This window comes from Bacillus sp. Marseille-P3661 (assembly GCF_900240995.1).
In the GTDB taxonomy this organism is placed as follows: domain Bacteria; phylum Bacillota; class Bacilli; order Bacillales; family Bacillaceae_J; genus OESV01.
This window is the reverse complement of record NZ_LT965955.1, coordinates 115,344-230,686: the sequence shown is the minus strand read 5'-3', so window position 1 is coordinate 230,686 and position 115,343 is coordinate 115,344. Positions and strand designations below refer to the sequence as shown.

100 protein-coding genes, 1 pseudogene and 1 riboswitch (2 of these 102 cut by a window edge) are annotated in these 115,343 nt (G+C 36.3%); of the genes and pseudogenes, 21 read left to right on the top strand and 80 right to left on the bottom strand.

The features are described from left to right. The 4 genes from C1724_RS18075 to C1724_RS18060 all read right to left on the bottom strand — a co-directional run. A protein-coding gene (locus tag C1724_RS18075; protein WP_102348154.1) for a LysE family translocator crosses the window boundary here: on the bottom strand, window positions 1–342 show its 5' portion. 282 nt of this gene lie to the left of the window's left edge; only the first 342 of its 624 coding nucleotides appear in the window; the start codon lies at window positions 340–342; the stop codon falls past the left edge of the window. A gap of 75 nt (window positions 343–417) precedes the next feature. Then, on the bottom strand, window positions 418–1,704 hold the full coding sequence (locus tag C1724_RS18070; RefSeq protein ID WP_142386573.1) for a hypothetical protein: 1,287 nt from the start codon (window positions 1,702–1,704) through the stop codon (window positions 418–420). A 22-nt stretch (window positions 1,705–1,726) separates the two neighbouring features. Beyond that, entirely contained in the window at window positions 1,727–3,103 is a 1,377-nt protein-coding gene (locus C1724_RS18065; protein ID WP_102348152.1) for a DUF58 domain-containing protein, read from the bottom strand. Continuing rightward, entirely contained in the window at window positions 3,096–4,046 is a 951-nt protein-coding gene (locus C1724_RS18060; protein WP_374703473.1) for an AAA family ATPase, read from the bottom strand. The genes C1724_RS18065 and C1724_RS18060 overlap by 8 nt, the downstream gene beginning before the upstream one ends. A 254-nt stretch (window positions 4,047–4,300) precedes the next feature. Here C1724_RS18060 and C1724_RS18055 point away from each other — a divergent pair, with 254 nt between their 5' ends. Then, window positions 4,301–5,317 (top strand): linear amide C-N hydrolase, encoded by a 1,017-nt coding sequence (locus tag C1724_RS18055; protein ID WP_102348150.1) that lies wholly within the window; start codon window positions 4,301–4,303, stop codon window positions 5,315–5,317. 269 nt (window positions 5,318–5,586) lie between these two features. Here the strand turns inward: C1724_RS18055 and C1724_RS25725 are convergent, their stop codons facing one another. Continuing rightward, a complete protein-coding gene (locus tag C1724_RS25725) occupies window positions 5,587–5,733 on the bottom strand; it encodes a hypothetical protein (protein WP_180994325.1) in 147 nt (48 codons plus the stop codon). A gap of 112 nt (window positions 5,734–5,845) precedes the next feature. On the opposite strand from C1724_RS25725, the gene C1724_RS18045 reads away from it, so the two are divergent. Beyond that, entirely contained in the window at window positions 5,846–6,208 is a 363-nt protein-coding gene (locus C1724_RS18045) for a hypothetical protein (protein WP_102348148.1), read from the top strand. A gap of 45 nt (window positions 6,209–6,253) precedes the next feature. On the opposite strand, the gene C1724_RS18040 is transcribed toward C1724_RS18045, so the two are convergent. The 18 genes from C1724_RS18040 to urtA form a co-directional block, all read right to left on the bottom strand. Beyond that, window positions 6,254–7,513 (bottom strand): DUF5667 domain-containing protein, encoded by a 1,260-nt coding sequence (locus C1724_RS18040; protein WP_102348147.1) that lies wholly within the window; start codon window positions 7,511–7,513, stop codon window positions 6,254–6,256. Window positions 7,514–7,728: 215 nt separating this feature from the next. Then, window positions 7,729–8,877: an acyl-CoA dehydrogenase family protein gene (locus C1724_RS18035; protein ID WP_102348366.1), complete on the bottom strand. Its 1,149-nt coding sequence runs from the start codon at window positions 8,875–8,877 to the stop codon at window positions 7,729–7,731. A gap of 150 nt (window positions 8,878–9,027) precedes the next feature. Continuing rightward, on the bottom strand, window positions 9,028–9,864 hold the full coding sequence (locus C1724_RS18030) for a MetQ/NlpA family ABC transporter substrate-binding protein (protein ID WP_102348146.1): 837 nt from the start codon (window positions 9,862–9,864) through the stop codon (window positions 9,028–9,030). 495 nt (window positions 9,865–10,359) lie between these two features. Then, a complete protein-coding gene (locus tag C1724_RS18025) occupies window positions 10,360–12,165 on the bottom strand; it encodes an ABC transporter ATP-binding protein (protein WP_102348365.1) in 1,806 nt (601 codons plus the stop codon). 13 nt (window positions 12,166–12,178) lie between these two features. Further along, a complete protein-coding gene (locus C1724_RS18020; RefSeq protein WP_102348145.1) occupies window positions 12,179–13,921 on the bottom strand; it encodes an ABC transporter ATP-binding protein in 1,743 nt (580 codons plus the stop codon). A 104-nt stretch (window positions 13,922–14,025) separates the two neighbouring features. Beyond that, the gene (locus tag C1724_RS18015) at window positions 14,026–15,270 is read right to left on the bottom strand and encodes a benzoate/H(+) symporter BenE family transporter (protein ID WP_102348144.1); all 1,245 of its coding nucleotides are present in this window, start codon (window positions 15,268–15,270) and stop codon (window positions 14,026–14,028) included. A 174-nt stretch (window positions 15,271–15,444) separates the two neighbouring features. Continuing rightward, on the bottom strand, window positions 15,445–16,260 hold the full coding sequence (locus C1724_RS18010; protein WP_102348143.1) for an urease accessory protein UreD: 816 nt from the start codon (window positions 16,258–16,260) through the stop codon (window positions 15,445–15,447). Further along, entirely contained in the window at window positions 16,238–16,879 is a 642-nt protein-coding gene (ureG, locus tag C1724_RS18005; protein WP_102348142.1) for an urease accessory protein UreG, read from the bottom strand. The genes C1724_RS18010 and ureG overlap by 23 nt, the downstream gene beginning before the upstream one ends. Before the next feature lie 21 nt (window positions 16,880–16,900). Further along, the gene (locus tag C1724_RS18000) at window positions 16,901–17,635 is read right to left on the bottom strand and encodes an urease accessory protein UreF (protein WP_258000451.1); all 735 of its coding nucleotides are present in this window, start codon (window positions 17,633–17,635) and stop codon (window positions 16,901–16,903) included. Then, window positions 17,577–18,020: an urease accessory protein UreE gene (locus tag C1724_RS17995; protein ID WP_102348140.1), complete on the bottom strand. Its 444-nt coding sequence runs from the start codon at window positions 18,018–18,020 to the stop codon at window positions 17,577–17,579. The genes C1724_RS18000 and C1724_RS17995 overlap by 59 nt, the downstream gene beginning before the upstream one ends. A gap of 716 nt (window positions 18,021–18,736) precedes the next feature. After that, entirely contained in the window at window positions 18,737–20,452 is a 1,716-nt protein-coding gene (gene ureC / locus C1724_RS17990; RefSeq protein ID WP_102348139.1) for an urease subunit alpha, read from the bottom strand. Further along, window positions 20,452–20,817 carry an urease subunit beta gene (locus C1724_RS17985; RefSeq protein WP_102348138.1) on the bottom strand — a complete coding sequence of 122 codons (366 nt, stop codon included), beginning with the start codon at window positions 20,815–20,817 and terminating at the stop codon, window positions 20,452–20,454. Before C1724_RS17985 ends, ureC begins: the two co-directional genes overlap by 1 nt. A gap of 66 nt (window positions 20,818–20,883) precedes the next feature. Beyond that, on the bottom strand, window positions 20,884–21,186 hold the full coding sequence (ureA, locus tag C1724_RS17980; RefSeq protein WP_102348137.1) for an urease subunit gamma: 303 nt from the start codon (window positions 21,184–21,186) through the stop codon (window positions 20,884–20,886). 12 nt (window positions 21,187–21,198) lie between these two features. Further along, window positions 21,199–21,897: an urea ABC transporter ATP-binding subunit UrtE gene (gene urtE, locus C1724_RS17975; RefSeq protein WP_102348136.1), complete on the bottom strand. Its 699-nt coding sequence runs from the start codon at window positions 21,895–21,897 to the stop codon at window positions 21,199–21,201. Continuing rightward, window positions 21,897–22,661: an urea ABC transporter ATP-binding protein UrtD gene (urtD, locus tag C1724_RS17970; RefSeq protein WP_102348135.1), complete on the bottom strand. Its 765-nt coding sequence runs from the start codon at window positions 22,659–22,661 to the stop codon at window positions 21,897–21,899. The genes urtE and urtD overlap by 1 nt, the downstream gene beginning before the upstream one ends. Beyond that, window positions 22,609–23,703, bottom strand: a complete 1,095-nt coding sequence (urtC, locus tag C1724_RS17965; RefSeq protein WP_180994324.1) for an urea ABC transporter permease subunit UrtC — start codon at window positions 23,701–23,703, stop codon at window positions 22,609–22,611. Before urtC ends, urtD begins: the two co-directional genes overlap by 53 nt. A gap of 23 nt (window positions 23,704–23,726) precedes the next feature. Further along, window positions 23,727–24,632 (bottom strand): urea ABC transporter permease subunit UrtB, encoded by a 906-nt coding sequence (gene urtB / locus C1724_RS17960; RefSeq protein ID WP_102348134.1) that lies wholly within the window; start codon window positions 24,630–24,632, stop codon window positions 23,727–23,729. 193 nt (window positions 24,633–24,825) lie between these two features. Next, entirely contained in the window at window positions 24,826–26,100 is a 1,275-nt protein-coding gene (urtA, locus tag C1724_RS17955; RefSeq protein ID WP_102348133.1) for an urea ABC transporter substrate-binding protein, read from the bottom strand. A gap of 213 nt (window positions 26,101–26,313) precedes the next feature. Here urtA and C1724_RS17950 point away from each other — a divergent pair, with 213 nt between their 5' ends. From C1724_RS17950 to C1724_RS17930, 5 genes are all read left to right on the top strand, one after another. Next, window positions 26,314–26,448 carry a DUF4023 domain-containing protein gene (locus C1724_RS17950; protein ID WP_102348132.1) on the top strand — a complete coding sequence of 45 codons (135 nt, stop codon included), beginning with the start codon at window positions 26,314–26,316 and terminating at the stop codon, window positions 26,446–26,448. Window positions 26,449–26,624: 176 nt separating this feature from the next. After that, the gene (locus tag C1724_RS17945) at window positions 26,625–28,118 is read left to right on the top strand and encodes a peptide MFS transporter (protein WP_102348131.1); all 1,494 of its coding nucleotides are present in this window, start codon (window positions 26,625–26,627) and stop codon (window positions 28,116–28,118) included. Between the two features lie 274 nt (window positions 28,119–28,392). Further along, on the top strand, window positions 28,393–29,490 hold the full coding sequence (locus C1724_RS17940) for a Fe(3+) ABC transporter substrate-binding protein (RefSeq protein WP_102348130.1): 1,098 nt from the start codon (window positions 28,393–28,395) through the stop codon (window positions 29,488–29,490). 2 nt (window positions 29,491–29,492) lie between these two features. Beyond that, entirely contained in the window at window positions 29,493–31,139 is a 1,647-nt protein-coding gene (locus C1724_RS17935; RefSeq protein ID WP_102348129.1) for an ABC transporter permease, read from the top strand. Further along, on the top strand, window positions 31,139–31,774 hold the full coding sequence (locus C1724_RS17930; RefSeq protein WP_102348128.1) for an ABC transporter ATP-binding protein: 636 nt from the start codon (window positions 31,139–31,141) through the stop codon (window positions 31,772–31,774). Before C1724_RS17935 ends, C1724_RS17930 begins: the two co-directional genes overlap by 1 nt. A 205-nt stretch (window positions 31,775–31,979) precedes the next feature. On the opposite strand, the gene C1724_RS17925 is transcribed toward C1724_RS17930, so the two are convergent. Continuing rightward, complete coding sequence (locus C1724_RS17925) at window positions 31,980–34,496, bottom strand: bifunctional diguanylate cyclase/phosphodiesterase (RefSeq protein WP_102348127.1); 2,517 nt, start codon at window positions 34,494–34,496, stop codon at window positions 31,980–31,982. Between the two features lie 405 nt (window positions 34,497–34,901). Between C1724_RS17925 and C1724_RS17920 the strand changes: the two genes are divergently transcribed. Further along, window positions 34,902–36,596 (top strand): methyl-accepting chemotaxis protein, encoded by a 1,695-nt coding sequence (locus C1724_RS17920; RefSeq protein WP_102348126.1) that lies wholly within the window; start codon window positions 34,902–34,904, stop codon window positions 36,594–36,596. Window positions 36,597–36,691: 95 nt separating this feature from the next. Here the strand turns inward: C1724_RS17920 and C1724_RS17915 are convergent, their stop codons facing one another. After that, window positions 36,692–38,254 carry a BCCT family transporter gene (locus C1724_RS17915; protein ID WP_102348125.1) on the bottom strand — a complete coding sequence of 521 codons (1,563 nt, stop codon included), beginning with the start codon at window positions 38,252–38,254 and terminating at the stop codon, window positions 36,692–36,694. 182 nt (window positions 38,255–38,436) lie between these two features. Beyond that, window positions 38,437–39,258 carry an ATP-grasp domain-containing protein gene (locus C1724_RS17910; protein WP_102348124.1) on the bottom strand — a complete coding sequence of 274 codons (822 nt, stop codon included), beginning with the start codon at window positions 39,256–39,258 and terminating at the stop codon, window positions 38,437–38,439. A 205-nt stretch (window positions 39,259–39,463) separates the two neighbouring features. Here C1724_RS17910 and C1724_RS17905 point away from each other — a divergent pair, with 205 nt between their 5' ends. Beyond that, on the top strand, window positions 39,464–41,140 hold the full coding sequence (locus C1724_RS17905) for a glycerol-3-phosphate dehydrogenase/oxidase (protein WP_102348123.1): 1,677 nt from the start codon (window positions 39,464–39,466) through the stop codon (window positions 41,138–41,140). A 108-nt stretch (window positions 41,141–41,248) separates the two neighbouring features. Here the strand turns inward: C1724_RS17905 and C1724_RS17900 are convergent, their stop codons facing one another. After that, entirely contained in the window at window positions 41,249–42,538 is a 1,290-nt protein-coding gene (locus tag C1724_RS17900) for an NCS2 family permease (RefSeq protein WP_102348122.1), read from the bottom strand. Between the two features lie 206 nt (window positions 42,539–42,744). Beyond that, window positions 42,745–42,844: riboswitch (purine riboswitch) on the bottom strand. Between the two features lie 346 nt (window positions 42,845–43,190). On the opposite strand from C1724_RS17900, the gene C1724_RS17895 reads away from it, so the two are divergent. Beyond that, the gene (locus C1724_RS17895; RefSeq protein ID WP_102348121.1) at window positions 43,191–44,648 is read left to right on the top strand and encodes an aldehyde dehydrogenase family protein; all 1,458 of its coding nucleotides are present in this window, start codon (window positions 43,191–43,193) and stop codon (window positions 44,646–44,648) included. A gap of 292 nt (window positions 44,649–44,940) precedes the next feature. On the opposite strand, the gene C1724_RS17890 is transcribed toward C1724_RS17895, so the two are convergent. Further along, window positions 44,941–46,209 (bottom strand): cytosine deaminase, encoded by a 1,269-nt coding sequence (locus tag C1724_RS17890; RefSeq protein WP_102348120.1) that lies wholly within the window; start codon window positions 46,207–46,209, stop codon window positions 44,941–44,943. After that, window positions 46,210–47,478, bottom strand: a complete 1,269-nt coding sequence (gene codB / locus C1724_RS17885) for a cytosine permease (protein WP_102348119.1) — start codon at window positions 47,476–47,478, stop codon at window positions 46,210–46,212. Between the two features lie 474 nt (window positions 47,479–47,952). Between codB and C1724_RS17880 the strand changes: the two genes are divergently transcribed. Then, complete coding sequence (locus tag C1724_RS17880) at window positions 47,953–48,285, top strand: hypothetical protein (RefSeq protein WP_102348118.1); 333 nt, start codon at window positions 47,953–47,955, stop codon at window positions 48,283–48,285. A gap of 234 nt (window positions 48,286–48,519) precedes the next feature. Here the strand turns inward: C1724_RS17880 and C1724_RS17875 are convergent, their stop codons facing one another. The 8 genes from C1724_RS17875 to C1724_RS17840 form a co-directional block, all read right to left on the bottom strand. Then, window positions 48,520–48,834, bottom strand: a complete 315-nt coding sequence (locus tag C1724_RS17875) for a ferredoxin family protein (protein ID WP_102348117.1) — start codon at window positions 48,832–48,834, stop codon at window positions 48,520–48,522. Then, on the bottom strand, window positions 48,816–50,111 hold the full coding sequence (locus tag C1724_RS17870) for an FAD-dependent oxidoreductase (RefSeq protein ID WP_102348116.1): 1,296 nt from the start codon (window positions 50,109–50,111) through the stop codon (window positions 48,816–48,818). Before C1724_RS17870 ends, C1724_RS17875 begins: the two co-directional genes overlap by 19 nt. Beyond that, a complete protein-coding gene (locus tag C1724_RS17865; protein ID WP_102348115.1) occupies window positions 50,095–51,132 on the bottom strand; it encodes an electron transfer flavoprotein subunit alpha/FixB family protein in 1,038 nt (345 codons plus the stop codon). The genes C1724_RS17870 and C1724_RS17865 overlap by 17 nt, the downstream gene beginning before the upstream one ends. Next, window positions 51,132–51,959: an electron transfer flavoprotein subunit beta/FixA family protein gene (locus C1724_RS17860; RefSeq protein ID WP_102348114.1), complete on the bottom strand. Its 828-nt coding sequence runs from the start codon at window positions 51,957–51,959 to the stop codon at window positions 51,132–51,134. Before C1724_RS17860 ends, C1724_RS17865 begins: the two co-directional genes overlap by 1 nt. A 595-nt stretch (window positions 51,960–52,554) precedes the next feature. Then, on the bottom strand, window positions 52,555–53,496 hold the full coding sequence (locus tag C1724_RS17855) for a GGDEF domain-containing protein (protein ID WP_102348113.1): 942 nt from the start codon (window positions 53,494–53,496) through the stop codon (window positions 52,555–52,557). Between the two features lie 62 nt (window positions 53,497–53,558). Beyond that, complete coding sequence (locus tag C1724_RS17850) at window positions 53,559–54,410, bottom strand: EAL domain-containing protein (RefSeq protein ID WP_258000450.1); 852 nt, start codon at window positions 54,408–54,410, stop codon at window positions 53,559–53,561. 1,109 nt (window positions 54,411–55,519) lie between these two features. Next, window positions 55,520–56,740: a sensor domain-containing diguanylate cyclase gene (locus C1724_RS17845; protein WP_180994323.1), complete on the bottom strand. Its 1,221-nt coding sequence runs from the start codon at window positions 56,738–56,740 to the stop codon at window positions 55,520–55,522. 190 nt (window positions 56,741–56,930) lie between these two features. Then, window positions 56,931–58,256 (bottom strand): S8 family peptidase, encoded by a 1,326-nt coding sequence (locus C1724_RS17840; RefSeq protein WP_102348111.1) that lies wholly within the window; start codon window positions 58,254–58,256, stop codon window positions 56,931–56,933. 319 nt (window positions 58,257–58,575) lie between these two features. Between C1724_RS17840 and C1724_RS17835 the strand changes: the two genes are divergently transcribed. From C1724_RS17835 to C1724_RS17820, 4 genes are all read left to right on the top strand, one after another. After that, complete coding sequence (locus C1724_RS17835) at window positions 58,576–59,637, top strand: glycosyltransferase (RefSeq protein ID WP_102348110.1); 1,062 nt, start codon at window positions 58,576–58,578, stop codon at window positions 59,635–59,637. Window positions 59,638–59,639: 2 nt separating this feature from the next. Then, on the top strand, window positions 59,640–60,968 hold the full coding sequence (locus tag C1724_RS17830; protein WP_258000449.1) for a hypothetical protein: 1,329 nt from the start codon (window positions 59,640–59,642) through the stop codon (window positions 60,966–60,968). Between the two features lie 163 nt (window positions 60,969–61,131). Then, window positions 61,132–61,329, top strand: a complete 198-nt coding sequence (locus C1724_RS17825) for a hypothetical protein (RefSeq protein WP_102348109.1) — start codon at window positions 61,132–61,134, stop codon at window positions 61,327–61,329. A gap of 99 nt (window positions 61,330–61,428) precedes the next feature. Further along, entirely contained in the window at window positions 61,429–62,367 is a 939-nt protein-coding gene (locus C1724_RS17820; RefSeq protein ID WP_102348108.1) for a Na/Pi symporter, read from the top strand. An 87-nt stretch (window positions 62,368–62,454) separates the two neighbouring features. On the opposite strand, the gene C1724_RS17815 is transcribed toward C1724_RS17820, so the two are convergent. The 8 genes and pseudogenes from C1724_RS17815 to ftsZ all read right to left on the bottom strand — a co-directional run. After that, a complete protein-coding gene (locus C1724_RS17815) occupies window positions 62,455–64,002 on the bottom strand; it encodes a polyamine aminopropyltransferase (protein ID WP_102348107.1) in 1,548 nt (515 codons plus the stop codon). A 26-nt stretch (window positions 64,003–64,028) separates the two neighbouring features. Next, on the bottom strand, window positions 64,029–64,424 hold the full coding sequence (locus C1724_RS17810) for a DUF350 domain-containing protein (RefSeq protein ID WP_102348106.1): 396 nt from the start codon (window positions 64,422–64,424) through the stop codon (window positions 64,029–64,031). Between the two features lie 17 nt (window positions 64,425–64,441). After that, window positions 64,442–65,038 (bottom strand): DUF4247 domain-containing protein, encoded by a 597-nt coding sequence (locus C1724_RS17805; RefSeq protein WP_102348105.1) that lies wholly within the window; start codon window positions 65,036–65,038, stop codon window positions 64,442–64,444. 117 nt (window positions 65,039–65,155) lie between these two features. Continuing rightward, window positions 65,156–65,827 carry a PspA/IM30 family protein gene (locus C1724_RS17800; protein WP_102348104.1) on the bottom strand — a complete coding sequence of 224 codons (672 nt, stop codon included), beginning with the start codon at window positions 65,825–65,827 and terminating at the stop codon, window positions 65,156–65,158. An 18-nt stretch (window positions 65,828–65,845) separates the two neighbouring features. Next, on the bottom strand, window positions 65,846–66,352 hold the full coding sequence (locus C1724_RS17795; RefSeq protein ID WP_102348103.1) for a DUF4178 domain-containing protein: 507 nt from the start codon (window positions 66,350–66,352) through the stop codon (window positions 65,846–65,848). Window positions 66,353–66,608: 256 nt separating this feature from the next. After that, complete coding sequence (locus C1724_RS17790) at window positions 66,609–67,238, bottom strand: hypothetical protein (protein WP_102348102.1); 630 nt, start codon at window positions 67,236–67,238, stop codon at window positions 66,609–66,611. A gap of 11 nt (window positions 67,239–67,249) precedes the next feature. Further along, entirely contained in the window at window positions 67,250–68,422 is a 1,173-nt protein-coding gene (locus C1724_RS17785) for a ParM/StbA family protein (protein WP_102348362.1), read from the bottom strand. 481 nt (window positions 68,423–68,903) lie between these two features. Next, a pseudogene (ftsZ, locus tag C1724_RS17780) lies at window positions 68,904–69,848 on the bottom strand (cell division protein FtsZ); the annotation flags it as partial. Window positions 69,849–70,581: 733 nt separating this feature from the next. On the opposite strand from ftsZ, the gene C1724_RS17775 reads away from it, so the two are divergent. The 4 genes from C1724_RS17775 (at window position 70,582) to C1724_RS17760 (ending at window position 75,803) form a co-directional block, all read left to right on the top strand. Further along, entirely contained in the window at window positions 70,582–71,820 is a 1,239-nt protein-coding gene (locus C1724_RS17775; protein WP_102348100.1) for a saccharopine dehydrogenase family protein, read from the top strand. A gap of 1 nt (window position 71,821) precedes the next feature. Then, window positions 71,822–72,949: a carboxynorspermidine decarboxylase gene (gene nspC / locus C1724_RS17770; RefSeq protein WP_102348099.1), complete on the top strand. Its 1,128-nt coding sequence runs from the start codon at window positions 71,822–71,824 to the stop codon at window positions 72,947–72,949. A gap of 271 nt (window positions 72,950–73,220) precedes the next feature. Continuing rightward, window positions 73,221–74,720, top strand: a complete 1,500-nt coding sequence (locus tag C1724_RS17765; RefSeq protein WP_102348098.1) for a BCCT family transporter — start codon at window positions 73,221–73,223, stop codon at window positions 74,718–74,720. 270 nt (window positions 74,721–74,990) lie between these two features. Then, entirely contained in the window at window positions 74,991–75,803 is an 813-nt protein-coding gene (locus tag C1724_RS17760; protein ID WP_102348097.1) for a 5'-methylthioadenosine/adenosylhomocysteine nucleosidase, read from the top strand. Window positions 75,804–76,477: 674 nt separating this feature from the next. Here the strand turns inward: C1724_RS17760 and C1724_RS17755 are convergent. From C1724_RS17755 to C1724_RS17645, 23 genes are all read right to left on the bottom strand, one after another. Continuing rightward, a complete protein-coding gene (locus tag C1724_RS17755; protein WP_102348096.1) occupies window positions 76,478–77,140 on the bottom strand; it encodes a response regulator transcription factor in 663 nt (220 codons plus the stop codon). 297 nt (window positions 77,141–77,437) lie between these two features. Beyond that, window positions 77,438–77,713 (bottom strand): hypothetical protein, encoded by a 276-nt coding sequence (locus C1724_RS17750; protein WP_102348095.1) that lies wholly within the window; start codon window positions 77,711–77,713, stop codon window positions 77,438–77,440. Between the two features lie 1,106 nt (window positions 77,714–78,819). Beyond that, complete coding sequence (rlmH, locus tag C1724_RS17745) at window positions 78,820–79,299, bottom strand: 23S rRNA (pseudouridine(1915)-N(3))-methyltransferase RlmH (protein ID WP_102348094.1); 480 nt, start codon at window positions 79,297–79,299, stop codon at window positions 78,820–78,822. Window positions 79,300–79,364: 65 nt separating this feature from the next. After that, entirely contained in the window at window positions 79,365–79,538 is a 174-nt protein-coding gene (locus C1724_RS17740) for a CxxH/CxxC protein (RefSeq protein ID WP_102348093.1), read from the bottom strand. 264 nt (window positions 79,539–79,802) lie between these two features. Then, window positions 79,803–81,032 carry a S1C family serine protease gene (locus C1724_RS17735; RefSeq protein WP_102348092.1) on the bottom strand — a complete coding sequence of 410 codons (1,230 nt, stop codon included), beginning with the start codon at window positions 81,030–81,032 and terminating at the stop codon, window positions 79,803–79,805. Between the two features lie 173 nt (window positions 81,033–81,205). Then, window positions 81,206–82,000, bottom strand: a complete 795-nt coding sequence (locus C1724_RS17730) for an MBL fold metallo-hydrolase (RefSeq protein WP_102348091.1) — start codon at window positions 81,998–82,000, stop codon at window positions 81,206–81,208. Next, window positions 81,984–82,799: a two-component system regulatory protein YycI gene (locus C1724_RS17725; RefSeq protein WP_102348090.1), complete on the bottom strand. Its 816-nt coding sequence runs from the start codon at window positions 82,797–82,799 to the stop codon at window positions 81,984–81,986. The genes C1724_RS17730 and C1724_RS17725 overlap by 17 nt, the downstream gene beginning before the upstream one ends. After that, on the bottom strand, window positions 82,786–84,114 hold the full coding sequence (locus C1724_RS17720) for a YycH family regulatory protein (protein ID WP_102348089.1): 1,329 nt from the start codon (window positions 84,112–84,114) through the stop codon (window positions 82,786–82,788). The genes C1724_RS17725 and C1724_RS17720 overlap by 14 nt, the downstream gene beginning before the upstream one ends. Beyond that, window positions 84,111–85,934 (bottom strand): cell wall metabolism sensor histidine kinase WalK, encoded by a 1,824-nt coding sequence (walK, locus tag C1724_RS17715; protein WP_102348088.1) that lies wholly within the window; start codon window positions 85,932–85,934, stop codon window positions 84,111–84,113. The genes C1724_RS17720 and walK overlap by 4 nt, the downstream gene beginning before the upstream one ends. Before the next feature lie 5 nt (window positions 85,935–85,939). Next, window positions 85,940–86,644 carry a response regulator YycF gene (gene yycF / locus C1724_RS17710; RefSeq protein ID WP_102348087.1) on the bottom strand — a complete coding sequence of 235 codons (705 nt, stop codon included), beginning with the start codon at window positions 86,642–86,644 and terminating at the stop codon, window positions 85,940–85,942. Window positions 86,645–86,818: 174 nt separating this feature from the next. Continuing rightward, entirely contained in the window at window positions 86,819–88,276 is a 1,458-nt protein-coding gene (locus tag C1724_RS17705; RefSeq protein WP_258000447.1) for a M23 family metallopeptidase, read from the bottom strand. Between the two features lie 282 nt (window positions 88,277–88,558). Beyond that, a complete protein-coding gene (locus tag C1724_RS17700) occupies window positions 88,559–89,851 on the bottom strand; it encodes an adenylosuccinate synthase (RefSeq protein ID WP_102348086.1) in 1,293 nt (430 codons plus the stop codon). A 353-nt stretch (window positions 89,852–90,204) separates the two neighbouring features. Further along, entirely contained in the window at window positions 90,205–91,563 is a 1,359-nt protein-coding gene (gene dnaB / locus C1724_RS17695) for a replicative DNA helicase (protein WP_102348085.1), read from the bottom strand. 190 nt (window positions 91,564–91,753) lie between these two features. Beyond that, window positions 91,754–92,200, bottom strand: coding sequence for a 50S ribosomal protein L9 (rplI, locus tag C1724_RS17690; RefSeq protein WP_102348084.1), 447 nt, complete (start codon window positions 92,198–92,200; stop codon window positions 91,754–91,756). Then, a complete protein-coding gene (locus C1724_RS17685) occupies window positions 92,200–94,167 on the bottom strand; it encodes a DHH family phosphoesterase (RefSeq protein WP_102348083.1) in 1,968 nt (655 codons plus the stop codon). The genes rplI and C1724_RS17685 overlap by 1 nt, the downstream gene beginning before the upstream one ends. 16 nt (window positions 94,168–94,183) lie before the next feature. Beyond that, window positions 94,184–95,116, bottom strand: a complete 933-nt coding sequence (locus C1724_RS17680) for a YybS family protein (RefSeq protein ID WP_102348082.1) — start codon at window positions 95,114–95,116, stop codon at window positions 94,184–94,186. 343 nt (window positions 95,117–95,459) lie between these two features. After that, on the bottom strand, window positions 95,460–95,702 hold the full coding sequence (gene rpsR, locus C1724_RS17675) for a 30S ribosomal protein S18 (protein ID WP_102348081.1): 243 nt from the start codon (window positions 95,700–95,702) through the stop codon (window positions 95,460–95,462). Window positions 95,703–95,736: 34 nt separating this feature from the next. Further along, entirely contained in the window at window positions 95,737–96,285 is a 549-nt protein-coding gene (gene ssb / locus C1724_RS17670) for a single-stranded DNA-binding protein (RefSeq protein WP_102348080.1), read from the bottom strand. Between the two features lie 46 nt (window positions 96,286–96,331). Further along, window positions 96,332–96,619, bottom strand: coding sequence for a 30S ribosomal protein S6 (gene rpsF / locus C1724_RS17665; RefSeq protein WP_102348079.1), 288 nt, complete (start codon window positions 96,617–96,619; stop codon window positions 96,332–96,334). Between the two features lie 238 nt (window positions 96,620–96,857). Next, window positions 96,858–97,958: a redox-regulated ATPase YchF gene (ychF, locus tag C1724_RS17660; RefSeq protein WP_102348078.1), complete on the bottom strand. Its 1,101-nt coding sequence runs from the start codon at window positions 97,956–97,958 to the stop codon at window positions 96,858–96,860. Between the two features lie 316 nt (window positions 97,959–98,274). Beyond that, window positions 98,275–98,475 carry a DUF951 domain-containing protein gene (locus C1724_RS17655; RefSeq protein WP_102348077.1) on the bottom strand — a complete coding sequence of 67 codons (201 nt, stop codon included), beginning with the start codon at window positions 98,473–98,475 and terminating at the stop codon, window positions 98,275–98,277. Window positions 98,476–98,649: 174 nt separating this feature from the next. Continuing rightward, window positions 98,650–99,534, bottom strand: coding sequence for a mechanosensitive ion channel family protein (locus C1724_RS17650; RefSeq protein ID WP_102348076.1), 885 nt, complete (start codon window positions 99,532–99,534; stop codon window positions 98,650–98,652). 70 nt (window positions 99,535–99,604) lie between these two features. Then, the gene (locus C1724_RS17645) at window positions 99,605–100,624 is read right to left on the bottom strand and encodes a YkvI family membrane protein (RefSeq protein ID WP_102348075.1); all 1,020 of its coding nucleotides are present in this window, start codon (window positions 100,622–100,624) and stop codon (window positions 99,605–99,607) included. Between the two features lie 96 nt (window positions 100,625–100,720). Here C1724_RS17645 and yyaC point away from each other — a divergent pair, with 96 nt between their 5' ends. After that, a complete protein-coding gene (gene yyaC / locus C1724_RS17640) occupies window positions 100,721–101,338 on the top strand; it encodes a spore protease YyaC (RefSeq protein ID WP_102348074.1) in 618 nt (205 codons plus the stop codon). Between the two features lie 171 nt (window positions 101,339–101,509). Here the strand turns inward: yyaC and C1724_RS17635 are convergent, their stop codons facing one another. From C1724_RS17635 to rpmH, 12 genes are all read right to left on the bottom strand, one after another. After that, the gene (locus tag C1724_RS17635) at window positions 101,510–102,232 is read right to left on the bottom strand and encodes a DUF554 domain-containing protein (RefSeq protein WP_102348073.1); all 723 of its coding nucleotides are present in this window, start codon (window positions 102,230–102,232) and stop codon (window positions 101,510–101,512) included. A gap of 13 nt (window positions 102,233–102,245) precedes the next feature. Continuing rightward, window positions 102,246–103,403: an aminotransferase class V-fold PLP-dependent enzyme gene (locus C1724_RS17630; protein WP_102348072.1), complete on the bottom strand. Its 1,158-nt coding sequence runs from the start codon at window positions 103,401–103,403 to the stop codon at window positions 102,246–102,248. Between the two features lie 195 nt (window positions 103,404–103,598). Continuing rightward, window positions 103,599–104,453: a ParB/RepB/Spo0J family partition protein gene (locus C1724_RS17625; RefSeq protein ID WP_102348071.1), complete on the bottom strand. Its 855-nt coding sequence runs from the start codon at window positions 104,451–104,453 to the stop codon at window positions 103,599–103,601. Continuing rightward, window positions 104,446–105,207 carry a ParA family protein gene (locus C1724_RS17620; RefSeq protein WP_102348070.1) on the bottom strand — a complete coding sequence of 254 codons (762 nt, stop codon included), beginning with the start codon at window positions 105,205–105,207 and terminating at the stop codon, window positions 104,446–104,448. Before C1724_RS17620 ends, C1724_RS17625 begins: the two co-directional genes overlap by 8 nt. Window positions 105,208–105,628: 421 nt before the next feature. Continuing rightward, window positions 105,629–106,480: a nucleoid occlusion protein gene (gene noc / locus C1724_RS17615; RefSeq protein ID WP_102348069.1), complete on the bottom strand. Its 852-nt coding sequence runs from the start codon at window positions 106,478–106,480 to the stop codon at window positions 105,629–105,631. A gap of 124 nt (window positions 106,481–106,604) precedes the next feature. Beyond that, window positions 106,605–107,321, bottom strand: a complete 717-nt coding sequence (gene rsmG / locus C1724_RS17610; RefSeq protein WP_102348068.1) for a 16S rRNA (guanine(527)-N(7))-methyltransferase RsmG — start codon at window positions 107,319–107,321, stop codon at window positions 106,605–106,607. 139 nt (window positions 107,322–107,460) lie between these two features. Then, window positions 107,461–109,344 (bottom strand): tRNA uridine-5-carboxymethylaminomethyl(34) synthesis enzyme MnmG, encoded by a 1,884-nt coding sequence (gene mnmG, locus C1724_RS17605; RefSeq protein WP_102348067.1) that lies wholly within the window; start codon window positions 109,342–109,344, stop codon window positions 107,461–107,463. Window positions 109,345–109,443: 99 nt separating this feature from the next. After that, entirely contained in the window at window positions 109,444–110,814 is a 1,371-nt protein-coding gene (mnmE, locus tag C1724_RS17600; RefSeq protein WP_180994339.1) for a tRNA uridine-5-carboxymethylaminomethyl(34) synthesis GTPase MnmE, read from the bottom strand. A 427-nt stretch (window positions 110,815–111,241) separates the two neighbouring features. After that, the gene (gene jag / locus C1724_RS17595) at window positions 111,242–111,865 is read right to left on the bottom strand and encodes an RNA-binding cell elongation regulator Jag/EloR (protein WP_102348065.1); all 624 of its coding nucleotides are present in this window, start codon (window positions 111,863–111,865) and stop codon (window positions 111,242–111,244) included. After that, window positions 111,862–112,629 (bottom strand): YidC family membrane integrase SpoIIIJ, encoded by a 768-nt coding sequence (gene spoIIIJ, locus C1724_RS17590; protein ID WP_102348064.1) that lies wholly within the window; start codon window positions 112,627–112,629, stop codon window positions 111,862–111,864. Before spoIIIJ ends, jag begins: the two co-directional genes overlap by 4 nt. A 288-nt stretch (window positions 112,630–112,917) precedes the next feature. Further along, window positions 112,918–113,268, bottom strand: a complete 351-nt coding sequence (rnpA, locus tag C1724_RS17585; protein ID WP_102348063.1) for a ribonuclease P protein component — start codon at window positions 113,266–113,268, stop codon at window positions 112,918–112,920. A 167-nt stretch (window positions 113,269–113,435) separates the two neighbouring features. Beyond that, window positions 113,436–113,570, bottom strand: a complete 135-nt coding sequence (rpmH, locus tag C1724_RS17580) for a 50S ribosomal protein L34 (protein WP_102348062.1) — start codon at window positions 113,568–113,570, stop codon at window positions 113,436–113,438. A 714-nt stretch (window positions 113,571–114,284) separates the two neighbouring features. On the opposite strand from rpmH, the gene dnaA reads away from it, so the two are divergent. Then, a protein-coding gene (dnaA, locus tag C1724_RS17575) for a chromosomal replication initiator protein DnaA (protein ID WP_102348061.1) crosses the window boundary here: on the top strand, window positions 114,285–115,343 show its 5' portion. Its footprint extends 285 nt past the window's final position; 1,059 of the gene's 1,344 nt are visible here — the first part of the coding sequence; its start codon is at window positions 114,285–114,287; the stop codon falls past the right edge of the window.

Genomic DNA, 115,343 nt, shown 5'->3' with positions numbered 1-115,343 from the left:
TTTTTTGTATAAAGATTTGTACTCTAAAGAATCCTCGTTGTTAAGGTTTAAACTCGATTCTTTTTCTTTAAATGACTTAAATGCTAAGAATAACAAGTATGCTGCTCCTGCATATTTCACTACTGTAAAAGCAAAAGCTGACTGATAAATCACTGCTGAAATTCCGATGGTCGCAGCAGAAATATGTACTAATAATCCTGTGCAAAGCCCCAGAGTAGTAAAAATTCCTGCATTTTTCCCATTTGCTATACTCTGTGTCAAGGTGAACAAGTTATCTGGCCCAGGCATAAGGGTAAGAACTATTGCAGCACCTAAAAAAGATATTATAGACAGAAAGTCCACATCTATCACCCCAATTTTTTAAGGATAGTTCTATTACTAAAATTAAGGCTTAGAATCTTATTTCTCTAAGCCCTTTTAATGCGTTGTTTCACTCTGTTTTCCATAATAAGCGGCCGTATAATCATTTATTAATTTATTAATGGATTCTTTAGTATATTTTAATGTCCCACTTTCATGCTCACTAAATAAAGGTAAAGCGGTAAGCTTTGCTGCATATTCATGCGGCGTTTCAGTAGACAATCTAGGATAGCCTTGCTTTCGACCCCATTTTGATAGTTTATAAAACTCCCAATAAGCATCATTTTCATAATAAAAGGAGAAGTTCCTTGCCACTGCTCTAAACCCTTTATTAAATAGTCTTTTTAACCAACCGAATAAACTAAACGATTTTGATCTTTTTATGAATTTCCGACGCTGATTAACTCTCTGTGGTAAAGATCTTTTTTTCAATCCTTTTAGTAAAAACCATAAGCCAAGTAATATACCTGCACCCGCTACAACAGTTAAAATTTCAAAAAGAGGGAGACTAACCTGAGGTATTTCCTCTTTTCCTTCTACCATCGATGGAGCCATTCCAGGTTCCATCTCAAGCGGGCCCCCGCTATCTGGCGTTGGAAAAAGTGACATAATCCACAGCAGCACCGATTGAATAATACTCCCAACCTTTAAAAGGATATTCCAGGCGGCCAATAATGTTGAGGTAACTACTGAATGTACACCTGGTAATAGCAATAAAAAGCCCGAGGCTATAATAATTAGAAATACACTAGCTACCGCATATGGAAGCCAACCGACATTCCCTACTTTCCTAATTTCAACATCTTCTTCACCATCATTGGAAGTTTCATCAGGATATAAAGTTAACACCATGCCTGCTAAACTTAAAATAATCGCCACAAAGAAATAAATATGAAGATTTACAGTTAGCACTGGATTTGCTTGAAAAAACAATACAAGAAATATATAAATAAAAATATTTCCTTCAAAACGAATTAGCATATTGATTCGTTTCGGTTCCTTATTTAAAAAATAAAGACTTCTTAAAAACAGATGAAATGCGACTGCACAAACAGTTAGTTCATAGGCTAGGCCGCCGTGAGGTGCGACTTGATTCCAAAGAAAATATATATACATAAAAAACACAATCAATATGGAACTATACTGAACATAAAAATTACGGATGAACGTCCTTGTAATAAGGTACAAGAAAACGGCCAAAATTGTTGGAACAATAAATAGTATCATTAAAGGGGAAGTTTCAACTTCCCATTCCAGCTTACTCCAGACGATAAGCGCAAAGTAAAGCCAAATCATTTCACAATAAAGTGTAATGCTATATTTTAAAATATATTTTCCGCTCATTCCTTTGATCCCTTTCATTCTACTAGACTGTCATGACGGATTGCAGATGTCTCCCTTTAGATCCTAGTTGTACAGCTAACGAACTCTCGTTCAAATATAAAACTAAAATAGGCTTATTGTTATGCTGTTTCACATAATTTAGATGGTCCTGTCTTACGCTGCTGCAAAAAATAAATAGAGGAGCCTCTGCCGAGAGCATGGATAACAGCTTATTTTTAGTGGCGCTAACTGCGGTTACACTTGCCATTTTCTCTAAAAAAGCAGTAATACTTGCACTATGGCCTGAATAAGCAATGCCTTGATTTTTATGATTTACACCATTGATACCATATTGCAGCTTTACCCCTTGGTTATCATAAGCTACTGCCATTGATGCTATAACAGATAAAAACCATTCAAACTCCTGTTTTTTCTCAGGGACATTAAATCCTTGCACATCGATGTAAAATATTAAATTTTTAGGCAGCATACGTTCATATTCTGAAATTTGCAGCTTTCCTGTTCTTGCTGTTGCTTGCCAATTAATTCTTTTCCATTCATCGCCATGTTGGTACTCACGTACACCACGGATTAATAATGGGTCCTCATGAATACCACCTTTTCTTCCATCTGCACCCCACTGAGAAACAAGAGCAAGGCTAGGGACTTTCACAGGCACTAGCTTTGGATATACATAAAGCTCTGCTCCATATCCTAAAATCTCTTTTTCTACTTCTGTAAAACGAAAGCCATCTCCTGAACGCAGCACTATTGTCTGCCCTAATGCATATACTCCACGTTGTTCAGCTAAAATATCAATATCCCACTCTACTTTTTGATACCATAAAAGCCATAATATTCTCATAACATACCGGTCACGAGCTTGCTCCCATTTCAAACCATTTGTCTTATTCAACTCAACTTCAAGCCAAACTAACGGCAACCATTTATTATTTGAAACTGCTGCTAGCAATCGTGTTGATTCACCTGCAAAGATATGACTTTTTTCTAAATGGATTGTAGAGTCTACTTTTTGCAGCGACTTCTTCTTCCACCATATTAAAAGAACATATAAAATAATTAAAAACACTGAAAGAATGATATATGGCGAAACTTGAAACCAAATTGATAAAATTAGGAAAACAAGCATCCCCCAGACAGCATAGCGTTCAAACAATAAACTTGTTTTTTGAGGTACTCGGGATTCGTCTTCTTCATCCAGGTGCCCTGCCTCTTGAGGCTGGTCACGCTTTTCTGTTTCATTTACCTGTTTAGTCTCACCTGTCATATTCACTTGGTTGTACTTTTTTGTTAATCTTGCTTTACCGCTTAGTTTCGATTGTGTTTCTTTGTTCATCTCTTCTGGGACTACTGTTTTGTCAGCCTTCCTCGAATGTTCCTCTTTCTCAGTTTCAATCATGGTAACGGCCTACTTTTTCTTTGGGAATTTCAGTTTTATTAACAATTTCCGTTAAAATATCAACGCCTGTTTTTCCAGTTAAGCGAACTTCTGATTTTAATACAAGACGGTGACCCCAAACATATGGAAGTAAATCTTTTACATCATCTGGTAATACATAACTTCTTCCATTTAACAATGCCCATACTTTAATCGTTTTATATAGTGCTTTAGTGCCCCGCGGGCTAACGCCCACAGACACAAGTGAATGATTCCTAGTTTCGTTTGCTAATGCCACGATATATTGAACAATTTCAGACCGAACCGTAACTTGTTCACTTTCCGTTTGCAATACCTTGATATCAGCAGGAGAAAGAATTTCTTCAAGCTGCTCAAATGGCAGTGCATCTCCAACTTTTTCAATCATTTCCACTTCCTCTTCAAGAGATAAATAGCCAAATTGAATGTTCATTAAAAAACGATCTAATTGCGCTTCTGGCAGTGGAAAAGTACCTTCCATTTCAATTGGATTTTGTGTTGCAATAATAAAAAATGGCTCTTGCAGTTGGAGCGTTCGACCCTCTATAGAAATTTGCCTTTCTTCCATACTTTCTAGAAAACTAGATTGTGTACGTGGCAGTGCACGGTTAATTTCATCAACTAGCACAATTTGATTAAAAATTGGGCCCCGTTTAAACTCAAATTCCGACTTTTGAGGATGAAACACAGTTGTTCCAATCACATCAGAAGGCAATAAGTCTGGTGTGCATTGAATTCTGGTAAAGGTACAATCGATAACACGCGAAAAGGCTTTTGCCATAACTGTTTTTCCCAGTCCAGGAAGATCTTCAAGCAATACATGACCTTTCGCTATTAATGCAGTAAACAAAAGCTTTGTTTCCTTACTTCGGCCGATAATTACCTTTGAAAGTTCATCGTTAACTAGTTTTATTGGTTGATTCACCTGCATTGCCTCCTATTTGTTTACATTACAGAATTTTCACTTTTCTAAAAATTAAAAGTCGTTACAAGAATTTTACCATACAATGAATCACACATATAAATTTTAATACTAGCACTCTATTAGATTATTTAATCTAACTTTACATAAGGATTTATGCTTGCCTAGAATACTGCTGATGTTCCAGCTGCAAATTCGATAACACCTCATCTAAAAGTATGAATATAGTATCAAAAAGGTCTGAAAGGAGAATTTAAATGTGCAGTGAAGTGATCATCCCCGGTGATCAAAATGTACGTATTTCAGCGCGAACTATGGACTGGGAAAGTAATCTACATTCTGCTTTTCAGGTCATTCCACGTGGTAAGAAGTTTATTAGTTTTGTTAGTGCCAAAAATAACCTATTACCTGTAGAAGGGATGAGTTGGACTGGCAAGTATGGATTTATTGGAATAAATGTATATGGCTTGCCTTTATATTTTGATGGATTGAACGAGAAAGGACTTTCTGCAGCGATTTTATGGTTAGAAGAAAGCGAATTTCAAAATCCTTCACCGAATAAAAATGTAAACATATCTTTTGTTTACCTTTTACAGTATATTTTAAGTATGTGCAGCACAGTGGATGAAGTTAAGGCCGTTATTAACCAGTTCACAATTACTGGACTTCATATTGGTGAACTTGGCATTACCCATGGCATTCACCTGGCAATCCATGATAAAGACGGAAAAAGCCTTGTAATTGAAGGTGAAAAAGGTGTTATTAAAGTTTATGACAACGATAACGGCGTGTTAACAAACTCACCTTTTTTTCCATGGCATTTAACAAACCTACGCAATTATGCAAATTTAACAGCAACCAATGTCCCACAATCAAACAGTTGGGTTCCGCTTGGCAATGGCAGCGGCATGCTTGGGATGCCTGGAGATTCAACGCCACCCTCACGTTTTGTTCGTTTATCATTATTAAGAAAATACTCTAAGATTTATAATACTGCCGAAGCTGGGATTCAACAAGCTATTCACCTAATCAATCGGGTTACATTGGTTAATGGCGAAATTGATAATTCTCTTAACCATTCAACCAAAAATGATTACACACAATGGGAAGTATTCAGGGATCATATTAACTTAAAATACTATTTTCGTACAAACGAAAATCAATCTATCCGCATACTAGATTTAAATAAGATCGATTTTAATAAGCACTACCATCCGTCTATACTGCTAACAGCTGGAAAATTTGGTGAGGATGTTAGCGATCGTTTAGTATAATTTAATAATTACTTTGAGCTCGAATTCAAGACGACATTCGGGCTCACTTTTGTTTTATACTCATTTTATAAATTCAACTGAGCTACCTTAAAATTTTTTTTATTGAAATCGCTCAATAAAAAGGATTTCTGCCAAATTCATCAAAGTATTAAGAAGAGAATTTAAATTTTAATGGGAGCGATACAGATGCAAAAAAAGTCAGCTTTTTTAGGCATAGCAGGTGGTTTTATCACCATTTTGCTTTGGCTACTCTTTGCCTTTATTAACCCTTATAACACTCCATCCATCGAGCCAATATTTAATACTTTTTTCATGCTAGTGCTGCCTGCATGCCTAGCGGTATACGCGTCAACCAAACTTAGTAATAGAATGATGATTATTGCTTTTTTATGGTCTCTACCCTTGAATTTATACATGATTGCAACTCCAGGAATATTTGCTTATTTCGGTATCTCTAGTGCATTATATCTTATAAGCATCCTACTATCTCTTTTTAATAAACAATCAAGCTAATATTAGGAGGGCATTATGAAACTTACTTGGCTCATCTTGTCTCTAATACCCGCACCATTTTTATTTCACTTGTACGAATATGGACAATACTTAAAACGCGAAGACACTACATTCTTATTATTAGGCTCTCTGTTATTTGTTGCGACTGCCGGAATCATATCTGCTCAAATTAAAACTAGATACGTTATTGCAGTAAATTTTGTTACGTTTTTATTATCACTCATATTAGCTATGTTGTTTATTCCGAATGATAGTAGTTGGTTTAAGCCCTTTGGCAGAGATGCAGCTGTTGCAATGACTGCAATTGTATTTTTAATTGGACAGTTGCTTTTAAAAACAATGGCTAAAGCCATTTTTTTTAGAAAACAATCCTTATAAAAGGAATGAGGTGTACCGACTTTTTCGATACACCTCATAGCTTAATTATTTTTCCTCTTGCTGTTTATCTTTTCCTTTAGCTTGTTCACGTTTTTGTTCTGCTGCCTTTTTTGCTTGCTCACGCTGTTGCTCCGCTATTCTTTTAGCTTCTTCACGTTGTTGTTCAGCTACTCTTTTAGCTTCTTCGCGTTGTTGCTCCGCTATTCTTTTAGCTTCTTCGCGTTGTTGTTTTTCTACTTCTCTATTTTCTTCTCGTTCCTGTTTCACTGTTTCATTAGTAGCTTCAGTAGTTTCCTTTTCTACTTCATTGTTAACTTCTTCAACATCTTTTTCTTCTTCATCTTCAATTTTTTCAATTTTGTTAATTAGTTCTACTTCAAGTTTAGCAGTTTCTTTAGCTGCTTCTACTTCCGAAATCTGACCGATCTCAACTTTATATTCAATCTCAGTCATTTTTTCTGCGAATTTTAATTCAGCCTCTTCCATCTTCTTAATCTTCTTCTCAAGTTTTGCAAACGATTTTTGGATATTCTTCATAATTGCTGCTTGTGCCTTTGGATTATCGATCTTTGCTAATACCATTAATAAAGCATCAATGTTATTAGCTAGTTTGTGTTCTATTTCTCCTATTGTTTCATCTGTTTGTTCTTCTTCAGTTGACTCAACTTCTGTATCTGTTTCTGTTCCATCTACTTCTTCAACTGTTTCAGATGCTACTTCTGTTGGTTCTACTTCCTCAGTGGTCGCCGTTTCTGTTGCCTCTACTTCTGATGCTGTTTCTTCTACTACCTCTTCTGTTTCTACTTCATTACTTGGTAATAATTCACTAGCAAGCTCTTGAATTGAAATTGCATCCTTAAGCAGTTGTTCCGCTTTTTCTACCTTTCCTTGTGCTATGAGCGCATTTGCTTCAGCAATTCGTTCAGCTGCATAATTAGCTAATAACTGTGCTTCTTTATATTCATCAAATGTTACTGCAAGGCGGATTTTTTCAGCCACCATTTTTACAAAGTAAAAGAAATCTCCAGGTATTAATGATGGAGAATCTAATTCTTCTAATTCAAATTCAATTTGTTCTTCCCCCGTTACATTACTTTCAATAGATTGCTGAGAAGTTGTATCGTTCCCCTCATTTTCTTGTATGCTCTCATTTTCAGTTTGCACTGAACTAGTTTCTACAGTCTCTACTACAGCTGTTTCGCTGTCAGTTTCATTGGCGAAAACAGCTCCTGTACCCATTGTAAGAACTAAAGTTGAACTTAATAAACCGTTTACTACTACTTTTGTTAATTTTTTGTATGCCATAATGATTAATTCCTCCTCTGTTGTGTTCAATAGAATTTTCGTCGCAGAAAAATAGATTATGTCGGTTGTTTAGAAAAATATTTTTAAAACCGAAAGAGGAACTTAAATTTCTCTTACAAAAATAAGGGCTTTGTAAATAAAAAAAAGCACATGACCATTAAGGTTGTGCTTTTAATTTAAATAAAATTAGTTTGGTCTTAATACAACAAATTTCTTTACTCGATTGCCCGGTTTGCTAGCATTGAAATGACAGCATCATCCATCGGAGGGTTGTGCAGACCTGCTCTTACATCACGATAATATCGTTGTAAAGGGCTAGAGGTATACAAACTTTGTGCCCCGGTAATTCGCATCGCTTTATCAACCACAGAAATTGCAGTATTTGTAGCAATATGTTTAACGGCCCCGAGTTCTGCATGAAATCCATGGCGATTTTCAACGTCATGATCCCATTTTTCAGCAATAGAATATAAAAAGTAACGAGCATTCATTAATTCAAGCTCCATACTTCCAATAAGCTGGCGGATATTAGGCAATTCGCTTATTGATCCCCTAATGCTGTTTGGTTTGTAGCTTGTTGCATACTGAATGGCATAGTCCCTAGCGGCAATAGCCACTCCAAGATAACAAGCAGGAATATGCAACATCCAACCGCTTGCTTTACGTTTAGAATTCTCATCTAACTTTTGAACAAGTGCCTCTTCAGATAAAATAACATTATCTAAAATTAAATCATGACTGCCTGTACCGCGCATTGCCATCGTATCCCAAGTTTCCTCAATTTGTAATCCCTTTGTATCTCGCGGAACTAAAAATTGAGCAACATAATTTTCATCTACCGTTGCCACTACAATAAAATAATCAAGAGCCGGGGACATTGTCGTAAATGTCTTTGTTCCATTTAAAACCCAATGGTCCCCTTGTTTAGTAGCAGTTGTTAACGGCTTTCCACCCCGTGTTGGACTTCCCGTTGCCTTTTCTGAAACAGCACTATTGATTAACGTACCTTTTTCTACTATCTCCATGCAAAGTTGCTGAAATGTTGCTTCCTTCCATGGCTGTTTATCGGCCAAGTCCATAACGATGCCGAGATGCCAGCCTATTGAAAGTGCCGTTGAGGCATCTCCTTGGGCCAAACGTTCTTGAAATAGCACAAGATCATACAATGAAATGCCTTCTCCACCATATTTGTGGGGCACTGTTAGTTTCGTATAACCGTTTTTTTTAAGCAGTTCGATATTTTCGAACGGAAACGTAGCATTTTTATCTATCTCATCAGCATGCTTTGAAAACTGATCTGCAAGTTCACTTATTTTAGCGAAAATCTGTTGCTGCTGCTCAGTTTTCACAAATGTCTGTTGTATTGATGACACCATACTTCTCTCCCTTTATTTTATAGTTACATTTTTCCACAATACTATTAATTAATTATATAGTATATACCTCTAATCCTTAAACAATATGAAAAGGCATTAAGTGAGTACCTAATGCCCTTTTTATTTAAATTTCGATGCCTAATTATTTTCCCAAACTTCAGGTAAAATAAATCCATCATATTTTTCTAGCGATAAAATATATTCTTCAAATTCCTGAGACTCATAGGCAGCTTTTACATCCTTTGCCCATTGAGTATTTGCATCTTCTTCTCGAACAGAAACTATGATGCGATGCTCCATCGGTGTATTTTCAATTTTTAATGCATCAGTAATTTTTTTACCAGCATTAGCAATATAATTACCATTAATAATACCGTAATCAACATCTTGAAGTGAAACTAAAATTTGGGCTGGGTCCAAAATTTGAAAATCAATCTTATATTTATCCGGTTCAACATTTTCGATATTAAAGTCGATTGTGCCGGCGTTTTCTTTAACTTTAACCCAACCAAGCTCCTCTAAAACTCGAATAGCTCGTTCTTGATTAACAGGATCATTAGGAAGGGCAATTGTTGTGCCATCTTGAACCTCCTCTAACGATTGATGATTTACAGAATATAAACCTTGTGGTGCACCAGGAACAAACGCAATTCCTGTCATGTTCATACCTTGCTCTTCATTAATTCCTTCCATGTAGGCTGTACTTTGAAAAACGCTTGCATCGATCGAGCCCTCATGCATAGCAGGGTTAACCTGCATATTTTGCGAAAATGTTTTCACGTTGATTTTATACCCTTGTTCCTCTAATATAGGACGAATTACATCTTGAAATTGTTCTTCATATGTACCCACACCAAAGCCAAACGTTATCTCTTTCTTCTCTTCAGGAGCTGGCGTTGCAGCTTGTTCCTCACCGCTACATGCTACCAACATCACTAGCATTCCTACTAATACTACATAAATTAACTTTTTCATATTTAATCTCCTTTGCTATCACTCTATTACAAAATACATTTCAACTAACTAAATCCTCCAAATTTACCTGTTATTACTTTTAAAATTTAGCCCTCTTCTCCATCGATCTGAAGAGCTAAAATTTTTAGTAGCTCTCTACTTATCAGACAAGCATTATACTTTTTGGAATTAGGACATTACCCTAAAATCTAAGCTTGTTGTTGAGATATCACCATGCAAACTCCAGCTCCACAGCAATAAAACCAAGTAATTTAATTGGAATACTATATGATAATTAAGATAATAGCATGTCAAAAATTACCCGTCAAACCATTTTTTTAATTTTTTAAAATTTCATAATGGTTATTTTTAAAAGCAAATCAGTTATAATCCTCCCAATAAATAAATCCACGCAGCTTCCCCCAACGAAGCAAAAGAAGATAAAAACACAGCACCATGGTAGCTGTGTTTTTATCCTTTTTAAAAGTGAGCTAATTTATATTAAAATAACAACCTTTAAAGCTCAAACTGCTTTCGATATAACTCATAATAATATTTCCGCATTTGTAAAAGTTCTTCATGATTACCTTCTTCAATTAATTCACCGTTAGATATAACAATGATATGGTCTGCACTTTCGATTGTTTTCAAGCGGTGGGCAATTACAAAGGTTGTTTTACCCCTTTTCAAGTTAGCGAGACCCTTCTGAATTTCCCGTTCTGTTCTAGTATCAAGATTGGAGGTTGCCTCATCTAGAATTAATATATCAGCATCAGCTAAAATGGCTCGTGCAATTGCAATTAATTGTTTTTGACCTTGACTAATATTTGCACCACCTGAAGTGAGCAACGTTTCATATTGTCTTGGCAAGTGTTTGATAAAACCATGTGCACACGCTGTTTTCGATGCAGCAACTACTTCTTCATCGGTCGCATCCAATCGTCCGTAGCGGATGTTTTCCTTTATAGTTCCTGAAAATAAGTACGTATCTTGAAGAACCACACCCACTCTTTTTCGCAATTCACTTATTTTATATTGAGTAATATTTTGACCATCAATTTTTATCTCGCCAGAATCTATATCATAAAAGCGCATTAGTAAGCTTACGATCGTTGTTTTTCCGGAGCCTGTTGGACCGACAACCGCAAGTGTCTGCCCTGCTTTGACTTTAAAATTAATATCACGAAGTACAGGCTGCTCTTGATTATAACTAAAAGAAACTTTTGAAAACTCAACCTCTCCAGCGAAACTAGTAATGTTAGCTGTATTTTCTGCATCTTTCAAGTCAGGCACTTCATCCATTGTTTCAAACACACGCTCAGCACCTGCTATTGCTGATTGAATCATATTTAGCAGCGTAGCCATCTGATTAATCGGCCTTGTAAATTGATTCGAATACACAACAAACGCAGCAATCATACCGACCGTTGCATAATCATTCAAAGCCATGACCGCACCGACCGCTATCACCAATCCCAATCCTAAATGACTAATAAAATTATTAAATGGCCCTAGAACTCCTGAATAAAGCTCAGCACGAAGCGCTGATTGCCGCAATCTCTCATTCACATCATTAAATTGACTAATTGCATGCTGTTCTTTACCAAATAATGTGATGATTTCTCCACCACTTATACTTTCCTCAATATATCCATTAAGTTCACCCAAGTCTCTTTGACGACCTGAGAAGTTTTTCCTGCTGATGTGTACTATTTTTCTAGTAACCCAAAGCATTAATGGGATCACAATAAAGGAAACTAAAGCAAGCTTCCAATTTAAAGCCAGCATTGCGATTGAAGTTCCTACCACCGTTAAAATGGAGGTGAAAAATTGGATGACACTTCGACTTAAAGCTTGATTAAGCGTCTCCGTATCATTTGTAATTCTACTCATTAAATCACCGTCAGATTGTGTATCAAAAAACTTTAACGAAAGTGTTTGCAGCTTTACAAACACTTCTTCCCGCAGTGAACGGATTGTTCGCAGTGAAACAAGAACCATTAAATAAGATTGATACCAGGTTAACAAAGCGGCTATCGCATAAATCCCAAATAAAATCGCCACCATCTTTAGTGTTCCGTTTACATCCTTTGGGATAATATAATCATCGATTATTTGCCCAATCAGATAGGGTCCTAGTAACCCAAGTAATGAAGACAAGAGAACCAACACAATCGATGCGACTAGCATTGTCTTTTGACGCTCCATGTAATTCCATATCCGCAGCAATGTCCTTTTAGCATCCTTTGTTTTAGCCGCAGGCGTTTCAAATCTCCCTTTCTTACCGCCACCCACGAACCCTACTTTATGCAATGTTGTCATATTTTTCGCTTGGTTACTCAACTACTGCCCACTCCTCTCCACCTTGTGTTTCATAAATTTCCTGATAAAGAGAACAGTTTTCTAATAAATCTCGGTGTATCCCTATGCCAACAAGTTTTCCATCATCTACTACTAAGATTTGGTCACAGCCAACGATTGAAGAGATTTTAGATGCGATTATAAAAGTTGTTGTATTGCGATATTCCTTATTAAGCGCATTTATTATTAAACGTTCTGTACTAGCATCTACAGCTGAGGTTGAGTCATCTAATATCAATACCGATGGCTTTCTAACAAATGCTCTTGAAATCGAAAGCCGCTGTTTTTGACCGCCGGAAAGATTCGTAGATTGCTGCGCAAGCTTATGCGAAAACCGGTTCTCTAGCTTTTCAATAAACTCAAGTGCACCTGCATTCCTTGAGGCCGTTTCCAGCTCAACGGCAGTTGCATTGTCTTTACCATAGCGCAGATTTTCTTCAATACTACCTGAAAATAGAATTGATTTTTGAGGAGTAAAGCCGATTGCTGATCTCAGCGTTTGTAAATCATAATCTTTCACATTAATGCCATCAATTAAAATTTCACCTTCATCTACATCGTATACCCTCGGTATTAACTTAATTAACGTTGATTTCCCGCTACCTGTCGGTCCAATAATTCCAATCTTCTCACCTTTATTAATTTTAAATGAAACTGAATTCAAAACATTTTCACCGTTTTTACTATAGCTAAAACTAACATTCTTGAACTCTATCGATTGCCTAATTCCATTAAAAGCAACAGCATTTCCTTGCTGTTCAATGTTAATTTTAATATTAAAAATGGACTGAATCCGCTCTGCTGACGGAATTGCACGCATTAACTGCATCATGACCATACTCGTTGTCATTAAGCTCATTAGAATAATGTTTAAATAGTTTATAAAAGAAATGATAACACCCACTTGAATGACATCATTCGCTACCTTAAACGAGCCTAAAGCTAATGTAAACACAGTTGCACTGTTAATAATTAGAATCATGATCGGCATTAAAACCGTGATGACTTGCTCTGCGTTGATCGCTTTTTTAGTAAGCTGATCATTAACAGTCTTGAATGTATTAATTTCATAGTCTTTCCGTACAAATGCTTTTATAACACGGATTCCCGCTAAGTTTTCCTGTACCTTTTTATTTAAGGCATCGATCGCTTCCTGTACATGTCCGAACAGTTTACCCGCTTTGCGTGACAGGATGATAATGCAGAAAACTAATATAGGAATTATCACAAATAAGATCGGAAACAGCTCGCGCGCATTGATATAAACAATAATAATACTGCCAATAAATAAAAGTGGCCCTCTTACTAGCACTCTCAATGTCATCATAAAGGCGTTTTGAACAATCGTTAAATCATTCGTCACAATGGTAATTAACTTTCCAACTCCAAAAGCATCACGATTTTCACTTGAAAAGTGACTGATTTTTGTAAACAAGTCTTTACGGACATCGGTAGAGAAATGAATTGCCGCTATTGAACTAACAATTGTACATCCCGCTCCACCAATTAAACCAATAAACGCAGCACATATCATTAATAAACTCCTGCTAATCACATAATCCGTATCACCGTTTGCAATTCCAACGTCAATAATCCGTTGTAAAACAAACGGTTGAATTAAATCCATCAAAACCTCTATTGCCATTAAAATAGGTGCTAAGGCAACAAACATTTTGTATGGCTTTGCATATTTAAACAACTCTTGAATCGACTTCATTCACACTCCTGCCTTTCACTCTTAAAGCAAAAATAGGTGCACTATTACTGCACCTCTACTTTTATGAAACAAATATAGAAATCTCACGTCCAACTTCTTGTTGATCAAATAACTTTCCTTTTAACGTTTGCGCTTCTTTTGTTACTTGACAACAACTTATTATTATCAACAAAGCGCGCGATAATTGTACCGGCTAACAATGCCCAGACAGGGGCCCCAATACTTAAGATTGTTATACCTGAAATTGAAATAATATAGGTAAATGCTGCACTCATTTTCAACGTTGGCTTTGAAAAGCTTGTATGTAAGCTATTTCCGAACACTCCGATTAATGAGAAACCAACTAAAATAGCGACAAATGATGACGGTAGCGATTGAATAAACGGAACTAACTTCCACGAAAAAACTCCAAATAATATAATTAAAATTCCCGAAACAACCGCACCCATATACCTTTTATCCTTTGGTCCAGCTCCACGATCTGAACATACAGCAGACATCATTCCGGCAATATTTGAAGATTGTCCACCAAAAAAGCTAGCACAAATTGAAAACAAACCGCTAAAAGTAACTATTCGATTCACAGGGGGACGATATTCATTTTGTTCGATTGCACCAATCCCCACCGCTGCATCATTGCTTAAAATTAACAGCGCTAACGGTACCGATACAGAAAGGAACGTAAGTGAATTAAAATCAGGCACTTGAATAGAAGGGGGAATAAAGTCTACAAATATTCCGATTCTGCCTAAATCCTGAGTTAAATATAAAAGTATAAAAGCCGTAAATACAGCAGCTACCATTGGCGGAATGCGTCTGCTATATTTTCCACAAATAAAATATACTAAAAGTGCAATTCCACCAACCACATATAAATCCCTAATCGAAACGATAAAGTTCACCATATACTTGGTAATCATCCCAGCAAGCATAGCCGCAATTATTTCTCTCGGAACATAACTCATCAATTTTGAAAAAATACCAAAATAACCAACTAGTAAAAGGAGTATACCTGAAAACATATAAGCACCGATTAACTCATGAAAACTAAATTGCGTCGTAACGGTGGCTAAGAACGCTACTCCAGTTATTGAATGTCCTCCTACAATCGGCATCCGATAGTATAAAGGCAAGACGATACTAAAAATACCTCCAAATACATTAACTGCAAATAGCCAAAGTATCGTTTGCTCTGTTGTAAAGTTTCCATTTGCAGCAGCCGCCAACATTAGCGCAGGCGGACCTGTTATACATAAGAGTGCAGATACAAATCCTGCGCCAATATTATTCGCATTTAAATCTTTAAGTGGATTTCCACCAGAACCTAAAAGCTTTCCAACTATGTTCATAGCCAATTCTCCTCTAAACATGCGTTATTCTTCATATTATACACCTATTATTCCGTACAAAGGAGAGAACGATATTATGAAAATTATCTTGCTATAAATTCGCATTACTTTTGGCAAAAAAATAAACCTATATGTGTTGGTAACAGAAAACACACATAGGTTTAAATCATTTTATTATTTTAACAGTTTAAAAACCTTCTCCATTTCTCGTTTTAGTAATGGTAAGCTATTCGATAACCATCTTACTAAAATACCATTCCCATTTAACTTCGTTATGCCTGCTTTGTGATCGATTGTTCGCGTTAATTCTTGAATTAACTTCCCTTCATCAATGTTTTCGACGTGAGGTGATATAAACCAAGCAGAACCAATATAGTTATATCCTTCAAGAGCTCCAATGCACTTTAACTGTTGTTTACTAGGATTCAATGATAGTGAATCATAAACAATACAATCGTCTTCTACCCAGACTTCTAGATGTGTATTACATTCTTGAAACAAAAAACATTCACCTCGTTTATCACGTCCCGGGTAAAGGATTTCTCCCCAGAGTAAGGTTGAGGATTTTCTCATTTCTACTGAACTACTACCAATGAACTTTGAATCTTTAAAAGGAATAATTTCTTCGCGGTCCCACACAAGTTCCGCCCGATCTTCTAGCACAATTGATACTGATTGACGGCTTGGCAGTTCATTAAAGGAAGGATAAACCTTCGTCGCACTTTGTGGCTTTAAGCAAACAGAGCCACCTTCTTTTACATGAATCTTATACTCATTTAGATCGCCAGCAACAAGCCCCCCAGATGACTCCATTAAAAATACCGTTGCCTGATGGTCATGATTAGGGTACAGTGCTCGACTGGCTTTAAGCGGTGGTGCTTGATAACAATCAATTAACTTTGTGCGCTGTTGCCTATGCTCAAAAACTAACTCTAGTTTTCCATAAGCCCCGATAGTTTCTTCAAGTCTATTCCTTGCTAACTGTAACATTTTCTCCTTGTTCACTTCCCTCAAGAAGCATATAATAACGAATCCACTCAATTACTTGTTCAATACCATCGCCTTTTTTCACATTCGTAAAAACAAATGGTCGATCCTTGCGAGCATTTTTAGCATCTTCCCTCATTTTATCAAGGTCAACCTCAACATATGGTGCAAGATCAATTTTATTTACTAATAATAAATCGGATCGTGTTACTCCTGGTCCACCTTTACGCGGAATATCGCCACCTTCTGCTACATCAATAACATAAATAAAGCCATCTACTAGCTCTGGGCTGAACGTTGCTGAAAGGTTATCGCCACCGCTTTCTAATAAAATAATATCTAAATCAAGAAAACGACGATTTAATTCCGCAATGGCCTCAAAATTCATCGACGCATCTTCTCTAATTGCTGTATGCGGGCACCCTCCTGTTTCAACACCGATAATTCTTTCTGGAGCCAACACACCATTTTTCGTTAAAAACTGCGCATCTTCTTTCGTATATATATCATTCGTAATAACAGCCATATTATATTTGTCGGACATTTCTCTAGTTAATCTCTCAACAAGCGCTGTTTTTCCTGAACCAACAGGTCCACCTATTCCGATTCGTACTGGTTTCATGAAAAAGTTACTCCTTTCATTTTATGAAATAAATAATCTTGAATGTAAAAATTGGTGCTGCATGGAAGCTAACTCAATACCAATCGCGTGATTGGAGAGTTGCTGCAACGATAGCTGTTCAGCCCTCTTCGCAGCTGTTGTTATAATTGGGATAAGCTTATGAATGACTTCAATACCTGCCCGCTGACCAAGTGGAATTGCCCTCACAGCATTATGGATGAGTGCTACGGTAGAAGAATACATAAACGATAAAAGTGTAGTTTCTATTGTGAAACCCATTTGAACCGCATACATCCCATAAATCACTGAATAATGACCTTTAACCTCTTTTTCATCTATCTTTTCTTTCCATAACTGTAATGACTCAAATGATGTGACAGGCAAAATTGACTGGAGAAATTGCTTTCCCATCTTCTTACTAGCTTCTCTTGATTCATAAGCACTTTTCGAGGCGTCGCAAATCTTTTCTAGCTTAACAAGTTCAGCCCATTCAACATTTTTCGCATTTTCATATGCTTTTTTTACAAAAACCGCATCGTTATATAATAGATTTTCGCAAACATAAACTGTACAAAAAGACAGCAAATCTTCTTTAGTACGAATTTCATCAGATTGAATATACGTTTCCATCCCAAACGAATGGGTGTACGAGCCAATCGGAAACGCAGAATCATTAATATGCATTAAATATAGAAGATTAGTGTTTATGTCCTCTGTATTTAAACGGTTGTTTAAATCTGCGTTCTGTTTGCTCATACTTAACACCAACCTCTTCGAATAGACGTACTAATGTTTCATCATAGCGAACCACAATCTCTTCGACTGAAATTAAACAAGGGGTATGACGATTGCCCAATTCAAATGCCACCTTCCCCATTTCAACCATTGAATTTGGGTAAATGACATATACTTTTTCTTTTTTTGTTCGAACAACAATTTGGACATTTTCATCTTGATAAAGGATATCACCTACTTTTAGTGGCCCTTCTTTATCAAGTGAAACCGCAATATCAGTCCCTTTATCTGTACGTTTTCTTAAAATCCGTTTATTTAGCTCATCCCAATCCAACTCAATAAATTCTCGATTATAATGAGGCACATCCCTCTCCTCAATACTTCCTAGTACTACTTTTGTTAACATCATAGATCTCCCTTAATATTTATAGTTAATAGAATAATAGTTTTTTTGATTATTTAATTTGCTGCATGTGTTTTTTTAACCGCTGTAGACACTCTTAGTCTCCGTCGGTATGATTAGCAGTTTCTATTCGTTTCCATTGCAACGTTTTTCTTGCTCTCACGGGTACGATTAACTCCTATTCGTTTCCGCTGCAGCTTTTTTTCTGTTCTCACGGGCTCGATTAACTCCTATTCGTTTCCGCTGCAGCTTTTTTTCTGCTCTCACGGGCTCGATTAACTCCTATTCGTTTCCGCTGCAACGTTTTTCTTGTTCACCCGGGCTCGATTATCCCTTATTCGTTACCAGTGCAGCTTTTTTTCTGCTCTCACGGGCTCGATTAACTCCTATTCGTTTCCGCTGCAGCTTTTTTTCTGCTCTCACGGGCTCGATTAACTCCTATTCGTTTCCGCTGCAACGTTTTTCTTGTTCACCTGGGCACGATTATCCCTTATTCGTTTCCGCTGCAACGTTTTTCTTGTTCACCCGGGTACAATTAACTCCTATTCGTTTCCGCTGCAACGTTTTTCTTGTTCACCTGGGCACGATTATCCCTTATTCGTTTCCGCTGCAACGTTTTTCTTGTTCACCCGGGTACAATTAACTCCTATTCGTTTCCGCTGCAGCTTTTTTTCTGCTCTCACGGGCTCGATTAATCTCTATTCGTTGCATTATCAACATTAAAATAAGAAATACCGCTGCGCTAACGCTACTTCTTTAAGCGGTTCACATGTAATTCTTTTTCCATCAACCTTCACTTCATATGTCTCCGGATTTATGTCGATTTCTGGTGTTTCACTATTATATGGCAAATCCTTTTTTCCAAGATTACGACAATTTTTAACAACGCCAATTTTCTTTTTTAGCCCGAGCTGTTCAGGAATTTTCTTATCATAAGCAGCCTGTGAGATAAATGTGAAAGACGTGCTGTATTTTGCATTGCCAAATGAACCGAACATCGGGCGGTTAAAAACCGGCTGCGGTGTTGGAATGGAGGCATTTGGATCGCCCATTTGCGCATAACTAATCATTCCGCCCTTTAACACTAGCTCTGGTTTTACTCCAAAGAACTGAGGATCCCATACAACAATATCCGCAAATTTCCCAGGTTCAAGCGAACCGATTTCATGACTAATTCCATGAGTAAGCGCAGGATTGATTGTATATTTTGCAATGTATCGCTTAACACGCGTATTATCAGCATCCGATTCCAGATCCTCTTCAAGTAGCCCGCGTTGCTTTTTCATTTTATCCGCAGTTTGCCACGTGCGCATGATCACCTCGCCCACTCGACCCATTGCTTGTGAGTCGGAAGAAATCATACTAATTACACCTAAGTCATGTAAAATATCCTCTGCTGCTATTGTTTCAGGCCGAATTCTCGAATCAGCAAATGCCACATCCTCTTGAACATTATGGTCAAGATGATGACAAACCATCAGCATATCTAAATGCTCATCGATTGTGTTGACTGTAAATGGACGCGTTGGATTGGTTGATGATGGAAGGACATTAGGATAAGAGGCAATTTTCATGATATCAGGTGCATGTCCGCCGCCAGCCCCTTCTGTATGGTATGTATGAATGACTCGATCACCAATCGCTTTAACCGTATCCTCTAAAAAGCCGGCTTCATTTAATGTATCTGTATGAATTGCAACTTGCACATCCATTTCATCTGCAACACTCAAGCACTGACTAATCGTTGCCGGTGTTGTTCCCCAATCCTCGTGTAGCTTTAAGCCAATTGCTCCAGCTTCTACTTGTTCACGGAGCGGCTCTGGTGATGAGGCATTTCCTTTACCTAAAAAACCAAGATTAACTGGAAATTCCTCAGCAGTCTCTAGCATTCTAGCAATATTCCATTCACCAGGTGTACATGTCGTCGCGTTCGTACCCGTTGCCGGTCCAGTACCACCGCCAATCATCGTAGTGACACCTGAAGAAATAGCAGTATCTATCTGCTGCGGACTAATAAAATGAATATGTGCATCAATGCCTCCAGCAGTGACAATTCTACCTTCACAAGCAATTACTTCGGTAGATGCGCCAACAATCATGTTAGGATGAACACCCTCCATAATATCGGGATTTCCGCCTTTCCCTATGGCTACAATGCGCCCATCCTTTATCCCGATATCAGCTTTCACAATTCCCGTATAATCGACAATTAATGCATTTGTTAAAATAAGATCTAATACACCTTCATTACGAGTTCGGGTACTATTTTGCCCCATTCCATCACGCAGAACCTTCCCTCCACCAAATACACATTCATCGCCGTAAACCGTATAATCCTTTTCAATTTCGATCCATAGATCTGTATCAGCTAAACGAACTTGATCTCCTGTAGTAGGGCCATACAAGCTAGCATATTGTGAACGAGTTAGTTTCATTATTCTCCAACTCCTTTAAATCCTTCTTGCTTAATACGTGTTTCAATACTTTCTTTTTCAAGAATACTGCCACTTGTAAGATTATTAAGACCATATACCCGTTTATTTCCTGCAATTTCTACTAAATCTACTTCTTTTTCTTCTCCTGGTTCAAACCGTTCCGCTGTACCTGCCGCAATATTTAAGCGCATCCCAATTGCTGCTTGCCGTGAAAAAGATAAGTCTCTATTTACTTCAGCAAAATGAAAATGGGAACCTACTTGAACAGGACGATCACCAGTATTTGAAACCATAAGTCTCGTAGTCTTCCGTCCATAATTACACTCTATTTCACCAGACTTTAAGCGATATTCTCCTGGAATCAATGCCATGCCCTCCCTTTATTAAAATAAATTTGCCCAATCTTTTCGTAGCTCCAGATAGCATCTTGATTAAACAATCGGCTGATGTACGGTTACAAGTTTTGTTCCATCCGGAAAGGTTGCTTCGATTTGAACACTTTCAATCATTTCAGGAATTCCTTCCATAACGTCATCTGCTGTTAACACCTTTTTGCCTTCCTGCATAAGCTGTGCAACTGTTTTTCCTTCACGTGCACCTTCAAGAAGATAACAGCTGATAATTGCGATTGATTCTGGATAATTAAGTTTTATCCCTTTATCTTTTCGCTTTTGCGCCAGCTCTCCCGCCATAAAAATAAACAATTTTTCCATCTCAACTGGAGAAAGTTTCACGTGGAACACTCCTTATATACTTAAATATTTATAAACTTCCTCATCTACAATTTCATCTACAGCCCCTTGATAAACAACAGAACCGTGATCAATAACATAAATATAATCTGCTACAATTTTTGCAAAATCTAAATTTTGTTCGACAAGAATCATCGACGTCTGTGACTTCTTTTTAATATCACGAATAACATCTTGGATCTCAGCGACAATATTCGGCTGAATTCCTTCCGTTGGTTCATCTAGCAATAGAAACGATGGATTAGATACAAGCGCCCTTGCAATTGCAAGTTGCTGTTGTTGTCCACCACTTAAATCGCCGCCATTTCGCTTCTTGAACTCTTTTAATATCGGAAAATATTCATAAATGCCCTCAGATATAGTATTCTTTTTGGCACTGCCGCTCGCCTCAAGTCCAATTAGAAGATTTTCATAAACCGTCAACTTCGGGAAAATTTCTCGACCTTGTGGGACAAAGCCAATGCCTTGTTTGGAACGATACGACGGGCTTTTTTTCGTTATTTCTTCATTTTTGTATATAATTCTTCCTTTTTTCGGTGATAGAATCCCCATCACCGCTTTAACTAATGTTGTTTTACCAACACCATTACGACCCATTAAGCATACAACCTGGTTATCTTTTACATTAATCTCGATATCACGGACAACCATACTTTCGCCATAACCAACTTCAAGATTTTCTAATGTAAGCATCATTGCCCCCCCTTTTTGCCCAGATACACTTCATGTACACGAGGATCACTTTGAACTTCTGCCATTGTACCCTGGCATAGTAATTTACCATCATGCATAACCGTTACAACATCTGCATATTTCCTAACAAAATCCATATCATGCTCAACAATTAAAACGGTTCGATCCTTAGCTATTTCACGAATCATTTGTCCGGTTTTTTCACGCTCAGTTTTAGACATACCTGCAATCGGTTCATCTAAAAGCACGAGCGCAGGATCTTGAACCAATACCATCGCTATTTCCAGCCATTGTTTTTGGCCATGCGCTAATGACCCAGCTTTTTGATCTTTGGCATCCATTAATCCAATTAAATTTAGCATTTTTTCTAGTTCCTGCTGTTGGCGGCCATTCACAACTGCCTTAATTGTTGCTAGTAAACTTTTATCCTGTTTCATCGCAATCATGAGATTTTCGTAGACTGTTAATTCGTGAAAAATGGACGGTGCTTGAAATTTACGCGAAATTCCTTTATGAACAATTTTATATTCTTTCATTTTTGTTAAATTTTGTTTACCTTTAAAAAGTACCTTTCCGTCTGTTACCTGGGTTTTACCACAGATTACGTCGAGCAACGTCGTTTTCCCCGCTCCATTGGGACCTATTAAAAAATGAACTTTATTATTCATTACTTTAAAATCGAGATTACTAATGGCTTTAAAGCCACTAAAATCAACCGTAATATTTTTCGACTCGAGAATGGTCTGACTCTGGTTGCTTAGCATAAAGCATTGTCCACCTTTCTTTTAAGCTTTTAAATAATCCCATTAGGCCATTTGGTAAGAACACAACAACAACTACAAACATAAGACCTAAGAAATATAACCAAATGTCAGGATATGATTCACTAAATGCTGTTTTCCCTCCATTTACGATAACCGCACCAAGAATCGGACCAATTAATGTCCCACGCCCGCCTAACGCAACCCATAAAACCATTTCAATAGATGGAATAATTCCCATCATCGTTGGTGAGATAATTCCAACCTGTAGAACGAATAGCATCCCAGCTAAACCCGCAATGCCAGCTGAAAGTGCATAAATGAACGTTTTAAAAATTGATGGATCATAGCCTAAAAATCGCAGGCGGTTTTCACCATCTCGAATTCCGATTAACACTTGACCTAATCGGCCACTAACTAATTTTTTACTAGCGATAAAAACAAGCGCTAGAACAATTGCCGTAATAATATAAATTGCCGTTTGCGTTGATTGTGATGCTAATGAAAACCCAAAAATGTTAGTAAAACCCGTCAATCCATTTGTGCCTCCTGTTAAACTTTGCTGTCCAACAAATAAAGTAACAACTACTACAACTAATGCCTGCGAGAGAATCGTGAAATACACACCATTAATTCGATTTCTAAATGTTAAGTAGCCAAGAAAGGCAGCAATTATAAATGGAATCAAAATACCTAACGCGATCGCTAGAACTGGATTTTGAAACGGCACCCATAGCCACGGGAGCTCTTGCATACCGCTCCACTGCATAAAGTCAGGAAGTTTTCCGCCGGATGCGTCTAATTTTAAATACATGGCCATAGCATAAGCACCAAAACCAAAGAAAATCCCATGCCCTAGGCTTAATACACCTGTATAACCCCATAACAAATCAAGACCGACCACTAAAATTGCAAAAGCCAGAAATTTGCCAAGCAAATTTAAGCGAAAATCGGATAGAAATAACGGTGCCAACAGTAAGACAATAAATATACCAAGCAGCAAATATTTTTGATTAAAAATCAAAGAATTCATTTTCTTTTCCATATTCAACGCTCCTAATATTTGATTTAGTCATCGAGCGCCCGCGTACGAGAGCTTACTAGCCCTGATGGCCGCCATTGTAAAAAGGCAATAATTAACATAAATACGAGCACCTTTCCGATCGTAGATGAGGTAAAAAACTCAAATACTGTATTAAATATCCCAATGCCAAATGCACCCGTAACAGCACCTACTAGCGCTCCGACCCCTCCAACAACAACGACCATAAACGCATCAATAATATAATACGTACCAATTGTTGGCCCAATTGGGCCAAGTAAGGTTAGCGCACAACCTGCAATGCCCGCAAAACCGGAGCCGATAGCAAATGTTATTAAATCCACTTTTCTCGTTTGAACACCTATGCATTCAGCCATCTGTCGATTTTGCATAACCGCTCTGACCCTGCGGCCATTCCCTGTTCGATAAAAATATATATAAATAGAAAGCAGACATAAAAATGCTAAAATTAAAATAAAAATACGCGAATACGGCAAAATCAAATTGCCTAATTCTAACCCTCCATTTAAGTAGCTTGGCGCTTGAACACCAACGTTTGGGGCGCCAAAGATTGACCTCGCTAACTGCTGCAGGATTAACCCGACACCATATGTAGCTAACAAACTATCAAGCGGCCGATTATATAAGAATCGTATTAACGACACCTCCAACAACGCGCCAATTGTTGCGGCGACTATAAACGCAATCGGGATCGATAGAATAAAGTACATATCAAAATATTGCTCTGGAGCATAATCAAGAAAAATATTTTGAATAACATAGGTAACATATGCACCAATCATAATCAGTTCGCCATGTGCCATATTGATAACTTTCATCAAACCAAACGTAATTGCCAGCCCTAAAGCTATTAGCAAGAGAATTGAACCTAAACTAATGCCATTAAATAGTGTTAATAAAGTACCACTCATCCTATTACTCCCCTCACCTCTCTCAGACAAACAACCTAAAAGAGGAACTAATCAAAGCGATTTTTCCTAGCAATTTGAAAACCGAAGATAGTAATGCGAAGACTTGTTAAATATGAAGATATTAGCGAAGAAGACATCTCCCACAGTAAATTTCATATTGAAAAGAGGGGAAAACCCCTCTATTCAATTTTCCTTACTCAGCGCTTAAGCCGCTAGCCCACTCAAATCCTTTTAAGTATGGATCCGGTTTAACAGGCTCACCTGAGTTCCATAGTTCTTTAATTTGGCCGTCTTCTTGTACTTCTCCAATTCTTACTGTTTTGTATACGTGTTGGTTATCACCATCTACTTTTACAAGACCTCCTGGAGCATTAAATTCTAATCCTTTGGCCGCTTCCTTCACTGCCTCAACTTCAGTTGTGCCAGCCTTTTCAACTGCAGCAGCCCATAAATATACCCCGAAATATCCAGCTTCAATTGGATCAGCTGTTACACGATCCTCCCCATATTCAGCTTTATACGCCTCAACAAACTTGGCATTTTCAGGTGTATCTGTTGTCTGGTAGTAATTCCAGCTCGTTAAATGACCGGCAATTACACCAGCACCAATACCTCTAACTTCTTCTTCTGCGACACTTACAGATAGGACAGTCATATCTTCTGCAGTGATGCCTGCATCTTTTAATTGCTTAAAGAAAGCAACGTTACTATCTCCATTCAATGTGTTAAAAATTACTTCAGGTTGTTCACTCTTGATTTTTGCAATGACAGTATTGTAATCAGTATGACCTAGCGGGGTATATTCTTCACCGACTAGTTCGCCGCCTTGTGCAGCTAATTGAGCTTTAATGGCTGCGTTAGCTGTTCTTGGGAACACATAGTCAGAACCTAAAAGGTAGAATTTTGTACCACGGTTTTCTAAAAGCCATTCTACAGCTGGTACAATTTGTTGGTTGGGTGCTGCACCTGTGTAAAAAATATTAGGTGAGCTTTCCATACCTTCATATTGAACCGGGTACCATAACAATCCGTTATTTTCCTCTACAACCGGTAACATTGCTTTTCGGCTAGCAGATGTCCAGCCTCCAAAAATAGTGGCCACTTGATCCTGCTGTAATAACTTCTTTGCTTTTTCAGCAAATGTGGGCCAGTCTGAGGCACCATCTTCAATAATCGGTTTAACTTGTTTTCCTAGTACACCACCATTTGCATTTATTTCTTTAATAGCTAATAATTCAGCATCATGCACAGATGTTTCACTAATTGCCATAGTTCCACTTAATGAATGTAAAATCCCAACTTCAATTACATCACCACTCTCTGAAGTTGTTTCTGTAGAACTCCCGCTATCAGATGCTGTTGTTCCCTCTTGCGGTGCAGACGCTTCATTGGCTCCACCTGAACATGCAGTCATAACCATTACAAAAGCAGCAATGATTAAAACAAAGAATAACTGTTTAAATCTCATTTTAATTTCCCCCTCGTTAATATGTAACTTACATGTTACTTAACCTACCACCTTATGGTATATCACCGTTAAACTCCGATCAATTTTTGTGTGAGTATATCTAACATAGTTTTGAATTTTCAAAATGTAAACGGACTATTTTTCCGTCGATTCACATGTTTTTAAACCAATTGGTTAAATTAATCATTAGAACGAATAAAGGAGGGGAAAAATATGAAAAGCACACAGGAATTTCTAGCAGACTTACATGATAGACAGGCAAAGGATGAAAGAAATAGAAAAAAAGGCAAAGGCCATCCGATGGATCGTTTACCTAATAAGCAGCACAGCCAAGCGAAGGGGAATTAGCAGTCCCCCACCCAGCAGTCTGACCCCAAATTTACTAGGGGTCAGACTATCCAGATCAAACAAGGACTTCTATTATTATTTTGAAATATTTTCCCTCTTTTCAATCTTACTAATTATCTTTTAAAAAGATTAACTAAAAAAAGATATTATAATATAACGATAAAGGAGGTCGAATTATGTCGAAATATACGAAAGAGGAAATTGTCAATAGCGTCCCTCAAAAAGGATTTTTCGGACATCCTAAAGGGCTATTCACGCTATTCTTCACGGAATTCTGGGAGCGATTCTCATACTACGGAATGAGAGCAATCCTACTTTATTACATGTATTATGAAATCTCCAAAGGCGGCTTAGGTCTTGACGAAACTGTAGCCCTTGCAATTATGTCTATTTATGGTTCATTAGTTTATATGTCTGGTATTATTGGTGGTTGGTTGGCCGATCGATTGTTAGGGACATCACGAGCGGTCTTTTATGGTGGTATATTAATCATGTTAGGTCATATCGCGTTAGCTATACCTGGAACGCTATCAATGTTCTTTGTTTCCATGGTACTGATCGTGCTTGGTACAGGGTTACTGAAACCTAACGTATCAAGTGTCGTCGGTGATATTTACGCTGAAAAAGATGACCGCCGCGATGCTGGTTTCAGTATATTCTATATGGGCATTAACATGGGTGGTTTCCTTGCACCTTTAATTGTTGGGGAAGTTGGAATGAAGTATAGTTTCCACTTAGGTTTTGCCATAGCAGCAGTTGGTATGTTTTTAGGCTTAGTTATATTTATTGTTACAAAGAAAAAAAATCTTGGACTTGCTGGTACGACAGTTGCAAATCCATTATCTTCAACTGAACGAAAAAAGGTGTTTACATCATTTTTAATTGCAGCAGCTGTAATTGGAATACTGCTTGCAATCACAATTCCAATGGGATATTTAACAATTACAACCTTTATTAGCTTAGTTGGTATTTTAGGTATTTTAATCCCTACTGTTTATTTCATTGTTATGTATCGCAGCCCGAAAACTACAGAAGTAGAACGTTCACGTATTCTTGCTTATATTCCGCTATTTATTGCGTCTGTAATGTTTTGGGCTATTCAAGAACAAGGTGCAACTATTCTTGCTAACTATGCAGACAAGCGGACACAGCTTGAGTTTGCAGGCATTACAATTTCGCCTGCATGGTTCCAATCTCTAAACCCACTATTTATTATCATTTTAGCTCCAGTATTTGCTTGGTTATGGGTAAAGCTAGGTAAACGCCAGCCTTCAATACCTCAAAAGTTCTCTTTAGGTTTATTATTTGCTGGATTATCATTTCTTGTAATTCTTTTACCCGCTTACTTTGGTGGAGCGGACTCATTAGTAAATCCATTATGGTTAGTTCTTAGTTATTTCATAGTTGTGCTTGGTGAATTGTGTTTATCACCAGTTGGACTGTCGGCCACAACAAAGCTTGCACCTGCTGCATTTTCAGCACAAACAATGAGCTTATGGTTTTTATCAAACGCCGCAGCTCAAGCTATTAATGCACAGATTGTTAAGTTTTATTCCCCAGAAACAGAAATGCAATACTTTGGTGTAATCGGTGGCGCTGCAATCGCACTTGGTATACTATTATTCTTAGTAGCCCCGATCATTCAAAAGTATATGAAAGGCGTTCGTTAATCGTAGACACACCGCTTCTAAATTAAAAAGTATCTTCGCTAAGCCTGCCATCGATACAAAATGTATCATTGATGGCAGGCTTTTTTTACTTGTTCGGTTGGTTTAATAATATAAAGGACGAATTAATTTCTAGATATATTAAGGATTTAATGGATGAAGCGGTATTTTTTTAAAAAAAGATTGACTATTTTGTGTTTTTACTTATAAAATAATGTTAGATAAATAAATGATAATAATTCTCATTATCATTATTACTATGAGGAGAGTGGAAACTATGGTACATAAGAAATTATTTAGCTTTATTTTATTCTTATTATTAGCATTTACCTTAGTTGGTTGCGGTACAGAAAATGAAAGTCCAACACCAGAAAATAAAACAGCAACAGAAAAAACAGAAAATGCTGATGAGAAAGCAACTGATCAAGTTGTCAATATCTACACAGCTAGACATTACGAAGCAGATGATAAGGTATTTGAAAACTTTACAAACGAAACAGGAATTAAAGTAAATGTTGTAAAAGGTAAAGCAGAAGAGCTTATTGAACGTTTAAAGCGTGAAGGTGAAAGTACGGAAGCAGACTTATTTATTACGGTTGATGGCGGCGTTCTTGCAAACGCAAAGCAAAATAACGTTCTTCAACCCGTATCTTCAGATGTAATTGAACAAAACGTTCCAGCACAGTTTCGTGACATTGACAACAACTGGATCGGTATGGCAACTAGAGCTCGTGTCATTGTATATGCAAAGGACCGTGTAAACCCTGAGGAAATTTCTTCATACGAAGATCTAACTGATGAAAAGTGGAAAGACAAATTGTTGATTCGCTCTTCAACAAGCTTATATAACCAATCATTACTTGCATCTTTCATTGAATTAAATGGTGAAGAAAAAGCAGCAGAATGGGCAAAAGGTGTAGTTAGTAATTTTGCACGAGATCCAGAAGGCGGAGATCGTGATCAGGCAAAAGCAATTGCGGCTGGAACTGGTGATGTTGCCGTGATGAATACGTATTATGTTGGGTTACTTGCTAACTCAGAAGATCCAGAAGAAGTTAAAGTTGCAGATGGACTAGGGATTATCTTCCCCAACCAAGAAACAACTGGAACGCACGTTAATATTAGTGGTATCGGTTTAACGAAACATAGTAAAAATAAAGAAAATGCGATTAAACTAATTGAGTATGTAACAAGTGTTGAAGCACAAGAGTTTCTTTCTGCGAATAACTTTGAATTCCCGGTTAATCCAGACGCTAAAAAACCTGAATTACTTGAGTCATGGGGAGAATTTAAAATGCAAGAACTTAATTTCGATACATTAGGTGCACATAACAAAAAAGCATTAGAACTATTTAATGAAGCTGGTTGGAAGTAAGAATGAATATTCAATCAATAATGCGCTATATAAAAAAAGAGTATAACGCATGGTGGTTGATTAGTATTTTGGCGGCAGTAATTATACTGCTGCCTATCTTGTTTGTATTTTTCTCCCTATTCCAAGAGCCAAATGAAAACTGGTTGCACATAAAAAAATATTTATTATCAGAATATATATCGAATACTGTTTTATTAGTTGTAATTACAGGTTTACTAACAGCATTTTTAGGCGTAACACTCGCTTGGTTAGTTTCAGCATATGAATTTCGTTTTAAACGATTTTTCAATTGGGCTCTTATTTTACCGTTAGCGATTCCTCCTTATATAGCAGCTTACACATATAATACGATGTTGAGCTATACTGGAGTCGTCCAAAAAACGCTGCGCAATGAATTTAATTACCAAATTGATGCTCAATTGATTTCTCTTTCATCATTAGAAGGAGCTATTTTTGTTTTCACCTTGTTTCTTTATCCTTATGTTTATATTATTACGAAAGCATTCCTAGAAAGCCAAAGCTCTGCATTTTTTGAAAATGCGCGACTACTTGGCAGGAAACCATTAGCAATTTTTTATAAAATTATTCTCCCCCTTTCAAGACCAGCGATTGTTGGTGGTGTTGTTTTAGTTATTTATGAAGTTCTTAGTGACTATGGTGTAACAAGCTATTTTGGAATTTATACTGTTTCAACAGCAGTATTCCACACCTGGTTTGGCCTGTACGATGTAGATTCGGCCATGAGACTCGCTGCTTGGTTAATGGTGGTTATAGTTGGTATGTTTTTCTTAGAAAGAATACTAAGACAACGAAAAAGCTATCAATTAAACAATAGGTCTAGGCCTATTATCCCGATGAAACTAAAAGGGTTTTCAGCTTTTGCAGCCCCCACCTACTGTTCTATCGTACTTTTACTAGGATTTCTTATTCCAACGATTCAACTTATTGCATGGGCTAAATTAACGTTTCTAAAAGTATGGAATGATTCGTTTATACAATTAATGTTTCAAACGCTTTATGTTGCAGTGTTATCTACCTTAATTATAATCGTAATTTCAGGTATAGTAGCAAATGTTTGCAGATCAAGATCGACATTTTCGTTTATCTTAGCGAAGTTGGTAACAACCGGTTATTCAATACCTGGTGCGATTATTGCAATTGGTGTACTTGCGATGTTTATCTATTTTGATCAATGGTTAGCCCCTTTATATGCTTTAATGGGTTTAGGAGAATCGCCATTAATCCTCAGCTTATCACTTGTAATGCTTATTGTCGGGTATGCAATCCGGTTTATGGCAACGGGCTATAATGCCGTTGAAGTAGGGTTTGAAAAGATCGGTAATAAATATAACGAAGCCTCCAAAATGCTTGGACATAGCCTTACAAAATCATTTTTCAAGGTAGATCTACCACTAATTAAAGGGGCTTTTATCAGTGGATTTATTTTAACATTTGTGGAGATATGCAAAGAGCTTCCACTCGTTTTATTATTGCGGCCATTTAACTTTGAAACATTATCTACAAAGGCGTATCAATATGCAAACGATGAACAAATTTACGAAGCTGCAATTCCCTCACTGATGATTATCATGATTAGTATGCTATCAGTAATTGTATTTCAGTTTATCGGAAAGAAGGTGAAGAAGTAATGAATGTTGTTGAAGTTCGTAATCTTTCATTTGCTTATTCTCGTGCGAAGGCGCCTATCATCAAAGATTTTGACTTTTCAATGAAACAAGGTGAAATTGTAGGAATCCTAGGTCCAAGTGGAAGTGGGAAAAGTACACTATTACGGTTAATTGCTGGCTTGGAGTTACCTAGCAAAGGGACAATTATCCTTTCGGAGAAAACCGTTGTCGATGAAAAAACCTTTATTCAGCCAGAGAATAGAGGCGTTGGCATGGTCTTTCAAGATTATGCCCTCTTTCCTCATATGACTGTAAAAGACAATATCCTGTTTGCTCTGCACCGGTTTAAACGTGGCGAACGACTGGCACAGTTAAAGGAAGTACTCGATCTCGTTCATATGTCTGGTTATGAAAATAGATATCCTCATGAACTGAGCGGTGGGCAACAACAAAGAATAGCACTTGCACGTGCACTTGCACCAAAACCAATTGTTCTGTTAATGGACGAGCCTTTTAGCAATTTAGATGCAAATTTAAAGGCCGCAATTCGTAGCGAATTGCAAGATATCTTGAAAAAGGCTAACATCTCCTGTTTAATGGTGACACATGATCAACTAGATGTCGAAGCCATTTGTGAGCGAAGTATTACGATGTAGAAGCAGTATTAATAAACCACGTATTTTGTCTCTTGCAAATTATGTGGTTTTCTTTATTTTCATGTGAAAGTAAAAGCCCATGGCATTACCTTTTTCTAGTTACATGAGTGCACGACTAGTTGAAGTCATTATTGGTCTACTACAAATTACTAAACAATAAAAATGGCCCCTAGACTTTAAAAATCAACTAGGAGCCAAATCTATTCTAAACTGTTTCGGTAACACTTTCTCTTATTTGAGATTGAAGATCTGCAAATTGTTCTGTAAGCTTTTCCGGTGCAAGCGGTGGACTATACAAATACCCCTGAACTTGATGGCAATGTTGGCTTTGCAAAATTTCTTTTTGTTGTATAGATTCTACTCCTTCAGCAATTACCTCAAGGTTAAGATGACGGGCCATTGAAATGATCGTCGAAACAATCGTTGTATCTTCATTGTTATTGAGAAGATCACGAACAAAGGACTGATCAATCTTTAGTCTGTCTACAGGAAGATGCTTTAAATACGATAATGAGGAATAGCCCGTTCCAAAATCATCAATCGAAATCTGGATGCCTAGTGTCTTTAGAGATTGCAATGTTTTCATTGTATGTTCTACATCCATCATCATGCTTTCAGTAATTTCAATTTCAAGAAACTCAGGCGATAGGTTTGTTTCCTTTAATATTTGCCGGACTGTCCCTACTAGATTTTGTTGGTAAAATTGGCGTATCGATAGATTAACAGCCACCATTAGCGTTGGAAAACCTTGTTCATGCCATTGCTTTAATTGTTTGCATGCAGTTCGTAACACCCACTCACCGATTGGAATAATCGCTCCCGTATCTTCCGCTATCGGTATAAACTTTGCCGGAGATACCCAACCGTATTTCGGGTGATGCCAGCGCAATAACGCCTCTAACCCTAGAATCTCACCTGTTTGAATGTCAACCTGCGGCTGATATACGACATGAAGTTCATTTTTAGCGAGAGCTTGGTATAAATCATTTTCGAAAACTAAGCGATCATATGCTTTTCCATCCATAGAAGGTTCATATATTTGAAAAGTTTTATTTAATTGTTGAGCTTCCATAAGTGCCATATTAGCATGCTGAAGGAGATCCTCAACCTCCACACCATGTTCTGGATAAATAGCGATACCAATTGTCATCGTAACATTTAATAATAAATGTTGGGCTTGCAAAGGCTCACTCAAAGATTTTTGAACTTGGCCCACAGTTGTTTCCACCTGCTTGAAATCTTCTAAAATAAGTGCAAATTCATCACCGGTTAATCTATACAAAATAATATTTTGAGGCAGCTGTTCCTTTAAACGCTCTGCAACAGCTTGAAGAATTGAATCTCCAAAACTATATCCAAGTGCTTGATTAATATTTTTAAATCGATCGACATCTAGCACAAAAATGGCTGCCTTTTGTTTCGGATTTTGTACAATCATTGCGGTTAATTTATTTTTAAGCAAGCGGATATTCGGCAATTTCGTTAATTCATCATGAAATGCCATATATTGAATTCTATCCTGATCTTGTTTCATTCTAGAAATATCTCTAAAAACGATAATTGAACCCGTTAACTCAGATTCATCCTGTTCATTAAAAGGACTAACAACATATGAAACCGGAAACTTCACACCATTTCTTCGAATAAAATAATCATCACTACTCCGATATACCTTTCTTGTAGGGCATTCCACATAAGGTAGTTTTCTATCATCTCTCCAATGAATATAGTCTTGGACATTTTTCCCTAACAATTCTTCTTGTGACCACTGTAAAATACGCTCTGCTTCAAGATTCATATACGTTAACTTTCCAGACGCATCGATAACAATGAGCCCTTCCCCCATATGCGATGTAATTGTTTCAAGAAATCTTTCATGCTGCCGTAACTGTTGTTCAGATTCCTTTTGTAATAAAAAGGGTTGTTCTACAGAATAATAGTAAACCGCACGTTGCATAAAGTAGAAACCTGCTAATTGAAACAAATGCCCAAGAAAATTTTTAAAGTCAAATACGCTTTCATACGTAGTAAAAAAGTAATCTGCTAGTATCAAGTAAATCGATGCAATAACTAACATTAAATTTACAATTTCCTTAGATTTAAGCTTAAACAGTACAGCATAAATGATCATAAACTCAAATAGCATTCCGCCATACTGCAGTACGTTTTTTAAGAATGTTGTACCAACGCCTTCCTGCACAAGTTCTGGTAGCAAAGGTGTTGGCAAGTATATTGCAATAATCCAACTAAAAGAGTAGACAAAAGCGAGGGGGTAAATGATCCATCTTTGTTGTTCTTTAATTATTCGATCTTTTGAGGATACAATTGCCAACATAGCAATTACCTGAGTCAACCGTCCAATTAAGAAAAGCCAAGTAGCCTTATAGGATGAGCTTTCTGAAATAAAGAACGGCATGCCTTTATACGTAAGGGCATGTGCAATCTCTAGTAAACCAACCGAGAAAAATAATGCGCCAATCCACAATCTTGAGCTCGATAATATAAAAGGAAATGTTCTCCATGACTGAATTGCGATTACAAACGCTATAGAAATAATAAAAAATTCAATAACTAAATGAATGCCCAGATAATTTTCCTCGCCAAAAATTCCATATAGCTGCTGGCGGAAAAATGTGGCTATAACCAATAAAACTATTGATATATTAATAATAAAGGCATTTTCCCTATATAGATAACGGATATTAGATGTTAACCCATTCAAAATAAACACCCTCTTTGCCAATGTCAATTCAAGTTTCTTTTATGGGTATATACTACCATTCTACACTAGACATTTGGCAAAGGATATTAGATATTAAATAATATATTTTTTTATAAAAAATAATAAATTAGAATCTTAAACATTTACTCAAAAAATTAAATTAATTAAAATATTTTTGATTTTATTTTGATTTTTACTATGTTTATGTGACAAACTTCATATCGTATTTTAGTATTTTATTAGAAAATGTTGTTAACCAATGTTAATATGGAGATCTTATTAATTTTGCACCAATCACCAAAAGCTGCGGAAGACCCACAAAAGCAATAGGTCATATGTCACAAATTATGAATTCATTTAAATAGATAAATTTTATATTAAACTTTTAAAAACAAGGAGCGACCAATGAGAAGGACATTAACATGGAAATTAGGAGCCATTATTATAGGTGTTATATTTTTATCAATGGTTATTACTTCAATTACTACATATAAAACAGCTTATGATAGCCTTTACGAAGCAGCGGGCGTTGAGGCATACGGTTGTGCAAGCATTACAACAGGTTTATTAGAGCCAGGTGATACAGTAGATTTATTAAATGGTAATAGGAACAAGGAGATTAGTCAAAAATTAAATTGGACTACACAACATAAGGATATTTTTGAAACCCATTATATCCTCAGTCTTGATGGTGAAATTCTCGCTTTAGATGATCATTTAAAGGATCGCGGTTTTAAAGTTGGCGATACATTTTATATTGACCAAGCAGCTATTCAAATGTTAGTAGACATGAAACACTCCACCTATTCTAAGATTTATGAATATGGTGGCATAAAACGAATTTCGGGATATGCACCTATTTTTAAGGACCATGACCCGACAAAAGAAATTATTGCAATCAATGTAATTGACTTTAATGCTGATATACTAACGAATCGCACTTGGACGGTTGTGAAGGATGGTATATTATTGGGCTCTATTCCATTAATTTTAGCTGCTATCTTTACACTTTATCTTATTAGAAGAAAAACAAAGCCCATTTCAGAGCTAATTGAACGTACAAAAATGATTGCTGATGGAGATATATCAACAACAGCAATCAAAGTTATGAGCAATGATGAAGTTGGCGATTTAGCTACTAATCTTAATGAAATGTCTAACAATTTGAAAGAAGTTATTTCCACTATAAAAGGCGCTTCAGAGAGCTTAGTTCTAAATGTTAATGAAACATCACTTTCAATGAGTGAGATAAACATAGCTCTAGATCAGGTTTCAAACAGCATGGAAGAAGTAGCCACTAGAACCTCCAAAGGAACTGAAATGACTACAGATGCTTCTATTGCTTTAGCAAACCTTGCAAAGCTCATTCATTCATCAAAAGAAAAAGCAGATAGTAGTGTTAAAAGCGCTGAGCATGCTATGGCAACAGCTCGACAAGGGATCGAAATGGTAAATCAAGTTGTCGTACGTATGAGTGGAATAAAATCGTCCACGCAGTCTACACAACAAATCATTAGTACACTAAGTAACTATACAAATGAGATTCATCACATTACAGAAACAATCACAAAGATAGCCGAACAAACAAATTTATTAGCACTTAATGCTTCGATTGAAGCTGCTCGTGCAGGAGAGAATGGAAAAGGTTTTGCTGTAGTAGCTGACGAAATAAGGAAATTAGCGGAACAATCAAATAAAGAGGTAGCCGAGGTAGATAAGCTCATAAAAAAAATCACTACAAGTATTACAGAAACAGTTACACGAATTGAAGATAGTTATCAAAATGTAGAAGATGGTGAGCAAACAGTAAACGAAACCGGAGAAGCACTCGAGAATATTAGGGTTGCTGTAAAGAATATAGCCGAGGAAATAAATACTCTTTCATCGTTAACACATGAAGAAACCCAAACATCTGAGCAAATTGTAAAACTTATAAATGCCTTAGAAATCGCCAATGAAGAAATGTCAATCAGGGCACAAGAAGTATCTGCTGCAACAGAAGAAACCACGGCATCGGTAGAAGAAGTGGCAGCACGCTCCGATAGTATGACGGAAATGGCGAAACAACTAAATACGATTGTTAATAAATTTAAGCTTTAATACATTGTTAGCTAAAGGACTTACTATGCATCATACTTCGAAAATAAAAAAGCCAGTCTCTATCCCATTTCGCATGGACTAGAGACTGGTTTCATTTATTTTTTCCCTTTATTATCACTTTTGTTAGCTGCTTTTTCAAGACGGCGGAAACGTCTTAAATCAGCCTTACGTATCGGTAAAGGCTCGTGTTTAAGTAGTTTAGCAATGGCAACTGTCAGCATTAACAATAAAATCGTAAATGGCAGCGCCGCAATAAGTGAAGCCGTTTGCAGCGCTTCAAGCCCACCTGCATAAAGCAACACTGCTGCAATCGCAGACATAAGTACACCCCAAACCATTTTTGCAAGCAATGGGGGATGCAATGATCCCAATGATGTCATACTGGCTAATATATATGTAGCTGAGTCAGCTGATGTAACTAAAAATGTGAAGATGAGTAAGATAGACAGAATGGATAATAAAGTTGTAAACGGTAGTTGTTCAAACGTTTGGAACAATGCAGATGTAATATCAGCATTAACCGCTTCCGCAATGCCCGCATTATTATTTAAATCATTCCATAAAGCAGTCCCACCAAACGCCGCTATCCATAAGCAGGCAATTAACGGAGGTACAACCATCACACCCACAATGAACTCACGAATTGTCCGCCCTCTTGATACCCGAGCAACAAAAGCACCTACATACGGTGACCAAGCAATTGCCCATGCCCAATAGAAGATTGTCCAGTCACGAACCCACGTGCCACCTACATATGGTTGCATCCGTAAACTATATTGAATAAAATTCGTAAAGTAATCACCTATGGCTAAAGTAAAGCTTTCTAATATAAACACGGTTGGACCTGTAAACAACACAAAAACTAACAGCACGATTGCTAGTCCTAAATTTAAATTGCTTAGAAATTTAATCCCTTTATCAAGACCGGTTGTACTTGAAAGCATGTAAGCAACAAAGATAATAAAAATGACAAGCAACTGAATGCCGAATGAATTTTCTGTCCCTAAAACTGCATTGATTCCACCATTCATCTGAAGCACACCAAGTCCTACAGATGTAGCAATCCCCATTACCGTCGCGATAACAGACAAAATGTCAATTGTATTTTTGACTGCAGGCTTACTACCTGTAACCGGTTCAAGCGCTGTGGAAACTAGTCCATTCTTTTCTTTTCGAAATTGTAAAAAGCCAATAACTAGACCAACTATTGCAAATACGGACCATTGACTGACCCCCCAATGAAAAAAGGCATAGCCCATAGCCACACGCGCAGCCTCTTCTGTTAAATCTTCAATCCCTCTAAACGGTGAGGTAAAAAAGTGACTCATAGGTTCGGCAACACCCCAGAAAACAAGTCCTGCACCAAATCCAGCCGAGAATAGCATACCAATCCATGTAAAAAAGGAAAACTCTGGCCGTTCATTTTCTCCACCTAAACGAATGCCACCGTACTTACTTATTGCAAGCGCTACTAAAAAAATGATTAACACAAAAACAGCAAGCAAGTAAAACCAGCCAAAGTTAACTGTCGTAAAGTTAAACAACTGCCCTGCTATTTCACCAAAACCAACCGGCACAACAGCCCCTAAAACAACCAATACTAAAATAATGATTGCTGATATCACAAATACAGGATTTTTCCAGATATCTTTATTCATCCAAGCCCCCCAATAACAAATTACCTTTGCACTAAGGCCTTTCTACAATTGATAATATGTCCAATATTGACTATAAAATGCAAAAGCACCCGGTTCGTTTCCCTACAGAACAACAAAATTTAGGAAACAGCCAAATTAAAAAAGCTACCGGTTGCTCTATGAAGAGCCCAGTAGCATGTATTTTATGAAATGATTTTGGTGGATGAAAACGGTGATGGTGAAGTCGGAAATGGTGGAACAAATTCATTTAATAAATAATTATATATTGCGTTTTCCACGGATAAGCCCATAGAGTTAATTCCCTGGTTTCCGAATAGAACATTAAATTCAAGAATATAGAACTTACCTCCACTTACCATTACATCAAAACCAGCATGATTTATATTCAAGTCTTTAGCAATCTTAAGCACAAGCTCACATGCATCTTGTGGGATGAAATCGAAACACAAGTCTCCGCCTTGGGCAACATTATGAAGGAATTCACCCTCTAAACCAACTCGCCAATACGAAGCAAATATTTGGTCACCCACAACACAGATCCGTAGATCTTTACCATCATTCTCTAAGTATTCTTGAACATAAAGGACATCATTATGTTCAGCATATTCACGAAATTCCTTTTCTCCTTTAATTAAAAAAACACCTTTACCCATTGAGTTTCTAACCTCTTTAGCAACAAAAGGAAAAGGAAACGTTTCTAATACATATTCTACATTATTTGGGCTGTTAGCCAAAATTTCAGTATAAGGCACATTTTCCGGAGCAACTGTCCATAACGCACGCGTCATCTCAACTTTGCTGAACCCTACTTGCAGCGTTTCAATACTTGGGAAAATCCTCTTCTTCAACCCATATACAAGCGCTTGCACTTGCCACGTCTCTGGAAATAGAACAATATCAGCTTGGCGAATGATCTCTAATTCTTTGTACATATTTGCAGGCTTTATATAATGTACACCTGGGATACCCATTGTACGAAATGCATTAAAAGAAACCATTTTCATAAATACGTTACCACACTCCAAATCATTAATAATCTATTAAACAATTAAATATTATCATTTTCTTTAAATTTATCAATTACTTTTTTTAGGAAAATACTTTTGTATTCTCAACCGAATATTTGTCAATCTTTCAGCATAGTGAGTAGGAAATACAAATATTTATAATTACCTTTTTAGCCCTTTTTCGGATTAAGGAGGAACTAGGATGGAAACGAAAAAATTTTCAGGCTCAAACAGGACTTTTATTTTAAAAGACATGACAACACTTGAATTTGATTTACTGATTATCGGTGGTGGCATTACCGGCAGTGGTATCGCCTTGGATGCCGTAACAAGGGGAATGAAAACAGCTTTAGTAGAAATGCAGGACTTTGCTGCAGGAACCTCGAGCCGCTCTACAAAACTAGTTCATGGCGGGCTCCGGTATTTAAAACAATTTGAAGTAAAATTGGTAGCTGAAGTCGGTAAAGAACGCGCAATTGTTTACGAAAATGGGCCGCATGTTACAACTCCAGAGTGGATGCTCTTGCCGATTCACATAGGTGGAACTTTTGGTACATTCACCACCTCGATTGGGCTTCAACTCTATGATTTTTTGGCGGGAGTTAAAAAAGAAGAACGAAGGAAAATGTTATCAAGGAATGAAACGATTCAAAAAGAACCACTCCTTAAACAGGATGGTTTATTAGGTGGCGGTTATTATGTTGAGTACCGTACTGACGATGCACGGCTTACTATTGAAGTACTAAAGGAAGCGGTCGCACAAGGAGCTAAAGCTGTTAATTATGCTAAAGTGGTTGATCTGATTTATAAAAAAGGTAAGGTCATAGGAGTAAAAGTTGAAGATCAACTTAACGGACTGACTTATGACATTTATGCAAAAAGAGTTGTAAACGCCACAGGACCATGGGCAGATACACTTCGAAAGCAAGATCGGTCTTTAAAAGGAAAAAAATTACGACTTACAAAAGGCGTGCACATAGTCATTGATCAATCAAGATTTCCATTGCAACAAGCTGTTTATTTCGATACACCTGATGGACGGATGATATTCGCCATTCCAAGGGATGGAAAAACATATATTGGCACAACGGATACCTTTTACGATTATGATCCCATTCTTCCAAAAGTGACGATAAATGACCAGCAGTATATTATAAATGCCATTAACTATATGTTCCCTTCAACTCAGATTGATGCTCGAGATATCGAGTCTAGCTGGGCCGGTGTACGGCCACTTATTTATGAAGATGGAAAAGATCCTTCCGAAATTTCACGAAAGGATGAGGTTTGGATATCTGATTCAGGCCTTATTACTATTGCGGGCGGAAAGCTCACTGGCTACCGGAAAATGGCCGAAACTGTAGTTAACTTAATAGCAAAACAATTTCAGTATAATGAAACTTGTCAGTTCCGATCTTGCCAAACAAAACATTTACCTATATCAGGCGGACATTTTGGCGGATCTAAACAATTTCTTCCATTTTTAGCTAACAAATCCAAAGAAGCAGAGTTTCTAGGGTTTTCCTCTATTGGGTATGAAAAACTAGCACGGCGCTATGGGTCCAATATTACAGAACTTTTTAATATTGCCAGTACCTATACTCCTAACAATCAATATGGTTTACCGTTAGAAATATTCGTTGAATTGGTTTATGCCATCCAGCATGAAATGACCGTAAAACCAGTAGATTTTTTTATCCGTCGGACCAGTTCTTTACTTTTTGATATTCGTTGGGTACACCATTGGAAACAACCTATTATTGATTGTATGGCTAACACGCTTGGTTGGAGCGACCAGCAAAAAATAGCTTACACCGCAGAGCTAGAGTTTCATCTAGACAATGCCGTTAATCCTAACGAAACCATGTTAGATAGTTAATGAAGACATATAAAAATAGGATTTTACAATACGTTTCTATAATATAAAGTACTTTTCCAATAAAAAAGCCTGCCCGCAGTATGTATAGCACTACGGACAGACAGTTAATTAATGTCCCGGAAAATAAACCATTTGGATAATAAAAATAAATCCTAAAATGTAAATAATGGGATGGACTGTTTTTCCTTTACCACTTAATAGCTTAATAATCGGATACGTAATAAACCCCATCGCAATTCCTGTTGCAATGCTTGCTGTTAAAGGCATCGTTAAAATTACTGCAAATGCAGGGAATGCATCATCAAAGTCCTTCCAGTTAATTTTCGCAAGCCCTTCCATCATATAACAGCCGACAATAATTAAGGCAGGTGCTGTAATCGCCGAAAGCGATGAAATAGCCGATACTAAAGGTGAGAAAAATAAAGCAATTAAAAATAAAACCGATACAACAAGGGACGTTAAACCTGAACGTCCACCAGCTGCTACACCAGATGAAGATTCAATATAGGCACTAGAAGGGCTTGTACCTAATGTCGCGCCAACTGTGGTTGCTAATGCATCAGCGGCAAGCGCTGCTTTTGCCCTTGGCAGCTTTCCATTTTTCATAAGTCCTGCTTGCTCGGTAACTCCAATCATCGTTCCTGTCGTATCAAAAAGGGTAACAAGTAAAAACGCAAAGACTACTGTGTATAAACCATTTGAAAAAACTCCAGCAATGTCCAAATCGAAAAATACGATCGGTGGCGGAAACGATACTATCCCTTCAATATGTAACATATCCATAAAATAGCCAATAATAGCTGTAACAAGCATCCCAATAAACAAAGCACCTTTAACATTTCGAGAAATCATAATAAAGGTAATAAATAAACCGATTATAGATAACAAAGTAACTGGCTCGTGGAAATTCCCGATTGATACAAGTGTTGCAGGATTAGAGACAACGAGCCCAGACATCCTTAGTCCAATAAACGCAATAAATAGCCCTATTCCCGAAGTAATTCCATACTTTAATGAATCTGGGATTGTTTCAATAAGCAATTCTCTAAACTTTGTAAATGTTAATAGTAGAAACAAAAGTCCGGCTAGAAAAACAGTACCAAATACAACTTGATAGCTAACACCATTCGTAGCAACAACACTTGTAAAGTATGCATTTAGCCCCATTCCAGGAGCAATGGCAATTGGATAGTTGGCTGCTAATGCCATCGTCAACGAACCAATCGCTGCTGCAAGTATTGTCGCAATAAATACTTGTTCAAATGGAACACCAGCACCTGATAAAATAGCAGGATTAACAACAATGATGTACGCCATCGTTAAAAATGTTGTAAATCCGGCCAGAATCTCCGTTTTTACATTTGTCCCTAATTCACGTAACTTAAATAATTGATCCACGTATATCCTCCTCAACAATAGAAAAAGATGAGATATTGTTTTGTCGATAATGTCTTTCTTCTATTACTATAATCCTTCCATATAGAAGTTAAACTTAAAACAATAGACAAACTTCACCTCAGAACCTAATGGCGAAGTCTTAACTATTTTCATTATCTATCCAAAACAAATCTCTACTAATAAAAAAATCCCTAACTAAAAATGGGTAGACTTGTGCCCCCATTCGTAGTTAGGAATTTACGGCTCCTAGTAGAAACTCTCAGACCATATCACCGAGAATATACGAATCAACTGTAACATGTATAAACTTAAAAACTCCGTTATTAATACTAAGCGCATATTATTTTTTTGTCAATAAGTATTGTTCGTATTCTGTGTTATCTGCTACGCCGTTAAATGAATAGTTATCAATAAATACTTTAAAAACACGAATAAAGGCTCCATCTCCAAATAGCTCTTATACTCCCTTTCCAGCCCCCTCTTCTTGGAGCTCTAGTTTAGTAAATAAAAATAGTTTCAGATATTTTTATAAAATTTTGCAATTACTAAGCAACACGTTTCATAATTTGGAATATTCAGTATATAATAAAATGGTACTAGCTTAGGTTCCTACAAAACAACCATATTTATGTATATTGAAAGGGGATTTTATATGCAATCTGTATCTGTCTTAAACAAAAGCTATATTAACGGAGAATGGGTAGAGGGAAAAAGCGAAAACACGCTTGAGATTACAAATCCTTATGATGGTTCAGTGATTGCTTCTGTTCGCTTAGCAACAAAGCAGCAAGTAGAAGATGCATTTACACTTGCAAGCGAAGCCCAAAAAGAGTGGGCAAAATCTACGGTTGAAGAAAGAAGAGCAGTACTTCATAAGGCAGCCGAGTATTTAAACAATAATCGCGAAGAAATTGTTAAGACAATCGGCCTTGAGACTGGCGGATCTGTATTAAAATCAAACGTAGAATTGCATCTTGCTTTAGAATTTTTAGAGGAATCTATTAAATATGCAGATGAAGTTGGCAAGATAAGAGAAGTCCCGGCTGTCGGCGATAAATTAAATCATATCCATCGTCTACCGTTAGGTGTTGTCTCTTCTATTTCACCTTTCAATTTTCCTTTGAATCTATCAATGAGGACAATTGCACCAGCGATTGCCTTAGGAAATAGCGTTGTACATAAGCCTGATGTTCAAGTTGGCTTATCTGGCGGCTCTATTATTGCTAAAGCATTTGAATATGCTGGTCTACCAAAAGGCGTATTAAACGTTATCCTAACTGATATAAACGAAATTGGCGATGCAATGTTAACAAATCGACATGCTAAACTAATTAGCTTTACTGGTTCATCTGCAGTTGGCCGCCATATTGGTGCAATTGCTGGTCAAAATTTAAAGCGCGTTGCCCTTGAACTTGGAGGCAACAGCCCGTTTGTTGTTTTATCAGATGCAGATGTGGATCAAGCTGTTAATGCAGCGATCTTTGGAAAGTTCATTCACCAAGGTCAAATCTGCATGATTATTAACCGCATTATTGTTCACAAAGATAAATACGATCAATTTGTTGAAAAGTTTGTAGAACGCGCGAAAGCGATTCCATACGGTGACCAAACCGATCCAAGTACGATTATCGGTCCATTAATTAATGAAAAGCAAATGAATAGAGCACTGCAATTTATCGAAGATGCTAAGGCTGAAGGAGCAACAGTTGCTTTAGAAGGTCAACGCATTGGCAATGTCCTTACGCCTTACGTGTTCACTGGTGTTGATAATTCCAGCAAGTTAGCCCAATCAGAGCTATTTGCTCCTATTGCAACAATCATTAAGGCAGAATCCGATGAAGAAGCCATCGCTATCGCCAATGATACAGAAGCTGGATTAAGCTCTGCAATATTCACAAGTGATTTAAAGAAAGGCGAAGAACTAGCACTGCAAGTGGATGCCGGGATGACGCATATTAACGATCAAACGGTTAATGATGCTCCGAATATCCCGTTTGGTGGAAATAAATCAAGTGGTTTAGGCAGATTTGGTAACCCTTGGGTAGTTGAAGAATTCACTGTAACAAAGTGGGTATCTATCCAAACAAAAGACCGCCAATATCCTTTTTAATAGAACTAAAATCCCTTAGACTTCCCGTCTAAGGGATTTTTACAGTTCAAATTTAGCAGAAAACTAATAGTTGGTATTCAAACTAAGATATATCATCCACTATGAGTCAGAAATCTGCCACTTTACGATTATATCGACCCTCTATTGAAATATTTCATCCATTTCAGCCAAATATCAGCAACTAATAACGATTCTCACCGAGCCATCCTCATTTTATATAAAAATATAACCAAACAAAAAGCCTAATCCCCCATACTTTTTTCCAGGAGATTAAGCTACTATTCATAAATCTTTATTTTTCAAAATCAACCTTCTCGCTAACCTCACCAAGCATAACATTTGTTTCACTTGGTTTCGTTTCAGCAATGACCCTGCCATTTCTGATTGAATAGCGAACTGTTGCTTGTTTACGAACTGCCTCATATTCATTACCAGCATCTAATACAATGAAATTAGCTGCTTTCCCTACTTCAATTCCGTACTGATCTTCAATGTGTAGTGTCTTCGCACTATTCTTCGTAATTAAATCAATTGAATCGACGATTTGCTCATAGCCCATTAACTGAGCCACATGAATTCCCATATGTAGCACCTGCAGCATGTTTCCAGTTCCAAGCGGGTACCATGGGTCAAAAATATCGTCATGTCCAAAACTAACGTTTAAACCTGCCTCAAGTAATTCCTTAACTCTTGTCATTCCTCTGCGCTTAGGATAAGAGTCAAAGCGACCTTGGAGATGGATATTCACAAGCGGATTGGCGACAAAGTTAATGTTAGACATTTTTAATAATCTAAATAATTTAGATGTATAAGCATCATTATATGAACCCATTGCTGTTGTATGACTTGCAGTTACGCGGCTGCCAAATCCACGTTCATAAGATTCAGTCGCAACAACTTCTACAAAACGAGATTGCTCGTCGTCAATTTCATCGCAATGAATATCAACTATACGGTCATACTTTTCAGCTAAATCAAAAGCTGTTTTAAGCGATTGCACCCCATATTCCCTTGTAAACTCAAAATGAGGAATACCACCTACAACATCTGCACCCATTTTTAATGCTTCCTCTACCAGCTCTGCTCCGTTCGGATATGATAAAATTCCTTCCTGTGGGAACGCGACCAACTGTAAATCTACATATGCTGACATTTCTTCTTTTACTTCAAGTAAGGCTTTTAATGCTGTTAACTCAGGATCAGTTACATCTACATGTGTACGAACATGCTGTATTCCCTGGGCAATTTGCCATTTTAGCGCCTTTTTCGCTCTTGTTTTCACATCATAATGGGTTAAACTTTCTTTTCGCTGTGACCAACGCTGAATACCTTCAAATAATGTACCGCTTATATTCCACTCTGGCTCACCGGCTGTTAATGTTGAGTCTAGATGAATATGCGGTTCGATAAAGGGCGGAAGGACTAATGAGCCCTCCACATCCAATACCTTTTGATCGATTTCCACGTTGTTACCTTGAGTAATTTCAGTTATGATTCCAGCATTTATCGCTATATTCCATAACCCATCTTTACCTCTAAGCTTTGCATTTTTAATAATCAATTATGAACTCACCTTTTCCATTTCAGTAATAACGATTGATTTACCTTCTGTTTGTGCTACAAGCTTCGAAATAACTACAAATGTGATTGCTGAGCCTAAAAGTGCATTAACCGGTGGGATACCTGGAACAAAATTCGCTGTTACCACTCCCGCACCCCAAGCTACTAATGCAATCCAGTTTACAGCTTTAAATTTCATTTGCTCAAACTTTTTATATTTTCCACGATTTACGATAAAATAATCTGCTAAAATGATTGCACCGATTGGCGGTAATGTTGCGCCTAGGATAGATAACCAGCCTACAAAGTTGTTATAAAGCCACATTGCTGCAATTGTACCAACGATTCCGTTAAACACAACAACCTTACTTTTCTTGATTTTTGTAATGTTTGAAAAACCTAAACCAGATGCGTAAAGGGCGTTATCATTGGTTGTCCAAATATTTAATCCAAGCACTAAGATTGCTGGCAGTATTAACTTCTGAATAAACATTACTTCTGAAATATCTGATTGGCCTGTTGCAATCGCACCAATTGCTCCAAAGACGAACATTAATGAATTTCCGATAAAGAAAGCGATCACCGTTGTAATAACTGCAGAGCGTTTTGTATGTGCAAATCTTGTGAAGTCTGGTGTTAATGTTCCTGCACTAATAAATGACCCTACACAAATTGTTAACGCTGCAGCTAAGCCAATTGCTTCTGCCGGTTGGTATTGTAATAATCCTTCAAAACCACCGACTGTTTCTGTTGCTTTAAAAGCTGAAAAACTTCCTAAAACCGTAATTAATGGTACTGCTATAAAACTTAAGATCGCTAAAGCCTTCATTCCATAAATCGCTGTGATTGTCATTAAAAGCCCGGACACAATAACTAGTAAATTCATATCCATTCCTGTTACCTTCTGAACAGGAACTGCGAACATCGCTACACCGACTCCAAACCAACCTACCTGTGTACCCGCTAATAAAAATGAAGATAAGTACGAACCTTTTTCACCAAACGCATAGCGAGTTAAGAGATGTGTTGATAAACCAGTTTTTGCTGCAATATATGCTAAAGCTCCAGTATAAGCACCTAGTATTAAATTTCCTGCTAACACAATTCCAATAAATTGAACAAGTGTTAATCCCATCCCTAATGTTCCGCCTGATAACATACTAGCTGAGAAAAATGTCAGTCCCAGCATTACAACGAGCATTTTCCAAAATCCATGGCGATGTGATTGTGGCACCGCTTCTAACGAAAAATCTAAGTCTACTTTTTTCATACCAATTCCTCCAATGTTGTGATTATTACAACTGGTACCGAAGTGTTCTTCGATTTTTCTAGACGTTTTGGAAAAAAAACAGGCTACTTGCCGTTTTCCGACAAGTAGCCTGTTTAATGTATGATAAACAATAAGTATACAAAGCTATACTTCACCTAGTGCTATCATACTTTCCGCTGTCCTTGTCAGCCTCACGGGACTGAATTAAAGGTACCAGTATTTAATTGACTTTATTATTGCAAGAAAACTAGTTAATGTCAATATCTTTTATATCATTTGTAGTTTCCATATTTTTTATAAACTTAACATACTACTTAGACTTAAATTATAATGAAAGGCAAGCACGGAATACCGAAACGTTATTTTTTCTGAATTTTAAAAAAATATTAATCTTTTAATTTTATACAACATATACTATTTTAAACAATACTTTACTGCAACCGTTTCCAATAATAACAATAAGGAGATGTGTGTATGACAAAAACCCCTAATTTCAGAGAATTTTATCAAAGTGCTCCTATATCAATTGGAGAAAACGATCGATTAGCAATGAGAAACACCGCTGCAGCCCTTGAATCTGTAGATAGTTTCACACACTGGTTAATTGCCTTAGAAGGAGAAGAGTATAACAGTAATACCATTCACTGGAAGGTTGTTATTTATCCATTAAGGGCCAATGGCGAATTTGACTACCTACTACCATATTTTGTTTCCTCAATTTTCGAGTCCATACATGAAGGCATTGAATTTATGAAACAACTGACAAACATTGCAAAGCAAGACCAGCTCGCCGCTATCCATACCTAATTTTTTAATAAATAGAAAAATAAAGCGCTATTTCTTTCCTCTCTTTTTAATGTTCCATGTGAAACATTTTACATAAACCAACGTTTAATACTTGTCACCATTGGGGCCTTAACCCACTCTCCATATATATACGCATCTCCATAGACTTTTAATTATTTCCACAAATTTATCAGCAATATACCCCTAAATAAAAAATAAGGACTACCCATATGGTTAGCCCTACCCACTATAACACTATCCTAGTCTAAAAATAATTCCATGACCACCCTTTGGGTACTCCCATTCAATATTTTGATGTGGGCAACCAATCCTGCAGCTTCCACATTCATGACAACCTTCATAGCCTATATGCATTCGTATATCTTCCCATTTGTAAATTTCTGCGGGACAAAAAATTGTGCAAATTTTATCAGGACATTTTGTTAAACAAATGTCTGGATCTGTTACATGAAGATGTGATTTGGTATCAGCTTTAAAGCGAACAAGGTACTGTTTCTCCTCAACTGTTGAATATTTCTTCTGTTCACTCATTACTTCATCACCTTCCATGCTCGATAAACATCACGAGCAATTTTGAATTTCTCCTTTGATGTACCCATATCTCTCAAAATTGATTTTTGTTTCTCCCACTTCGATTTGCCATCAACAGTAAAAAACTGACTTGCAGCTTTATTCATCATTGGAATATATTGATCAAAGTATTGTGGGAATTTATCAAAATGATGTGTAGAGTCTTTATATTTCTTCATATCTTGACCAACAAATCCACTCATTAATTTCGTACGATAATAGCTAAGAGAGTTCTCAGAGAAATCGCCAGTTTCCTTTGCTAATAATACTGTTTCAGCTGCCAATCTTCCTGATGTCATTGCAAGATTCGATCCCTCACGGTGAATAGCATTTACTAACTGGGAGGCATCACCAATGACAATTACGCCGTCACCAACGATTTTGCCCATTGAATTATATCCACCTTCTGGAATTAGATGGGCTAAATATTCCTGTGGTTCACTACCTTGTATATATGGACGAATCATTGGGTGATTCTTAACATACTCTAATAATTCATACGGTCTAATCTTATGCTTAATTAAACCTGAAAGTAATGTCCCAACCCCGATACTTAATGTGTCTTTATTTGTGTATAGAAAACCTGTACCTAAAATTCCTTTCGTTGCGTCGCCGAATAATTCAATTGTACATCCTTGATTTTCTTCTAAATTAAAGCGATCTTCAATCACCTTACTATCTAGTTTCAATATTTCCATTGTTGCTAACGCAACTTCGTCTGGTTTGTACTCTTTATGAAATCCAAGAGATTTTGCCAACAGTGAGTTAACACCGTCTGCTAAAACAACAACATCAGCATATACATCTCCATCCGGACGATCAGTTCTAACGCCAACAACTTTGCCATTCTCTACAATACATTCTCTAACTGTTGTTTCGTTAACTAACAAGGCACCTTGTTCAACAGCCTTATTTGCAAACCATTGATCAAATTTTGCTCGCAATACTGTGAAGTTGTTATATGGCTCTTTTGACCATTCCATTCCCTTATAACCAAATGTGACCGCTGATTCTTTATCCATCATCATAAATCTTTGTTCAACAATTGGGCGTTCCAACGGTGCCTCTTTATAAAACTCAGGGATAACATCTTCCATCATTTTCCGGTAAAGCACACCGCCCATTACATTTTTGGAACCAGGATATTCACCTCGTTCAATCAGTAATACGTTTGCGCCTCCTTTTGCTAGTTCATAAGCGCAGGAGATCCCGGCTGGTCCCGCACCAACAACAATACAATCAAACTTCTCTGGCATTAGATGTTACCTCCTTTTGAGATAAAGCCTGTTTGAATCCCTCAATTAGAATTGGCAAAATTTCAAAAGCATCCCCTACTATTCCATAATGGCAGCTCTCAAAAATCGGTGCTTTCGGATCTTTATTGATAGCAATAATTAAACCTGAGTTTTTCATTCCAACAACATGCTGAATAGCCCCAGAAATCCCAATTGCAAAATAAATTTTAGGTGTGACTGTTAAGCCTGTTTGACCAACTTGGTGTGGATGTGAAATCCATCCCGCTTCGACAACATCACGACTTGCACCGACTGCCCCATTTAAAACATCTGCTAACTGGTGCACGAGTTGAAAGCCTTCTGCACTGCCTAATCCCTTTCCACCAGCAACAATAATGTCTGCTTCATCAATTCCAACATTCTTTGTTGCTTCGCGGACAATTTCCAACACCTTTGTATGGATATCAGATTCCTTAATGGCAACGGTTTCTTCAACTAACTTTCCAGTGCGGCCTTGTTGTGGTGCTAATGCCTTCATTACCTTCGGTCGTACTGTTGCCATTTGCGGGCGGTACTTTTTACATAGAATCGTTGCCATAATATTTCCCCCGAAGGCCGGCCGGCTTGCTAATAATAATCCAGTATCTTCTTCAACATCCAGCTCTGTGGTATCCGCTGTTAGGCCTGTCGGCAGGTCTGTTGCAACTGCACTAGCAAGGTCTTTTCCTGTTGAAGTTGCACCAAAAAGAATAATTTCCGGTTTATGCTTGTCACTGCAATCTAAAAGCGCCTTCATATAGGATTCCGTTCGATAGTTTTTAAAAATAGATTGATCATAAACATATACAGTATCTGCTCCATACTCAAAAGCCGTTTTGGCAAGATGCTTGATATTTTCACCAATAAATACCCCAGCTAATTCGGTTCCTCGTTTATCAGCGAGTCGTCTACCTGCTCCTAAAAGCTCTAGTGAAACAGGTGCAATCTTCTCATCCTTTACCTCCATAAAAACCCAAACACCACTGTACTCACTGAAATCCATCAATATCCCACCTTTTCCTTAAACAATTCCTCTTTTTCAAGAACAATTGAAATTAACTGATTTGCTTGTTCTTGTGGATTTCCTTCCAGCATAGTCCCTCCTTCAGGTTTTGGTGGTGCCCATACTTTTGAAACAATTGTTGGTGATCCCTTTAACCCGAGTTGCTTAGGATCTACGTCTTCCAAATCATCAACTGACCAGATAATTGGGTTATATCGTGCGGCTTTGAGCATATTTGGAAAAGGCGAATAAGGTACCTCATTAATTGTTTTCTCAACAGACAATAAACAAGGTACTGTAGATTGAACGACTTCATATCCATCCTCTAACTTACGGTGAACTATCATATATTTCTCGTCCATATTTAACTCAACTACTTTATTCACCGATGTAAGTGGGGGAATATCCAATCGTCTAGCAATTCCAGGCCCTACCTGACCTGTATCGCCATCAATGGTCATTTTCCCACAGATGATCAAGTCAATCGGATGAATTTTCTCTATCTTCTCTAACGCTTTAGAAAGGGCATAGCTTGTTGCCAACGTATCAGCCCCCGCAAATCTCCGGTCTGAGATCATGTACCCTTCATCTGCACCAATTTCAATACATTTTTTTATTGCATCAACTGCCTGCGGAGGACCCATTGTTAAAACTGAGACTGTACCACCGTACTGTTTTGTAATTCGTACGGCCTCTTCAACTGCATGTGCATCATAAGGATTTAAAATCGCTGGAGCTGTTCTGCGATCCATTGTATTTGTTTTTGGATTCATCTTGATGATCTTCGTATCAGGTACTTGTTTTATACAAGCAACAACATGTACCATATTCATGCCTCCTTTACCAATAGAAACTGAATTGAATGCCGTGGCTTAACTACCAGTTCGAAAATGACATACGTAGATGCCAATCTCGGCTGAAAGGAAATGAACCATTTGTCCAAGTTGGTTCCATATTTCTGCCTGGTTACTTTACTATATTAATGGACTACTCGTTACATGCTTTTAAATTATAAATAGTATGAAAAAAGGTGCTTTCCGGTTGCACTTTTTAATAACTTGCAAGAACGGACAAGCACCTTCATTTAAATAGTATAGAAGTGAGATTTAACGCTTTATCGGGTTTAGTTGTGAGGAGTTAACTTTAAAACGTAGGGCGGGTATAACATCTTTCTTGATTCCGACTGAACGCGGCTACTTCTAGCTCTATCTGTCAGAATCAACCTCCGTTTCTGACTGAGCATGCACTTTTTCTGCTCTTCCTGTCAGAATTACTTTTACCGAAAAGCTTATAAAATTTAATAAAAACATTGCTATAAAAACAAGAACACACTACATGTAAATGCGTGTGTTCTTAAGTTCTAATTTAATTTACATATTCAAATTAACCCCATAAGCGCCACTTGTTCTTTATAAATAACCTCTAGGGATTTATTAAGCAGCAACTTCCTTTAACTTTTTTACACATTTTCTTTACTACCGCTGCATACTCTGCAAGTTCCTCTACACTTTTAAATTGAGTGTGCTGATTTGTAACAATCGCAATTGACAAAGAAACTAATGAAATTTTTTCTTTTATACCAAGACGGTTTTCGGTTTCTACAAACTGTTGTAATAGATGCTTAGATTTATAAAACCGTTTAACAAACATATCAAAATCGCTAATAATCCCTTCACATATTGCATTGAAATCATAACTATTTAATATAGCAATAAAATCATCGCCACCAATATGCCCTAAAAAGGCGCCTGTACTGTCAAAAGCTTGTTCAAGTAATGATGAGGTACCTAGGAGAAGTTCATCTCCTTTTTTAAATCCATATGTATCGTTATATTCTTTAAATTTATCCAAGTCAAAATATATTATAGTGAATTTCTCCTGTTGAATAACCTCAGTTAATTTTCTGTCAATAATCTGATTTCCTGGTAAGCCAGTAAGCGGATTTAAAAAACTTGCCACTTCGACTTGGATTTCTACTAATTTCATTAATAGTTTTTGAATGCTCACAATTCCAGCAAAGCTACCCTCTTTGGTCACAATAACGTAATCATAAAGATCCTCTTCTTTTCTTTCCATTGCCAATTTACTTACTTCTGTAATAGGTTGGAAATAATCTACTATGAGTGGATTTTTTTTAGCCGTTAAATCGATCGTTCGACCCATATACAAATTATAACCATATTGCGTACCAATCTTTTGATAAAAGTGTGATCTAGTGATGAGTGATATTGGTATATTATTATTTACGACAACTATGCCTTGTAATTTAGTATTCTCACTAAATACCTTATTTACTACTTTGTTTACTACATATTGGGGAATACATGGTACTGAATCAACAATTTCGCCAACATGTGTTGTCATTTAAGTTCACCTTCTAGCTATCTCATACTTTTAACCACTAATACTTATAAATCATAAATTGATTAGAGTGGGACATACCCAGGCACTAAATTCTCCTTAGGTCTGCCTAATGCATATCCTTGACCATAATGTACTCCTTTTTCTCTTATATAGGAAAGCTCCTCTAGCCGTTCAATTCCTTCAGCGATAATTTTTGTATCAGATTGATTAGCGTACTCAATTAACAAAGTAACTAACTTTTGTTGTTCACTATTGCGATCAATATGCTGAATAATTGATTTATCTAATTTAATAAATTCCGGTTTTAAGTACACTAATGTTTTTAGACTATTATAGCCAGAGCCTACATCATCAATAGCAATCCGGAAACCTTGCGAACGATAATTAGAAAGGACTTTTTCAAACTGACCAAAGTCAGTTACAGCACTCTTTTCTGTTAATTCAAAGACAATCTGATTTGGCTCAATTCCCAGATCACAAAGTAATTGTAAGGTTTCACCACTATGGTAATTAGTATCCAGCAAAACATGTGGATGGATATTGATAAAAAGAAGGGAGTTTCTCTTAAGTTTTTCATCTTTATATCTATCAATAAAACGTTTCATTGAAACATTTCTACAAAAACACTCAAATAAAAAAACCTGATCAGTTTGCCCAACAAAATCATAAAAACTTTCTGTATTACAAAAAAACTTCGACACAGGACGATTCAATGCCTCGTAACCTAACGTATCTCCAGATTCCAAATTAAGAATGGGTTGAAAGTACGTAGCTAAAGAATTATTTTTTATGATTCGCTGTAGTTCCATAAAACCTTTAAAGTAGAAAATCTCACGCTTCCTTTTATTATTTAGTGACTTTAAATATGAATAGACTTTATCTAATCTCGAGACTGTTACTAACTGGCTATTCAAGTGCTGCACCTTCTTTAAGTAATGATAGGTTTAGTTTAACTTTCAATTGTTAACGCACGGTTAAGAGGACATGAATTTTTGTAAATTACTTTATTTCACTAACAAAAATTCCTTAAAAAAGAACTTCAAGTCTTCAATGTTCACATAATATGCACATTATTTTCCAGCGACTGGTGGTATACTAAAAATGTAAGATAAACAGAAAACAAAAATTATCTTACAAGTTAACATCTCAGGAGACTCAACCATCCTAGTTAGTTCCGTTATTTTAAACGGTAATAAAATAAAACTAGGAGTAAGTATTATCACTTTGGAAATCTAGAAAGCAGGTGAATCCACCAACAATTCTTTCTGATTTACCCAGTGAGTGCCCTATATAACGGTAAAATCAGAACACAATCTTTCTGTATGATCCAAGTGATTTGAAAAAAATCACCGATAAGATTTTAATCAGTAATAGTTGATAGAGTTAATAGTCAATCCTTACATTATGTAAGGAAGTCAATAACTAGCTTAAACTAAGTTACCGTCGAGTAACTAGTTAACTAGAATTCAACCCCCATTGACTTTAATTTTGACCAAAAACCCTAATTCACACACGATCTAGATCTTATCTACTAGATGTAATTCAATGAAATATTCTGCAGAAAAGTTTGGAACTGTAACTATCAAGTATAGGAAAAAGTATAAGATTGAGTCTAAAATTTAATAAAACCTATCTTGCAGGAGCATGAGTCTCCTGTTCACGGAGCTATCACAATCCTGATTAAGCTTAAATTCTTCACTTCTTTTGGCAGTCCCTTAGCTGGGCTGCACACTTGATTTTGAAACAGAAGTGAAATCTAAGTCCATTATGGTTCAAATGTAACCTAAAAAGGGTACATTCCCAAATAGGATTTGGCATGGTTGGGTCTCCTGTGGTGTTAACGATTGAAAGCCCGGTTGAGCAATTCAACCGGGCTTTTTTTCCTTAAATTTCACTTAAAGTTCACGATTATTCCACATTATAGATATATTTATCAAAGAAAAAAGTGTCTATCTCACCGGCTCATATTTTTAATAATGTATCCGGAAGACACCACTTTCACCTATCATATTATTTAAATTTATTAAAAATCATATTTCTTATAGAATGAATTGGTTTTCTTCGCATAGTTCATTGCCATATTTGCGTGGCGAAGAAGCATATCCATTTCTCCACCATCATTTGGGTAATAAACTACACCTATATTTAAAGAAACATTAACAGTAGTATTACAAGTATAAATTGGTTGCTTTAATATTCGATGGGTCGTCTTGGAAATTTCATCTAATTCTTTAGACGAAAGTTGCCCTGGAAACACGACTGAAAATTCATCGCCATTCATTCGATATACTAATCCTTTTTGGCCGATTGTTCCTGATAATCGCGCTGCAATTTTGATAAGTACTATATCACCCGCTTGGGAACCATAGTAATCATTTATTTCCTTAAGGCCTTCCAAATCTATATACATAACTGTGAATGTTTGATACTTGTTAATTTCCTCTGCAAAGTCTAATTGGAATTTGTTGCGGTTTGGTAAATCTGTAAGTGTATCATAATAAGCACGATATTTGATCAATTCCTCTTCTTTTTTCTTAACAGTAACGTCCCAAAACATGATTTCAATTGCAGGGAAATCATTTAACAAAATAGGTATTCCACTTACCTCCACATCTATTTCTCTACCATCCAACCGGATAAATTTTTGATGCATGGGTGGAACAGATTGCCCCAAATTTTCTATACTCTCAATTCGTTTAGTTACAATTTCTTTAAAATTAAAGTGAACGATTGTATAAATTGATTGCCCAATTATGTCGCTTTTAACATTGGCCCCTAGTAAATTAAGCGCCATTGGGTTAGCATATTCAATTATGCCTTTCTGATGTACGATTATTCCTACAGGAGCATTTTCTACAAGATTTTGATAACGTTCTTGGCTCTTTTTTAATTGCAATTCAATCTTCTTACGACCACTTATATCGATAACTGAACCTATCGAAGCAGATTGGCCTTCATATTCTATTCTCTTATTCGTTACAGAAATATCAATTATTGTCCCGTCTTTTTTGATACCTCTTATTTCTATTTCATACTGTTCTATTTCACGTGCATAAGATTTCAGTACTAATTGTAACAGCTTGTTGCGGTCGTCTGGATAAATAAGATCAAGATAATTTAATTTTTGAACATCTACCTTTGAATATCCAAATATTTCAGCAAAGCTTTCATTTACCCATAAAAACTTGTTGTTCTGTCTCATATAAAGTCCATGTCCTAACTTATTTGCAACTGTCTGATACAACTTAGAAGTCCTCCATAAAAGTAACATTAATTTATTCTTGTGTAGTATCTCATAGTTAACTATTTCCCACAATATTATTTTATTTTCCACAACCTTCACCAAAATCATGAAAAAAGGTTCCCTTTCAGCTTGGAAGGGGAACCTTTTTTAACGAAATTCAGTTAATATAAAAACATCTGCCTATCTACTCTTAATAAATGGAGTTCTCCGCATTTATATAACCCGCGCCGTATATGTTAGGATCTTTACCACTCCAGTAGTCTGCTCCCTGCTTCAAAGCGTTTTTAACTTGATATGGTTGTATGTTAGGGTTATTTTGTTTAATTAAGGCAGCAATTCCAGCACATATTGGTGTAGCCATCGATGTACCTGATAATACAAAGTAATCACTATCTACTCGACTAGATTTTTGTAATTTATCCAAGTAAGAGTTAGGTGATCGTAATGAAACAATATTAACACCAGGCGCCAAAATATCTGGCTTGGTTACCCCATAGATGGTCGGCCCTCTACTAGAGAAGTTAGCAACATCATCATCAGTCTTTGTTTCCATTGTATCCCTATCATCAAGAGCACCAACAGTTATTACTTTGTCACTAAGACCCGGGCTAGCTATCGAACTGCTTCTTGGTCCTTCATTTCCAGCTGCAACACACACGATAATACCAGATCCCCATGCTTCCTCAACAATTTGAACCATTGGATCGGCATCTTCATTAGCAAAAGTCTGAGCTGTACTTCCTAACGACATGCTAATAATGTCAATTTTACTAGTAGGGTTATTTTCATTATATTGGATACACCACTCTACTCCTTGCATAACTGTTTCTAATGAGCCTGATCCCATTTTATCCAAAACTTTTACTCCTACTAGATTCGCTTCTGGAGCTGGTCCCACATATTTAAATGAAGAAGCCATGCCGTTTCCTGCTGCATCTCCAGCGCAATGTGTTCCATGTCCGTTATCATCATACGGCTCTGTTCTATTATTTATAAAATCAACAAAATCAGTAATTCTCCCTGAAAGATCCTGATGCGGATAAATCCCTGTATCTATTATGGCTATTTTTACACCTTTACCTGTTAGCTTAACGTCATTTCTAACTACATTGGCTGCATTTGCTGAAGGCACTGCAACATCCAGAAAGGCTTTAACTTCTCTATTTAGGTGAACCCTTTTTATATGCTTACAATTAGAAAGAATCTCCTCTAAACTATTAGGGGTTACGTCTGCACTACAGCAGGAAATCCTTGAAAAGTGGTGGGAAATTCTATTACGGAAGTGATTTTTCATAATTCCATTTATCTCTTCGCAGCCAACATCATAACAGCCCTTATTAAACTCGATAATAACTGATAGTTTTTTAGTATTTTTTAAAGTGCCTTCAAAAAATTTGTGCAAAAAACAAGGAGTCCATTTAAACGGCTTATATAAGTTTAATATTTTATCGCGTAATGGTCGATCTAATTTTTCAGCATTTGACCTTACCATTTGAACCATTGAAAAACCAAACAAATTTATCACCCCCTTCTATACCTTTAGAAATAGACTATGAAGTAGTGATAGAACTTGAAACGGTAGATACCTATTAATAAAAAAGGGGCTCAACACACATTAAATGTATCGTACAAACCCCATAAATTATTGGGACTAATTTAGTACTGCAAAGGCTCTTAATAAATGAATTTATTAATTTAATATTGCTCCTCTTCAAAAAAAGGGCTCCTAAACACGAAAACCTATACATTTTATGGTCATTTATCCATGCCCCTCTATTTTTTTATGCATAATTTATCCTATAACCAGAACATTAGGTTGAAAGGAGAAGATTTTTTTGCCGAAAGCTATGCATTTAAACTTAAGAGTAGACCCCACCCAATATATTCCCCAGATTCGCGAAGTACCGGGTTATGATTATATTCATCTGGTACGACAACCAAAGTATATGACAGACATGTCATTACTTAATGAAAAGGTTCATTATCTCAACGAAATATTTTCACCAGTTGAATTTATAAAGAAAAATAAGGTCTCTCTTCTACATGCCCATCACGGCCAATTAGGTATATTACTACTCCCATTTAAAGAAAAAACAAAGCTCCCGCTTGTAACAAGTATTCGGGGTAGAGATGCCACGATGGCTGACCAACCTGTTGGTTATTTGGATAACATGAAAATGCTTTTTGAACAAGGAGAAGAGTTTTACCCTGTTTGTAAATATTTAGGCGAGAGGATAAATGATTGGGGCTGTCCCCCCGAAAAAATCAAGGTCTTATATGGCGGAGTTGATTTAAGTAAATACCAATATCGCGCACCAAGTATAGAGGGATCTCAAAACATTCTTTCAGTAGGTAGATTGGTAGAGAAAAAAGGACACCATATCTTAATGCAGGCGTTTAAAAAAATAAAAGATAAATTTCCTAAAGCTACATTAACTATTATTGGCGGTGGCGAGCTTCACGAGTATATTTCAACTTTGGCGTCCCAACTAAATTTAGGCGACTCTTTTCGGTTATTAAACCGTCTTCATAAAGACAAAGTTCGCGTGCATATGGCTAACGCTGATTTATTTTGTGCGGCAAGCATGGTAGCATCCAACGGTGACGTAGAAGGAATTCCAAATACACTGAAAGAAGCAATGGCGCTTGGTGTACCAGTTATTTCAACAGACCATGCAGGTATTCCTGAATTGATCACTCATAATCGCGAAGGTTTTTTAGTACAAGAAAACAATGTAGATCAACTTGCTGATGCTCTTGAGTTTATGTTGAACCAAAGGTCAATGTGGGAAACATACACCGTTGCTGCACGGGATAAAGTTGAAACAATGTTTGATGCTAAACAACAACTTCAATTACAAGCGCACTATTATGATCAATTGTTAGGAGGTAAATAATCGTGGACTTTAAAGCAATTAAAGTAACTAAAGGCGTAAAAACCCTACTAATTGATAATCCTACAAACTATCCACTCATTGGTATGGGATCGCAAGGAGCTGTCTTTAAACTTTCAGAAGAAAAGTGTGTAAAAATTTACACAGACCCACTTCAAGCAAAAATGGAAACAGAAGCTCTGAAGGCCGGACAAAAGCTTCCCTTCTTTCCTAAATTATATAAATCAGGCCCAAACTATATCGTTATGGAATATTTTAATGCCCCGACATTAAAAGAATACCTCCGAAATTGCACATATATCCCTGAATCGATCACCATAAAGCTTCTAACCATCTTAAAGGAATTGGAAAAAGCAAAATTTACAATGATTGATGCCCCATTGCGACATATTTTTGTTTTAGAAAATGAGGAATTAAAAATAGTAGACCATGTAAACGCCTTTAAAAGGATGCACCCAGTACCACTAAAATTACTAAGGGACTTAAATATTATTTTATTAAAAGACTCCTTTTTATCTCGAGTAAAGAAACTAGAACCTAATACCTTTAAAAAGTGGGAAGACTACTTCAATGAAAATAAATTAGACTATAAAAATATCCCTGTTACTTCTGGCGAATCTGGAGAAGGTGTAAAGGTTGACAGCTCAGTGTCCCAACCACTAATTGGGAAAGGCCATCAAGGGGCTGTTTATCGAATAGCTGAAGATCGATGTGTTAAGATCTACCCAAAAGTAGAAAATTGTAAGCAAGAAAGTAAAGTTCTCACATCTAACCAAAAGTTATCATTTATTCCAAAGGTCTATGAAACTGGGCCCAATTATGTTGTCATGGAATATTTATTAGGTCCTGATTTAAACTCCTACCTTAAAAAGCAATCTGAACTATCCGAGGATGTTACAAGACGTTTACTTGAAATTTTAACGACTATGAAAAAATCTGGGTTTAAACAAATTGATACTCCATTAAGGCATATCTTTGTAACAAAAGCTGGCTTTAAAATGGTTGATCATGTGTTTTCATTCACTCGGGAACAAGATAGACCGCTTGAGCTGTTTCAAAATCTTCACGAAAGAGGGTTCTTAGATACCTTCCTTGAACAAGTTAAAGTAATGGATCCTGCCACACATGCTGAATGGACAAAAACGCCGATTCCACTTACAAATGAAGAAATGGCACAGGTAGAAAATAATAGTCCAAAAGAGGAAAAAAGGAAAAAAGATAAAAAGAAAGATAAGAAGAAAGATAAAAAGAAAGGCAGGAAAAAGAAAGAAAGTAAATTGGATCGAAAGAAAGCGGAAAAAAATCGTAAGCAAAAAATTAAAAAAGCATCTTAACAAATAAATAAAGAAGAGCAACAATGTGCCTAAAAGCCCTACTGTTTTTGTAGGGTTATTTGGCTTAACATAGTATTTCTACACATTTTATTCTATTCTTATCCTTTGCCCACGCATGTCCTACCTAGAATACATATATTAACTTAAGAAAGGGGGTGAGGTCTTGGTTCAATTACTTATGTTTACCCTTATTATCGGGTTACTTCTTTCAGGAATGTTACTCTTAAGAATTTTAATGGCCCAACAAATGAACAAAGTACTTAAAGATATAATAGAAAATTGGGATTCTCAAAAAGAAAGCACAACAAATTACCCAAATGCGGATCCAATACTCATCATACAAAAATCTACAAAACATTAGAAATTCCTTCACAGGTTGGGTATGCACTTGCGTACCCTACTCTATATCACAAGTCATGAACCCTTCTTAACATTAATACTTTAGAAAGGAGGTTTAAAGATGCTCGAGTTTTTTTTATTTACTCTTCTGATCGGATTATTTTTAGTAGGAATGTATTTTCTACGAACAGGTCTTTTCAACCTTTCAGCTGACTCGCTTAAAAGCTGGCTAGTAACTCTAACGGATGCCCCATGGAAAGGCATTATTGTCGGCACAGTTATTACCTCTATTTTGCAAAGCAGTTCAGCTGTAATGATTATTACAATTGGTTTAGTTGCTGCTAAGATGCTCACCTTTACTCAATCCATTGGGATCATTTTAGGGACAAACATAGGAACAACTGTAACCACAGAATTAATTACATTTAATATAGAATCATATATTATTCCAATTGCGATTGTTGGTGGCATTTTGTTTATAATAAAACGAAAGAATATACGTAACTCTGGATTAGTACTTCTTGGGTTATCTGCAGTTTTCGGAGCCATGTGGGGGTTTGAAACTTTAGCAGCTCCATTAAGGGATATGGAGTATATTAATAATTTACTGCTCACTTTAGACAGCAACCGATTTTACGCAGTTTTAGCAGGCATAGTTCTTACTGCTATTATCCAGTCAAGTACAGCCACTACAGGAATAATAATGGGGTTTCTTTCAGCAGGTACAATGGATTTAGAAACAGGCATTGCCATCATTCTTGGCGCAAATATCGGAACATGTGTGGACGCATTAATTGCCGCCATTGGCTCTGGTAGAGAAGCAAAGCTTACTGCTTATGCTCATACATGGCTAAATGTGATAGGAGTGTTTGCATTCTACCCATTTATTGAGCTCCTTGCTAGTTTGGGTACTATCTTATCGCCACACCCGGATGTACAGCTGGCACACATCAGCGTGACCTTTAATATCATAACCTCATTAATCGTCCTCCCTTTTGCAAAGCCATTCGGAAAACTAATCCTAAAAATTCACGATCGTAAAAATTCACAAATTCAATAAACTAAGGGATAAATGCGAAAAACTTTCAGGCATTTATCCCTTAAAATTTAATGCTTATGAAACTTGCTGCCGGTAGGTAAGTTCCATCTAATAGTACCGCCATGCTTCTAAATACTTTTGAAGTAATATAGGATCTAATAAAGTATTTACCTCAATTTGAATCTTTTCCCCTTGATTATTAACGATATTTTCGTCAATATCTTTACCAAACGATCGTAACCCATGTAGAACCTCTGTCGTTAAAAACTGTGTATCTACTGGAATTGTAATGCCATCCCAAGATATTTGTTCGCGTTTTGCTATTACGAATCCCCAATCTCCAAAGCTAGGAATATCAACATGTAAATTAGCAGTTTCTAGCCCAGCCGCCTGAACCGTTTTATTGATTCCCCAATATACTTCCGTTGCAAAGGTTGGACTTGTTGCTTGAATCATAACACTTCCTCCAGGAAGTAAATGATTACGAATTAATTGATAAAACTCTTGCGTATACAGTTTATTTAATGATTCATTATTGGGGTCCGGTAAATCGACCAATATTACACCATAATAATCGGATGTCTTTTCTAGAAACTTAAATGCATCTTGGTGAACAACTTTGACTCTTACATCTTTAAGTGAATGTTGATTAAGCTGCACAAGATCATGATGTGTTTTTGCTAGCTCAACAACCTTAGGATCAAGATCAACAAGTGTGATGGATTCAATAGCATCATATTTTAGTAACTCCCGTACTGCTAAACCATCACCACCACCTAAGATTAATACACTTTGTTTATTCCCACTAAGAGCCATTGCTGGATGTACTAGTGTCTCATGATAACGGTATTCATCTGCTGAACTAAATTGAAGCTGTCCATCTAAAAACAGCCTTAAATCACCTTGCTCTTTAGTTAAAATAATCTGTTGATAAGGCGTTTGCTGATTATAGATAATTGGGTCACGATACAACTTTTGCTCAAATGTAAAAGCTGTTTCCTCACCAAAAAAAATCCCACCTAGCAGAAGTATGATAATGAAAATACCTGCAAACCCATGCATTTTCACTCTCTTAATATCCTTTTTAAAATAATACAGTAGCCAAAGTGCCACACAAGCATTTATAAAAGCCACAACAAATGCGGTTTTTACCAATCCTAATTGTGGGCGAAGTAAATATAAAAATAATAATCCGCCTATTAACCCGCCTGCATAATCGGAAAGAAGAACTCTTGCAGCACTTCTATTTAGTGTTTCTCCAATCTCATTAGCTTTACGAATTAGGATCGGCAATTCAACACCGGTCAAGGTCCCAACTACAACTGTTATAAAATATAGGAAAAATGCATCCGTACCATCACTTAAAAAGGCTGTTATACCAAAAAGAAGGAAAGTGGAAAAACCGCCAATTATCGCTATTAGAAATTCTATCCACACAAAATAAATAATTAAATGTCGCGTTACCTTTTCACTTATGTATGCACCAACCCCCATACCCGTAAGAAAAAGGGAAATGGTCAACGTATATTGCTTAATCCCATCTCCCAAAATATAAGAGCCCGCTGCTCCAAATAACACCTCATATATGATGCCACAAATAGATACTATCCCTGAAGACCAGTAAATTGCATTGGTTTGTTTAAGACTATCTTTCATATTTCAAGTCCCTTCTAGGGAGTTTTTTACGTAATTGATGCCCCGATAACTAGCGCTAAGCCAATTGAAACTCCTAAACTTATAATCCCAACAGAAACGTTTTCTTTTTTTAACTCTTCCTCAACAGAAAATTTCCTGGTAAATAACTCAAATAACAAATAGGCTGCCAATTGAAGAACCACACCGATTGCACCCCATATTAATGTATCGGTTAACTGTGAGCTATGATAGATAGAAAAAGCTAGGACAATACATATACCAATAATTTTTCCTGTAATTGAAAGAGCAACCGCCTTGTTTCCATTGCGGATTTCATCCCAATCCTTATATTGCCTTGTCAGTACTTCAAAAATAGTTAAACCGATAATTACAATGATAATAGCCAGAACAAAATACATTACTGTTAATAAAATTGCTTGCATAATACCGCCTCCTTCTCCTATTTCCCAGCACCAGGCCCACCGCCACGTACAGATGAACTTCCATTACGGATCGTTGGTGTTTTATTAAGCCCTTTAAAACTGCCTCCCGAGTGGCCATAGCCATCGTAACAATTTTCAGGATACTGCTTACATTTCATTTGCCGCTTTTTACCCCAATCATCAACATCCAATACATCATCTAATACCCAGGCCAGAAATAAACCGTCAAAAAAATCATAACTATAGTTATCCCTTATAAACTGATTGTTTGCTACCTCAATATAGGTATTTCCTTGATTCTCATCATCCGCTGTTAAAATGACGAAAAGATTTTCATATATAAGTACCTGCTTTCCTTCCTTCATCTCACTCATTTCAATTGGCTGTTGATGGGAAATTATGTTTGCTGCAACCGCATCAACTGTTTGATTTTCTGCTATATATATTTCTGAAAAATTTGCAGAATCTGTTGCACTAGACACTGTATCATAAATCGTATATTCATTGCTGATAAATTCAACAATGCCTTCTTTAAATAACCCACCATTCTCTGATGAGCATGCAGCCAATAATAATGTGAAAGTGAGAATGAGGGCAAGAAGTGGCTTTTTCATAGATTCCCCCGCTTTCTATTCCAACTTAGCGAGCTAAAATTGCTCAGGTGGTAAACATCCCTTCAATTTTGGGGATGCATCATATCTCCCAACTATTCATATGGTGTCTATAAATGATTATTCCTTACCAAGCTTTTTTTTCAATGCTGCTAGCTCATCATCTACGCCATTACCTTTATCTAGCGCTTCTAGTTCATCATCTAAGCTGCGACTTGAAAACCGCTGCTCGTCACTCGTTTCTGCTTCGGCTTCATAGCGCAAAACTTTCTCCTTCATACGCTCAAAACCTCTTCTTCCCTCATCCCCACCTATGCTCGACATAGCACGATTCATTTTTGTTCTTGTTTTAGCAGATTCTGCTCTTGCTTTTAAAGCATCCTTCTTCAATTTCATTTCATTATATTCACTTTTCATTTCATCCAATTTGACTCTTAAAGTATCTGCATCTTGTTTCGCTCTTGTATATGATTCTTTAAGTGAGTTTGCAGTGGATTGATGTATTTTTTTATCCTCTAAAGCTCTTCTAGCAAGATCCTCATTACCAGATTCTAATGCTTTAATTGCCTGACTTTCACGTTTTTCGACCATTCTTTCAGCATCTTCATACTTTTTTTGTAGCATTTTTTCGTTCGCAATTTGCTTCGCTACTGCTGTTTCAGCATCACGGATATCCGCTTCCATTTCGCGCATAAATTGATCGAGCATCTTTATTGGATCTTCCGCCTTATCTAGCATTGCATTTAACTCAGACTCAACTACAGTTTTTACACGTTTAAAAAATGAAAACATAACTCATCCTCCTGTAGATTATTGGCCTGCAATAATCTTAATTTCAAATTCCTCAATTTCATATCCATAGCTAACTTCAACTTCCGAACCCCATATTTCAACAGACAAAAAATGTTCTCTCTCGTCATCACAATAATCAAAATACTTACATTTCATATTATTGACGTTACGACCTCTGCCTTCACCAGTAACCGTTGCTATCCCTGACTCATCAAGGTAATATTTGGTGTTGTCATATGTAACCTCCTTTGGTAAAGGCTCATGAAGTTTTAATGTGATTTTTTCATATATACCTACGTACAACTCATCATCCATTTCAGCACTTAACCAAACTGTTTTATTAGGGCTGTTTAGCTGATAAGCTATCCATTCAAATCCATGATCATGATAAGTTAACTTGCCAACTACTTGATAATCCTCAAGGTCATAAACAACGATATCCCCCACTTCAATCGAAAGAACAGTTCGTTCCTTTACCTCCCGAACCTCTTCTTTTTGACCAAAAAGCCGTTTAAGAAAGCTCATTACAGCACATCCTTATATTTAAAATTTATATTATTGTTACGAATCTCTTGAGGAAAATGTTCCATTTAAAAAAGGTTTGCTGTCGTTTATTATACAAAAAATGGTAATATAATAAAAGGTTATAAAGGCTTAATAAAGCATTCAGACTATTTTGGACATAAAAAAAAACCATTCAGCTTTACGAATGGTCCTGCTAATTCCGTATTTTGAAATGAAACTTCTACCATTGAGGTCTTTTAGCCCGGGTGAATGGTACTTAACTGTTCATTTTTGCTAAGAAGTCACCAAGTAAATCTTCAGCACTTTCCACTTCTACTACTCCTTGGTCTTTTTCCGAAGGGGACGCCAATTCTTGTCTTACACTATCCAAGTCAAAATTCATCAAGTCATCTTCACCATGTTCTAAATGATTTGATACTGGATATTCTTTAGACTCCTCTATCTTTCTATCTAAACTTGGATAAAGTTCTTTCTCAACATATGATTCATTTGATGCAAATGGTTCTTCCTCTTGTAAATATAGTGCTTCATCTATGTCCAATGCACCGCTATTTAGAGAGGCCAATACCGAAGTGGCACGAATTGGGTCTATCAATAATTGATAAACAAGACTTCCTAAAAGAGCTTCGGAATGTGAATGTTTCAGCCAATTCCGTTGTTCATTACTCAAAGGCTTAGGAAGAGGAATGTTGATTGTTTCTCTTTCTTGAGATAGGGAGTTGCCTACACCCTGCAAAACAAACTCTGCAATTTTACTAGAAAAGTTTCTACGCTCCGATTTCTTTAACTTTTGTAACCTCTTAATGATGTGGTCAGGTGTATCAGAAGGGAGCCGAAAGGTAATTGCCTGTCCCCTCTGTATTCTATTCATTTCCTTGTCTGTCATGAAAATCACCCTTACTTCTCTGCAGTCTGTTTCTCTTTTCCTAGATTGGATTTCCTTACAAAGTCTGAAATTAATTTATGATAAGCATTCGCCATCATCCAAATACTTTCTTTTTCATCCTCAAAGAACCCAATATTATAACCATCTAAGCTATTATTAATTGCTTTTAGATAATCCTTTAAAACAATTGAACCCCCACCAACAAAATAGCAAATTTCTGTTTGGGAGTTTTTTTGCCAAATATTACGTAAAAGGCGATATTGTTTCTTTGCCAATTCGAATAGAATTCTATCAGTAATATCATGTATACTAGTTCGACTACCCTTAACCATAATGTGATTCCGATCTTGTTTTTTTGTTATAATTTCAACTACGTCTCTGCGACTATCCAATTCCACACTATGTTTCGTTCTAACTTCTTCTCTTATAGCCTCCAATGATTCAGATACACCAATATTAAAGCCCTGTGCCTTGTCATCGTCTACATTTCTATTTTTTATAACAGCAATGTCAGTTGATAATCCACCAATATCTTGAATTAAAATCCGTTTATCTACTAAATCCCTATTTATTATATTTAGATTTTTGTCCATTACTAGATTTATATAGGCCGCAAATCCCTCTGGATATACTTTTACTTGATCGAATTTAAGATTGACCTTTAGTCCTTGATATTTAGGAGTTACTAAAAATTCAACTTGGTGGACTGCGCTTAATAGTCGTGAACGATAGCCAACGTCCTTACCTTCTTTTACCTCACGGAGAGGGAGTCCTGTACCAAGTGTATACAAGCAGTCGATAACATTATCTTTCTTTTTGAAAGTATCATCATTTTGTTCTCTGGCAGCATCTAATGCCAAAGTAGCGAAGAGCATGATAAGTGTCTGATCTTCTTCAGACTTGCTGCTTCCTTGATCTAATTCGGTTGCATTGGCACTTTTAGTTGCCAAATTGCCTACACGATATATAGCATTATTTTCTTTCAATGCGGGAGAATGGACTCTAATATGAATACCTTCTAGAGGATCTTTATCATTCAATTCTTCTATACCAATTACAGGTCTATCTTCTGTATCTCTTGCAATTACATTGGGTATATTAAGCTCATACTCTGCAGACTTTCCAAAAATTGCTTTTATAGAATCATTCCCTACATCAATTGCTGCAATTCTTGTTTTATTCATATTAATCATCCCTTCCAATTAAGCTAAATACAAAAGGTATTTCCACCTTACATTAAATGGTATAGGAGTAGGATAGATTGTACAATCTATCTAAAGTTGTGTTCTAAATAGAATACAAGTATACGAAATGTATACAACAGGACAATAATGTAAACATATTGATATAATCGCATGTGTACTAGTTTGTATACGTGTATTCAACTTTGTAAACATATGTATACAAATTGTTTACTCAATAATATTACATAAATATTTAAAATTATTTACTATACTGTTTCAAAAACTCTACCCATCATACTGTATCATTGGGACTATTTGTTTGACCTAATCTCCTGATGCAATAGATAATTCTTAAACAGCTCAAAAGATACTTAGCCTAAATACAAAAAGAGTGCCCCATACAGGCACCCCATTATATTTCATAACCTATTAAACTATTTTTAGAGATTAGTTGGCTAAAATTTTTTATTGTTTACTTGGCAAATCCAGTTGCTATTACTGTTACAATGATTTCCTCATCCAAATTTTCATTAATAACTGAACCAAAGATCATATTTAAGTCTTCATGTGTAGTCGATGCAATAATGTCAGCTGCTTCCTGCACCTCAAACAGACTTAAATTACGCCCACCAGTGATATTCATAATCACACCACGTGCCCCACTAATAGATGTTTCAAGCAACGGACTGTTTATCGCTTTTTGTGCAGCATCAATCGCACGGTCTGCACCTTTAGCGATACCAATTCCCATTAAGGCTGTTCCTTTATGTGACATTACTGTTTTTACATCCGCAAAATCAAGATTTATTAATCCTGGCACTGCTATTAGATCTGATATACCTTGGACACCCCTTAGCAGGACATTATCCGCTTCTCGAAACGCTTCAATCATTGGCGTTTTTTTATCTACGATTTCCAATAAACGTTCATTTGGAATAATGATTAACGTATCTACTGCTTCCCTCATTTCTTCAATTCCAAATTCCGCATTTGCAGCTCGCTTAGGACCTTCGAATTTGAACGGGCGCGTCACTACCCCAATCGTTAGAGAACCTAAACTTCTTGCAATATCAGCTATTGCCGGCGCTGCACCTGTTCCTGTACCACCGCCCATTCCGGCTGTAACAAATACCATATCAGCACCTGCTAAAACCCTTTCAATATCCTGTTTACTTTCTTCTACAGCTTTTCTACCTACTTCTGGATTTGCACCTGCACCTAAGCCCCTTGTCAACGTGGCACCTATTTGGATTGTTGTTTCTGCTTTTGATTGATTTAGAGCTTGTCCATCTGTATTAACTGCAATAAACTCTACACCCTCTACTCCAGCTTCAATCATTCTATTTACGGCATTATTACCGCCACCGCCAACACCAATAACCTTAATTTTAGCGAACTGATCTATATTTGTATCAAACTCATACATGATAATTCCTCCTAACTATCAAAAACCATATGTTAACACAATTCAAGGAATATTCGAAAATACTATTATATATACTATTCGAAGCTAATTTCCTTTTTTTGTTCGAACAAGAAATCTTTTATAAAATTTTTATTAATTTACCTCTTGATATTTGAATGAAATGTGTTAAGCTAGAGTAGCGTTAATTGGAAAGCGAATATTCAATATATACATCAGATCTTTCCAAGCAGATAATTTTGACCACTTCTATTCGAAGTTAAGGCCATACGGACAGCCGGGTCAAATGCCGATTGGCAACTTTAGTTGCCTTATTGATTGAGTTAAAAGCTCAAATTTTATAAGTTGGTTACTTTACAACCAGTGCGTTAGCACAACAACTTGTGAAACGGTCAATAAGAGTAGTAAAAGTAAATTATTTGCTATATAGACTCTGATCCCTATTATGATATATTTTGAATATTAAAGAGCTTCCTATCATAATATTGTTGAACTTTTATGATAGACGATTACATATGACTCTGTCATAGTTAACTTATGTCTTTTTAATATTGATGATTATATCTAAAGCAAGTGTTGTGCGCGGTCATGCGTTTCACACTTGCTTTTTGTGTTTTGAGAAATTATTGAGGGGTTATGATAACGATCTTTTTCCCAACGAATTGTTGTTTTACTAGTTTCGTTGTTATCGACTACCTCTTTTATTTGAAAATCTATTTAGTGAGGAGACTAGAAAATGGGAAAAGCACTTATTATTGGTTGTGGTGGAGTAGCATCAGTAGCTATTCACAAATGTGTTCAAAACAGTGAAGTATTTGAAGAGATTTGTATCGCAAGTCGTACAAAATCTAAATGTGATGAGTTAAAAGCTAAATTAGATGGTGGCAAGACAAAAATTACAACTGCACAAGTCGATGCAAACAATGTAGATGAGTTAATTGCTTTAATTGAGGAAGTAAAGCCTGATATCGTAATGAATTTAGCATTACCGTATCAAGATTTAACAATCATGGATGCTTGCCTTGCAACAAAAACGCATTATATGGATACAGCAAACTACGAGCCAGAAGATACAGCAAAGTTCGAATACAAATGGCAATGGGAATATCGCGAACGTTTTGAACAAGCTGGAATTACAGCTCTTTTAGGAAGTGGCTTTGACCCAGGCGTAACAGGTGTATTCTCTGCTTATGCACTTAAACATCATTTTGATGAAATCGAGTACATCGATATCCTTGATTGTAATGGCGGAGACCATGGTTATCCGTTTGCAACAAATTTCAATCCTGAAATCAATATTCGTGAAGTATCAGCTAACGGAAGATATTGGGAAAATGGTGAATGGATCGAAACTAAACCAATGGAGATTAAAAGAACTTATAACTTCGCTGAAGTTGGCGAGAAAGATATGTATTTATTATACCATGAAGAGCTTGAATCTCTTGCGCAAAACATCCCAGGACTTAAGCGTATCCGTTTCTTCATGACATTTGGCCAAAGCTACCTTACACACTTAAAGTGCCTAGAGAATGTGGGAATGACTTCAATCGAGCCAATTGAATTTGAAGGAAAGCAAATTATTCCGCTTCAATTCTTAAAAGCAGTACTACCAGATCCAGCTTCCCTTGGTCCAAGAACAGTTGGGAAAACAAATATCGGTTGTATCTTTAAAGGTAAAAAAGATGGAAAAGAAAAAACTTATTATGTATATAATGTTTGTGACCATCAAGAATGCTATAAAGAAGTAGGCTCACAAGCAATCTCTTATACTACAGGTGTACCTGCAATGATTGGTGCAGCTATGATCTTGACTGGTAAGTGGAATAAACCGGGCGTTTACAATATCGAAGAATTTGATCCAGATCCATTCATGGAAGCTTTAAACAAATGGGGACTTCCATGGCAAGAAGACTTTAATCCAGAGCTTGTCGATTCAGAACCTATAAAAGATAAAGAGCCGGAGCTCGTTTATTAAGATGCGGTTTGAAGAATTACCAACACCATGTTATGTAGTCGATGAAGGTCTTCTGGAAAAAAATTTAAAGATCCTAAACGGGGTAATGAAACGTACAGGATGTAAGATTGTTTTAGCTCAAAAAGCATTTTCAATGTATTCAATGTATCCTCTCATTGGAGAGTATTTAAGTGGTACGACAGCGAGCGGCTTACTCGAAGCCCGCCTAGGGTATGAAGAAATGGGGAAAGAAAATCATGTCTTTTCCCCTGCCTATCGTGAAGATGAAATAGATGAAATCATTTCAATATGCGATCATATTATTTTTAATTCCTTTTCGCAATTAGAAAAGTTTAAAGATAAAGCACTTGCAGCTGGCAGAAGTGTCGGCTTGCGTATTAACCCAGAATGCTCGACTCAAATTGGGCATGCAATCTATGATCCATGTACGCCAGGTTCAAGATTTGGTGTTATAAGAGAATACTTTCGTCCTGATTTACTTGATGGTGTTGATGGATTACACTTCCACACACTTTGTCAGCAGAACTCAGACGATTTAGAAACAACTCTTAATGCAGTAGAAGAAAAATTTGGCGAGTGGCTACCTCAAATGAAGTGGATTAACTTCGGTGGTGGCCATCATATAACAAGAGAAGATTATGATATTCCACGATTAGAAGCATGTATTAAGAAAATGCAAGATAAGTATGGTTTGGAAGTTTATCTTGAGCCAGGTGAAGCCGTAGCGCTTAATGCAGGTTATCTAGTTACAACAGTTCTTGATACGATTCAAAACGGAATGGAGATTGCTATTCTTGACACATCAGCATCATGCCATATGCCCGATGTGTTAGAAATGCCGTATCGTCCTCCTCTATTTGGATCAGGTGAAGTCGGCGAAAAATCATACTCTTACCGTCTTGGCGGGCAAACTTGCCTTACTGGTGATGTAATTGGTGACTACTCTTTTGATCAACCATTAAAGAGTGGCGATCGCTTAGTATTCGGTGATATGGCAATTTACACAATGGTCAAAAACACAACCTTCAACGGTATGTCATTACCAGCTATTGCTGTGAAAAAGAAAGATGGCGATTGTAATGTTGTACGTCAATTTAGCTATCAAGACTTTAAGATGAGACTTTCGTAAAAATTTTTTGTTACTCTGTAAACATAATAGCTCTTAAAAGCCCAGATTCTGAAAAAGAACCTGGGCTTTTTTTATGCCATCAGTTTTGTTAACCTTAACTGGCTTCTCTATTTTAAGCAATATTTCTAAGACTGCTATGATTTTAACTATATTAACTTTTGCTCCATTCAAAACTAGTCTAATGCTATATCAACATAACAATTAAATTTATGGTACTATATATAAGGTTCCATACTGCCCAAAACTGATATTTATTATTAAGAGGTGAAGCATGAAAAAAACAACAAAAGTATTTTGGTATGCTACAGCTATTTCATTAATAGTTGTCATATGGGGAGCCATTGCTCCAAAAAATTTAAACTCGTTGACAGCAAACTTAACGAGTCGAATCTTAAATGATTTTGGTTGGTTTTATTTATTAGTTGTTATCGCCATTCTTCTTTTCTGTGTTTACTTGATGTTCTCTCGTTTCGGTAATTTGAAACTAGGAAAGAAGGATGACGAGCCCGAATTTAGCAGGCCTTCTTGGTTTGCAATGCTATTTAGTGCTGGTATGGGGATGGGATTAGTCTTCTGGACAACTGCTGAACCGATATCACATGCATTTGTCAACAGTCCATTAAATGAAGAAGGATCCAATACGGCTATAAAAGAAGCACTTAAGTATTCATTTTTTCACTGGGGTATACATGCCTGGGCAGTCTACGGAATTGTCGGATTAGTACTAGCCTACTTCAAATTTAATCGCGGAGCTCCTGGTCTAATTAGTGCAACGCTCACGCCTATATTTGGTGAGAAACGCATGAGAGGGGCATTCGGAAAATGGATTGATGTGTTAGCCGTATTCGCGACTATAGTAGGTGTAGCTGCAACACTCGGTTTTGGTTCCGCACAAATTACTGGCGGACTATCCTTTTTGTTTGCCATCCCAAATAGTTTTACTACCCAATTAATTGTTCTCGCTATTGCAACCATCTTGTTCATCTGGTCAGCATGGTCCGGGGTTGGACGAGGAATCAAATACTTAAGTAATATGAATATGGCATTAGCCATACTGCTACTAATTCTTCTGTTCCTTATGGGTCCATCAATGTATATCCTTAATATGTTTACACACACGCTTGGCAGCTATATCTCTGACTTCTTCGAAATGAGTTTAAGGCTTGCTCCCTTAAATGAAGAAAATCGAACTTGGATCAATAATTGGACGATTTTTTACTGGGCATGGTGGATCTCTTGGGCACCATTCGTTGGAATTTTCATTGCCAGAATTTCAAAAGGACGAACAGTAAAAGAGTTCCTATTTGGTGTTCTACTCTTACCATCATTGGTATGTTTCATATTTTTCGCGGTCTTCGGGGTTTCTGCATTACGATTGGAACAGCTTGGGATCCAAACTATTTCAAAATTTACATTAGAGACATCCACATTCGGGGTACTGACTGAGTATCCCCTAGGAACGTTAATGTCAATGTTGACGATTATCGTCATTGCAATTTTCTTTATTACTTCTGCAGATTCGGCCACATTCGTACTAGGGATGTTAAGTACAAACGGTCTTTTAAATCCTGGTAATTCGGTGAAAATTACATGGGGGTTGATTCAATCAACGATAGCAGCAATTGTCGTTTACTTTGGTGGAACACAAGGCTTACAAAATATGCTGATCATAGCAGCGCTGCCTTTTGCCATTGTCATTATTCTAATGGGGATGTCCTTTTTTAAGAGCATACAGTCAGAAACTCATCCTCGCTATTCAAAAGATATATAACAAGAAGATAGAAAAAAGCATTGTTCCTTATGCATAGGAGCAGTGCTTTTTTTACTCATTATAGTGCCGGTGAATACCTTAAGGTAATTTTTACTTATACCATAGGTATTTTATCCTGAATATTATAAATTTCATAAAAATAATTGAAATTTTTTTTGTTTATAGTACAATAAAAACCGAACATTATATTTATATTTTTTTAAAACGTTCGCCTAAATTATTGTTTTAGATCTAAAATAATAAAAATCACATCATAAGGAGAAACTAAACATGAACATTTTGAAAAACACTAAACATCTGCTCTTGATTTTATTATGCGGTAGTTTACTAATCGGATGCTCACAACAAGGTGTAGAAAATGCACCCCCTGAACCGAAAGATGCTAATATAGTTGGAATTATCGGTCCTATGGCAGAAGAAATTGAAATTCTACATTCTCATATGGAAGTAGAAGAAACAGAGGATATCGCCGGAATGACATTTTATAAAGGTACATTAAAAGGACAGAATATCGTCCTTGTTCAATCTGGGATTGGTAAAGTAAACGCTACGATGGCTGCACAACTTTTAGTTAGTCATTTTAATGTAGACAAACTTATTAATTCAGGGATTGCTGGTGCTATTCATCCTGACGTAAACCTCGGAGATATCGTTATTTCAACTGATACAGTTCAACATGACATGGATGAAACGGCCAAAGGTTACGAGCCTGGCATTATTCCTCGAATGGACATTGGCTACTTTAATGCTGATGAAGAGCTGATTGCTCTAGCAGAAGAAGCAGCTAAGAATTTACCAGAAGGTACAAATGTTTTTAAAGGAAGAATCGCAACAGGTGATCAATTTATCGCAAGTGCTGAAAAAAGTGAATGGATTCTTAATACATTCAATGCTTACGTAGTTGAAATGGAAGGCGGCGCAGTTGGACAAGTAGCTCATTTAAACGAGATTCCATATCTTGTAATCCGCTCCGCTTCAGATGATGCTGGTGAAGAAGCTGTTATGAAATGGGAAGATTTCAAACAAATGGCTGTAAACAACTCGTCATCAATTATTGAAAATATGCTAGAAAATATGGAATAAAAAAAATGATTAAGTCACTTCCATTAATAAAATTCCTTACAAAGGATCATTTTATAATGAGGAGTGACTTTTTGACTTCAAAGCAAACCATTTATTAATACTAAAATCTAAAAATGATTTTCATAACTATAAAACTCATGTTCTAATATATAGCTAGGACTCCTCCCACAGTATCATCAATTCGTTTTGATTCTACCCTTTGAATTGCATAAGAAAATCGGCTCCCCCTCTAATAAAGATCAAGTTCATTAGCTACTTATGATACGGTCCACCGCATCAAGTTAACTGGCGGTTTTAACGTATTCGTTGTATTTCATTCCCAACCGAATCATGCCGTTCGATTTCACCCTTTGCTTAATTTGAAGTTCTTATAAGTTTTGAATATCAAATCATGATATGATAGTAAATTGCATAAAACCTTTGCTCACTTTCTTAAATAAGAAGGCATGCCCTTCATTGAGAACAAGTGATCCCCAATACTAAAATAAGCGGAGTTTTTCCGGTTAGATGCAGACTTGGGACCATTTGGGGGGGATTTAAGTGGAGTTTTTCCGGTTATGTAAGTCAAAATCCCCCATTTTCAAATTTTTTGAGTCAATAGGCGGAATCTCTCCGTCTATTTAAGTTATTTTCCGTGCAGTTTAGCACTTAAGCGAAATTTGTCCGCCTATTTATCAGATCGGGCGCTTAACCTGATCCGCCAACTGATAAGAACGAATCCTCGTGATCCCAGATGCGGGAATAAGCATCTTTTTATCGACTAGTTGAGAAAGCACCTTTCTTACCGTCTTGTCACTTAGCTTTAAATACTTCTGGACTTCTATGGGAGATATGTCTTCTCCTTTTCGAATCGCTAGCCGCAGCACTTCCTTTTCTCTAAAGGATAAAGAAGTCTGGTCCAGTACATCACCCAGCCATCGGCCAATCACTTGCTGAACAATCTGTTGGCATAGACGCGGCCTCTCTTTAACTTGGTCATAAGAAAAGCGGATCACAGTCCATCCGTCAATCACCAACTGGTTTTGGCGTTCCAGGCTGTCGGAAAATTGCCATCTGCTTATGTTTTTTAAGTGAGGGCCATACCCGTCGACCTCAATACAAATCCGGATGGCAGGACGAATATAAGCAAAATCCAAATATCTTGTGCCATCCTTGAAATCATTGATTTCATATTCAGGATGGAGGTATCGAAAATTGTAAAATAAGGGCCACCATACTTGCTTCAAAAACAACATTTCAGCCTGGTTGTGACCATCTTGTAATCGCCGTAACCGTTCACCATTTCTAGCCTGCAAATGAGCATTCAAAAATGCTTGGTATTCTTCTTCAAACCCCAAAACATTCTTCCTCCTTCACAATGATAATTCATTTCTTACTTAAATGATCGGTACCTAGAGAGCAGGAGAATACGCTCTATAAATCATCCATTTCTAAAATTGTTCTAACAAGCTATGGCATAAGAATTGATTCGGAAACAACCTGTCCAAAAAATCTGTACTGCCGACAAAGGAGGAACTATCATAAATTTTCAATTAATCGAAATTTAGTAGACAATCTACAATAATCAAGTGATATAACTAATTTAAAAGCCCTTCCATCCCAAAATCTTTTGCTAATTATCCTATCACTAATACCTATTCCTCAATCGGAACCATAAAGTCATAATCGGGAGCTCCATACTTCGCAACCATCTTTTCTCGATACTGTTCAAATGACAAATAAAAATTTTCAGGTGGGTTGCCAAATAATATGGTGAATACACCATTCTCGTAAGTAACTAAATAACTTTTTTCTTGGTTAACATTGTTGTCCATAATATTTGCTTTAAATCCTTCTAATTGTGCGTTTATTAGACTACAGTTCAAAATCACCTTTTTTCGAATTCCATCTTTATTTTCCAATACAAACATTCCGTGCCCTTCACTCTTCTCTTCCTTGTATTCAATATCACCCTTGGTATATTTTTTAATTGTTATAGTGTAATAATAACCGCATCTCATACAAAAGGTGTACTGCTAATGAGTTTTGTAATAATAATCTTCAATGGCAGAACGCCCACAACATGGACATTTATTAGCATACATATTCGATGCCACGATGGGATCATCTCCTTTATTTTTCAGTTAACTTTGAACAAATTTTTAAAACTAGCAGGTAATAATGTGAAGTAAAAAGATGTTTAGTGTGGTTTCGATTGGAGAAAGAAAAAGGTAAATTAAGACTAATTATAAAAGATACTATACAAATAAAGGGGAGATTGTGTTATTGCAGAAGAATTTGAGAATAGAGTTATTTTTAGTTTAAAAGAGTTGTTAAATTTGTCAACCTATTTATCATAAATTTTTAAATTTCTCATCAATCATTTTTACTAAGGAGAGGCATTTGGCTAAAAAACTCATTTACTGTGGTATGTATGATTAACCTTACTTGTTTAACAGGGATTTATGGGGAAATCTCCACCAAATAAAGTTTTTCTTAAACTTTAAATATACCGACTACACTATAGTCTGACTGTAGAAGGATTGACTTAATCCTTTAAAAGCTATTAAACAAATAACAACTGGGAAATACCCTACATATTTGGATCAAACAGCTATCCTAAATATGCTTTAAATCCCTAAAATATTTAGAAAACCTGGAAGTTGAGCATATCTCGCTTAGGCTCACATAGAAATACCTTCAAGATATATTTCCTTAATTGAGTACCAAGCGAAGAAACTAAAATAGACGGAGTTTTTCCGATTTGATGGAGATTTGGGCCCATTTTAGGGGGGTTAAGCGGAGATTTTCCGATTATGCAAATCGAAATCCTCCATTTTCACACTTTTTGAGCCAATAGGCGGAATCTCTCCGTCTATTTAAGCTATTATCAATGCAATTTACCAAATAAGCGAAATTTATCCGGCTATTTATCGAGTCGGGGCTTAACCTCATCCCCCATCTGATAAGATCCCAGATGCGGAAACATTTTTGCCTCCCCATTCTTAAGGAGGGGCATTTGGCTAAATAACCGCACCTATTTATGGTACGGTTCATTCCGATTTATCCGAAATGCACGATAAATTTGTTCAACTAAAACCAGTTTCATTAACTGGTGAGGGAAAGTCATCTTAGAAAACGACAATGCAAAATCAGCTCTATTTTCCACAGCTGTACTTAACCCTAATGAACCGCCAATTACAAAGGCTACTTTACTTTTGCCGTGAATCGCTAGTTGGTCAAGCTCCATAGCTAACTCCTCTGAAGACAGCATCTTACCTTTGATTGCTAAAATAATTACATATGTATCATCGGAAAGTTTAGCAAGTATTCGTTCACCTTCTTTATTTTTTACCTGCACCATGTCAGCTTCACTTAAATGTTCAGGTGCCTTTTCGTCTGGCACCTCGATTACCTCCACTTTCGCATAAGAGCTCAATCTTTTTAAGTATTCATCTATTCCTTGTTTTAAATATTTCTCTTTAAGCTTGCCAACACTGAATATTGAGATATTCACACTAATCCCCCTACTATAAACAACTTATCCACAAAAGTTATCCACATATTCACAACAGCACCACTTTATGTTGTGGACGAATATTCGTTCGACACAACATATACTGCGCTATTTTGACAATATTCACAGGTTGTTGATAACTCACTTTCATCTACCTTCTCTATAATTGGTGCTGTTTCATAATCATCTACTATTGTGTCTAACGCTATATCTACATGCTCTAGGCAGCATTTTATCATCATAAAAACTCCTTTATCATTATTATTTATCTAAAATTTTCAACCCTTTTATTTTACATGATTAGACAAAAAAATGGACGATCTCTTACAATAAAAATTCAAATAACTTATCCACAATCCTTTTTTTCGTGGGCTTAACTAAAAATATAAAAAGGAGAACCACTTTTCCACATCACTACATGTGGATAGGGTTCTCCTATAGATTGTTCAATTATCCTTTAAAAAATGCTTGAATCACTTATATACACCATTTCCCAGAAGATATTAGTACGTATTTTCTTCGACTAATTTCATTTGGGTTGTATATCTTTTACCTTCACGATAATATGTTATTTCCATCATATCGCCAATCTGTTTATCTTTGTATAGATGTCTCCGTAAATCAAATGCATCTCTAATAGGTTCCCCATCCAATTCAACAATAACATCTAATTCCTTTAATCCTGCTTGTGCAGCTGGAGAAACTGGCATGATACTTACAAGAAATACGCCTTGGTCAACTTCGCGAGGTAATTTTAAAGTTTCTTGCCAATGATAACTTGGTATTTCATTTAGTGAACGGAGACCTACTCCCATAAATGGTCGACGAACTTCTCCGTATTGCTCTAAGTCATGAATAATCGGTAAAGCACTGTCAATCGGGATAGCTAATCCGATTCCCTCAACAGACTCCTGAGCAATTTTCATAGAATTAATTCCAATTAACTGCCCTTTAATATTAACAAGTGCTCCACCACTATTACCTGGATTAATTGCTGCATCGGTTTGTAGAACCTCTGCTTGCCAATCTGTTCTGCCATCTTGATCAATATCAACTGGAATTGTTCTTTCAATTCCACTTATTATACCTTGGGTAACGGAACCTGAGAATTGAAGTCCTAGTGGATTACCAATTGCAAGAACAGGTTCTCCTGCTTTAACAGTTGCAGAGCTTCCTATTTCCGCAACAACCTTTACTGGTTCAGCATCAATTTGAATCACCGCTAAGTCCATTAGCTGATCAGATCCTAAAATTTTTGCTGGAACACGAGTGCCATCATTTAAGCTTACCTCTAGTTCAGTCGCACCTTCAATAACATGATGATTCGTTGCTATGAAAGCTTTACCACCTTCTTTTTTGTATATTACACCTGAGCCTGTACCCGCTTCACCAGTTGTATTTGACCAAAATCCAGTTTGCTGTATGTTTATAACACCTACAACTGCATCCGATACTTTATCCACAGCCTCAGTTACACCTGATACAATATTTACATTGACCATTGTGGCATTTCCTGTACCAAGCTGTTCCTGCCCATTTGCAGCTTGCTCATTCATATTACTTTTTGGTTCTAAATTATAAGGGAGAACATCATATTCTAGCAAAGTAGGAATAGTAAAAACTACAATTAATGCACCTAATATCGCTCCAACTATCGTTGATAAAAACCAACCACCGCGATTTCCCTTTTGCCTACGATTTTTCTCTTCATAATCCTGATCATAATACCCCACTTATGATTCACCCTTTCGTTGATTAGAAAATAAGAAGTCTCGTTCATTGGCAATTATTAATTGTCATTTCAAAGACATGACAAAAAACTTATCTAGGATGTCGGTTCGTAGATGCTTTCAAGCATATTATACCATTCTTCATTTTGAAGCTACCAATACGATGCATGAATACATTATACGTACGTAAGCTTTGTAGGCACTTTTGGATCTGTATCATACAATTGAAATCCATCTCCTACCACGAATCCTTTTTGCTCCAATGTTTGAGATACAGACATCTTAGCCAAATCTTTTATGTTATTATCTTTACTTAAATGTGCTAAATAAATACGCTTAGTTTTATCACCAATGCAATCAGCTAATGCTAACCCCGCATCTTCATTTGATACATGACCAACATCGCTAAGAATTCGTCGTTTAATATTCCATGGGTAATGTCCCATTCTTAACATTTCCACATCATGATTCGATTCAAAAATATAAACATCTGCATTTTCAATTACACCTTTAATCCGATCACTTACGTAGCCAAGATCTGTAACTAATGCTACCTTTTTTCCGTTATGATGGAACACGTAAAACATTGGTTCTGCTGCATCATGTGAAACACCAAATGATTCAACATCTATATCAGCAAACCCTTTAATAGTACCTATTTCAAATGTAAACTTTTGTTCTAATGGAACTTCCCCGATTAATCCCTCCATTGCTTTCCACGTTTTTTCATTTGCATAAATAGGCAGCTTATATCGCCTTGCTAAAATCCCTAATCCTTTAATATGATCACTATGTTCATGTGTTACTAAAATACCATCTAAATCTTTAGGATTAACATCGACAGAATGCATTAATTGCTCCATCTGTTTTCCACTAAATCCTGCATCAACAAGTAGCTTTGCTTTTTCTGTAGCTATATAAAATGCGTTACCCGTGCTGCCACTTGCTAAAACGCTAAAATGCAAACTCATATTTCTCCACTCCATCTTGGATTAATTCCATTACCTGTCCTTCAATCGCGTTTACAAAATAATTATGTTGATTATCAACAACAATGTGCCATGTAGGTGCGAAGAATTGCATATCACCTGAAATCGGTACATTTTTGTAGTAACCCAATTCCACGTTTGTAACATGACTTCCAGAGGTTAAATAATTCTTTTTATAGAGGTTTTCTATTGCCTTTAGAACAGGTAAAATCTCATGATTTGTACCTTCTTCAATAATTTCTGTAAGATCAGTTAAAAAGGTTTGTTCATAGCTAATCAATTGATTTTCACCGTTTAACTGCAACGATAACATCGCATTTTCATTGAAATACAACGGTCTGCCATTATATGTCTGGAAAAATAATAGCTTATTGGTTACTTTATTCCATCCCCAAAATACATAAGAATCACCGAAAAGAACGTTCTCCTCTAAAATTTGCTTAAACTGTGTATCTAAATTGTTTTCTCGTAATTGAATCGGTTCATCAAAGTGTGAAATAATCCACTCATCGGATAAGAAAGAAATGTTTTGATTGGTTAGATTGGCTACTTCTGCTTCTGTAAACTTTTTTCGTTTACCAGTTATATAGCTCTCACTAATATCAGCCTTAGGGAGCTCCACATACGTAATATCATCCGCTTCTAGCTGTTCTTCAATAGTTGATTCAGTAATATAATCAAGTTGTCCGCTAGATCTTTTTTCAATAAATTGAAAAACCAAAAATAAATCAAGGATTAGAAATATTAGAATGAAAATGGTCTTTGTTCTACTCCAGTCCACTACTATTTCCTCCTTGATCTATTATTGTAGTTGGTAAATCAACAGTCTCCCAATTCCCGTCGTATTTGATAAACCACTTAGGCTTTGCTTTAATAACTGATGGGTTTAAATTTTCCCTGCTGATTTCAAAACCAATCAGTGCATTTTCTAATAACTCCAGTTTAAAATCGGTTTTATTCTCTGTTAACCCATTCAATAACTCTCTCCCAGAAGGAATAAACACTTGCTTTTTCTCACTATCAATACTGAATCGCAAGTTAGTCAATGTTCGTTGATACTCATAAACTTCATTTCCTCTCCAAGATTGATAGATAGAAATGAACTGATTAGGATCAAAAACAGGATAGCCCTCAATCTTCAGTTGATAGTTTAACGATTGCTGTTTTTTATTGAGTCCCATAAGTGAGTATGAGTCCGTCCAGCCCGAGTGATCATTAATAAAGTCAATGGATTTAACGATCATTTCAGCGGAACTCATATTAGCAATTTCCTGATTGGTTGGATTAATAAATCTCATAATATTTTGGGCTTGAGAGATTTCTAATGCTCTTGAACCATCTGTATACGACTCTTCACCATTTATAGTGCTATATTGCTTAACTTTACTTGGATCACTAAAAAGTGCATTTTTTAATTCAATCGTCGAAATATTTTGCGATGAATAGGTTAACTGACTTAATGCCATTTGTTCCTCAGGCAAATAAATAATATTTCTTTTTCCTGCATGTAAGCTGAAATATGCGGGATATTGTCGATTACCCTCTGTAATTTTATCCTTAATTGAATCAACCAGACTATCTTCAATTTCTACCTTGACATACTGGTTGCTTTTAGGTGAAACAAAGTAAAGTACCGGGTCTTCACTGAAACTGACCATTATTCGATCAAATACCCGTGCATTTAACTCTTCGTTGACTGGTGCTAACAGATAATTCAAGATTCCTATCGGTAGCTCAACAGGAAATACCATTTCTAGAGTTTCTTCAGCTTGCAAAGAGTTATATAATTGATCACCTGACAGCGAGTGAATATCTTCTATATCAGATGTATTTAATTCCATAACGGCTTTATAAAGATCATTACTTAGGGACCTTTCCGTGATCCCATAGTGCTTATCATTTTCGTGGTAAATAAACTGTGTAGGCTTAATAATATCCAAGTACTCCCGTCTTTCACCGATCGAAACATTTTTTATATAATTTGTACTTTGGATAAAATCATATTGCGGTTGATATGTCCAAAGGCCCCATGTTAATAGTAAACTTAATGAGACTAGTATCGTTAATACGATAGATTTTGTTTTCTCTAGATTCATGACTGATCATCCTCTCGTTGCTGTTCAAGAGGAAGTGTAAAGGTAATCGTTGTGCCTTTACCTTCTTCACTATCTGCCCAAACCTCTCCACCATGTACTTGAATGATTTCTCTAGCTATTGCTAGACCAAGGCCAGTACCGCCCATTTTTCTTGAGCGTGCTTTATCAACCCGATAAAAACGTTCAAATACTTTTGGCAGATATTCTTTAGGAATACCTACTCCTTCATCTGAAACTCTTACAAGAAGCATCTGACCTTTTTGTAATAATTCAAAACGAACTGTTCCACCTTCTGGTGAGTACTTCAATGCATTAGAAATGATATTATCAAGTACCTGGGTAATTTTATCTTTATCGATTTCTACTCGTCTTTCACGATTAGAAAAAGCTCTTTTAAAAACAAATTCAGATTCTTTACTCATTTCAAAGCGATCGATAACATGATGGAAAAACTCCGTGAAATTAACACTTTGTTTTAGCATTTTATAATCTTTACTATCCAGCCTTGACAGCTGCAGGAGATCATTAACTAATCTAATCATTCGTTCTGTTTCCGTCTGTGTTACATTTAAAAAACGTGGAGCCAGTTCTTCATTTTGCCAAGCCCCGTCAGCTAACGCTTCTAAATAACTTCTCATCGTTGTAAGTGGTGTTCTTAACTCATGAGAAACATTTGCAACAAACTCACGACGTTCCTGTTCAATAACTTCTTGCTCCGTTACATCTTGTAAAACTGTTATTAATCCATTTGGCTTATTATCATCACCTAAAATAATTGAGAAGTTTGCACGTAAAATATATTTTCGACGGTGGTCACTAAAATCTAGTAAAATGGATTCCTTACCCTCATATAGCTCTTCAAGTGTTTGAGCCTCCCTGTAATTTAAAACAGAGAAAATGGACCGGCTATGTAACGTTTCACGTGAAACATTAAGCATATTTTTGGCAGGTTCATTCATGAGAATAATTTGACCTCGGTTATCTGTGGCAATAACTCCATCAGACATGTTTGCTAAAACTGAACTTAACTTTCGCCGTTCCCCTTCTGTTGTTTCCTGTGCTCTTTGAAGCTTGTCGGTCAGATCATTAAATGTTTCTGCAAGCTGACCAATTTCATCATCACCATACACAGTAACCTTTCTTGAGAAGTCACCTTCTGCAAGAACAAGCGCCTGCTTTCTCATATCTGCAATAGGCCTTGTAATGGTCCGGGCTACAAACACACCGAGAAACGCAGTTATTGCCAGGGCAATTACAGTACCTGATATGAGAATTCCATTGATTACCTTCATCTGATCATATACTCTTTCCATAGATGCGATTAAGTAAATAGCCCCTATTACCTCATTGCTAGATTTAATCGGAATTGCACGTACAAATACCCTATTTCCTGTTCTAGAATCAACCATGATGTTTTCAGACTCTATTTCACCGATAATTGCTTTTTTTACCCGAACCTCGGTTGTTCTACGGCCAATTATACCTTGATCGTTAGGATTAGAGGTTCCTATGACTCTAAATTTTTCATCAGCTACCTGGACTTCGGTAATATCATCAGATAAAAAGTCTTGAAGTATAGTATTAACTTCCTCTTCAAGATTCAATGAACTCTCATTACGCTCCTCTTTCATTTCCTGTTCAATGTTGTAAACTAGTAAGCGCACACGCTCGTTTAATGATTCTGTAAAATTAGTAACGAGCTGTTGCTCAAGCTCTCTTACAAAGTAAACACCGATCACCTGCATTGCAATCAAAATTAGCAATACGTAAATTAATATAAACTTAAAATGGATCGATTTCGAAAAACCGACTTTCTTCATTTTAGTTACTCCTGCTCTGGATTTCTTAAGTAATAACCAACTCCACGGCGTGTTACAATCCAAGTTGGATGGCTTGGACGATCTTCAATTTTTTCACGCAAACGTCGAACCGTTACATCTACTGTTCGAACGTCACCAAAGTAATCATAGCCCCATACCGTTTGTAGCAGGTGTTCACGCGTCATTACTTGTCCAATATGTTTAGCTAAATAATGTACCAATTCAAACTCTCGGTGTGTTAATTCTATCGTTTCGCCGCGTTTTGAAACCATATAGGAATCTGGGTGAATCGTTAATGTTCCAATATGAATTTCATTGGATTCCCCTTGGACGTTTTCTAAATCACTAGATTGCCTTCGCAAGTTTGCTTTTACCCTGGCGATTAGTTCTCTCGTACTAAATGGCTTTGTTACATAGTCATCCGCACCTAATTCTAAACCGAGCACTTTATCAATCTCTGAATCCTTTGCCGTTAACATAATAATCGGCATATCGAATTTCTTTCTAATTTCACGACATACTTCCATACCGTCTCTTTGCGGCAACATTATATCTAATAAAATAAGATCAGGTTTAATTTCGTCTACCTTACGAAGAGCTTCTACCCCATCATAAGCACAAGTTACCCTATATCCTTCTTTTTCTAAATTAAATTGAAGTATATCTGCAATCGGCTGTTCATCATCTACTACTAGAATGTGCTTTTCCACATTGATCACTCCTCTAGCCTTTTTACATAGGTTATCTATTTTACTTTATCATGTCTTGGGTTTTAAAGCACCTATTGACGTATCGTTTGTTAGATATTGCTATTATCATCCAAAAAATGCAAAAGCCCCTCAGTACACTGAGGGGCCGTTTCTAATCGCTTGCACTTATATAAATTATAACTTTTGCTTAGGATTTACTAATTTACCATTTTCATAAACTTCGAAGTGTAAATGTACACCAGTAGAATTACCTGTAGATCCCATTACACCTATTTTCGTGCCACGCGAAACAGTCTGCCCTACCTTAACATCTATGCTAGATAAGTGGGCGTATACAGTTTTTAACCCATTATTGTGATTAATAATAATCTTATTACCATAACCACCATCATAACCCGCTGATTCAACAGTTCCATTATCGGCTGCCAAAATATTACGGTTGCTTGGTCTAGCTATATCAATACCTTTATGTTGTCTTCCCCAACGATATCCCATATTGCTCGAAATGTACCCGCCAACGGTTGGCCAAGCTAAATCACCTGTACCACGAGAAGGAACTACCTTTGTACCCTTAACCATTATCTTCTTTGTTGGTTCTTTTATAGTTTGACTATCAATTACTGTTTTATAAGTTATTTGACCATTTTCTTTAATAATTGAATGTCTTACGTTCTTCTCACCATTTATACCTTCTTGTTTCGTCTTAGTCAAACCTTTAAACATAGTGTTGTCTTCTTCAACTTCAATTTCGAATGGAATAATCTCCTTACGAATTGCCTCCATCTCTACTACAACCGTAACCAATGGTTTATAGGCTGTAACATTTAACTCATCACCAATATGTATGAGTGAATCTTCATTTAAACTAGGATTTAGTTCAAGCAATTGTTTTAACTTCAAATCGTATTGACCAGCGATGCTACCTAATACTTCCCCTTCTTTAACAACGTGAATCTTAGGTTGTAGCGTTCCTTTTAATAAGAGCTCTACAGCATCATCAACAGATAAAATATCTTCCGGAAAAACTTTCTCTTCAGAAGATGTAACATTTTCTCCTAAGTGTACGTCCTTAATAATGTAATCGTTATAATCGACTCCATCTGGACTAGTTTCCAATTGTGCTAGAATTTCTTCTGGAACATATTTCATCTTTATTTGATTTAAAACCTGTTCAGCTTCAGCTTTATCAGTTACAAAGGCTGCCGGCTTGCCATTGACAACAATTGCTTCAGCCTTTGCTAATATACTTAATTTACTGTTTAATTTCTCAACTGTCTCTTCATTGTTGTAAACAGCTCGAAACACCTTTTCGGGGATATAAGAAATTTGGTCCTTAACAGAAATTTCATAATCATGATAAACCTGTTTTGCATCTTCAACTTTTTCCTGGACAATTTCTTCTACAATTGATTTGTCACTTACTACACCTAGTCTTTCACCTTTATGATATATATGATAAACAGTATCTACATCATTTGCATTAATCTCGTTTGAAGCATATACTGAGCCGATTGATAATGTAACAATCGCAGCAGATGCCACCATGGCTCTTTTCAATACAGTGGATTTAGAATCCAACGGTTGAAAAAAACCTGTCACTTTTGTCGAAAACTTATGTAACGATTGCCTCACAATTCTTCCTCCTATAACTCTTCTTCTCACTCCATATCATATTAGATTTATTAATTATTTTTAAATCTAAATACATTCGTTTGAATGAAGTTAAATTGCAGAAGTGCTAATTTCTTGCTAAATCACCTTTTTTACTTTACCACAATACAACGTAAAAAATCTACCAAAATATAAAACTTGTAACATAATATCTACATATCTTCTAGTTAATGGTAAACCAACTGACCTACAGCAAGTGAGGAGCTACCTATATTAGGAGCTCCTCTACTGATTAGTATTCATTTACTTCGGTGCATATACGCTTCGGATCATATTTGTTTGATTACGATCAGGTCCCACTGAGAAAATAGAAAGCGGTATTCCAGTTAATTGTGAAACACGTTCAACATAATGGCGTGCATTCTCAGGTAATTCATCTAATGATTTTACGCCAGTAATATCTTCGCTCCACCCTGGTAACTCTTCATATACAGGCTCACATTGTGCAAGAATCTTTAAACTTGCTGGGAACTCATTAATAACTTGTCCATTATATTGATAAGCCACACAAATTTTTAATGTCTCAATGCCTGTTAATACGTCGATTGAATTAAGTGATAAGTCAGTGATTCCGCTCACTCGGCGTGCATGGCGAACAACGACACTGTCAAACCAACCAACACGACGCGGGCGGCCAGTTGTTGTTCCATATTCACGGCCAACTTCACGAATTTGATGGCCAATCTCATTGTTTAATTCTGTCGGGAATGGGCCATCACCAACGCGTGTTGTATATGCCTTACATACACCAACAACATGGTCAATCTTTGAAGGACCTACACCAGATCCAATCGTTACACCACCGGCAATCGGGTTTGAGGATGTAACAAATGGGTATGTACCTTGGTCAATATCTAACATAACGCCTTGGGCACCTTCAAATAATACACGTCTACCCTCATCAAGAGCATCATTCAAAACAACTGATGTATCGCAAACGTACTTTGCAAACTGTTGTCCATACTCATAGTACTCTTCTAGAATTTCTTCAAGCTTAAATCCTTCTGCGTTATATAACTTTTCTAAAACACGATTTTTTTCTTCTAAGTTTTGAGTTAATTTTCTCTCAAACTCTTCACGGTCTAAAAGGTCAGCAATACGTATTCCAATACGTGCTGCTTTGTCCATATATGCAGGACCAATACCTTTTTTCGTTGTGCCAATTTTATTTGCACCTTTACGCTCTTCTTCTACTTCATCTAATTTTAAATGGTATGGCAAAATAACGTGCGCGCGATTACTAATACGTAAATTATCTGTATTTACACCTTTATCGTGCAAATATTTAAGTTCTGTTACTAATGCCTTAGGGTCAATAACCATCCCATTACCAATCACACATATTTTATCATCAAAGAAAATTCCTGATGGAATTAAGTGAAGTTTATATTTTTCGCCGCCAAAAACTATCGTATGGCCCGCATTATTACCACCTTGATAACGAGCAACGACCTCTGCATTTTGTGATAGGAAATCGGTAATTTTACCTTTTCCTTCATCACCCCATTGTGTTCCAACAACTACTACTGATGACATTCCGTTAGCACCTCCGTAATTAAAAACGGCATAATTTGTTTAAAATATCCAAAACTAAGTGTATCAATTTAAAATAGCAAAGTCAATGAAACACGAACATTTAATATTAACACTTTCCTTTTGTTCGTTAAATGTGAGATTAATAAGTATTTTAATTGTAAATTTCTTAAAATAATAATATCTAGCAATAGTAGAAAAACAGTAATTTGCCCGTAATGGCAAATTACGTCGAGCGGAAGCCCTACATTTCCTGAATTTATAACCGACTACCTGTACACCTTAACCTAATGGGTTAGGGTCTAAACTATGTACATAGTAATTATTAGTTTAAGCAAATAAAAACCTGATGCTATTTAAGCACCAGGTTGCATTTCATCTCTATGTCGTTCTAAATTTACAAACTTATTAAACTCTTTAACAAACGCTAACTCTACCGTACCAACTGGGCCGTTACGTTGCTTTGCAATAATAATTTCAATAATATTCTTGTTCTCTGACTCCTTATCATAGTAGTCATCACGATACAAGAATGCAACAATATCGGCATCCTGCTCAATACTTCCCGATTCACGAATATCTGACATCATAGGTCGTTTATCTTGTCTTTGTTCCACACCACGTGATAACTGTGAAAGGGCAATTACAGGGACATTTAGTTCACGTGCCAGTGCTTTCAGGGATCTTGAAATCTCTGAAACTTCCTGTTGGCGATTTTCCCCTGAGCGTCCATTACCTTGAATTAATTGTAAGTAATCGATTAAGATCATGCCCAGGCCATGTTCTTGTTGTAAACGGCGACACTTTGAGCGAATTTCACCTACACGAACACCTGGTGTATCATCGATATATATACCAGCATTAGATAAGCTACCCATCGCCATCGTTAGCTTTTTCCAGTCATCTTCCGACATTTTCCCGGTTCTTAAAGCTTGCGCATCGATGTTCCCTTCTGCACAGAGCAAACGCATGACGAGCTGTTCAGCACCCATCTCCAAACTAAATATCGCAACATTTTCATCCGTTTTAGTCGCAACACTTTGAGCAATATTTAACGCAAAGGCTGTTTTACCTACTGAGGGTCGCGCAGCCACAATAATTAAGTCATTCCGTTGGAAACCTGCTGTCATTTTATCAAGATCAGTAAACCCAGTAGGAATACCTGTCACATCGCCTTTACGGTTATGCAAAACTTCAATATTATCATATACATTTACTAATACATCCTGTATATTTCTAAATCCGCTTGTATTTTTACGGCTTGCCACTTCCAAGATTGTTTTTTCAGCATCATTTAAAAGTGCCTCTACATCCTCTTCAGTATTATATCCGTCCGTCGCAATAGTTGTAGCTGCCCGAATTAATCTTCTTAGGATTGATTTTTCCTCAACAATTCGTGCATAGTATTCTATATTTGCAGCTGTAGGCACAGCATTTGCTAAATCACTAAGGTAGGATACCCCACCAATATCTTCAAGTTGATTTCGATCCGCGAGCTCTGCTGTTACTGTCACAATATCGACAGGTTCTCCTCGTTCAGAAAGATCTAACATCACCGTGAATATTTTAGAGTGCGAAGATTTATAAAAATCATCTGGCAACAATAATTCTGATGCAGTCGTTAAAGTTGATGGTTCTAAAAAAATTGCCCCAATTATTGCTTGTTCAGCTTCTATATTTTGTGGAGGCGTACGATCAGTATAAAGATCATTCATTCACAATTCCCCCTCTTCCTACTAAACTAGCATATATTTTTAAAAGACACTTACATTATACTAACGTATTAGCCAGGTTTTACAAGTAAACATTGTTTCCAATTATAAATAGCTAGCTAAAATACAAACCGCCTCCCGTAATAACGGGAGGCTATGGAGATATAAAAAAGTTCTTAGGGAATTCTCTATATTAAACTTCTTTTACATGTACTTTTAATGTAGCAGTAACTTCATGATGCAACTTAACAGGAACATTTGTTACACCTAGTGAGCGGATCGGATCCTCAAGCTCAATTTTCCGCTTATCTAACTTAATTTTATTAACCTTATTAAGCTCTTCAGCAATTTGTTTTGAAGTTATTGAACCGAATAATCGTCCACCTTCACCTGATTTAGCTGAAAGTTGAACAGTGATCTTTTCCAGCGTTTCTTTTAATTTCTTTGCATCCTCTAATTCTTCAGCAGCTTCACGCTGTTGTTTTTTATTTTGCTGCTCTAATGATTTCATATTTGCCGGTGTTGCTTCAACGGCTAAATTATTCTTTAAAAGGAAATTATGGGCATATCCGTCTGCAACATTCTTTGTTTCACCTTTTTTACCTTTTCCCTTTACATCTGCCAAGAAAATAACTTTCATTATTCTTTTCCTCCCTCTAAATATTGGTCGATAACTTCTTTTAACTGTTCTTCAACCTCGTCTATGGTTGCATCTTCAAACTGTGTAGCGGCATTTGTTAAATGTCCACCGCCGTTTAAGCTTTCCATAATAATTTGTACATTGACATCACCTAATGATCGTGCGCTAATGCTTATTTTACCATCTGGGCGTTTTGAAATCACAAACGAAGCACTAATACCATTCATTGAAAGTAAAGTATCAGCTGCCTGGGCAATTAACACCTGCCCAAATACATCATCCTGATCAGCTTTAGAAATTGCAATTCCATCTCTATAAATACTTGTATTTTCAATAAGTTTAGAACGTTTTACAAATTGATCCAAGTCTTCCTTCAAAAACTTTTGAACTAAAACTGTATCTGCTCCTTGTGCCCGCAAATATGATGCAGCATCAAAGGTACGCGAACCGGTACGCAAAGTAAAACTTTTAGTATCGACTATTATTCCAGCTAGTAATACAGTAGACTCAAGCATATCAATTTTCAATGTTTTAGGTTGGTACTCCAACAGTTCAGTTACGAGCTCGGCTGTGGAAGAAGCATAGGGCTCCATATAAACTAATACAGGATTTTCAATAAATTCTTCTCCACGCCGATGATGATCAATTACAACTACATTATCAATTTTATTTAGAATACGAGAATCAATCACAAGTGACGGTTTATGCGTATCAACAACTACAAGTAAAGAATGGTCGGTAACCATCTCTAAAGCTTGCTCTGGGGTTATAAACTTTTGCCATAACTCTTTTTTAAGTTTGATCTCCGATAATAACCTTTGAATACCTGAATCAACTTCTTGCTCATTAATGACAATATATCCATCTCGTTGATTTGCCTCAGCAACCTTTAAGATCCCTATTGATGCTCCAATTGCGTCCATATCAGGCGCCTTATGCCCCATAATGATGACCCTATCGCTAGCCAATACCCATTCCCTTAAGGCATGCGAAATCACCCTTGCACGTACACGAGTGCGCTTTTCCATTGGGTTTGTCTTGCCGCCATAAAATTTTACCTTACCGCTTGTATTTTTGATTGCAACCTGGTCTCCACCTCTACCTAAAGCTAAATCCAAGCTTGACTGAGCTAAGGCACCGATCTCAGGCAATGATGCAGAACCACTTCCGATTCCGATACTAAGTGTTAATGGAACACTTTGTTTTGATGACTCGCGAACTTCATCCAAAATATCAAATTTAGTTTTCTCAAGCTGGTCTAAAATTTGTTGGTTCATTAATGCAATAAAGCGGTCCGAAGATGTTCTTTTAAGAAAAATACCAAATTCGCTTGCCCAGCTATTTAATATTGATGTTACTTTATTGTTAATTGAACTTTTAGATTGATCGTCCATGCCCTGAGTTACTTCGTCATAATTATCTAAGAAAACAACTCCAATAATACTTCTTTCTTCTTCATATAAATTCTCAATTTCCATCTGCTCAGTAATGTCAAAGAAATAAATTAAACGGTCTTCACGATTCAAATGGAGTCGAAACGTGCGCTCATTTAGTTCTAGTACTTCAACATCAACTTCCCCTTTTAACAAGGTGATGATCGATTCTGATATTACATTTAAATGACGACCTACCAAAGTATCTTCATTAAAGCTTGATGCTAAATACGGATTTGCCCATTCAATTTGATACTCATCATTAAATAAAAGAATACCGATAGGCATTTCCATTAGAGCTTCTTCGCCTACCTTCTTTACACGGTAAGATAAGGTTGATATATATTGCTCCATTTCATCATATAAAGCCAGTTCATAACGAAATAAATAAAATAGAATAATACCCAAAAGAAGTAGCGTTACCACCCCTATGATCCACTGGTAATATCCAATAACCGCAACCATCACTAATACTAATAGTAATAAAATAATAAACGGGTAGCTGCGCCATCGTTTTTTTATTGAATTTGGCATACTTTCAGCTCCTCCATCATTGTGGATTTTTCATTCGCTTTCGCAAATCAAACCCTAAATCAATTATACCTAATATTCTTATGATAGAAAGTAGAAAAGGTATCAAGAAAGAGATTATCATAATGGTGATTGGTATTCCTACTGAGTAACCTTTCATATGACAAAAATAATAAATTAATACAAATCCCTGGAGCATCATAAATAACTCCAGTACCATAAATAAATTCATTACAATCATAAATAAGGTTGTTCCTTCTTCTATACCAATCATAAAAAGAAGAGTAACAATTAAATAATACCATAATAAACTTTTAGGAAATTGCCAATCCCTTAAAGGTGGGAAAGCCTTTAAATCAAACTTCAACCTTTTTAAAACCCGATTTGCGATTAATTGGGTTACAAATGCCAAAACAATACTTGTAATTACAATCGCACTAGGTATCATATATGATACCATTTCAATTGATTCGTATAGTAACTGTGTTTGGCCATTTGGTTGACCTGTAGCTGATAATATGCTTTCAGCTGTTTTAATCGATTCAGTTAACATTTTTTTAGTGTCTTCAATAAAGTTAATATCAAAAATCAAAACTGTTACAATAAAAACTAAAATAAGATTAAAAATATAACTTAACGTTCCACCGATTAAGATGGGAAATGCACCTTTTTTTAAGGAATAAATATAGCCCATTACCATTCCTGTTGTACCAAACATAAATGTCATGGGTAATGATGCAACCGTCCCAATTATGTATGTAATAAATAGAGCAACTATTAAAATAAGAAATGCCTTTTTTAGTGAATGGCGGACAACGTAGATAATAAAAGGCAAGGGTAAAGCGAAAATAAAAAAGGTCCCTAATAACGGTAAATATAAAACAGCCAAAAGAAAGATAGAATATAATGCAATTAATATTGATCCTTCTGTTATAGCCCGAATCTGGTTCACATCTTCACCTCATCAAAACTTAATAATTCCATTATAACAATAATTTATGTGAAACATGCAGTTTATCCCAATGAATACTGCTTTTGTTATTTTTCCAATTATTAAGAAATACTTACTTAGATTAGCAAATAAATTGCCAATCTTTGTTCTTATATTTATTTAGTACTACCTTCTATATCCTTATGTAACATAAGATAAAGTATTTAACGAAATCATAAACTTTGCCAATAATGACAAACTCCTATATTTACCTTATATTATCGGCTTTATTTACATGAATTGAATAGTACAAAAAATAAAGTGTAAAAAAAGACAGCAAGTTAAGCCTGCTGCCTTTTTAATATTATTCGCTAACATATGGTAACAATGCCATTTGTCTTGCACGTTTGATAGCGATTGTTAATTTGCGTTGGTATTTTGAAGATGTACCTGTCACACGACGAGGTAAAATCTTTCCACGCTCTGAAATGAAACGTTTTAAAAGATCAACATCTTTATAGTCGATGTGTGTAATACCGTTCGATGTAAAGAAACACACTTTACGACGTTTAGCACGACCTCTACGGTTTCCTCCGCCTACTGCCATGGTTTTTGCCTCCTTTTAAATTAGTATAGTTTTATTAGAATGGTAAGTCGTCATCAGAGATGTCAATCGGTTGGCCATCATCTGCAAATGGATCTTCATCCACTCTAGTAAAGTCTCTATTATTCGGACGTTGATTCTGATTTTGTTGGCCGTAACCACCGCCGTTACCCATTGGTCTTTGACCACCTGATCCAAAGTTGTCACCGGCTCCTGGTCCTGGTCCACCAAATCCATAGTTAGATTGGCCACCACCAGCTGATGCGCCTTTAGGCTCTAAGAATTGAACGCTATCGGCTACAACTTCTGTTATATATACCCGTTTGCCATCCTGTCCCTCAAAGTTACGAGTTTGAATCCGACCATCTACACCCGCCAAACTCCCCTTTTTAAGGAAATTCGCAACATTTTCAGCTGGTTTACGCCAAACAACACAATTAATAAAGTCTGCTTCACGCTCTCCTTGCTGATTTGTAAATGTTCGATTTACAGCTAGTGTGAATTGGGCAACTGCAACTCCGTTAGGGGTATAGCGCAACTCTGGATCCTTTGTTAATCTTCCAACGAGTACCACGCGATTCAACATCAGAAACACTCCTTAATGGTATTCAAAAAGCTTGTCTAGCTTTAGATTATTCTTGTTCACGAACTGCAATGTGACGAATAACATCTTCGCTGATCTTAGCAAGACGATCAAATTCGTCGATTGCTTCTGGCTTCGCCATAACGTTTAAAAGCATGTAGTAACCTTCACGGAAATCATTGATTTCGTAAGCTAAACGGCGCTTACCCATTTCAGTTGCCTTAACGATTTCAGTACCCTCGTTCGCTAATATTCCACTAAAACGCTCAATTACTGCTTTCTTTGTATCCTCATCAACGTTAGGTCGAATGATGTACATAATTTCATATTTACGCATATCTTTCACCTCCTCTTGGACTAAGCGGCCCCTTTATGATAAAAGGAGCAAGGAGCATTATTTAAAATAATTACTCACGAAATAAAATTATAGCACCATTAATAAATTCATGCAAGTTTATGGCAGAACTTTTTATTATCGTGCACTAGAGACCGCTTTACCTTTGTATATTTTAAAATTTAGTTGTGCATAATTGCAATCTATTTAGTCTATCGACTTCCGCTTTTCTATTGTTCAGCTACACATTAAAGCGGAAGTGAATTACATCGCCATCTTGAACAATATACTCTTTTCCTTCAAGTCGTACCTTACCGTTTTCTCTAGCCACAGCCATTGAACCCGCTGCTACTAAATCTTCATAAGAAACAGTTTCCGCTCGGATAAAGCCACGTTCAAAATCTGTATGGATAATTCCGGCACATTGCGGTGCTTTCATACCTTTTTTAAATGTCCACGCCCGAACTTCCTGTACACCCGCTGTAAAATAAGTAGCAAGTCCAAGTAAAGAATATGCAGCTTTAATAAGCTGGTCTAAACCAGATTCCGGAATACCTAACTCTTCAAGAAACATTTGTTTCTCGTCGCCTTCAAGCTCTGCAATCTCTGATTCAATTTTCGCACAGATCACAATGACTTCCGCGCCCTCAGCGGCAGCAAACTCCCGTACTTGTTGTACATACTCATTACCCGATGGATCCGCTACTTCGTCTTCACCAACATTAGCAACATAAAGCATTGGTTTAATAGTTAACAAGTGAAGATGCTTTACGACCTTCATTTGCTCTTCCGTAAACTCAACAGTGCGAGCCATCTTCCCTTGTTCAAATGCTTCTTTAAGCATTACTAAAACCTCATGTTCAGCCACTGCATCTTTATCTTTTTGCTTTGCCATTTTACCAACGCGATCAATACGCTTGTCCACTGATTCTAAATCAGCCAGAATTAATTCTAAATTAATCGTTTCAATATCTGAAATTGGATCTACTCGACCCGCTACATGTGTAATATCATCATCCGCAAAACAACGAACAACCTGACAAATTGCATCAACTTGACGAATATGGGATAGAAATTTATTACCTAATCCTTCGCCTTTACTTGCGCCTTTAACAATTCCAGCTATATCTGTAAATTCAAATGCTGTCGGTACCACTTTCTTCGGTTGCACTAATTCTGTTAATTTAATTAAGCGCTCATCTGGTACTTCAACAATTCCAACATTAGGATCAATCGTACAGAAAGGATAGTTTGCTGATTCTGCACCTGCTTGTGTAATCGCGTTAAAAAGCGTTGATTTCCCAACATTAGGAAGACCAACGATTCCAGCTGTTAAACCCATTTAACTACAACTCCTTAAAGAGATATTCTCGTTCTAACCATTCTTACATATTATAGAAACACATTTCCAAAAGCGCAAGAGTGACATATTTATGATGAAACATTAAATTAGCGAAAAGCATCTTAAAATAATAAGTTTTCATCAATAGTATTTAGAATAAAAAAATAACCTCCATTTACTGATCGATCTCAATTAGTTATTTTTTTTTCCCAAAAAAAAAACGCTAATTTGCGCTTTTTTAATTCCGATCAGATTTATATATTTTAGCATTTTTTGCCGCCCAGATAGCTTGAATCGAATGGTAAATAAGATAACCTTATTCTTCCTCATGTTTTACAAGGACTTTTTTTAGTTTTCTAGTAAATTCTTTTCGGGGTATTAATACACTATGGTTACAGCCCTCGCATTTAATTCGAATATCCATCCCTAATCGTATTATTTTCCAACGGTTCGTTCCACAAGGATGTTGTTTTTTCATTTCAACAATATCATTTAATCCAAAGTCTTTATCAACCATTTGCATCCCCCTTAATCCGAATCTTTCTCTCATTTTAACTAGCTAAACTTATAACTTCAACTATTAAATACTAACTGGTTTATATGTAAATCAAGTAATTGGGGCTGTCTAGGACACCTGCCGATACTTGATCATTCAGTTGGATAATGGTTATTTTAACAGACACCGCATAACTTAGCCCTTATCGCGCACCTCTTGTTTCTCGTTCCGAGAGTACATAACCATTCGAGGATATGCGATATCAATTCCTTTTTGATCTAATAACATTTTAATTTCCTTGCGCAGAGCTCGTCCAATTTTCCAATGCTGCATCGGTTGAACTTCTGCAGTAATGCGCATTGTAATATCTGGTGCTGCTATATTTTGTACACCGAGTAATGTTGGTGTTGCAACCATTTCCGGATACTTTTCAGGTAACACCTTCAAAAGCTCCTCTATTGCAGTTTCTACTTCTATTATATTTTCTTCATACGCAACATTTATATCGACAATAGCAATGCTATTATGAATTGAAAAGTTCGTAACCTCTAGGATGTTGCCATTTGGATAAATATGAAGTTCACCCGTAATGCCTTTAATTTTAGTAGTGCGTAAACCTATTTCCTCAACTACACCTTCGTTGTTTCCAATGCGGATATAATCACCAACCGAGAATTGATCTTCAAATATAATAAAAAAGCCTGTAATAATATCACGAACAAGATTTTGCGCACCGAACCCGACGGCTAAACCGACAATACCTGCACCGGCTAATAACGCCCTTATGTCGACCCCGAATGTTTCAAAAACCATCAATAAAACAATAAAGTAAATTACATAAGTTAACACATTCTCCAACAATTTTACTAATGTTGCCTGCCTACGAGCTGATAGCTGAACAGGACCTTTTGTTCTCAGAGTAAATATGTTCCGGATAATCTTCTTACCTATACGAATAATAATGCTCGAGAAGATTATGATCAGTATAATTTTCAATGCAGAACGTCCAACTGTTTCTAAAATCTCATCATTTATAAGATAATTGTAAACAATGATCCAAATGCTGTTTATCCATTCCATCCCTAAACCTCTCTCATATTAAAAATTAGGCATGGTGAGGAGAATTATGAACTACACCATGCCGTGAAAATTAATCCCACTTATAACGGTTTGCAATTGGATAAAGCAATATTGAAGCAAGTAGGTATAAATTTAATAAACCGTACAAAGGATATAATACTGCAATTAACGTTGAAAATCCAAATGTCGTTAATGGCACCATAACCGCTAGTAAGATTAATGCAATAGCCCATAAAGGCAGCGATGTGCGCTCACGGAAACGCGTGGCCAACCCAAACACTCCAGATGCTGCTGTCGTATAAATTGCACCCCATAGAACAAGCGACATGAAGATTAACATAATATAAGGGTAATTTTTCATTATTGCAAATAGTGGAATTTCATATAAAACGATGTCCGATGCTATTATTAAAAGCGACTCATTATATAAGAGGGATATACTGCCTAACAAAATACCACTTCCAATGCTCGCAATCCAAATTTCTCCTTCATTCTTTATTTCTTTACCTATTGCAGCTAGAACTGCAACTAACGGAAGGATATTCAAAGCTGTAAACGTAAATGCAGCTGGCCAATTCGTTTGCTGTGTCCAATCTATAACCCATGGCTGTCCATTTTCTTTAGAAAAAAAGATAAGCACTGAAACTAGTCCAATAATTAGAAAAGGAAGAATAATAACATTTATTGACACCATTCCTTTGACATCCCAGAAGAATAGCAATACTAAGACAACCACCATAACAGCAATTCCTGTCCAGTAAGGTAGATAAAACATTTCAAGGGTAGCACCACCACCGGCTAGCATGACCACAGTAACTGTAAATAAATACAAAATAACAAGTAGGTCATATATACTCGCTAACCTCTTTCCAAGCAGATCTTCTAAAATTGGAAGATAATGAACACTTTTTTTCTTATAGCTTAATTTCATTATGACTATACAACATATTGAAAACAATACTGTAAATAGAATAATAGCCAGTACACTTTCATAGCCAAAAAATTGCCATAGTTCTCTTCCTGATGCATATCCAGCTCCTATCATAGTCCCCATTATTAAAAACATCCATTTAAGACCAGCTCTTATCATAATTAATTCTCCTTTTTAAGTTTTTATTGGCAATATATGTATAGGATTTAATTTTTTTCCGTATACTGTTACTACTATTAAAGAGGAGTGGATCCTATGAATCTAAAACCGAAATTTTTTGAAAAAAAAGAAAGCTCCTCCTACCGTATTCCTTATGAAGATGAAAATGCAATTTCATTTATAGGTCAAAACCTTATTAATCTTTTACCTGATTCAATTAAGCAGCCTATTGTTATTGCATGTATTGGTACAGATCGTTCAACTGGTGATGCATTGGGTCCATTAATAGGAAGTACACTTCTAGAAAAAAAACCTGCTCACTTCCATGTATACGGTACTCTTGAGAATCCTATTCATGCTGTTAATCTTGAGGAGCAATTAGCTCAAATCAATAAACAGCATGCTAACCCCTATATAATTGGGGTTGATGCATGTTTAGGGAGATTAAAAAGTGTTGGAGATATTACCCTTAATGAAGGAGCTCTAAAACCAGGAGCCGGTGTGAATAAACAATTGCCTTCTGTAGGTGAAATTCATATTACCGGTGTTGTTAATGTTAGTGGGTTTATGGAGTTTTTTGTGTTACAAAATACAAGACTTAACCTTGTAATGAAAATGGCTAAAACCATTGCAAACGGTATTTTAGTAGCTGATGTTTTACTAAAACAACAGCCAAACAATAAATTACAAAAAATGACATGGACAGTTAAATAAATCTCAGAGATTGTCCTTACTTAATATTATCTGCAAATTAAAACCCCTTCTAATCATTAGAAGAGGTTTTTTGTTTTCCTTTAGAAAGTTTAACTTCATTAAAGGAATATTAACAAATGACTTAATTAACTCTTTAAAGGTTTCGAAAAAATGTACCTTTAATCAACATGTTTATGAAAACATTAATACTTCATTCCAAACATAAAGACCTGAAACGATCAGAGCAACTACAATAATTCCAGGCAGCATATTTGCAACACGAATTTTAGTGATCTCTAGCATATTTAAACCGATGGCTAAAATCATGATACCTCCTGCTGCAGTCATTTCAACAATAAAGGAATCCATAATTTGCGGGGGTACCCATTTTTCAATTTTCGTTGCCAACAGGGCTATACTTCCTTGATACAACATAACAGGAACTGCTGAAAATAATACACCAATTCCCAATGTTGTTGCTAACACAAGACTAGTGAACCCGTCTAACAATGATTTTGTGTAAAGTACACGGTGGTCTCCTCTTAAACCGCTATCCAATGATCCGATAATGGCCATCGCACCAATGACAAAGATAAGCGTTGCCGTCACAAACCCTTTTGCAATTCCGCCTTCTTCCTTAGCCCCTAGCTTCCTTTCAATCCAGCGACCTAAAGTATTAAGTTTTGAATCTAAGTCGATAATTTCACCCCATATACTACCAAATACAAGACCTAAAATAACAATTAAAAACTGTTCGCTTTTTAACCCCATTTGAATACCTAGAATTACAACTGACAAACCTATTGATTGTAATACTAACCCTTTTATTTTATCAGGAATACGATTAAGTATTTTCCCAAGAAAAGTTCCTAATATAATCGCAATTCCATTTACGATTGTCCCCAGTAAAACCATGCATCCTCTACTCCTAACCAAAATACCCTTGTTTTATTTCTTCAACAGCTGTAATTAATTTCTCAACTTCATCTAATGTATTATATACCCCGAAACTAGCTCTAAGTGTTCCCCCAATAGCAATTGTACCTATCGATTCATGAGCTAATGGCGAACAATGCAAGCCGGCACGCACTGCAATTTGATAATGCTGGTCAAGGATCATTGCAACCTCTTGACTATCAATTCCCTCAATTATAAAAGGTACAACAGCCAACCTTTTTTCGTATAGATCAGGCCCAAAGACATGCACTTTATCGATAGATTGCAAGCCCTTTATACATGCATTTGTCAGTTCTTTCTCATGCTCAAATATTTTATCCAATCCTTTATTCTTTACAAAACGAACACCTTCTAATAATCCAGCTATTCCAGGTGTATTTAAAGTACCACTTTCCAGGCGATCAGGTAGCTCGTCCGGCTGCTCAACCATTTCTGACGAATGCCCAGTCCCACCGGTTAACATAGGTGTTAGCTCAATATTTTTATTAATCAATAAGGCTCCTGTCCCTTGTGGCCCCATAAGCCCTTTATGGCCAGCAAACGCTAACAAATCAATTCCAATTTCATCCATATAAATCGGCAGAATCCCTGCTGTTTGCGATGCATCAACCATAAAAATAATATTATTCCTTTTAGCAATATCCGCAAGTTTCTCAATAGGCATAATAATTCCTGTTAAATTGGATCCATGTGTCACAACTAATAATTTTGTATTTGCTTGAATTGCATTTTCAAGTTTTATAGAATTGAAATCTCCATTTACGTCCGGTTGAATATATGTAATTTCAATTCCAATCTTTTTCTTTAGAGCCTCCAACGGTCGACGTACTGAATTATGCTCATATGATGTTGTAATAACATGGTCGCCAGCCTTTAGTGATAATCCAAATATTGCTTGGTTTAATGCACCTGTTGCGTTTTGGGTAAACACCACTCTTCGTGGATCTTTTAATCCAAACAAAGTTGCCAACTCAACCCTTGTTTCGTAAATCTTCGCTGCTGCTTTACTCGCGAGCTGATGTCCTCCTCTACCAGGGTTAGCACCATATTCTGTTAGTACTTCGATAACAGCATTGGTTACCTCCTTTGGTTTAGGAAATGATGAAGCTGCTTGATCAAAATATATCATCCCTAGTAACCTCCTATTTTATAAAGATAGCCACAGTTTTTCGCTATATTTTCTTAATAATTCACACGGACAATGCCGAATTAACTTCTCTGAATTTAATAGAAGCACCAGCTGCACTATTGAAATAAAAAAATAAACCACCTTACGGATGGCTTATACAACATTATATTCTTATTTATTTTGATGTGCAAAGCATTAATTAAGCTGCTCATCCTCCAACAATTCTAGAATTCTATTTAAATCTTCAGGTGAATAAAATTCTATTTCAATTTTACCCTTATTTTTATTTTGTTTTATGGCGACTGATGTGCCAAAACGATCACGAAGTCTAGACTCTTGTTGCTTAATAAATACATCCTTTTGCGGTTTCTTTGTTTCACGTGGAACTGTTTCATTTAACCGCTGTACTAGCTGTTCAACCTGTCGCACATTTAAGTTTTCTTTTTTAATCTTTTCTGCTAAAGGTACGATGTTTTCTTTATTTTTCAGTCCTAACAGTGTTCTACCATGTCCCATTGTTAACTCACCTTTTGAGATAAGAGTTTGGACAGGGGCTGGTAATGTTAATAAACGTATATGATTAGCTATGTGTGGGCGGCTTTTTCCTAAACGTTTCGATAGCTCTTCCTGGGTAAGCTTTAATTGTTCTATCAGGGTTTGATAGGCTTGCGCCTCTTCAACTGGATTTAAATCCTCCCGTTGGAGATTTTCAATCAATGCTAACTCCATCATCTGCTGCTCTGTATAATCCCTGACGATCACTGGAATCGTATCTAGCCCCGCAGCTTTAGCTGCACGATAGCGACGCTCACCCACAACAATATCAAAGCCTTTGATGCTCTTACGAACAACAATTGGCTGAAGAATACCGTGGTTTTCAATCGATTCTTTTAATTCTTGGATAGAATCATCATCAAATGTTTTCCGAGGTTGATAGGGATTAGGACGACATTCTTTGACTTTGACCTCTTGGATTTTATCCTGCTGATCTAATACATCACCTACATCTGAAAAAAATGCACCTATCCCTTTTCCTAATCCTTTAGCCATTTGCTATCACTTCCTTTGCGAAGTCTAAATATACTTCTGCTCCTCTTGATTTTGGATCATAAAGAATAATGGGCCTTCCGTGGCTTGGCGCCTCACTCAGTCTCACATTTCTTGGAATAATAGACTGATAGACTTTATCCTGAAAATACTTTTTGACCTCATCAATTACCTGGATTCCAAGGTTTGTTCTAGCATCCAACATCGTTAAAAGGACACCATCTATTTTTAACGACTGGTTCAAATGTTTTTGAACTAGCCGGACCGTATTTAATAATTGACTAAGTCCTTCAAGGGCGTAATATTCACATTGAACCGGAATAATAACTGAATCAGCTGCTGTTAAGGCATTAATCGTTAATAATCCAAGTGATGGCGGACAATCTATGATTATGTAGTCATAGTCATTTGCAACCGTTTCTAATGCTCTTTTCAGCCTTACTTCTCTTGATATAGTTGGAACTAATTCTATCTCAGCTCCTGCAAGTTGAATAGTTGAAGGTAGCATTGATAAATTTTCTACACTTGTTGGTCGTACGATCGATTTAGCTTCTTCATCCTCAACTAAAACATTATAAATACATTGTTCAACATCAGCCTTTTCTACACCAACACCACTTGTTGCATTACCCTGGGGGTCGATATCAACAAGTAATACTTTTTTACCTAAATAGGCTAAGCAGGCACTTAGGTTTACTGATGTGGTTGTTTTACCAACTCCACCTTTTTGGTTAGCTACTGCAATTATTTTCCCCATGCTGTCACCTACCTTTCTAGAGGTTAAATTACAACCTAGTTGTTGTTAAATATTTTTTTACTTTAGAAAGTACGAAAGTCGATTCAATTCCGAGACAAAAAAAGCAGTTTTCAGGATTTAGAAAGCTTTTACTCAAATCTAAAAACCTTGCTTTATGTTTGACCCCGATTTTAGTTAGAAATTTAGAAAACTAGTAAAATTGGATTTTATATTCTTAACTATTTTATCATGAATCTAAATTAATTTCGTTCTAAAAAAATATAAAAATCCGTTTTTCGTCAAAATATCGAAGTCATACATAATAGAAACATGTCGAATACCTGTATTTGCCTTTGTTCGATAGTGAATATGGATACTAGACAATTTAATTTAAACTAACAAAATCCCATCTACATATCGAGATGGGATTAAAAAATCTATTTTATTTCTTTTTTGGTATTTTAATTGTAAATTGAATATAATCCTCATATTCTTCTTCTTGACTATCAACCTTTAAACCACTGCTGGCAACCATATCTAATGATTGACGGATTGTATTCATTGCAATTCGTGTATCCTTACTAAAGGCACGCCTTTTTGGTTTAGGCTTTTTTTCCTTAACTTCAAGAAGTTTAACTACTCGTTCCTCAGTTTGTTTCACATTTAAATGTCTGTCAATAATTTCAGTTAATAGTTTTTCTTGGAGCTCTGGTTCCTTAAGAGCAATTAAAGCCCTGGCATGTCTTTCTGTAATTTGCTTTTGTAACAACGCCTCTTGTACTACTTCAGGTAGCTTTAAAAGGCGTAGTTTATTGGCAACTGTTGATTGACCTTTGCCAAGTCTTTGCGCAAGTGCTTCCTGTGTTAAATTATGTAATTCCAGCAATCTAGCATAAGCTATCGCCTCTTCAAGAGGTGATAATTCTTCACGCTGCAGGTTTTCAATTAACGCAACAGAAGCAGTTTCTGTATCATTAAACTCTTTAATAATCGCAGGAATTGTTTCCCAACCAAGCTTTGTTACAGCACGCCATCTTCTTTCACCGGCAATAATTTCAAACTTATTATTTTCAAACTCTCGAACAACAATTGGTTGAATAATACCATGCGTTCTAATTGTTTGCATTAATTCATTTATTTTTTCATCAACAAATACAGTACGCGGCTGAAAGCGATTAGGAACAATTGCATCAATAGGAATTTTCTTTACTTCTTCATTTTCTGTCTGAATGACTTCCTCTTCTTCAACCATTTTATCCCCTATACTAAAAAAGCGTGAAAAAGTGTGTTTCATCTTCCCATACACCACCTTTTAAGACTCCCCATACATACAATTGATTATATTCTATGTTTAAAACGACAAATCCTGCATTTTTTGCTAAAGTTGTTCCACGTGAAACTTTGACACTAAAATTATCTTACCATAAGGGACTTTTATTGGGCGTTCCTGGCTTACGTGGATATTTCTTAGGTGTTTTTTTAATCTTTTTAGTTATAACTATGTTTCTTTCACTTTCTTCAATTGGTAATTGAAAGCTATTAATACCTGTTACTTCTCCGCCTAATGTTTGAATAGGCTTACTGCCATTTTCCATCTCCTCTGTTAGGTTAGCACCTTTCATTGCAATAAAGAACCCACCAACTTTTACCAGGGGTAAGCAAAGTTCGCTTAAAACGGACATACGAGCAACAGCGCGAGCCATTACAATGTCAAAGGACTCCCTAATTTCAGCTCTCTGACCAAAGGTTTCAGCCCGGTCATGGCAAAACGTAACATGCTCTAATTCAAGCGCTTTAGCTAACTCGTTTAAAAATGTAATTCTTTTTTGCAGAGAATCTACAATTGTAACCTTCAAATGTGGAAAACAAATTTTTAGAGGAATGCTTGGAAAGCCTGCACCCGCTCCAACATCACAAATTGAAAACTCCTTTGAAAAATCAAAATAATGTGCAGCAGTAATAGAATCATAAAAATGTTTTAAATAAACATCTGGTTGATCTGTAATCGCTGTTAAGTTCATCTTTTCATTCCATTCAACCAAAAGATGATAATATCTATCAAATTGATTCATTTGGCTAGCTGACAAAGAAATACCTTTTTCCTTCAAGCTATTTTGAAATTGTTCACTATTCATAATTCAGCCCCTTTACAAGGTGATTGGTTCGGCAGAATAATAAGGTTCCTCTTTAACTCAAAGGTTGTTTAGTAAATCAGCTAAAGAGGTGAAATCGAATGTAAACTTACACCTCTTAAAAGATTTACTAGTTTAAATTTTAATCTACACGGGCAATTCTACCTTGTTCAATATAAACTAATAATATTGATATATCAGCTGGATTTACACCTGATATACGTGATGCTTGACCAACAGATAATGGTCGAATCTTTTTAAGTTTTTGTCTAGCTTCTGTAGCAATTCCTTTGATTGCATCATAATCAATATCCGCTGGGATTTTCTTGTCTTCCATTTTTTTCATTCTATCTACCTGCTGTAATGACTTTTCAATATATCCTGAATACTTTATTTGGATTTCAACTTGTTCTGTTACTTCATCTGACAAGTCGTCTTCAGAAGGTACTATTTGTTTTATATGGCTATAATTCATTTCAGGACGTTTTAATAAATCTGAAGCCCGAACAGCATCCTTTAAGGGGCTTCCTCCTGCGTCAGCAATAAGTTGTTGTACTTCATCCGTTTGTTTAATAATAATCGATTCTAATCTTGTCTTTTCTTTTTCAACTTGCTCTTTTTTCACTAGGAATCTCTTGTAGCGCTCTTCGGAAATTAACCCTTTTTGATAACCTAACTCTGTTAAGCGTAAGTCTGCATTATCGTGTCGTAATAATAATCGATATTCTGCTCTTGATGTTAATAGACGATAAGGTTCATTTGTACCTTTTGTAACTAAATCATCAATTAACACTCCAATATAAGCCTGTGAACGATCTAAAATAACAGGCTCTTTATCTAAAACTTTACAAGCTGCATTTATACCTGCCATTAAGCCTTGACTAGCGGCCTCTTCATATCCTGATGTACCGTTAATTTGACCCGCTGTAAATAAATTCTCAATAAGCTTCGTTTCAAGTGTCGGCCATAATTGAGTTGGGACAACCGCATCATATTCAATCGCATACCCTGCCCTCATCATTTTGGCATTTTCTAAACCAATTATAGTTCGCAGCATTTTTACCTGAACTTCTTCTGGTAAGCTTGTCGAAAAGCCTTGCACATAAACCTCTTCTGTATATCTGCCTTCAGGCTCTAAAAATATTTGGTGACGAGGCTTGTCATTAAAACGAACAATTTTATCCTCAATTGATGGACAATAGCGTGGACCAGTTCCTTCGATTACACCAGAGTACATTGGTGAACGGTGAAGATTATCATTAATGATTTGGTGTGTTTCTTCACTTGTGTATGTTAACCAACATGGAATTTGATCTGTAATAAATTTTGTTGTTTCATATGAAAACGATCTAAGAGTCTCATCTCCAGGCTGTATTTCAGTTTTACTATAATCAATTGAAGTACTCTTAATTCGTGGTGGTGTACCTGTTTTAAACCGAACTAAATCGAAACCAAGTTCACGTAGATGATTTGATAAATTAACAGATGGACGTTGGTTATTGGGTCCACTTTCATAAGCTAGCTCGCCTAATATTATTTTTCCTTTTAAAAATGTTCCTGTAGTAATTACCACCGTTTTTGACTCGTAGCGCGCGCCCGTTTCCGTTACTACTCCTCTACATACACCATCTTCAACTACTAAACGGTCAACCATTCCTTGTAAAAGCGTTAAATTATCTTCTTTTTCCAGAGTATGTTTCATCTCATGCTGATAAAGAAATTTATCTGCTTGAGCACGCAATGCTCTTACTGCGGGACCTTTCCCTGTATTTAACATCCTCATTTGAATATGTGTTTTATCGATATTTTTTCCCATCTCGCCACCCAAAGCATCGATTTCACGTACAACGATTCCCTTAGCTGGACCCCCTACAGACGGGTTACATGGCATAAATGCCACCATGTCTAAATTTAAAGTAAGAACAAGTGTTTTCGCACCCATTCTTGCAGCAGCAAGACCAGCTTCACAGCCAGCATGTCCTGCTCCAACAACAATAACATCATACGAACCAGCATGATATTCCATAAAAAACCTCCTATACGAAAAGCGCAAGCGCCTTGGTCAGCCGATAAGCTAGACGCTAAAGCTGAACATTACATAAAATATTTATCAATCTTATCACTTTTATTTCCCTAAGCAAAATTGAGAAAACAGTTGATCAATTAAACTCTCGTGTACAGTATCCCCAATAATTTCGCCAAGAATTTCCCACGTTCTAGTAAAATCTATTTGAATCATGTCAATCGGTACGCCAACCTCAATACCGGAAAGCACTTCTTCTATTGATTTTTTTGCTTGATTTAATAAAGCAATATGTCTGGTATTTGAAACATACGTCAAATCAGCAACTTCAAGCTTTCCTTTAAAAAATAAAGACGAGATTGCTTCTTCTAATAAGTCAATGCCAGTCTCCTCTTTTAATGAGGTAGATATAACCGGGTAATTTTTTGCTAGATCTTTAACTTCATCTAAACTGAGTTTCGAATTTAAATCGATTTTATTAACAATAACGATGACATCCATACCTGACACTGCTTCAAAAAGTCTTCGATCCTCATCCGAAAGTTCTTCAGCATTATTAAGAACTAAAAGAATTAAATCCGCTTCTTTCAACACTTGACGAGACCGCTCAACGCCGATCCGCTCAACAATATCTTCTGTCTCTCTAATTCCTGCAGTATCTACTAAACGTAATGGAACTCCGCGTACATTAACATACTCTTCGATTACGTCGCGCGTTGTACCTGGAATATCTGTTACGATTGCTTTATTTTCATGAACTAAGCTATTTAATAGCGAGGATTTCCCTACATTTGGACGCCCGATAATCACCGTTGACAATCCTTCACGTAGAATTTTACCTTGCTTAGATGTCTCTAAAAGTTTTTCAATCTCATTTTTAATTTCTATCGATTTTTCTTTTAAAAGTTTATGTGTCATTTCTTCAACATCATCGTACTCTGGATAATCTATGTTCACTTCAACGTGTGCTAATGTCTCTAGGATCGTCTGTCTCAAACCTCGAATAAGTTTAGATAATCTCCCCTCCATTTGACCAATCGCTACGTTCATCGCTCTATCGGTTTTGGCACGAATTAAATCCATCACCGCTTCTGCCTGTGATAAATCAATTCTCCCATTTAAAAAAGCACGCTTAGTAAATTCACCTGGTTCTGCTAAACGTACTCCTTGATTTAGTACAAGTTGTAATACCCGATTAACAGAAACAAGGCCCCCATGACAATTTATTTCAACAACATCTTCTCTTGTAAATGTTTTAGGTCCCTTCATCACCGATACCATTACTTCCTCAACTTTTTCATTGGTTTCTGGGTCGATAATAAACCCGTAATGAATAGTGTGACTCGGTACCGCCTCTAAATTTTTCCCTTTAAATATTGTATTTACTACTTTAAACGCTTCATCACCACTAACCCGAACAATTGCAATGGCGCCTTCTCCCATTGGAGTTGATATTGCTGCAATCGAATCCATTTTCATATTTCTTCACCTCACTTACGATTATTTCCGTTTATTTAATAGAAAAACACGTCATTTACACAAAATAGCAAATGACGACGGCTTTCCTTATACTTAAATCCTTGAATGCAATTTAACTATTTTAAGGTATAAACTCAAAAGTTATCCACAGTGGATAACTTTTTTTATAAAAATCGGTAAAATTTTAACAATATCACTAGTTTAACTTATCCACAAGGGTAAAATCAACTTCTAATATATTTTGGGCACCGATAAGCGTGTCTTTAGTCTTAAGAGGTTATAGTAACTTGAATTCGATGAAAAGTATAAATACGTGGATTGCTAAATAGATAGAGATATTTTTTTCAAACAACTACTGATAAAAAAATGCACAAAAAAAGCGTATAGTATGTAAGTACATGCTATACGCTAATAGATCTAGTTATTTTGCTACAATAACAACATGCCTATTTGGTTCTACACCTTCAGATTGAGTTGCGATACCTTCTACCTCAAATAACGCAGTATGAATAATTTTTCTTTCAAAAGACGGCATTGGCTCCAGCACGACTTTCGTTTTTGTTCGCTTAGCTTTATCTGCTAGCCTAGTTGCTAGAGTTACCAATGTTTCCTTTCGTCGCAAACGATAATTTTCAGCATCGATAATTACCGTTAAATACTCCTGAGAGTGTTTATTTAGTACAAGCTGTGTTAAATACTGTAGTGAATTTAATGTTTGACCACGTTTCCCAATTAAAATTGCAATCTGTTCACCTGCAATATTAAAAGTTATATCTCTGCCATCTCGATTCACATCAATAGTTGCATCGATGCCCATTTTTTGAATAACATCGGTTAAAAAAGTTAAGGCTTCATTAACAGGATCTATTTTCAAAGTTACCTTCACAATGGCAGGTCTTGACCCAAAAACACCCAAAAATCCTTTTTTACCTTCATCTATTATGGAAACTTCAGTATTTTCTTTAGTAGCATTTAATTCCTTTAGAGCCGATTCTAGCGCTTCATCAACGGTTTGTCCTGTCCCGGTGGCAGTTAACTGTTTCACTTTTTAGCGCCTCCTGTTTCTTTTGCTTCTTTTATCACTGGGCCTTTAATGAAATAGGTTTGAATAATCATAAAGATATTACCTACAACCCAATATAGTGATAACGCAGCTGGGAAAGTTACAGCAAACACAATAATCATGATTGGCATCATATAAAGCATCATTTTCATTTGCGGATTGTTGTCGACACCAGCCATCATAATTTTTTGTTGTAAGAAAGTTGTCGCACCAGCTACTAATGGCAATATGAAGTAAGGATCCGCTTCACCAAGATCAAACCATAGGAAATTGTGTCTAGCAATTTCTTCTGTTCTCATAATTGCGTGATAGAAACCAATTAATATTGGCATTTGAATTAGTAATGGGAAACATCCTGCAAGCGGATTAACCCCATGCTTTTGAAATAGAGCCATTGTTTCTTGTTGAAGCTTTTGTTGTGTTTTTTGATCTTTAGAACTATATTTTTCACGAAGAGCTTGCATCTCTGGTTGTATTGCTTGCATTGCTTTTGAACTCTGTGTTTGCTTAATCATTAAAGGTAATAAAACTAAGCGGATTAAAATGGTTACAACAACAATCGATATCCCATAGCTATTACCAAGTAATTCTGCAAAATAAACGATTAACCAGGATAATGGATACACGAAGTATTTGTTCCAAACCCCTTCACTTTCAGCTGTTATCGGAGCATTTATTTCTGTACATCCAGATAAAATCGCTAATAGTCCTACTAAAATTCCTATCAGCGCGATCTTTTTCTTCAAATCCTCTTCCTCCTTCTATATAGCATCTATGTATGAAAATAGCTCATCGATTTAATAACGATAAACTAAAAGTTCATTATTTATCATTACAATCTTATCCGATACTTACCTATGAAGGCTTTAAATTAAATATCAATTGCTATAAGTTTATTTAAACATTCACATGTTACATGATAGCAATAGACATTGCAGTTTAATTACCCTATTTTCAGTAGAAGATTCTATTACTATTTTACCCTAGACATATACCCAAACTCAAAGAATTCCATGTAATTTTCAGAAAAAAACTTAATTAATCTTTCTAACGAAAGCCTTTGCAATTTTCAAAACATGTATTAAACTCTTTTTCGTTTCATGGAAATCCATTGTAGCTGTTGGCTGACGAGCAACAATGACATAATCAAGCTGCTGATTTAAATCATCCTTTAATTCGGTAAAGGTTTGGCGTATATAGCGCTTTACTTGATTTCTTATAACAGCATTTCCAACTTTTTTGCTGACAGATAACCCGATCCTCAGTTCTGATTGCTCTGGTTTAGCTAATGTATAGACAACAAACTGTCGATTGGCAACTGAATTCCCTTTTTTAAATACATCTTGAAACTCTTCATTCTTCTTAATTCTATTCCGTTTGTTCAATAATTTTCACTCCAATTTTAGAAAAACAAGCGCCTTGAGTTATATTGTTTCCCGTTTGTAGGGTTAACCAGGGCGCTTGTGTTTTTCTAATACTATCATTCATTCTATATCAATTATGATAGCAGAACAAAACATCTAGAAAAAAGACCACTGATCTGTTCAGTGGCCTATGCTGATAACACTTTTCTTCCTTTACGACGACGACGAGCAAGAACATTACGTCCGTTTGGTGTGCTCATACGGCTACGGAATCCGTGTACCTTTTTACGCTTACGCTTATTTGGCTGATAAGTACGTTTCATTTATTGCACCTCCCTGAGGAAAAACTCTAAAAGACAGTCCTTCTAATTATAGTTAACATACTAATGAATGTCAATCTTGTTTCTGACTTTATAAGGTTACAACAGATCGCCTAGTAATTTCAAGTTTATTTTTTATAAACAGGTAATATTTATTTTTCACTTTCGTTTTAAGCATAGTTTTTAATAAAACTGCAAAAATTTCATATTAGACATTTATCTATTTTAATTTTGTATAACTTTAAAAAAATTCACCCTCTCCTCCCTTGTGGATATCTTTTTCGACATTTTTTTTATTATTTACAAGTTATCGACAACCTTTACACAAAATATAGTACTGTGGATAAACAAAATCCACAAGTTGTTGTGTATGTGGATAAAGTAGTGAAAATCATTGCATTGTAAGGGTTTATTTGTTATTATATTTGTGTTTTCACTCTTTCTCGTAAGTTACTTTATCCACAGATGTGGATAAAGTGTGGATACTTATACTCACATCTGTGAAGAATTTTGTCCACAATTCTGTGAAAAAGTCGAATAAGCATTTTTCTACTATATTATATATTTATTGGCTAAGGTTGTGGATTTTATTTTTATACATTCGTATGCATGGAAGAAAAATGAGGGTGTACAAAACTTGTACATGCATTTTTGTACCCTCCTTCATAACTGTGGGGACGTTAATTTAATAAGGTTTAAAGGAGGGAGTTTAGCAAAATGGAAAACATCTCGGACTTATGGACCAAAGCGTTAGAGGCAATAGAAAAAAAATTGAGCAAACCTAGCTTTGAAACCTGGTTGAAATCAACTAAAGCTCACTCATTACAAAATGATACATTAGTAATCACAGCCCCTAACGATTTTGCACGTGATTGGCTTGAGTCGCGATACTCACAATTAATTGCCGAGACAATCTTAGATATAACAGGGGCCGAATTAGAGATTAAATTTGTAATTCCTCAATTCCATCAAGAAGAAGAATTAAAGTTTGAAAATGCCACTAAGCAGAAAAAAGTTGAGGACTCATCCGATGAAATGCCTCAAAGCATGTTAAATACTAAATACACATTTGATACATTCGTTATTGGATCAGGTAATCGCTTTGCCCATGCAGCTTCGCTAGCAGTTGCAGAAGCACCAGCTAAAGCCTATAATCCTTTATTTATTTACGGGGGCGTTGGATTAGGAAAAACACATTTAATGCATGCGATCGGACATTATGTATTAGAGCATAATCCTAATGCAAAGGTCGTGTATTTATCCTCAGAAAAATTTACAAATGAGTTCATAAACTCTATACGTGACAATAAAGCAGTAGATTTTCGTAATAAGTACCGAAAAGTTGATGTTTTATTAATTGATGATATTCAGTTCCTTGCTGGGAAAGAATCAACTCAAGAGGAATTTTTCCATACATTTAATACATTGCATGAGGAAAGTAAGCAAATTATTATTTCTAGTGACCGGCCGCCTAAGGAAATTCCAACTTTAGAGGATCGATTAAGATCAAGATTCGAGTGGGGCTTAATTACTGATATCACACCGCCGGATTTAGAAACAAGAATAGCGATTTTAAGGAAAAAAGCTAAAGCGGAAGGCTTAGACATCTCAAATGAGGTAATGATTTATATTGCAAACCAAATAGATACGAATATTAGAGAATTAGAAGGTGCACTTATTCGCGTTGTTGCTTATTCTTCATTAATCAACAAAGATATAAATCCAGACTTAGCCGCTGAAGCCTTAAAAGATATTGTCCCTGGCTCTAAACCAAAA

What these genes read in the sequence shown, in the direction of transcription:
- C1724_RS17810 (WP_102348106.1), bottom strand. Translation starts at nt 64,424, where the DNA reads ATGCAAGCAATTTTATTAACAGTAATGTATTTTGTTCTGGCTATTATC.
- C1724_RS17820 (WP_102348108.1), top strand. Translation starts at nt 61,429, where the DNA reads ATGCTCGAGTTTTTTTTATTTACTCTTCTGATCGGATTATTTTTAGTA.
- C1724_RS17880 (WP_102348118.1), top strand. Translation starts at nt 47,953, where the DNA reads ATGACAAAAACCCCTAATTTCAGAGAATTTTATCAAAGTGCTCCTATA.
- C1724_RS17655 (WP_102348077.1), bottom strand. Translation starts at nt 98,475, where the DNA reads ATGGTTGATAAAGACTTTGGATTAAATGATATTGTTGAAATGAAAAAA.
- urtD (WP_102348135.1), bottom strand. Translation starts at nt 22,661, where the DNA reads ATGCTAAGCAACCAGAGTCAGACCATTCTCGAGTCGAAAAATATTACG.
- C1724_RS17870 (WP_102348116.1), bottom strand. Translation starts at nt 50,111, where the DNA reads ATGCCAGAGAAGTTTGATTGTATTGTTGTTGGTGCGGGACCAGCCGGG.
- C1724_RS17930 (WP_102348128.1), top strand. Translation starts at nt 31,139, where the DNA reads ATGAATGTTGTTGAAGTTCGTAATCTTTCATTTGCTTATTCTCGTGCG.
- C1724_RS18065 (WP_102348152.1), bottom strand. Translation starts at nt 3,103, where the DNA reads ATGATTGAAACTGAGAAAGAGGAACATTCGAGGAAGGCTGACAAAACA.
- urtA (WP_102348133.1), bottom strand. Translation starts at nt 26,100, where the DNA reads ATGAGATTTAAACAGTTATTCTTTGTTTTAATCATTGCTGCTTTTGTA.
- C1724_RS17805 (WP_102348105.1), bottom strand. Translation starts at nt 65,038, where the DNA reads ATGAAAAAGCCACTTCTTGCCCTCATTCTCACTTTCACATTATTATTG.
- C1724_RS17775 (WP_102348100.1), top strand. Translation starts at nt 70,582, where the DNA reads ATGGGAAAAGCACTTATTATTGGTTGTGGTGGAGTAGCATCAGTAGCT.
- C1724_RS17785 (WP_102348362.1), bottom strand. Translation starts at nt 68,422, where the DNA reads ATGAATAAAACAAGAATTGCAGCAATTGATGTAGGGAATGATTCTATA.
- C1724_RS17625 (WP_102348071.1), bottom strand. Translation starts at nt 104,453, where the DNA reads ATGGCTAAAGGATTAGGAAAAGGGATAGGTGCATTTTTTTCAGATGTA.
- C1724_RS17620 (WP_102348070.1), bottom strand. Translation starts at nt 105,207, where the DNA reads ATGGGGAAAATAATTGCAGTAGCTAACCAAAAAGGTGGAGTTGGTAAA.
- mnmG (WP_102348067.1), bottom strand. Translation starts at nt 109,344, where the DNA reads ATGGAATATCATGCTGGTTCGTATGATGTTATTGTTGTTGGAGCAGGA.
- C1724_RS25725 (WP_180994325.1), bottom strand. Translation starts at nt 5,733, where the DNA reads ATGTATAAATTCAAGGGTAGAGACCATAAAAAAGCAATAATCATCATT.
- dnaB (WP_102348085.1), bottom strand. Translation starts at nt 91,563, where the DNA reads ATGAATGATCTTTATACTGATCGTACGCCTCCACAAAATATAGAAGCT.
- C1724_RS17765 (WP_102348098.1), top strand. Translation starts at nt 73,221, where the DNA reads ATGAAAAAAACAACAAAAGTATTTTGGTATGCTACAGCTATTTCATTA.
- urtE (WP_102348136.1), bottom strand. Translation starts at nt 21,897, where the DNA reads ATGCTTACATTAGAAAATCTTGAAGTTGGTTATGGCGAAAGTATGGTT.
- C1724_RS18045 (WP_102348148.1), top strand. Translation starts at nt 5,846, where the DNA reads ATGAAACTTACTTGGCTCATCTTGTCTCTAATACCCGCACCATTTTTA.
- C1724_RS17945 (WP_102348131.1), top strand. Translation starts at nt 26,625, where the DNA reads ATGTCGAAATATACGAAAGAGGAAATTGTCAATAGCGTCCCTCAAAAA.
- C1724_RS17920 (WP_102348126.1), top strand. Translation starts at nt 34,902, where the DNA reads ATGAGAAGGACATTAACATGGAAATTAGGAGCCATTATTATAGGTGTT.
- C1724_RS18000 (WP_258000451.1), bottom strand. Translation starts at nt 17,635, where the DNA reads ATGAGCAAACAGAACGCAGATTTAAACAACCGTTTAAATACAGAGGAC.
- rpsR (WP_102348081.1), bottom strand. Translation starts at nt 95,702, where the DNA reads ATGGCAGTAGGCGGAGGAAACCGTAGAGGTCGTGCTAAACGTCGTAAA.
- C1724_RS18070 (WP_142386573.1), bottom strand. Translation starts at nt 1,704, where the DNA reads ATGAGCGGAAAATATATTTTAAAATATAGCATTACACTTTATTGTGAA.
- C1724_RS17720 (WP_102348089.1), bottom strand. Translation starts at nt 84,114, where the DNA reads ATGAATCTAGAGAAAACAAAATCTATCGTATTAACGATACTAGTCTCA.
- C1724_RS17750 (WP_102348095.1), bottom strand. Translation starts at nt 77,713, where the DNA reads ATGTTTGTATTGGAAAATAAAGATGGAATTCGAAAAAAGGTGATTTTG.
- noc (WP_102348069.1), bottom strand. Translation starts at nt 106,480, where the DNA reads ATGAAACACACTTTTTCACGCTTTTTTAGTATAGGGGATAAAATGGTT.
- C1724_RS17860 (WP_102348114.1), bottom strand. Translation starts at nt 51,959, where the DNA reads ATGGTACATGTTGTTGCTTGTATAAAACAAGTACCTGATACGAAGATC.
- C1724_RS17740 (WP_102348093.1), bottom strand. Translation starts at nt 79,538, where the DNA reads ATGATAAAATGCTGCCTAGAGCATGTAGATATAGCGTTAGACACAATA.
- C1724_RS17635 (WP_102348073.1), bottom strand. Translation starts at nt 102,232, where the DNA reads ATGGTTTTACTGGGGACAATCGTAAATGGAATTGCGATTATATTAGGA.
- C1724_RS17950 (WP_102348132.1), top strand. Translation starts at nt 26,314, where the DNA reads ATGAAAAGCACACAGGAATTTCTAGCAGACTTACATGATAGACAGGCA.
- C1724_RS17795 (WP_102348103.1), bottom strand. Translation starts at nt 66,352, where the DNA reads ATGAGCTTTCTTAAACGGCTTTTTGGTCAAAAAGAAGAGGTTCGGGAG.
- C1724_RS17630 (WP_102348072.1), bottom strand. Translation starts at nt 103,403, where the DNA reads ATGATATATTTTGATCAAGCAGCTTCATCATTTCCTAAACCAAAGGAG.
- C1724_RS17865 (WP_102348115.1), bottom strand. Translation starts at nt 51,132, where the DNA reads ATGGATTTCAGTGAGTACAGTGGTGTTTGGGTTTTTATGGAGGTAAAG.
- C1724_RS17910 (WP_102348124.1), bottom strand. Translation starts at nt 39,258, where the DNA reads ATGAAAATGGTTTCTTTTAATGCATTTCGTACAATGGGTATCCCAGGT.
- C1724_RS18040 (WP_102348147.1), bottom strand. Translation starts at nt 7,513, where the DNA reads ATGGCATACAAAAAATTAACAAAAGTAGTAGTAAACGGTTTATTAAGT.
- mnmE (WP_180994339.1), bottom strand. Translation starts at nt 110,814, where the DNA reads ATGGATTCGATTGCAGCAATATCAACTCCAATGGGAGAAGGCGCCATT.
- C1724_RS17800 (WP_102348104.1), bottom strand. Translation starts at nt 65,827, where the DNA reads ATGTTTTCATTTTTTAAACGTGTAAAAACTGTAGTTGAGTCTGAGTTA.
- C1724_RS17700 (WP_102348086.1), bottom strand. Translation starts at nt 89,851, where the DNA reads ATGTCATCAGTAGTAGTTGTTGGAACACAATGGGGTGATGAAGGAAAA.
- rsmG (WP_102348068.1), bottom strand. Translation starts at nt 107,321, where the DNA reads ATGAATAGTGAACAATTTCAAAATAGCTTGAAGGAAAAAGGTATTTCT.
- C1724_RS17815 (WP_102348107.1), bottom strand. Translation starts at nt 64,002, where the DNA reads ATGAAAGATAGTCTTAAACAAACCAATGCAATTTACTGGTCTTCAGGG.
- C1724_RS17650 (WP_102348076.1), bottom strand. Translation starts at nt 99,534, where the DNA reads ATGGAATGGATAAACAGCATTTGGATCATTGTTTACAATTATCTTATA.
- C1724_RS17935 (WP_102348129.1), top strand. Translation starts at nt 29,493, where the DNA reads ATGAATATTCAATCAATAATGCGCTATATAAAAAAAGAGTATAACGCA.
- C1724_RS17760 (WP_102348097.1), top strand. Translation starts at nt 74,991, where the DNA reads ATGAACATTTTGAAAAACACTAAACATCTGCTCTTGATTTTATTATGC.
- ureG (WP_102348142.1), bottom strand. Translation starts at nt 16,879, where the DNA reads ATGAAACCAGTACGAATCGGAATAGGTGGACCTGTTGGTTCAGGAAAA.
- rplI (WP_102348084.1), bottom strand. Translation starts at nt 92,200, where the DNA reads ATGAAAGTTATTTTCTTGGCAGATGTAAAGGGAAAAGGTAAAAAAGGT.
- C1724_RS17940 (WP_102348130.1), top strand. Translation starts at nt 28,393, where the DNA reads ATGGTACATAAGAAATTATTTAGCTTTATTTTATTCTTATTATTAGCA.
- C1724_RS17645 (WP_102348075.1), bottom strand. Translation starts at nt 100,624, where the DNA reads ATGATAAGAGCTGGTCTTAAATGGATGTTTTTAATAATGGGGACTATG.
- C1724_RS17875 (WP_102348117.1), bottom strand. Translation starts at nt 48,834, where the DNA reads ATGGAAGGTGATGAAGTAATGAGTGAACAGAAGAAATATTCAACAGTT.
- urtB (WP_102348134.1), bottom strand. Translation starts at nt 24,632, where the DNA reads ATGAGTGGTACTTTATTAACACTATTTAATGGCATTAGTTTAGGTTCA.
- rpmH (WP_102348062.1), bottom strand. Translation starts at nt 113,570, where the DNA reads ATGAAACGTACTTATCAGCCAAATAAGCGTAAGCGTAAAAAGGTACAC.
- walK (WP_102348088.1), bottom strand. Translation starts at nt 85,934, where the DNA reads ATGAAGAAAGTCGGTTTTTCGAAATCGATCCATTTTAAGTTTATATTA.
- C1724_RS18020 (WP_102348145.1), bottom strand. Translation starts at nt 13,921, where the DNA reads ATGAAGTCGATTCAAGAGTTGTTTAAATATGCAAAGCCATACAAAATG.
- nspC (WP_102348099.1), top strand. Translation starts at nt 71,822, where the DNA reads ATGCGGTTTGAAGAATTACCAACACCATGTTATGTAGTCGATGAAGGT.
- C1724_RS17855 (WP_102348113.1), bottom strand. Translation starts at nt 53,496, where the DNA reads ATGACAACACATGTTGGCGAAATTGTTGATTCAGTACCATGTATTCCC.
- yyaC (WP_102348074.1), top strand. Translation starts at nt 100,721, where the DNA reads ATGAATCTAAAACCGAAATTTTTTGAAAAAAAAGAAAGCTCCTCCTAC.
- C1724_RS17915 (WP_102348125.1), bottom strand. Translation starts at nt 38,254, where the DNA reads ATGAATAAAGATATCTGGAAAAATCCTGTATTTGTGATATCAGCAATC.
- codB (WP_102348119.1), bottom strand. Translation starts at nt 47,478, where the DNA reads ATGAAAAAAGTAGACTTAGATTTTTCGTTAGAAGCGGTGCCACAATCA.
- C1724_RS18010 (WP_102348143.1), bottom strand. Translation starts at nt 16,260, where the DNA reads ATGTTACAGTTAGCAAGGAATAGACTTGAAGAAACTATCGGGGCTTAT.
- C1724_RS18030 (WP_102348146.1), bottom strand. Translation starts at nt 9,864, where the DNA reads ATGAAAAAGTTAATTTATGTAGTATTAGTAGGAATGCTAGTGATGTTG.
- C1724_RS18015 (WP_102348144.1), bottom strand. Translation starts at nt 15,270, where the DNA reads ATGAACATAGTTGGAAAGCTTTTAGGTTCTGGTGGAAATCCACTTAAA.
- ssb (WP_102348080.1), bottom strand. Translation starts at nt 96,285, where the DNA reads ATGTTGAATCGCGTGGTACTCGTTGGAAGATTAACAAAGGATCCAGAG.
- C1724_RS18025 (WP_102348365.1), bottom strand. Translation starts at nt 12,165, where the DNA reads ATGACAACATTGCATAAAGTAGGGTTCGTGGGTGGCGGTAAGAAAGGG.
- C1724_RS17685 (WP_102348083.1), bottom strand. Translation starts at nt 94,167, where the DNA reads ATGCCAAATTCAATAAAAAAACGATGGCGCAGCTACCCGTTTATTATT.
- ychF (WP_102348078.1), bottom strand. Translation starts at nt 97,958, where the DNA reads ATGGGTTTAACAGCTGGAATCGTTGGTCTTCCTAATGTTGGGAAATCA.
- urtC (WP_180994324.1), bottom strand. Translation starts at nt 23,703, where the DNA reads ATGGAAAAGAAAATGAATTCTTTGATTTTTAATCAAAAATATTTGCTG.
- C1724_RS18055 (WP_102348150.1), top strand. Translation starts at nt 4,301, where the DNA reads ATGTGCAGTGAAGTGATCATCCCCGGTGATCAAAATGTACGTATTTCA.
- C1724_RS17895 (WP_102348121.1), top strand. Translation starts at nt 43,191, where the DNA reads ATGCAATCTGTATCTGTCTTAAACAAAAGCTATATTAACGGAGAATGG.
- C1724_RS17730 (WP_102348091.1), bottom strand. Translation starts at nt 82,000, where the DNA reads ATGAGTTTGCATTTTAGCGTTTTAGCAAGTGGCAGCACGGGTAACGCA.
- rpsF (WP_102348079.1), bottom strand. Translation starts at nt 96,619, where the DNA reads ATGCGTAAATATGAAATTATGTACATCATTCGACCTAACGTTGATGAG.
- C1724_RS17905 (WP_102348123.1), top strand. Translation starts at nt 39,464, where the DNA reads ATGGAAACGAAAAAATTTTCAGGCTCAAACAGGACTTTTATTTTAAAA.
- C1724_RS17995 (WP_102348140.1), bottom strand. Translation starts at nt 18,020, where the DNA reads ATGTTAACAAAAGTAGTACTAGGAAGTATTGAGGAGAGGGATGTGCCT.
- ureC (WP_102348139.1), bottom strand. Translation starts at nt 20,452, where the DNA reads ATGAAACTAACTCGTTCACAATATGCTAGCTTGTATGGCCCTACTACA.
- C1724_RS17790 (WP_102348102.1), bottom strand. Translation starts at nt 67,238, where the DNA reads ATGACAGACAAGGAAATGAATAGAATACAGAGGGGACAGGCAATTACC.